Source organism: Undibacterium sp. TJN25, from assembly GCF_049339885.1.
Classification (GTDB): Bacteria; Pseudomonadota; Gammaproteobacteria; order Burkholderiales; family Burkholderiaceae_D; genus Undibacterium.
The window spans coordinates 1-115,343 of the sequence record NZ_JBMPPM010000008.1; the positions used below are offsets into that span (position 1 = coordinate 1).

Annotated in this window: 103 protein-coding genes and 1 tRNA gene (1 of these 104 running past the window's edge); 62 read left to right on the forward strand and 42 right to left on the reverse strand. The window is 55.8% G+C overall.

Going from position 1 to position 115,343, the window contains the following annotated elements; translation table 11 throughout:
- Positions 1-92, forward strand: a 92-nt coding sequence (locus tag ACO0LO_RS19645; RefSeq protein ID WP_422967035.1) for an IS3 family transposase, incomplete at its 5' end; no start/stop codon positions are given.
- A 72-nt stretch (positions 93-164) separates the two neighbouring features.
- Here the strand turns inward: ACO0LO_RS19645 and tsaD are convergent.
- Entirely contained in the window at positions 165-1,202 is a 1,038-nt protein-coding gene (tsaD, locus tag ACO0LO_RS19650; RefSeq protein ID WP_422966560.1) for a tRNA (adenosine(37)-N6)-threonylcarbamoyltransferase complex transferase subunit TsaD, read from the reverse strand.
- A gap of 234 nt (positions 1,203-1,436) precedes the next feature.
- Between tsaD and ACO0LO_RS19655 the strand changes: the two genes are divergently transcribed.
- From ACO0LO_RS19655 to dnaG, 10 genes are all read left to right on the forward strand, one after another.
- A complete protein-coding gene (locus ACO0LO_RS19655; protein WP_422966562.1) occupies positions 1,437-2,078 on the forward strand; it encodes an ANTAR domain-containing response regulator in 642 nt (213 codons plus the stop codon).
- A 362-nt stretch (positions 2,079-2,440) separates the two neighbouring features.
- The gene (locus ACO0LO_RS19660) at positions 2,441-3,727 is read left to right on the forward strand and encodes a CmpA/NrtA family ABC transporter substrate-binding protein (protein WP_422966564.1); all 1,287 of its coding nucleotides are present in this window, start codon (positions 2,441-2,443) and stop codon (positions 3,725-3,727) included.
- An 18-nt stretch (positions 3,728-3,745) separates the two neighbouring features.
- A complete protein-coding gene (gene ntrB / locus ACO0LO_RS19665) occupies positions 3,746-4,690 on the forward strand; it encodes a nitrate ABC transporter permease (protein WP_422967037.1) in 945 nt (314 codons plus the stop codon).
- 37 nt (positions 4,691-4,727) lie between these two features.
- Positions 4,728-5,549, forward strand: a complete 822-nt coding sequence (locus ACO0LO_RS19670; RefSeq protein ID WP_422966566.1) for an ABC transporter ATP-binding protein — start codon at positions 4,728-4,730, stop codon at positions 5,547-5,549.
- A 60-nt stretch (positions 5,550-5,609) separates the two neighbouring features.
- Positions 5,610-6,638: a DNA-binding protein YbiB gene (gene ybiB / locus ACO0LO_RS19675; protein WP_422966568.1), complete on the forward strand. Its 1,029-nt coding sequence runs from the start codon at positions 5,610-5,612 to the stop codon at positions 6,636-6,638.
- A gap of 37 nt (positions 6,639-6,675) precedes the next feature.
- The gene (cobA, locus tag ACO0LO_RS19680) at positions 6,676-7,470 is read left to right on the forward strand and encodes a uroporphyrinogen-III C-methyltransferase (protein WP_422966570.1); all 795 of its coding nucleotides are present in this window, start codon (positions 6,676-6,678) and stop codon (positions 7,468-7,470) included.
- Between the two features lie 72 nt (positions 7,471-7,542).
- Positions 7,543-8,745, forward strand: coding sequence for an NAD(P)/FAD-dependent oxidoreductase (locus tag ACO0LO_RS19685; protein ID WP_422966572.1), 1,203 nt, complete (start codon positions 7,543-7,545; stop codon positions 8,743-8,745).
- A gap of 280 nt (positions 8,746-9,025) precedes the next feature.
- Positions 9,026-9,238: a 30S ribosomal protein S21 gene (rpsU, locus tag ACO0LO_RS19690; protein WP_005877634.1), complete on the forward strand. Its 213-nt coding sequence runs from the start codon at positions 9,026-9,028 to the stop codon at positions 9,236-9,238.
- A 225-nt stretch (positions 9,239-9,463) separates the two neighbouring features.
- Positions 9,464-9,910, forward strand: a complete 447-nt coding sequence (locus ACO0LO_RS19695; protein WP_422966574.1) for a GatB/YqeY domain-containing protein — start codon at positions 9,464-9,466, stop codon at positions 9,908-9,910.
- 70 nt (positions 9,911-9,980) lie between these two features.
- On the forward strand, positions 9,981-11,780 hold the full coding sequence (gene dnaG, locus ACO0LO_RS19700) for a DNA primase (protein WP_422966576.1): 1,800 nt from the start codon (positions 9,981-9,983) through the stop codon (positions 11,778-11,780).
- A gap of 569 nt (positions 11,781-12,349) precedes the next feature.
- On the opposite strand, the gene ACO0LO_RS19705 is transcribed toward dnaG, so the two are convergent.
- Positions 12,350-12,946, reverse strand: coding sequence for a hypothetical protein (locus tag ACO0LO_RS19705; protein ID WP_422966578.1), 597 nt, complete (start codon positions 12,944-12,946; stop codon positions 12,350-12,352).
- Here ACO0LO_RS19705 and rpoD point away from each other — a divergent pair.
- The 6 genes from rpoD (at position 12,909) to ACO0LO_RS19735 (ending at position 21,503) form a co-directional block, all read left to right on the forward strand.
- On the forward strand, positions 12,909-15,125 hold the full coding sequence (gene rpoD / locus ACO0LO_RS19710) for an RNA polymerase sigma factor RpoD (protein WP_422966580.1): 2,217 nt from the start codon (positions 12,909-12,911) through the stop codon (positions 15,123-15,125). The genes ACO0LO_RS19705 and rpoD overlap by 38 nt on opposite strands.
- Before the next feature lie 105 nt (positions 15,126-15,230).
- Positions 15,231-15,308: transfer RNA gene (locus ACO0LO_RS19715), tRNA-Ile, on the forward strand.
- Between the two features lie 1,170 nt (positions 15,309-16,478).
- Positions 16,479-17,390 (forward strand): hypothetical protein, encoded by a 912-nt coding sequence (locus ACO0LO_RS19720; RefSeq protein WP_422966582.1) that lies wholly within the window; start codon positions 16,479-16,481, stop codon positions 17,388-17,390.
- Positions 17,387-18,124, forward strand: a complete 738-nt coding sequence (locus ACO0LO_RS19725) for a hypothetical protein (RefSeq protein ID WP_422966584.1) — start codon at positions 17,387-17,389, stop codon at positions 18,122-18,124. The genes ACO0LO_RS19720 and ACO0LO_RS19725 overlap by 4 nt, the downstream gene beginning before the upstream one ends.
- A 152-nt stretch (positions 18,125-18,276) precedes the next feature.
- Positions 18,277-19,812, forward strand: a complete 1,536-nt coding sequence (locus ACO0LO_RS19730; RefSeq protein ID WP_422966586.1) for a hypothetical protein — start codon at positions 18,277-18,279, stop codon at positions 19,810-19,812.
- Positions 19,813-20,828: 1,016 nt separating this feature from the next.
- Complete coding sequence (locus ACO0LO_RS19735) at positions 20,829-21,503, forward strand: GntR family transcriptional regulator (protein ID WP_422966588.1); 675 nt, start codon at positions 20,829-20,831, stop codon at positions 21,501-21,503.
- 243 nt (positions 21,504-21,746) lie between these two features.
- Here the strand turns inward: ACO0LO_RS19735 and ACO0LO_RS19740 are convergent, their stop codons facing one another.
- The 4 genes from ACO0LO_RS19740 to ACO0LO_RS19755 all read right to left on the reverse strand — a co-directional run bounded on the left by ACO0LO_RS19740 (position 21,747) and on the right by ACO0LO_RS19755 (position 25,676).
- Entirely contained in the window at positions 21,747-23,033 is a 1,287-nt protein-coding gene (locus tag ACO0LO_RS19740) for an amidase (RefSeq protein WP_422966590.1), read from the reverse strand.
- A gap of 118 nt (positions 23,034-23,151) precedes the next feature.
- The gene (locus ACO0LO_RS19745) at positions 23,152-24,114 is read right to left on the reverse strand and encodes an ABC transporter substrate-binding protein (protein ID WP_422966592.1); all 963 of its coding nucleotides are present in this window, start codon (positions 24,112-24,114) and stop codon (positions 23,152-23,154) included.
- A complete protein-coding gene (locus ACO0LO_RS19750; RefSeq protein WP_422966594.1) occupies positions 24,114-24,872 on the reverse strand; it encodes an ABC transporter permease in 759 nt (252 codons plus the stop codon). The genes ACO0LO_RS19745 and ACO0LO_RS19750 overlap by 1 nt, the downstream gene beginning before the upstream one ends.
- Positions 24,873-24,887: 15 nt before the next feature.
- A complete protein-coding gene (locus ACO0LO_RS19755; RefSeq protein WP_422966596.1) occupies positions 24,888-25,676 on the reverse strand; it encodes an ABC transporter ATP-binding protein in 789 nt (262 codons plus the stop codon).
- Positions 25,677-26,270: 594 nt separating this feature from the next.
- Here ACO0LO_RS19755 and ACO0LO_RS19760 point away from each other — a divergent pair.
- Positions 26,271-26,471, forward strand: a complete 201-nt coding sequence (locus tag ACO0LO_RS19760) for a hypothetical protein (RefSeq protein WP_422966598.1) — start codon at positions 26,271-26,273, stop codon at positions 26,469-26,471.
- A gap of 183 nt (positions 26,472-26,654) precedes the next feature.
- On the forward strand, positions 26,655-27,206 hold the full coding sequence (locus tag ACO0LO_RS19765; RefSeq protein WP_422966599.1) for a DUF4863 family protein: 552 nt from the start codon (positions 26,655-26,657) through the stop codon (positions 27,204-27,206).
- Positions 27,207-27,333: 127 nt separating this feature from the next.
- Here the strand turns inward: ACO0LO_RS19765 and ACO0LO_RS19770 are convergent, their stop codons facing one another.
- Both ACO0LO_RS19770 and ACO0LO_RS19775 read right to left on the reverse strand, forming a co-directional pair.
- Positions 27,334-28,911 carry an aldehyde dehydrogenase (NADP(+)) gene (locus tag ACO0LO_RS19770; RefSeq protein WP_422967039.1) on the reverse strand — a complete coding sequence of 526 codons (1,578 nt, stop codon included), beginning with the start codon at positions 28,909-28,911 and terminating at the stop codon, positions 27,334-27,336.
- Positions 28,912-28,913: 2 nt separating this feature from the next.
- On the reverse strand, positions 28,914-29,555 hold the full coding sequence (locus ACO0LO_RS19775) for an isochorismatase family cysteine hydrolase (RefSeq protein WP_422966601.1): 642 nt from the start codon (positions 29,553-29,555) through the stop codon (positions 28,914-28,916).
- 200 nt (positions 29,556-29,755) lie between these two features.
- Between ACO0LO_RS19775 and ACO0LO_RS19780 the strand changes: the two genes are divergently transcribed.
- Entirely contained in the window at positions 29,756-30,301 is a 546-nt protein-coding gene (locus ACO0LO_RS19780) for a winged helix-turn-helix transcriptional regulator (protein WP_422966603.1), read from the forward strand.
- Between the two features lie 63 nt (positions 30,302-30,364).
- Here the strand turns inward: ACO0LO_RS19780 and ACO0LO_RS19785 are convergent, their stop codons facing one another.
- The gene (locus ACO0LO_RS19785; protein ID WP_422966604.1) at positions 30,365-31,342 is read right to left on the reverse strand and encodes an AraC family transcriptional regulator; all 978 of its coding nucleotides are present in this window, start codon (positions 31,340-31,342) and stop codon (positions 30,365-30,367) included.
- 80 nt (positions 31,343-31,422) lie between these two features.
- On the opposite strand from ACO0LO_RS19785, the gene ACO0LO_RS19790 reads away from it, so the two are divergent.
- The gene (locus tag ACO0LO_RS19790; protein ID WP_422966606.1) at positions 31,423-32,436 is read left to right on the forward strand and encodes an oxidoreductase; all 1,014 of its coding nucleotides are present in this window, start codon (positions 31,423-31,425) and stop codon (positions 32,434-32,436) included.
- Positions 32,437-32,481: 45 nt separating this feature from the next.
- Here the strand turns inward: ACO0LO_RS19790 and ACO0LO_RS19795 are convergent, their stop codons facing one another.
- From ACO0LO_RS19795 to ACO0LO_RS19825, 7 genes are all read right to left on the reverse strand, one after another.
- Entirely contained in the window at positions 32,482-34,128 is a 1,647-nt protein-coding gene (locus tag ACO0LO_RS19795) for a chemotaxis protein CheW (RefSeq protein ID WP_422966608.1), read from the reverse strand.
- A gap of 1 nt (position 34,129) precedes the next feature.
- Entirely contained in the window at positions 34,130-34,627 is a 498-nt protein-coding gene (locus ACO0LO_RS19800; protein WP_422966610.1) for a chemotaxis protein CheD, read from the reverse strand.
- Positions 34,624-35,469, reverse strand: coding sequence for a CheR family methyltransferase (locus ACO0LO_RS19805; RefSeq protein ID WP_422966612.1), 846 nt, complete (start codon positions 35,467-35,469; stop codon positions 34,624-34,626). Before ACO0LO_RS19805 ends, ACO0LO_RS19800 begins: the two co-directional genes overlap by 4 nt.
- 28 nt (positions 35,470-35,497) lie before the next feature.
- On the reverse strand, positions 35,498-37,195 hold the full coding sequence (locus ACO0LO_RS19810) for a methyl-accepting chemotaxis protein (protein WP_422966614.1): 1,698 nt from the start codon (positions 37,193-37,195) through the stop codon (positions 35,498-35,500).
- 436 nt (positions 37,196-37,631) lie between these two features.
- Complete coding sequence (locus ACO0LO_RS19815) at positions 37,632-39,092, reverse strand: efflux transporter outer membrane subunit (protein ID WP_422966616.1); 1,461 nt, start codon at positions 39,090-39,092, stop codon at positions 37,632-37,634.
- Entirely contained in the window at positions 39,089-40,336 is a 1,248-nt protein-coding gene (locus ACO0LO_RS19820) for an efflux RND transporter periplasmic adaptor subunit (protein WP_422966618.1), read from the reverse strand. Before ACO0LO_RS19820 ends, ACO0LO_RS19815 begins: the two co-directional genes overlap by 4 nt.
- Before the next feature lies 1 nt (position 40,337).
- Positions 40,338-43,559 (reverse strand): efflux RND transporter permease subunit, encoded by a 3,222-nt coding sequence (locus tag ACO0LO_RS19825; RefSeq protein ID WP_422966620.1) that lies wholly within the window; start codon positions 43,557-43,559, stop codon positions 40,338-40,340.
- A gap of 604 nt (positions 43,560-44,163) precedes the next feature.
- On the opposite strand from ACO0LO_RS19825, the gene ACO0LO_RS19830 reads away from it, so the two are divergent.
- Positions 44,164-45,726, forward strand: a complete 1,563-nt coding sequence (locus ACO0LO_RS19830) for a DEAD/DEAH box helicase (protein ID WP_422966622.1) — start codon at positions 44,164-44,166, stop codon at positions 45,724-45,726.
- A 74-nt stretch (positions 45,727-45,800) separates the two neighbouring features.
- On the opposite strand, the gene gluQRS is transcribed toward ACO0LO_RS19830, so the two are convergent.
- Positions 45,801-46,751, reverse strand: coding sequence for a tRNA glutamyl-Q(34) synthetase GluQRS (gene gluQRS / locus ACO0LO_RS19835; RefSeq protein ID WP_422966623.1), 951 nt, complete (start codon positions 46,749-46,751; stop codon positions 45,801-45,803).
- A gap of 117 nt (positions 46,752-46,868) precedes the next feature.
- Here gluQRS and ACO0LO_RS19840 point away from each other — a divergent pair, with 117 nt between their 5' ends.
- Positions 46,869-47,570 carry a pirin family protein gene (locus ACO0LO_RS19840; RefSeq protein ID WP_422966624.1) on the forward strand — a complete coding sequence of 234 codons (702 nt, stop codon included), beginning with the start codon at positions 46,869-46,871 and terminating at the stop codon, positions 47,568-47,570.
- Between the two features lie 11 nt (positions 47,571-47,581).
- Here the strand turns inward: ACO0LO_RS19840 and ACO0LO_RS19845 are convergent, their stop codons facing one another.
- The gene (locus ACO0LO_RS19845; protein ID WP_422966626.1) at positions 47,582-48,718 is read right to left on the reverse strand and encodes a succinylglutamate desuccinylase/aspartoacylase family protein; all 1,137 of its coding nucleotides are present in this window, start codon (positions 48,716-48,718) and stop codon (positions 47,582-47,584) included.
- A 177-nt stretch (positions 48,719-48,895) separates the two neighbouring features.
- On the opposite strand from ACO0LO_RS19845, the gene ACO0LO_RS19850 reads away from it, so the two are divergent.
- Entirely contained in the window at positions 48,896-50,056 is a 1,161-nt protein-coding gene (locus ACO0LO_RS19850; RefSeq protein ID WP_422966628.1) for a cyanophycinase, read from the forward strand.
- Positions 50,057-50,147: 91 nt separating this feature from the next.
- Here ACO0LO_RS19850 and ACO0LO_RS19855 read toward each other — a convergent pair whose 3' ends face one another.
- Positions 50,148-51,062 carry a sulfurtransferase gene (locus ACO0LO_RS19855; RefSeq protein ID WP_422966630.1) on the reverse strand — a complete coding sequence of 305 codons (915 nt, stop codon included), beginning with the start codon at positions 51,060-51,062 and terminating at the stop codon, positions 50,148-50,150.
- A gap of 260 nt (positions 51,063-51,322) precedes the next feature.
- Here ACO0LO_RS19855 and dnaE point away from each other — a divergent pair, with 260 nt between their 5' ends.
- From dnaE to ACO0LO_RS19885, 6 genes are all read left to right on the forward strand, one after another.
- Complete coding sequence (gene dnaE / locus ACO0LO_RS19860) at positions 51,323-54,856, forward strand: DNA polymerase III subunit alpha (protein ID WP_422966632.1); 3,534 nt, start codon at positions 51,323-51,325, stop codon at positions 54,854-54,856.
- A 4-nt stretch (positions 54,857-54,860) separates the two neighbouring features.
- Complete coding sequence (locus tag ACO0LO_RS19865; RefSeq protein WP_422966633.1) at positions 54,861-56,231, forward strand: O-antigen ligase family protein; 1,371 nt, start codon at positions 54,861-54,863, stop codon at positions 56,229-56,231.
- Positions 56,228-57,961, forward strand: coding sequence for a lipid A export permease/ATP-binding protein MsbA (msbA, locus tag ACO0LO_RS19870; RefSeq protein ID WP_422966635.1), 1,734 nt, complete (start codon positions 56,228-56,230; stop codon positions 57,959-57,961). Before ACO0LO_RS19865 ends, msbA begins: the two co-directional genes overlap by 4 nt.
- A gap of 38 nt (positions 57,962-57,999) precedes the next feature.
- Positions 58,000-58,605, forward strand: coding sequence for a peroxidase-related enzyme (locus ACO0LO_RS19875; protein ID WP_422966636.1), 606 nt, complete (start codon positions 58,000-58,002; stop codon positions 58,603-58,605).
- Positions 58,602-59,651, forward strand: coding sequence for a lipopolysaccharide heptosyltransferase II (gene waaF, locus ACO0LO_RS19880; protein ID WP_422966638.1), 1,050 nt, complete (start codon positions 58,602-58,604; stop codon positions 59,649-59,651). The genes ACO0LO_RS19875 and waaF overlap by 4 nt, the downstream gene beginning before the upstream one ends.
- A 559-nt stretch (positions 59,652-60,210) precedes the next feature.
- Positions 60,211-60,996, forward strand: a complete 786-nt coding sequence (locus tag ACO0LO_RS19885) for a THxN family PEP-CTERM protein (protein WP_422966640.1) — start codon at positions 60,211-60,213, stop codon at positions 60,994-60,996.
- A 183-nt stretch (positions 60,997-61,179) separates the two neighbouring features.
- Here ACO0LO_RS19885 and ACO0LO_RS19890 read toward each other — a convergent pair whose 3' ends face one another.
- Positions 61,180-62,139 (reverse strand): LysR family transcriptional regulator, encoded by a 960-nt coding sequence (locus tag ACO0LO_RS19890; RefSeq protein ID WP_422966642.1) that lies wholly within the window; start codon positions 62,137-62,139, stop codon positions 61,180-61,182.
- A 93-nt stretch (positions 62,140-62,232) separates the two neighbouring features.
- Between ACO0LO_RS19890 and ACO0LO_RS19895 the strand changes: the two genes are divergently transcribed.
- The 9 genes from ACO0LO_RS19895 to ACO0LO_RS19935 all read left to right on the forward strand — a co-directional run bounded on the left by ACO0LO_RS19895 (position 62,233) and on the right by ACO0LO_RS19935 (position 71,251).
- The gene (locus ACO0LO_RS19895; protein WP_422966643.1) at positions 62,233-62,550 is read left to right on the forward strand and encodes an NIPSNAP family protein; all 318 of its coding nucleotides are present in this window, start codon (positions 62,233-62,235) and stop codon (positions 62,548-62,550) included.
- Complete coding sequence (locus ACO0LO_RS19900; protein ID WP_422966645.1) at positions 62,535-63,539, forward strand: D-2-hydroxyacid dehydrogenase family protein; 1,005 nt, start codon at positions 62,535-62,537, stop codon at positions 63,537-63,539. Before ACO0LO_RS19895 ends, ACO0LO_RS19900 begins: the two co-directional genes overlap by 16 nt.
- Positions 63,540-63,636: 97 nt before the next feature.
- Positions 63,637-64,971: an MFS transporter gene (locus ACO0LO_RS19905; RefSeq protein ID WP_422966647.1), complete on the forward strand. Its 1,335-nt coding sequence runs from the start codon at positions 63,637-63,639 to the stop codon at positions 64,969-64,971.
- A gap of 247 nt (positions 64,972-65,218) precedes the next feature.
- On the forward strand, positions 65,219-67,774 hold the full coding sequence (locus ACO0LO_RS19910) for an excinuclease ABC subunit A (RefSeq protein ID WP_422966649.1): 2,556 nt from the start codon (positions 65,219-65,221) through the stop codon (positions 67,772-67,774).
- 360 nt (positions 67,775-68,134) lie between these two features.
- Positions 68,135-68,752: a hemerythrin domain-containing protein gene (locus ACO0LO_RS19915; RefSeq protein ID WP_422966651.1), complete on the forward strand. Its 618-nt coding sequence runs from the start codon at positions 68,135-68,137 to the stop codon at positions 68,750-68,752.
- Positions 68,753-68,822: 70 nt separating this feature from the next.
- Positions 68,823-69,116 carry a hypothetical protein gene (locus tag ACO0LO_RS19920; RefSeq protein WP_422966653.1) on the forward strand — a complete coding sequence of 98 codons (294 nt, stop codon included), beginning with the start codon at positions 68,823-68,825 and terminating at the stop codon, positions 69,114-69,116.
- Positions 69,117-69,232: 116 nt separating this feature from the next.
- Positions 69,233-70,015, forward strand: a complete 783-nt coding sequence (gene xth, locus ACO0LO_RS19925; protein ID WP_422966654.1) for an exodeoxyribonuclease III — start codon at positions 69,233-69,235, stop codon at positions 70,013-70,015.
- Between the two features lie 280 nt (positions 70,016-70,295).
- Positions 70,296-70,715 (forward strand): BON domain-containing protein, encoded by a 420-nt coding sequence (locus ACO0LO_RS19930; protein ID WP_422966656.1) that lies wholly within the window; start codon positions 70,296-70,298, stop codon positions 70,713-70,715.
- 14 nt (positions 70,716-70,729) lie between these two features.
- The gene (locus ACO0LO_RS19935; RefSeq protein WP_422966657.1) at positions 70,730-71,251 is read left to right on the forward strand and encodes a hypothetical protein; all 522 of its coding nucleotides are present in this window, start codon (positions 70,730-70,732) and stop codon (positions 71,249-71,251) included.
- A gap of 96 nt (positions 71,252-71,347) precedes the next feature.
- On the opposite strand, the gene ACO0LO_RS19940 is transcribed toward ACO0LO_RS19935, so the two are convergent.
- The 4 genes from ACO0LO_RS19940 to ACO0LO_RS19955 form a co-directional block, all read right to left on the reverse strand.
- Positions 71,348-72,508, reverse strand: coding sequence for a zinc-dependent alcohol dehydrogenase (locus tag ACO0LO_RS19940; protein WP_422966659.1), 1,161 nt, complete (start codon positions 72,506-72,508; stop codon positions 71,348-71,350).
- 76 nt (positions 72,509-72,584) lie between these two features.
- Positions 72,585-72,776 carry a hypothetical protein gene (locus ACO0LO_RS19945; RefSeq protein WP_422966661.1) on the reverse strand — a complete coding sequence of 64 codons (192 nt, stop codon included), beginning with the start codon at positions 72,774-72,776 and terminating at the stop codon, positions 72,585-72,587.
- A 59-nt stretch (positions 72,777-72,835) separates the two neighbouring features.
- Entirely contained in the window at positions 72,836-73,303 is a 468-nt protein-coding gene (locus ACO0LO_RS19950) for a hypothetical protein (RefSeq protein WP_422966663.1), read from the reverse strand.
- Between the two features lie 172 nt (positions 73,304-73,475).
- Entirely contained in the window at positions 73,476-74,186 is a 711-nt protein-coding gene (locus ACO0LO_RS19955; RefSeq protein WP_422966665.1) for a glycosyltransferase, read from the reverse strand.
- Between the two features lie 376 nt (positions 74,187-74,562).
- On the opposite strand from ACO0LO_RS19955, the gene ACO0LO_RS19960 reads away from it, so the two are divergent.
- The 5 genes from ACO0LO_RS19960 (at position 74,563) to ACO0LO_RS19980 (ending at position 80,106) form a co-directional block, all read left to right on the forward strand.
- Positions 74,563-77,037, forward strand: a complete 2,475-nt coding sequence (locus tag ACO0LO_RS19960) for a catalase (protein WP_422966667.1) — start codon at positions 74,563-74,565, stop codon at positions 77,035-77,037.
- Between the two features lie 325 nt (positions 77,038-77,362).
- Complete coding sequence (locus tag ACO0LO_RS19965) at positions 77,363-78,379, forward strand: acyl-CoA dehydrogenase (RefSeq protein ID WP_422966669.1); 1,017 nt, start codon at positions 77,363-77,365, stop codon at positions 78,377-78,379.
- Positions 78,367-79,167, forward strand: coding sequence for a PIG-L deacetylase family protein (locus tag ACO0LO_RS19970; RefSeq protein ID WP_422966671.1), 801 nt, complete (start codon positions 78,367-78,369; stop codon positions 79,165-79,167). Before ACO0LO_RS19965 ends, ACO0LO_RS19970 begins: the two co-directional genes overlap by 13 nt.
- The gene (locus ACO0LO_RS19975; protein ID WP_422966673.1) at positions 79,164-79,760 is read left to right on the forward strand and encodes a methyltransferase domain-containing protein; all 597 of its coding nucleotides are present in this window, start codon (positions 79,164-79,166) and stop codon (positions 79,758-79,760) included. The genes ACO0LO_RS19970 and ACO0LO_RS19975 overlap by 4 nt, the downstream gene beginning before the upstream one ends.
- Positions 79,761-79,866: 106 nt before the next feature.
- Positions 79,867-80,106, forward strand: a complete 240-nt coding sequence (locus ACO0LO_RS19980) for a hypothetical protein (RefSeq protein ID WP_422966675.1) — start codon at positions 79,867-79,869, stop codon at positions 80,104-80,106.
- 224 nt (positions 80,107-80,330) lie between these two features.
- Here ACO0LO_RS19980 and ACO0LO_RS19985 read toward each other — a convergent pair whose 3' ends face one another.
- The 4 genes from ACO0LO_RS19985 to ACO0LO_RS20000 form a co-directional block, all read right to left on the reverse strand.
- On the reverse strand, positions 80,331-80,804 hold the full coding sequence (locus ACO0LO_RS19985) for a hypothetical protein (RefSeq protein ID WP_422966677.1): 474 nt from the start codon (positions 80,802-80,804) through the stop codon (positions 80,331-80,333).
- Positions 80,805-80,904: 100 nt separating this feature from the next.
- Complete coding sequence (locus ACO0LO_RS19990; protein ID WP_422966678.1) at positions 80,905-81,195, reverse strand: hypothetical protein; 291 nt, start codon at positions 81,193-81,195, stop codon at positions 80,905-80,907.
- A gap of 8 nt (positions 81,196-81,203) precedes the next feature.
- Complete coding sequence (locus ACO0LO_RS19995) at positions 81,204-81,455, reverse strand: hypothetical protein (RefSeq protein WP_422966680.1); 252 nt, start codon at positions 81,453-81,455, stop codon at positions 81,204-81,206.
- Positions 81,452-81,784: a hypothetical protein gene (locus ACO0LO_RS20000; protein WP_422966682.1), complete on the reverse strand. Its 333-nt coding sequence runs from the start codon at positions 81,782-81,784 to the stop codon at positions 81,452-81,454. The genes ACO0LO_RS19995 and ACO0LO_RS20000 overlap by 4 nt, the downstream gene beginning before the upstream one ends.
- 554 nt (positions 81,785-82,338) lie before the next feature.
- On the opposite strand from ACO0LO_RS20000, the gene ACO0LO_RS20005 reads away from it, so the two are divergent.
- Genes ACO0LO_RS20005 through ACO0LO_RS20015 form a run of 3 tightly spaced genes read left to right on the forward strand, consistent with a single transcriptional unit; the run spans position 82,339 to position 85,386 of the window.
- Complete coding sequence (locus ACO0LO_RS20005) at positions 82,339-83,460, forward strand: alkene reductase (RefSeq protein WP_422966684.1); 1,122 nt, start codon at positions 82,339-82,341, stop codon at positions 83,458-83,460.
- 11 nt (positions 83,461-83,471) lie between these two features.
- A complete protein-coding gene (locus ACO0LO_RS20010; RefSeq protein ID WP_422966686.1) occupies positions 83,472-84,380 on the forward strand; it encodes an alpha/beta fold hydrolase in 909 nt (302 codons plus the stop codon).
- Positions 84,381-84,396: 16 nt separating this feature from the next.
- Positions 84,397-85,386, forward strand: coding sequence for a zinc-dependent alcohol dehydrogenase family protein (locus tag ACO0LO_RS20015; RefSeq protein WP_422966688.1), 990 nt, complete (start codon positions 84,397-84,399; stop codon positions 85,384-85,386).
- A 25-nt stretch (positions 85,387-85,411) separates the two neighbouring features.
- Here the strand turns inward: ACO0LO_RS20015 and ACO0LO_RS20020 are convergent, their stop codons facing one another.
- The gene (locus ACO0LO_RS20020; protein WP_422966690.1) at positions 85,412-86,335 is read right to left on the reverse strand and encodes a LysR family transcriptional regulator; all 924 of its coding nucleotides are present in this window, start codon (positions 86,333-86,335) and stop codon (positions 85,412-85,414) included.
- A 144-nt stretch (positions 86,336-86,479) separates the two neighbouring features.
- Between ACO0LO_RS20020 and ACO0LO_RS20025 the strand changes: the two genes are divergently transcribed.
- The 3 genes from ACO0LO_RS20025 (at position 86,480) to ACO0LO_RS20035 (ending at position 89,988) form a co-directional block, all read left to right on the forward strand.
- Positions 86,480-87,145 carry a peroxiredoxin-like family protein gene (locus ACO0LO_RS20025; RefSeq protein WP_422966692.1) on the forward strand — a complete coding sequence of 222 codons (666 nt, stop codon included), beginning with the start codon at positions 86,480-86,482 and terminating at the stop codon, positions 87,143-87,145.
- A 723-nt stretch (positions 87,146-87,868) separates the two neighbouring features.
- Positions 87,869-89,086: a DUF2252 family protein gene (locus ACO0LO_RS20030; protein ID WP_422966694.1), complete on the forward strand. Its 1,218-nt coding sequence runs from the start codon at positions 87,869-87,871 to the stop codon at positions 89,084-89,086.
- Positions 89,087-89,208: 122 nt separating this feature from the next.
- Positions 89,209-89,988: an EAL domain-containing protein gene (locus tag ACO0LO_RS20035; protein WP_422966695.1), complete on the forward strand. Its 780-nt coding sequence runs from the start codon at positions 89,209-89,211 to the stop codon at positions 89,986-89,988.
- 252 nt (positions 89,989-90,240) lie between these two features.
- On the opposite strand, the gene ACO0LO_RS20040 is transcribed toward ACO0LO_RS20035, so the two are convergent.
- The 3 genes from ACO0LO_RS20040 to ACO0LO_RS20050 all read right to left on the reverse strand — a co-directional run bounded on the left by ACO0LO_RS20040 (position 90,241) and on the right by ACO0LO_RS20050 (position 93,577).
- Positions 90,241-91,869: an ATP-binding protein gene (locus tag ACO0LO_RS20040; protein ID WP_422966697.1), complete on the reverse strand. Its 1,629-nt coding sequence runs from the start codon at positions 91,867-91,869 to the stop codon at positions 90,241-90,243.
- A gap of 2 nt (positions 91,870-91,871) precedes the next feature.
- Positions 91,872-92,675 (reverse strand): alpha/beta fold hydrolase, encoded by an 804-nt coding sequence (locus ACO0LO_RS20045; RefSeq protein WP_422967040.1) that lies wholly within the window; start codon positions 92,673-92,675, stop codon positions 91,872-91,874.
- Positions 92,676-93,313: 638 nt separating this feature from the next.
- The gene (locus tag ACO0LO_RS20050; RefSeq protein WP_422966699.1) at positions 93,314-93,577 is read right to left on the reverse strand and encodes a hypothetical protein; all 264 of its coding nucleotides are present in this window, start codon (positions 93,575-93,577) and stop codon (positions 93,314-93,316) included.
- A gap of 793 nt (positions 93,578-94,370) precedes the next feature.
- Between ACO0LO_RS20050 and ACO0LO_RS20055 the strand changes: the two genes are divergently transcribed.
- Positions 94,371-94,838 carry a response regulator gene (locus ACO0LO_RS20055; protein ID WP_422966701.1) on the forward strand — a complete coding sequence of 156 codons (468 nt, stop codon included), beginning with the start codon at positions 94,371-94,373 and terminating at the stop codon, positions 94,836-94,838.
- A gap of 130 nt (positions 94,839-94,968) precedes the next feature.
- Positions 94,969-96,120 carry an ATP-binding protein gene (locus ACO0LO_RS20060; protein WP_422966703.1) on the forward strand — a complete coding sequence of 384 codons (1,152 nt, stop codon included), beginning with the start codon at positions 94,969-94,971 and terminating at the stop codon, positions 96,118-96,120.
- 322 nt (positions 96,121-96,442) lie between these two features.
- Here the strand turns inward: ACO0LO_RS20060 and ACO0LO_RS20065 are convergent, their stop codons facing one another.
- Positions 96,443-97,096 (reverse strand): BON domain-containing protein, encoded by a 654-nt coding sequence (locus tag ACO0LO_RS20065; RefSeq protein WP_422966705.1) that lies wholly within the window; start codon positions 97,094-97,096, stop codon positions 96,443-96,445.
- Between the two features lie 323 nt (positions 97,097-97,419).
- Here ACO0LO_RS20065 and ACO0LO_RS20070 point away from each other — a divergent pair, with 323 nt between their 5' ends.
- From ACO0LO_RS20070 to ACO0LO_RS20080, 3 genes are all read left to right on the forward strand, one after another.
- A complete protein-coding gene (locus ACO0LO_RS20070; RefSeq protein ID WP_422966707.1) occupies positions 97,420-98,457 on the forward strand; it encodes a zinc-dependent alcohol dehydrogenase family protein in 1,038 nt (345 codons plus the stop codon).
- Between the two features lie 112 nt (positions 98,458-98,569).
- Complete coding sequence (locus ACO0LO_RS20075; protein WP_422966709.1) at positions 98,570-99,400, forward strand: universal stress protein; 831 nt, start codon at positions 98,570-98,572, stop codon at positions 99,398-99,400.
- A 389-nt stretch (positions 99,401-99,789) separates the two neighbouring features.
- Positions 99,790-100,122: a hypothetical protein gene (locus ACO0LO_RS20080; protein WP_422966711.1), complete on the forward strand. Its 333-nt coding sequence runs from the start codon at positions 99,790-99,792 to the stop codon at positions 100,120-100,122.
- On the opposite strand, the gene ACO0LO_RS20085 is transcribed toward ACO0LO_RS20080, so the two are convergent.
- The 8 genes from ACO0LO_RS20085 to ACO0LO_RS20120 all read right to left on the reverse strand — a co-directional run bounded on the left by ACO0LO_RS20085 (position 100,119) and on the right by ACO0LO_RS20120 (position 107,488).
- Entirely contained in the window at positions 100,119-100,361 is a 243-nt protein-coding gene (locus ACO0LO_RS20085; RefSeq protein WP_422966713.1) for a hypothetical protein, read from the reverse strand. The two genes, ACO0LO_RS20080 and ACO0LO_RS20085, sit on opposite strands and share 4 nt — an antisense overlap.
- A 136-nt stretch (positions 100,362-100,497) precedes the next feature.
- Positions 100,498-101,964: a ribonuclease G gene (gene rng, locus ACO0LO_RS20090; protein ID WP_422966714.1), complete on the reverse strand. Its 1,467-nt coding sequence runs from the start codon at positions 101,962-101,964 to the stop codon at positions 100,498-100,500.
- A 20-nt stretch (positions 101,965-101,984) separates the two neighbouring features.
- Positions 101,985-102,605, reverse strand: coding sequence for a Maf family protein (locus ACO0LO_RS20095; protein WP_422966716.1), 621 nt, complete (start codon positions 102,603-102,605; stop codon positions 101,985-101,987).
- Between the two features lie 123 nt (positions 102,606-102,728).
- Positions 102,729-103,199, reverse strand: coding sequence for a 23S rRNA (pseudouridine(1915)-N(3))-methyltransferase RlmH (gene rlmH, locus ACO0LO_RS20100; protein ID WP_422966718.1), 471 nt, complete (start codon positions 103,197-103,199; stop codon positions 102,729-102,731).
- 71 nt (positions 103,200-103,270) lie between these two features.
- Entirely contained in the window at positions 103,271-103,990 is a 720-nt protein-coding gene (gene rsfS, locus ACO0LO_RS20105) for a ribosome silencing factor (protein ID WP_422966720.1), read from the reverse strand.
- Between the two features lie 445 nt (positions 103,991-104,435).
- A complete protein-coding gene (gene hemF / locus ACO0LO_RS20110; protein WP_422966722.1) occupies positions 104,436-105,335 on the reverse strand; it encodes an oxygen-dependent coproporphyrinogen oxidase in 900 nt (299 codons plus the stop codon).
- A gap of 66 nt (positions 105,336-105,401) precedes the next feature.
- Positions 105,402-106,673 carry a phosphoribosylamine--glycine ligase gene (gene purD, locus ACO0LO_RS20115; RefSeq protein ID WP_422966723.1) on the reverse strand — a complete coding sequence of 424 codons (1,272 nt, stop codon included), beginning with the start codon at positions 106,671-106,673 and terminating at the stop codon, positions 105,402-105,404.
- An 86-nt stretch (positions 106,674-106,759) separates the two neighbouring features.
- Positions 106,760-107,488: a YebC/PmpR family DNA-binding transcriptional regulator gene (locus ACO0LO_RS20120; RefSeq protein WP_422966725.1), complete on the reverse strand. Its 729-nt coding sequence runs from the start codon at positions 107,486-107,488 to the stop codon at positions 106,760-106,762.
- Between the two features lie 259 nt (positions 107,489-107,747).
- On the opposite strand from ACO0LO_RS20120, the gene ACO0LO_RS20125 reads away from it, so the two are divergent.
- The 5 genes from ACO0LO_RS20125 (at position 107,748) to ACO0LO_RS20145 (ending at position 113,038) form a co-directional block, all read left to right on the forward strand.
- Positions 107,748-108,680, forward strand: a complete 933-nt coding sequence (locus ACO0LO_RS20125; protein ID WP_422966726.1) for a DMT family transporter — start codon at positions 107,748-107,750, stop codon at positions 108,678-108,680.
- A 60-nt stretch (positions 108,681-108,740) separates the two neighbouring features.
- Positions 108,741-109,520, forward strand: coding sequence for an SDR family oxidoreductase (locus tag ACO0LO_RS20130; protein WP_422966728.1), 780 nt, complete (start codon positions 108,741-108,743; stop codon positions 109,518-109,520).
- Positions 109,521-109,594: 74 nt separating this feature from the next.
- Complete coding sequence (locus ACO0LO_RS20135) at positions 109,595-110,569, forward strand: quinone oxidoreductase family protein (RefSeq protein WP_422966730.1); 975 nt, start codon at positions 109,595-109,597, stop codon at positions 110,567-110,569.
- A 31-nt stretch (positions 110,570-110,600) separates the two neighbouring features.
- A complete protein-coding gene (locus ACO0LO_RS20140) occupies positions 110,601-110,732 on the forward strand; it encodes a hypothetical protein (RefSeq protein ID WP_422966732.1) in 132 nt (43 codons plus the stop codon).
- 116 nt (positions 110,733-110,848) lie between these two features.
- The gene (locus ACO0LO_RS20145) at positions 110,849-113,038 is read left to right on the forward strand and encodes a DUF1631 family protein (protein ID WP_422966734.1); all 2,190 of its coding nucleotides are present in this window, start codon (positions 110,849-110,851) and stop codon (positions 113,036-113,038) included.
- 86 nt (positions 113,039-113,124) lie between these two features.
- Here the strand turns inward: ACO0LO_RS20145 and ACO0LO_RS20150 are convergent, their stop codons facing one another.
- Positions 113,125-113,769, reverse strand: coding sequence for a DUF4136 domain-containing protein (locus ACO0LO_RS20150; protein ID WP_422966736.1), 645 nt, complete (start codon positions 113,767-113,769; stop codon positions 113,125-113,127).
- Here ACO0LO_RS20150 and ACO0LO_RS20155 point away from each other — a divergent pair.
- Together ACO0LO_RS20155 and pepN are read left to right on the forward strand one after the other, a co-directional pair.
- Positions 113,768-114,064, forward strand: a complete 297-nt coding sequence (locus ACO0LO_RS20155; RefSeq protein WP_422966738.1) for a hypothetical protein — start codon at positions 113,768-113,770, stop codon at positions 114,062-114,064. The genes ACO0LO_RS20150 and ACO0LO_RS20155 overlap by 2 nt on opposite strands.
- 194 nt (positions 114,065-114,258) lie before the next feature.
- Positions 114,259-115,343, forward strand: partial view of an aminopeptidase N gene (pepN, locus tag ACO0LO_RS20160; RefSeq protein WP_422966740.1) — the 5' end (the start) only. Its footprint extends 1,603 nt past the window's final position; the window shows 1,085 of its 2,688 coding nt (coding positions 1-1,085); its start codon is at positions 114,259-114,261; its stop codon lies beyond the right edge, outside the window.

A 115,343-nucleotide genomic window follows, 5' to 3' on the forward strand; every position in this document is an offset into this window, starting at 1 on the left:
AGTACATTCACTACTACAATCACGACCGCATCAAGGCAAAACTAAAAGGGCTAAGTCCTGTGCAATACAGAACTCAGCCCTTAGCCACCTAGCTATTTAAACCGTCCAACTAATTGGGGTCAGTTCAAAATACATGCAGGCTTTTTTGTGTGCATTTTGCCGGTTCAGGCCGCCAGCAGTTCGTGCAACGGCCAGCGCGGCCGTACATTGAATGCATAGTCGCGCGTGGCGGCGGCAGGATTTTTCTTCAGCCGCATCGCACCGGCGAAAGCGATCATTGCGCCATTGTCGGTGCAAAACTCCAGTTCCGGGTAAAACACCTGGAAGCGTTTTTTCGCCGCCGCTGCATTCAGCGCCGCGCGCAATTGCTGATTGGCGCCGACGCCGCCCGCGATGACCAGCCGCTTCAGGCCGCTTTCCTTGATCGCCGTCACGCATTTGGCCACCAGCACATCCACAATCGCATCCACAAAACCGCGTGCGATATTGGCTTTGTCCTGCTCGCAGATATTGGCGGAATTGGCGGCTGTCTGCTTGACCACGGTCAGCACCGAAGTCTTCAGGCCCGAGAAACTGAAGTTCAGGTCCTTGGAGTGCAGCATGGGCCGCGGGAATTTATAGGCCAGCGGGTCGCCAAACTCGGCCAGCCGCGAAATTGCCGGACCGCCGGGGTAAGACAGGCCAAGCAGCTTGGCTGACTTGTCGAACGCCTCGCCGGCGGCATCATCCAGGGTTTCTCCCAAAAGCTGGTACTGGCCCACGCCGTCCACCCGCATCAATTGCGTGTGCCCGCCGGAGACCAGCAGCGCAATGAATGGAAATTCAGGCGGCTTGCTGGCGAGCAGCGGCGACAGCAGATGTCCTTCCAGATGGTGGATGCCCAGTACCGGTTTATCCAGCGCCAGGCCCAGCCCGCAGGCAACCGAGGCACCTACCAGCAGCGCGCCGGCCAGCCCGGGCCCCTGGGTATATGCAATGGCATCTATGGCCGTGCGCGGCAGGGCTGCCTGCTCCAGCACTTGTTCCAGCAGTGGAATGGCGCGCCGTATATGGTCACGCGACGCAAGCTCCGGCACCACGCCGCCATATTCCTGGTGCATTGCTATCTGCGAGTGCAGCGCATGCGCCAGCAGGCCGCCTTCCGTGTCGTACAAGGCCAGGCCGGTTTCATCGCAGGAAGACTCCACACCTAAAACTATCATTGCTATACCGTTATTCATCAGATTGAAGCAAAAAGACAATACGTCCCCATCTCGTTCGTGCATCTGATGGGTGCGATTCTTGCTTAGTGGCTTATGACCGAGATTATATTCGCAATCCAATAGTTAGATAGTTAGACAGCTGGATAGTTAATTGCTGAAGCCCATTCACTGAGTCATCCAATGAGCCAAAAGCCCCCTGGCAATACTGAAAAACCAAACAGCAGCGCAGACACAATGCATGGATTGCATGCCTTGCCTGCTTTACGCATTGTGGTCGTCAATACCGTCGTCCTGCAGGAAACCGAGCAGGACGAGCATCTGCACGCGCAGCTGGAACGCTCGCGCACGCTGCGCATAGGGTTGCTGCAGGCAGGCTACAACATCATTGCCTCCCTGCCGGGGGATTTCTACCTGCCGGAGCGGCTGGCGCAGTTGCAGCCCGATCTGATCATCATCGATGCCGAATCAGATGCCCGCGATGTGCTGGAGCACGTGGTGATGGCCACGCGTGATGCGCCGCGGCCTATTGCCTTGTTTACCGAGGATGGCGATACCTCCTGCATGGCCGCTGCCATGGAGGCCGGGGTGTCGGCTTACGTAGTAGCGGGCCTGCATCCGGAGCGTGTCAAACCGGTGCTGGATGTGGCGCTGGCAAGGTTTAAGGCGGACCAGAAACTGCGCGCTGAGCTATCCGATACCAAGGCCAGGCTGGCCGAGCGCAAGACCATAGAGCGGGCCAAAGGCTTGCTGATGGAGCGTCACCACATGTCGGAGAACGACGCTTATCAGAAGCTGCGCAAGCTGGCGATGGAAAAGAATTTGAAGCTGGCCGATATCGCGCAAAGGATACTGGACGTGGCCGACCTGCTGGGCTGATAAAAATGCGATAGAGGCAAGCCGCTGCGAAATGAAATGGTGCGCCGCGCAAAAATATGCAGCATTTCGGGGCATGAACTTGTCAAATTGAATACGCCGGATCCCCTTCGGCATGAAAATCTAGGGAAATACCTGCAATTGCCGCTGGCATAGCAATTGCTGAACAAGTAGCAGGAGCCCGATATGCTCCCGGCGCCGATGGCGGCGCCAATGTGAATTCGGCTAACGGCGGCCGGTTCGCTTCAGACAAAGGCGTCTTTCCATATTGATTAATCAGTATGGCGAGGTGCCTTTTTTATTTGCTGATGTCTTTCCGTCAAGCCGCCGCAGAGCCTTGATGCGAATTTTCCCGGAGTGCAGACATGCTGAACAAGGTATCTAATTCTGACAATGAAAGTGTGGCCGGCAATGAAGATCAGATTAACCTCAAACGCCGCACCGTCATACAAAGTGCAGGCTTGCTGGCAGGAGCGGGCATGATGGGATTGGCGACAGGCGGCGCATGGGCCGCGGGCTCCGATAAACCGGAAAAAGAAGAAGTCAAGGTAGGCTTCATCCCATTGACCGATTGTGCATCGGTGGTGATGGCCTCAGTGCTGGGCTTCGATAAAAAATACGGCATCAAGATCATTCCGTCCAAGGAGTCTTCCTGGGCCAGCGTGCGCGACAAGCTTGTCAACGGCGAGCTCGATGCGGCGCATGTCTTGTACGGCCTGCTGTACGGCGTGCAGCTGGGCGTCAGCGGCACCAAGAAAGACATGGCGCTGCTGATGACGCTGAACAATAACGGCCAGGCGATCACTCTGTCCAAAAAGCTGGCCGACAAGGGTGCGGTGGACGGCCCGGGCCTGGCAAAGCTGATGCAGACCGACAAGCGCGAATATACGTTTGCACAAACTTTCCCGACCGGCACGCATGCGATGTGGCTGTATTACTGGCTGGCGGCCAACGGCATCAACCCGATGAAGGACGCCAAGGTCATTACCGTGCCGCCACCGCAGATGGTGGCCAATATGCGGGTCGGCAACATGGATGGGTTTTGTGTCGGCGAGCCGTGGAACCATCGCGCGATTGCAGACGGCATAGGCATCACCGCGGTAACCACGCAGGATATCTGGAAAGACCATCCGGAAAAAGTGCTGGGCACCACGGCGGAGTTCGTGCAGAAGTATCCCAACACCGCACGCGCCCTGACGGCGGCAGTGCTGGAAGCCGGCCGCTGGATCGATGCGTCGCTGTCCAACAAGACCAAGATGGCGGAAACCATTGCCGATAAATCCTATGTGAATACCTCGGTGGACGTCATTAACCAGCGTATTCTCGGCCGCTACCAGAATGGCCTGGGCAAGACCTGGGACGACCCGAACTACATGAAATTTTTCAATGACGGCGCGGTGAATTTTCCGTACCTGTCGGACGGCATGTGGTTCCTGACCCAGCACAAGCGCTGGGGCCTGCTGAAGGCGGACCCCGACTACCTGGCCGTGGCCAAGGCAGTCAATCGCATCGACATCTATAAGGATGCGGCGGCAATGGTCAAGGTCAATGTGCCCAAGGACCCCATGCGCACCAGCAAGCTTATGGACGGTACGGTATGGGACGGTAAGAATCCCGCAGCATACGCGGCGTCATTCAAGATCAGGGCATAAGGAGGCGGCATGAATACGATGGTCCATGGAGCAATCAGCGATCCCGGCGCGGTGCATGCCGCAGACAGCGCCAAGTCGGAAGTGAGCGAATCGGTAGTGGAACCGGCCACAATGAGCGTCAGCGTCCCTGCGGCGAAAGAAGAGCGGCCCGTGCCGGGATCGGACGCTGCCAGGGCGCGCTCCAAAATACGGCCCTTCCTGCTGGCAGTGTTGCCGCCTGTGCTGGGCATCGCCTTCCTGATACTGGTATGGGAGATCATTGCGTATAAAAATACCGCGTTCCCTTCGCCGATGGTGACGCTGGAGGAGGCGATCAAGGTGTTTTCCGATCCCTTTTACCAGAAAGGGCCGAACGACCAGGGCATAGGCTGGAATATCTATGCGTCACTGAAACGGGTTGCTGTCGGCTTCGGGCTGGCAGCGCTGGTCGGCATTCCGCTGGGTTTCCTGATCGGGCGTTTCAAATTCCTGTCCGGCATGTTCAATCCCATCATCAGCCTGCTGAAGCCTGTGTCGCCGCTGGCCTGGCTGCCTATCGGCTTGCTGGTCTTCAAGTCGGCCAATCCTGCTGCGATCTGGTCTATCTTCATCTGCTCGATCTGGCCGATGATCATCAACACCGCAATAGGCGTGCAAAGGGTGCCGCAGGATTATATGAACGTGGCGCGCGTGCTGAACCTGTCTGAGTGGAAGATCGTCACCCGCATCCTGTTTCCTTCCGTGCTGCCGTATATGCTGACAGGCGTGCGCTTGGCCATAGGCACGGCCTGGCTTGTTATCGTCGCGGCGGAAATGCTGACGGGCGGCGTGGGCATAGGCTTTTGGGTCTGGGACGAATGGAACAACCTGAACGTGCCGCACATCATCATTGCGATCGTCGTCATCGGCATGGTGGGGCTGATCCTGGAGCAGATCCTGGTGTCGCTGGCGCGCGCCTTCACCTACGAAGACGCAGGCAATTAACAGATAACCGGGCAACCACCCATCCAGGAAAGCAATCATGGAAAATATCGACCACGCATCACCGAATGCAAAGTACATCGACATCCGTCAGGCGGAAATGGTGTTCCATACACGCAAAGGCAGTTTTCATGCGCTGCGCGACATCAACCTTACGGTGCGCAAGGGTGAGTTTGTCACGCTGATCGGCCACTCCGGCTGTGGCAAGTCGACGCTGCTGAACCTGATCGCCGGGCTCACCAAGGCCACGTCCGGCGCGCTGCTGTGCGCCCACCGCGAGATTGCCGGGCCTTCGCCGGAGCGCGGCGTGGTGTTCCAGAACCATTCGCTGCTTCCCTGGCTGACCTGCTATGAAAACGTCTACCTGGCTGTGGAGCGCGTTTTCGGCGCGACAGAAAACAGCACCAAGCTGAAGATGCGCACGATGCAGGCACTGGCCCTGGTCGGGCTCGCGCATGCCGAGCAGAAGCGCCCCAATGAAATTTCCGGCGGCATGAAGCAGAGGGTGGGCATCGCGCGCGCGCTGTCGATGGAACCCAAGGTGTTGCTGATGGATGAGCCTTTCGGCGCGCTGGATGCGCTGACCCGTGCCCACTTGCAGGATGAGTTGCTGAAGATCGTCGCCAAGACCAACTCCACTGTGGTCATGGTTACGCATGACGTGGACGAGGCTGTGCTGCTGTCAGACCGGATTGTGATGATGACCAACGGCCCCGCCGCGACAATAGGCGAAATCCTGCAGGTAAGGCTTGAGCGGCCGCGCGACCGCGTGGAGCTGGCGCAAAATCCGCTGTATTCCGAATACCGGACGTCGGTGCTGGAGTTCCTGTATCACCGGGAGTCGCATCCGGCGGCAGCCTGAACGCGATTTAGGGGTTTGCTGTAAATGGCCGCGAGACGCGCTTCGGTGTAAGCTATTGCCATGGAAAATACAGACACTCAGGTAAATAAAGAATCTTTTGCTGCAGCCCGTTTCATCAAGGAAATCGGGCGCGGCAAGGATGGTGCGCGCAGCATGTCGCGCGAGGATGCACAACTGCTGTACGGCGCCATGCTGGAAGGGCGGGTGTCCGACCTGGAGATGGGCGGCATCCTGCTGGCGATGCGCATCAAGGGCGAATCCACTGATGAGATCGCTGGGTTCATGGCGGCGGCAGAGGCGCAGATGCAGCAGCTTGCCGCGCCGGCTGGCAACGCAGACGGCACACGCGGTAACCATGGTAACCAGTATGCGCCGGTTGTCATCCCCACCTATAACGGTGCGCGCAAGAAAGCCAACCTGACGCCTTTGCTGGCCTTGCTGCTGGCGCGGCGCGGTGTGCCGGTGCTGGTGCATGGCGTACTGCGCGATGCCGGCCGTGTGACCACGGCCGAGATACTGGAAGCCTTGCAGCATCCTGCGGCGCAATCGGTGCAGCAGGCGGAGGCGCAGATGGCCGCCGGCCAGCCGGCCTTTATAGCGATAGATCTGTTGTCGCCAGCCATGGCGCGCTTGCTGGCGATGCGCCGCGTGCTCGGCGTGCGCAATTCCACGCATACGCTGGTGAAGATATTGCAACCGTTCAAAGGGCCGGCGCTGCGCCTGACGTCGTACACGCATCCTGAATATTTCACGATGCTGCAGCATTATTTCAGCCAGGTGGCACCGCATGGCAGGGGCGATGCCTTCCTGATGCGCGGCACGGAAGGCGAAACCGTTGCCAATACCGGTCGCGCGCAGCAGATAGACTGGTTTCATCAGGGGCAATGCACAACGCTGGTCCATACCCACCAGACCATCGTCGGCGAGCTACCCAATACCCCGGATGAAAAAGACGCTGCTGTCACGGCGCAATGGATACAGGCGGTGCTGGACGACAAGATACCGGTGCCGGCCAGCATTGCCGAACAGGTCGAGCACTGTGTGCTGGTAGCGCACATGCTGGCTGAACGCGCGCCGCCAGCGTCCTAGATTGTACCTAGTGTATTGAATGAATATCGGAGCAGAGATGGAACAGCATGCAAAGCAGGCGGGCAAAGTTGTGCTGGTCGGCGCCGGACCCGGCGATCCGGAACTGCTGACGTTGAAAGCAGTCAGGGCGATTGCGCAGGCGGACGTTATCCTGGTGGACGACCTGGTCAACCCCGAGGTGCTGCAGCATGCGCGTGAGGATGCGAGGGTGGTGCAGGTCGGCAAGCGTGGCGGCTGCCGTTCCACTCCGCAGGCTTTTATCGAGAAACTGATGCTGGCCGAGGCCAGGGCCGGGCATTGTGTGGTGCGGCTGAAGGGTGGCGATCCTTTCATCTTCGGGCGCGGCGGGGAAGAGCGCCGCCATCTGATGGAGCAGGGCATACAGGTGGATGTCGTTAACGGCATCAGCAGCGGCCTGGCGGCGCCTGCATCTTTGGGTATACCGCTGACCCACAGGGATTTTTCGCAAGGCGCCATCTTCGTCACCGGCCACGGCAAGAACGAGGACAGCAATCCGGATTGGGCTTTGCTGGCAAAAACCGGCATGACGCTGGTGATCTATATGGGCGTCGCGCATTGCCGCGACATCCAGCAGGCATTGCTGGCGGGCGGACTAGCCGCGCGCACGCCGGTCGCGGTCATCCAGTCGGCAAGCATGCCGGGCCAGGCGCAGCTGATTACGGAACTTGGAGCGATGGCCTACGATATTGCCGTCTCTGCGCTGGGTAGCCCGAGCGTGATCGTCATCGGGGATGTGGTCCGATGCGCAGACAATCTGGCGGTGGATGCGCACGCCGCACGTCAGGAACATCTTCTTTTCAGCCGGGCCTGAGCATCTGATCGGCTACAATCACGCCTGCTCAATGAGCAAATCAGAATAATCAGATGCGGATAGTGGCAGGCCATGAGTAAAAAAATTGATGTTGCAGTGATCGGCGCCGGAGCCGCAGGCATGATGTGTGCAGCGGTGGCCGGGCAGCGTGGCAAGAGCGTGGTGCTGATCGACCATGCGGGCAAGCTGGCGGAAAAAATCCGCATCTCCGGCGGTGGTCGTTGCAACTTCACCAACCTGCACGCCGGGCCGGCCAATTTCCTGTCCGAGAATCCGCATTTCTGCAAAAGCGCGTTGTCGCGCTATACGCCGCAAGATTTCCTGGCGCTGGTCAAGCGCTACAAGATTGCTTTTCATGAAAAGCATAAAGGCCAACTGTTCTGCGACAACAGCGCGGAAGACATCATTAGCATGCTGAAGGCCGAATGCGATGCCGGCAAGGTAAGCTGGCGCATGCCCTGCAAGGTGGATGACGTACAGCGCGCCGCCGACGGCGAGGGCTTCATCATTCAGACTGGAGAAGGAGAAATACGCGCCGCCAGTGTGGTCGTCGCCACCGGTGGCCTGTCCATTCCCAAAATCGGCGCCACCGACTTCTCTTACAAGATCGCAAAGCAGTTTGACATCAAGCTGATAGAGCCGCGCCCGGCGCTGGTGCCGCTGACATTTGATGCGGCGGCCTGGGAACCCTTCGTGCCGTTGTCTGGCATCTCGCTGGAAGTGGATATAGAAACCGGCGAAAAAAAGAATAAGGCGCAATTCAGGGAGGACTTGCTATTTACCCACCGCGGCCTGTCCGGTCCGGCGGTATTGCAGATTTCCAGTTTCTGGCAGCCGGGGCAGGCGATACGGGTTAATCTACTGCCGGAAATTGATGTGGCGCAAGAGTTGATAGAGGGCAAAAGCACGATCAAAAAAAACCTGTCCAACCACCTGTCGCAGCACTTGCCGGCGCGCCTGGTGGATGGCCTGCTGGTCGCCAACGGTTTTGCGCCGGACGCCCGCGTGGCGGACATGCAGGACAAGCGGCTGCGCCAGCTGGGCGAAAACCTGAATCGCTGGGTACTGGTGCCGAACGGTTCTGAAGGCTACCGCAAGGCTGAAGTCACACGTGGTGGCGTCGATACCCGCGCGCTGTCGCAGCAAACGATGATGGCCAACAGTGTTCCCGGCCTGTATTTTATCGGCGAAGCCGTCGACGTGACCGGCTGGCTGGGCGGCTACAATTTCCAGTGGGCATGGGCTTCCGGAGTGGCGGCAGGGCAGGCCGTATAGGCCTGTTTAAGCGGATTGTATAAGCGTGTTGTATTTTTGCAGCGTTGATACTGACCGAAGTAGGGAGATTTGCCGCCGGCTACTGCGGAAGGGCTGTTTTATGATTTGTGCCATACCCCCCTTGCCAGACAGTAAACTGGCTGAAATGTGCTTTTTCGAGGCCTGGCAGAACTGCAACAATGTGCTTTCTGCATAAAAAGTAATCACGGGCCTTACAAAGCTTCAAAATTTCTGCTATTATCTCGGTCTTCCCTTAAATTTTTCATTGGTTCGAACTTACATGACCACAATTCGCCTTAAAGAAAACGAGCCGTTCGAAGTCGCTATGCGTCGCTTCAAGCGCACCATCGAAAAGACCGGTCTGTTGACCGAATTGCGCGCTCGCGAGTTCTACGAAAAGCCAACTGCAGAGCGCAAGCGCAAGCTGGCTGCCGCAGTAAAGCGTCACTACAAACGCATTCGTAGTCAGCAATTGCCTAAAAAGATGTACTAATCCTGGACTGGCGCTGCTTTGCGGTGCCGTTCAAGCTGGTAGTGTCACAGGCATGCATGCCCGCTCCGTATAGCGCAGCGGGCTTTGTCGTTTCTAAGGCTTGCTGTAAGACTTGCGAAAGGCATGCCCGATGATTGCGGTTGTTGTTCCCGCGATTGTTGTGCCTGATAGTTCAAGCATTTCTTAAACCTTCTCTTCCGTTCAATTTACCAGTCAGAGTATCCCATGAGCCTAAAAGACCAGATCACCGAAGACATGAAGTCTGCAATGCGCGCGAAAGAAGCGGAAAAGCTGGGCACCATTCGCCTGCTGACCGCGGCCATGAAGCAAAAAGAAGTCGATGAGCGCGTAGAGCTGACGGACACCATGGTATTGGCGATTATTGAAAAAATGATCAAGCAACGCAAAGATTCCATTACCCAGTTTGAAGCGGGTGCGCGCCAGGACCTGGCTGACAAGGAAAAAGCAGAGCTGGTGATATTGTCCGCCTACATGCCGGCCGGTTTGTCCGACGCGGAGCTGCAGGCGGAAGTGACGGCTGCCGTTGCTGCTTCCGGCGCTGCAGGACCGCAGGATATGGGCAAGGTCATGGCCATTTTGAAGCCCAAGCTGGCAGGCCGCGCTGACATGACCGCCGTATCGGGTCTGGTCAAAGCTGCGCTGACACGCTGATCAAAATAGCTGCTAAGCTGGGGTAGATGGCAGGCTTTTGCCTGCGCTGCCCGGCTTGGCTTATTTTCCCGTGATACCTCAAAGTTTTATACAGGATCTGCTGGCCCGCGTTGACATTGTCGACGTGGTGGGCAAGTATGTCCAGTTGAAGAAGGGCGGCGCAAACTACATGGGTTTGTGCCCCTTCCATAACGAAAAATCTCCCAGCTTTACTGTCAGCCCCACCAAGCAGTTTTATCACTGCTTCGGCTGCGGCGCGCACGGCACGTCCATCGGTTTTTTGATGGAGTATTCCGGCATGAGCTTTGTCGATGCCGTTAAAGACCTAGCGCTCAACAACGGCATGATCGTGCCGGAAGAGGACAAGCTGCTGCCGGCGCAACGTGCTGAAGTGCAGGCCAAGAGCCTGGCGCTGAGCGATGTGATGACCAAGGCCGGCGAGCACTACAAGCAGCATTTGCGCGGTGCGACCACGGCCATTGCCTACCTCAAAAAACGCGGCCTCACCGGCGAAATCGCTGCCAGGTTCGGACTGGGCTATGCGCCGGACGGCTGGGATGGCCTGCGCGCCGTATTTCCTGACTACGCCGCTCCCGAGTTGGTGGAAGCCGGCCTGGTTATCGACCGCAGCGATGAAGAGGCGTCCAACCGCAAGCGCTACGACCGCTTTCGCGACCGCATCATGTTCCCGATCCGGAACACCAAGGGCCAGGTCATCGGTTTCGGCGGCCGCATCCTGGACCAGGGCGAACCTAAATATCTGAACTCGCCCGAGACACCCCTGTTCCAGAAAGGCTATGAGCTGTACGGCCTGTTCGAGGCGCGCCAGGCGATACGCGAAGCCGGCTATGTGCTGGTGACGGAGGGCTATATGGACGTCGTGGCGCTGGCGCAGATGGGTTTTCCGCAGGCGGTGGCAACGCTGGGCACGGCCTGTACGCCAACGCACGTGCAAAAGCTGTTGCGCCAGACCGACCATGTGGTGTTCAGCTTTGACGGCGACAGCGCCGGCCGCCGCGCCGCGCGGCGCGCGCTGGATGCCTGCCTGCCGCATGCCAACGACAACAAGATCATCAAGTTCCTGTTCCTGCCCACCGAGCATGATCCGGACAGTTACATCCGCGAACTGGGCACCGAGGCCTTTGAGCAGCAGGTGCAGGATGCCATGCCGCTGTCGCAGTTCTTCCTGAAGGAAGTCTCTGCCGACAATGACCTAGGCACCGCTGAAGGCCGCGCCAAGGCGCAGTTTGACGCCAAGCCGCTGTTGCAGCAGATGCCGCCTTCCGGCTTGCGTCTGCAAATGGTGCGCAGCCTGGCGCAGATGACGCAAACCATGCCATCCGAGATTGAAGCGCTGTTTGACCTGGCGCAGCCGGTTGCCCGCGCCCGCGTGGCACCGCCCAAGTCCAAGCGTAGCGCGCCGGTGGGGTTGGAGCGGCAGATCATGCGCATCCTGATGGCGCACCCGGTGCTTGCGTCGATGATGGATGCAGCGGTGCTGGCCGATGCGGCGCTGTTGGCGCCGGATGGGGCCGAAATGCTGACGCAGCTGGCGACGATCGCCTACAGCATGGGGGAACATGCCAATTTTGCCGCGCTGGCGGAGAACTTGCGTGCCACCGGTTCCGATTACGATGCGTTGATCGCCGAGATTGCCGAGCAGACCGAAACGGAACTCGACGTCGTCCGGCTGGAGCTAACCGGCGCGATACGCCAGATCCGCAAGCAGGTGTTCAACGTTGAAATGCAAAGGCTGGCGGCAACCGGACTGCGAGAAGAAGCGGACATCATGCGTTACCGTGAAGTAATGCAATTGCAGGATCAGTTGCGCAAGCAGGCAGAGGCGGAAGCTGCCGTCAGGCAAGTATAGGCGGCGTTCCGGTGCCCACGCGATGTTGGCGTACTTCTGCGCGATAGCCCGCTTGCAACATATGCAGGCAAGTTCCCTTGCATTTCATTAATAAATTATATAAATTTAAGAAGCAGGGTGTCTGCGGATTGCTTAAATAGCAGGCACTTGAGATTTATGGTTTTGTGACCAGATAGGTTCTATTCCCGCTGTCAGGCAAGTATTTTCCACCGTTCTGCTCTTGGCGGACGGCAATGCAGCAATGGATTTTGCAAGCCGGGATGTGGTGTTGGCAATGCGCCGGCCACGCAGCCGCCAGGGGTAGGGCTAGAGGAAAGTCCGGTCTCGTGTTATAATTAAAGGCTTTCGATTCAAGGTCTTAGGTTGTTTCATTCTGTGCGAGCTGTTGGTCGGTTGCTATGATGTTGCTGATCGGTTGACGTTTGTGCGGGACATGTTGTTTAGGCGAGCATCCATGCTCCTCCGAGTAACCCGATAACTCTGGTACTGAGGCTCAGGAAGTTAGAAACATAATTGCTATGCACTGCAGAGCGGTTTGGTCTGGCGGCAGTGCATTGTCGTTTTTGCTTTCAGCTTCTGCAATGTGGCCGCAGTGCCGGTTGGTTTGATTCAATGGCTAGCGCAATGAAGAAACCCGCAAAAACTCTGACAACCCCAGCAACAAAAAAAACCACTGGCAAAGTATCGGCCATTGCCGCTGCGTCCAAGCCCGCCGTAAAACCGGCGGCCAAGGCAATTGCAGCAAGCAGGCAAACAGCAAAGCCCGCAGTGCAGGCAGCAGCTAAAACCAGGCCTGCGCCTCTGAAAAAAGAGGTTGCGAAAGATGTCAAAGCGCCTAAAGTGGTGAAGAAGGGTGCAGAGAAAGCAGGCGCTGCCGTAGCAAAAGAAGCGGCAAAAGAGGCGCCTAAAGCCAGGACGAATAGTGTTTTAAAAGATGAACCGAAATTAGCCGCGAAGGCGGCCAGCAAGGCAGTGACAGGCAAGGATGCAAAGCCGGCAGCGAAGAAAACCAGCAGGCCGGATGAAGCCGGCGTGACAGACACTTCAGCCACAAGCAAAGCAGCGGACAAGCCAAAAACTGCACCATTGAAAGCTTCTGTGACAATTAACAAAACCGATTCAAAGACAGTGATTAAGCCAACCAAGATTTCAGCAAAGACTGACAAAGCTCCTGAAGTACAGGAAATTAAAACAGGCTCCGCGCCTGCCGTCAGCCAAACTACCGATGCCGCCGTACTGGCAGCCATCGACACGTCCGGCTATGTGCTGCCCGGTGTGAAGGTGCCTGGCCGCCGCGGCCGCAAGCCGAAAGAATACCAGCCTGAAAACGAGGAAATCGCTGCACTGAACGCGGTAGAGCGCGCAGAGATGAAGGCCATCGACAAAGCCAAAGCCAAGGACCGCAAGGCCAAGGAAAAAGCACTGTTGAAAGACGCCTTCTCTTCCGATCCGGAAGCGACCGAGGAAGAGCTGGAACGCCGCCGCCAGAAACTGAAAACCCTGATCAAGCTGGGTAAGGACCGAGGCTACCTGACGTTTGCAGAGATCAACGATCACTTGCCTGAAAACGTCGTCGATCCGGAAGCGATTGAAGGCATCATCGGTACCTTCAACGACATGGGCGTCGCCGTCTATGAGCAGGCGCCGGATGCAGAAACACTGCTGCTGTCCGATAACGTCGTCACCGTCACCAGTGACGATGATGAAGTGGAAGCCGCTGCTGAAGCCGCACTGTCTACCGTGGATTCCGATTTCGGCCGCACCACCGACCCAGTCCGCATGTACATGCGTGAAATGGGCTCGGTAGAGTTGCTGACGCGCGAAGGCGAGATCGTCATCGCGAAGAAAATCGAAGAAGGCCTGAAAGACATGATCCAGGCGATCTCCGCCTGCCCGACCACGATCGCCGAGATCCTGGCCGCTGCAGACAAGATTGCCAGTGACGAAATCAAGATCGACGAAATCGTCGACGGCCTGGTAGACCCGAACGCCGACGACGTCGTCGCGCCTTTGCCGGTTGCCGCCGCGTCCGATGAAGAAGACGAAGAAGACGAAGAAGAGGAAGAGGAAGAAGAGGAAGAAGACGAAGGCAATGCAGCAGGCGCCGCCGGCTTCTCCAATGAACAGCTGGAACAGCTGAAGCGTGATTCGCTGGCCAAGTTCGAAATCATCTCCTCCAATTTCGACAAGATGCGCAAAGCCTTTGAAAAAGAAGGCTACAACTCCAAGGCCTACGTCAAGGCGCAGGAAACCATTTCCGCAGAATTGCTGGGCATACGCTTTACCGCAAAAGTCGTCGAGAAGTTGTGCGACACCTTGCGCGGCCAAGTCGATGAAGTGCGCCATGTAGAAAAGCAGATCCTCGAAGTCGTGGTCAACCGTTGCGGTATGCCGCGCGCCCACTTCATCAAGGTCTTTCCCGGCAATGAAACCAACCTGAAATGGGTGGACGGCGAAGTCAATGCCGGCCATTCTTACAGTGCCATCCTGGGCCGTAATATCCCGGCAGTGCAGCAGCTGCAGCAAAAGCTGATCGACCTGCAAGCGCGCGTGGTATTGCCATTGCCCGACCTGCGCGGCATCAACAAAAAAATGTCTGCCGGCGAGATGAAGGCCCGCAAGGCCAAGCGCGAAATGACCGAGGCCAACTTGCGTCTGGTTATTTCCATCGCCAAAAAATACACGAACCGCGGTCTGCAATTCCTGGATCTGATCCAGGAAGGCAATATCGGTTTGATGAAGGCCGTGGACAAGTTTGAATATCGTCGCGGCTACAAGTTCTCTACCTATGCAACATGGTGGATACGCCAGGCTATTACCCGCTCTATCGCTGATCAGGCGCGTACTATCCGTATCCCTGTACACATGATAGAGACCATCAACAAGATGAACCGCATCTCGCGTCAGATCCTGCAGGAAACCGGTGTAGAGCCGGATCCCGCAACTCTGGCCATCAAGATGGAAATGCCGGAAGACAAGATCCGCAAGATCATGAAGATCGCCAAGGAACCGATCTCCATGGAAACGCCTATCGGTGACGATGACGATTCCCATCTGGGCGACTTCATCGAAGATAACCACACACTGGCCCCGGCCGATGCAGCGCTGCACGCGTCGATGCGCAACGTGGTCAAGGACGTGCTGGATTCATTGACGCCGCGCGAAGCAAAGGTATTGCGCATGCGCTTCGGTGTGGAAATGTCCACCGACCATACGCTGGAAGAAGTGGGTAAACAATTTGACGTAACGCGCGAACGCATCCGCCAGATAGAAGCCAAGGCACTGCGTAAATTGCGTCATCCTTCCCGTTCCGATAAGCTGAAAAGCTTCCTAGAAGGTAATTAATGTTATACAATAAGGGTCGGATTTTTCCGGCGCTTATTGGTAATATCAAGCGGTTTTGAATACGGTTGCAGTACGTGGTCAGGCCCGATAAGCTTTGCAGTAAAAGGGCCTCTAGCTCATGTTGGTTAGAGCAGCGGACTCATAATCCGTTGGTACCGTGTTCGACTCACGGGAGGCCCACCAGAATTCATAATAAAAAAAGGGGTTACGCTAAGGCGTAGCCCCTTTTTTTTATCTGTTTTTAATCCGAAAATTCAACACAAGCTCAACAGCAATTTGCGAGCAAGTGATTGAGCTGCCGCGTTTCTTGGAGGTGTTCTGATGAGAGGTGGGCGTATTGCGTTGTCATTGTTAGGCTGTGATGCCCAAGGGCTTTTGCAGTACCGAGATGATCTTGATATTCATCATGAAATGGCTCGAAAAGTGTGCCTCAAAATGTGGATCAATTGACCTTCTGATAGTTTTTAACTTGGCCTGTTCTAGGTCTTCCCAAAATGTTGAGTAAATGATTATGAAAAATCGCTCGCCATCGCCATTATTTTCGTGATGGGCCTTCAAAGCTTTTTCAGTTCGTCGGTGATCGGCGTAGCACGGGTTTTACTTCGCTAGGTTGCATATCAGCAGTCAGACATTTGCTTTATGTGACGCCCCGTGTTCTCGGTTACGGCGAGATTAAATTGACGGGTGATGGTCATTCAGCGCTACTACAACGGTTGTGGTCAGAGCTCGCCCAAGTTGAGCAAATGCCAGGTGTAGACATCCTTACGATGGAGGACGGCGAAATTCTATTGATCGGCGGCTTGAACAGCAATAAATCTGCAGACGGGCAAATAGGTTTTCCCTTCTTCCCTAAATCGTGGGCTGCCAGTAGGAAAGTACTGCGAGCACGGATTTTGTGCTGATCTTGCCCTCCTCCGTCGTCAAATAGCCTGGACCTTTGCCGCAACGGATAACGGAGTGTGATTGTTTGATTCCGGGTAATTCATGATTAGCGACGTACCGTCGCCCTGTAGATTCGCATCGATATCTACATACCGAAAAAGCGTGATTTGAGGCGAGCTGGAGCGTAGCGGAACGGTAGCATATAGGAGCGCTTTGGACGGCCGTCCCGCCAGCGACGACGCCAGTCGCGCAGTGATAGGCGCCTCAAGCAAGTGCCTTCGACTATAACTATTGTCTCGATAGCTATGATGGACAAGGGGGGTAACTGAGCGTGATTTGGACAATCGTGCCTGCATAGTTATGTAAAGTTATCGGAATTGCAGCTTTTTTAGCAGAAATATGATATGTTTGATGCAACAATGCAGCGCTTCTTGTTGTTGAGGCGTATCACTAACAGTCTGCGAAGGCAATATGAAGAACCTTATTTCAATCCATTTTGATGGTCCAATTGCAGCTAAGCACGCGGTACAACTTCGAACGTTCAGCAAGACCCTTGGCCATGTTCAAACTGCAATTGATCGAGCGTATCTGGATATTAAGTACGGCAATGTCTGGAAGAACGCGAGGTTGAAAGACGAAGACTACACGCACACAGATTTTTTGCTTCAACAAACACGTGAAGGCGGTTTTATTGCGGATTTGCTGGGAGATAAAGATAGCGGCGACGTGGTGACACGAATTTATAATGCTGTTCTGCCGGCCTATGAGCAGGCTCAAGCTGTTGTCGTACCTGATCAACCGAAATTGGTTGACCTGGCAGAGCAGCGTAGCCGTCACTATAAAAGCGGTGCGCAGGAGCCGATTCCATACGCTGAACTAATCGATAATCCAGATCCGGGGCAGACACGCGCTTACGGCGACCGCTCAATCGTCAAAGAGTTCGACCAAATTGCCTCAGCAATTCGCGCTAGAGACGGTGACGGAAGTGTAGTCGAGGTTGATCTCTATGCGGGTAAAGCTTTCCCCAAGTTCGTTTTTAACTCGGACATTTCGGCGAAGTTCCACAACGTTGTTTCCATCAGAGCCTTGGGAGACCCAGTGCAACTGTCGATCACGCTGCGTGGCCTCGATTCGGGTAATGGCGGCACATCCAAGGCAAAGGCCATGAACTTGCTCTCGAAGAAGGAGTTCAATCTTCACATTCATACCGACCGAGGATTCGGCAGTTTGCGGAAGTATTTAAAAAAACGCAATCCACCGCCTTTCACTATTGTTGCATGTCCTGTTCTCGAATACGGTGCGTTTGATCCTCTCGCAGGGGATATGTATTTTATTGCTATCGTCGCTGATGAGAAGAACAGTGTTCCTGAGGTCGAGGAGTGATTCTTCCAGATGCTGCAGTAGGGTCAATTATTGCTGCTGCAATTGCTGGGCTTGTTGTGTTCATCTCAACCGTTCTGACGAAGGAGCAGAAAACTTCTGAATTCCGGCAAGTCTGGATCGATGAAATTCGAAAGGATGTTGCTCAATACATCTCAGGGATTAGTGAAGTTGTTGCGTTGCATAAGTTCAAGATGGGTGATCAAGAAGCATATAAGAAATTCTTGGACGATAACTTTAAGACCATTCATGAACTTCAGACTATCGAACACCGAATCATCTTGCGACTGAATCCGAAGGAACACGAAAAATTAGTCCTTCAAGTAAGGTTATTTCGAAAAAAGATGCTTAAGGCGCACCAGCAATCTGATTCAGCTGAGCAAGAGGAACAATTGACGAAGCAGCTTCTAGATTCAACAAAGGAAGTTCTCTCTTTCGAATGGAAGCGAGTTAAGGGCGGTGAGCCAACCTTTAAAAGGGTGAAATGGGGCGCATTTGGTGCGTTGGTCTGTCTGTTGGTGACTTTGGCTGTTGCGTTGTTCGTTGTACAGCCAAAAAGCACAGTGGAAGATTCTAAGACCCAGCAAAGTACTCAACAATTGCTACAGTATTTTGCTGCCCCAGATGCTCCTCAAACGAGCAAGCGAGTCGTTCGCCAGATACAAAACAACTCGATAAAAATCGAAATGCCGGTTGTCAAAGATTGCGCCGATAAGTCTCAATGCGCCCAGGACTGAGAATATCAAGACCCCCTGGATGGGCGTCGTTTAATGTGTAAGAGCCCGGACTTGAACTGACAACAACTGTCAGATGAGTTAGAGTCTTCATAGACCGCCACCGGTCAAGTGCGGATGCGGTTCAATAACGCAACACATGGAAACTCACGATCGTGATCAACATATCGGAACGAAAAGCGAGCCTTGACAATAACTATTGTCTGATCCTGACATCTAATAGCGTTGAAAAGGCGGCTGTCAAAAGCGTCACGACCAACGCCCAAGAAGCGTTCATTGGTCAAGGTAATTCGGGCGCCTATTTGGGCCTTATCGGAGACTCATTAGTCTTACACCTATCGGGGGAGTCGGGAACGTCCCGGGATCAGTCGATCGGTAGAATCGCGACGACGTTTCTTCGCTCTCAATCGATGCCTCGACCACGGCTTGTCTTGCTCGTAGGGTTTTGTTGGCGCAACCCTGAGACGACGCCGGACAACGTCTTGATTGTTAGTTCACAGGTGCACTGCGTCAACGTTTTGCACGCGACCAAGGGCGCATTTCAGCCACAAGAAATTGTGCGAGGCAGTCCGCTGTCCATTGATGAGTTGAAAGCCGCACGCTTGCTCGAATGCCTGCACTCGGTTTCGGGTAGTGTGCGTGTTGGCCCTATTGCCAGCGCGGAAACACTTTATAAGGAAGACCAATTGCGCTCTCAGCTCGTCGCCACGCATCCGGCTATTCTCGGTGGAGAAATGGAGGCCTTCGCATTTCTTGACTCAAGCTTCCTATGGCTTGTCCTGAAAGCCGGCTCGGATGCAGGAGGGGTAGATTTTGACAGGAATCGGCAAGCAGAGGCTGCCGCGAGAGCTGCGGGTGCGATACGACCGCTCATCGCCGAGTTAGAGGCCGGCGGCACGATTGGCAAAGAGGAGTCACTAAAAAATGCGTCCGTCAGGGATTTGATTGAGGGCGATGTGATTGAGTTCGATGCCCGGCGCTACCGTACCGAGCAGCTCAATGAGGTGCTCGAGATGAGAATTGGTCCTAACATTGAATACAAGCTACGGCGATACCTAGCACCAAGTGGGTATGATCCGCAGTTCTTGCGCCATAGCGTCAACGCCCTTCTCGAATTGGCTCAAAACGCCGTCAAACACGGGGGCGCCAATTCTGTTCAGTTCGAATTTGCGAATGCTTGCATTCATATGCAGGACGACGGCGATGCATTTGATCCACGATTGCTCACCGCTGGCGGACGCGGCGGTGCAAGGGCATTCCGCACTCTCATGGAGTATCACTCCTCCGAACAGATCATTTTCAAATTCGTGCCGGGCGAACAAGGCCGGGGAAACACTTATTCGTTCGAATTGCCGCAAGTGGATGCTTCTCTCGACCACGCGCGTCGCGTGTGTCAGATCCGGATACTTGACGACGTCATCGGAATGGCGCACGGACGTCCGGTACTGTTCAATTTCGATAGCAGCTGCACCATGCTCTACCTAGATACAACTCCGATTCGTATGAGCTCGAGAAAATATACGCTTGCAGGGGAAGTGAAAAGGCTGGTCGATGAAGGAAAGCAAATCTATGTGGGTTGTGCGAGTGAGGAAGATGTAAATTTATTTAAGGAAGAGTTGAGGGATTGCGTAGGATCAGGAGTGACAGTATTTATCGACACTCAGCTTTTCGGTCCCAATTCCCGGCAGTGAATAAATAGATTCCGGCCAGATCTCCGTTGCGGCATCAGCATGGCTGCGCATTTACTACGGGGCCGCTTTGGGGGGGGGCGGATTCAATCAGTGGTCGTTTGACACTTCGTGTTAGTCAAGTTCGAGTTAGTATAGGTTCGGCTATTTGAGCTTATAGCTGGCGATCCGCGTTCAATTTCCGGCGGGCCAAAACCAGGCCTAGCACACCTAGGGCAAACAAGACGGCAGTTCCCGGCCCCGGCACGTCAACGGCAATAGCCGTATGCGCCAAGACCGCATCTCTCGCGTCGAGTACAGTTAGTTGGAATTGAGTGTTGCTGGAGTCAAATACATCAAACGCAATGAGGTTCCCTCTGTTTTTCGTCTTCCACAGGCAATTCTTATGCAGCCAGTTTTTCCTGATTCTGCTCACTGATCCAACGATTTAAAAACTGGATCGGTGATTTGTAACTGAAGGTCAAATGTTGCCGCTTGCGATTGTAAACCACTTCAATGAATTCAACGCTGGCTGCACATTTCAGCCAGCGTAAATCGATTGGTCTGCGCGTCGATCCAGGCGTGCTTCACAGAGCATCCTTTGCGAAGTACACCGCTGCTTATAATTCATTCTCCCGCTTTAGCTGGGCATTCGCGGATGTAGCCTCGACAATTCCATGGCTTCCGGCGTCACGACTTTGTTGCCGGCGCCAGTCAACTTGCTGGCGTCAGCGGCCTTAATCCAGTTGTGCACAGTCTGGTCGTCCACACAAGCTCCTTTGCGGTGGCGGGGGTGGATTCACTTGCCTTGACCTGTTTTATATCCAGTTCCTTGAACTCTGTTGAGTATGCACTTCTTGAAATCTTCATTTCTTGCCCTTCCAAAGTAACGTCAGTTTTACGTTACCTGTGGAAGACTAAATTTAAGGGAAAGCTCATTATCTGTATGTATGTTGTTTGAGGTTCCTTATAGGCCAGCTCATGGCACGCAGAAAGCCCGTATTCACTTGGCCGATCTATCATCATATATAATTTGGCTTATGCCAAAAGACTATAAAACCGTTGAGCAGTATGTGCTAAATCTCCTGAGAAAGGATATCCTGAGCGGTCGGTATCAACCTGGCGACAGGTTGAGGCAGGATGAAGTCGCGAAGCGATTTGAAGTGAGCACAACGCCGGTAAGGGAGGCGTTTCGGGATCTTCGTTCTGAAGGACTGGTGCTCATCGATACCAATAAAGGCGTTATCGTCAAAGGCTTGACGATAAAAGACCTTGCCGAAATATACGAGATTCGAATCTCACTAGAACCTCTGCTCGCAAAAAAATCAGTTGCGACGATTTCTGCAGATGCCTTGATGGAAGCCCAGGCCGTTCATCGTGAGATGTGCGCTTCTACAGACCCGCATCGATGGGCGGCACTGAATAAAGATTTCCATATCAATTTGATGAAGAGTGAAAAAGACTCTCGTTTATACGATATGGTTAAAAATTTATTGGTCATCGCCGAGCCCTATGTCTCCTTGTCCATTTTTGTGCATCCCCAAATTCTTGAAACCGATAATCTCGAGCACAGTGAAATTCTGGAAGGCTACGAGCAAAGAAACGGCAAAAAAGTAGAGAAGGTAGTCAAGCTGCATCTCGAACATACTTTGTCGGCGATTCAAAATGCCGTAGATGAAGATAGCCTGCGTATGATGAGCAAGAATTTTTCGTGATATGCGCGCTGTGCTGATAGGGCACCGTGCAAATATAGCCTGCGACAATACCTTAACGAGAGAAACGTCAAAGAAAACGGGCTGTACAAAAGTCATTTGATGGGGGCTGAAATATCGGGGGAGTTCTCCCTCTGCCCCGCGAGTGAGAGCTTCTTATACCATGATGAAAATACCGGGTTTTAGTGATGTTCCATAGAACCCGGAAATCTTCTTCAACTTACTTGCACCCCATACTTGGCGAATTCAATCATTGAATTGCGCGTCAGGGCAGGCGAGCCTGGGCAAGGTGCCTGATAACCACTGCCCGAGCATAATCAGTTCGCCGTCTTCGTTGCCACGGCCAATCAGCTGAACTCCGAGGGGAAGCAGTGTGGATGATAGCCCCGACGGAATCGTCAATGCGGGCAAGCCGAGAAATGTCCAGGGTGCGCAAAAGGCGGCATCGCCGGTTTTGGATAGTCCCATTGGAGCGCTGGTGGGAGAAGTAATTGAAATGATGGCATCCAATCCGTCCAGAGGCCGGTCTCTTTCCATCCGCAAATTGGCGATTAAGGCCCGAAGGTCATCGTAGTCCGCTTTGGGAACTTTCTCTCCTTCTTTAATCAGTTCGCGCGTCCATGGCCCGGCCTTCTCCAGTTCGCCCTTGATATCCTCATAAAGATTTTGCTTTACTTCATAAGCCATGATTTTATTCGTGGCCGTAATGATTTCGCGGATGTCGAGGCTTAGGCTGACATCAACGCACTGAATGCCGTTGGCCTCAATCAGACGCACCACTGCGTCAAAGTTATCTTTAACATCGGCATCGACATGGCTCCATAACGATGAGCGGTATATTCCCAGCTTCTTCGGCTTCCTTGTCTGATGGAAATCCAATTTTTGGGAATTATCTGCAACCGTGCCACTCTTTACAATTAATTGGTGAGCCGCCGCCGCCCAATAGCAACTTGACGTAATAAAACCAAGGTGGTCTAGCGTGGGTGAGACAAAGCGTGTGCCCTCTCTGAGGATTGCGCCATACGTCGGTTTATATCCGACTGCCCCGCAATATGAAGAGGGTCGGATAATGGAGCCGACTGTTTGTGTACCGATCGCGATGTCTACAATGCCGGCGCCCACTGCCGCTGCGGAGCCGCTAGACGATCCTCCCGGGCTGTAGGCGGCGTTCCAGGGATTGACAGTTAGTCCGGGGTCTCGCCAGGCGAACTCGGTAGTCACTGTTTTTCCAAAGATGATTGCTCCGGCTTCACGCAGCCTTTGAACAATCCAGGCATCTTTTTTCGGTCGATGACCTTCGAAGATCTTTGAGCCATATGCAGTCGGCATGTCTGCGGTATCAATCAGATCTTTAACCGCCACAGGTACGCCAGAAAGTGCAGTTTCGCCGGCCGTCGCATCGTTTGAATAGCTGGACGGGCGATAGCTGAACGCCTTTAGGCGGCCCTCCAGGCGGTCTGCCGCTGCGATTGCCGATTCAAGGCGCGTTGTCGCGGATAAGAGGCTAGCTTCGTTGAGATGTTGTGTGGGCATAATTTGGTTGCTGCTTAATTCGGGGGAATGGCGAGCTCCGCATACAGGATGCGGAGCCTTCGGTGGGCGACCTGGATAAATCTGTATTCAGGCAAGAGTGAGTGCGAAAAAGCGAAGCTTAGCGATTCAGCTTTTCTGCAAAACTGTTGTCGACGGCGCTTTCGTACGTCACTTCACCTGGTTTGACGTTTCCGATATACAAATGAAGATCCAGGTTATTCTGGAATGATAGTCGGGAAATGGCGGGGTTCGGCGGATAAACATTTTGACTGATCATCCGCTTTACAGCATTGCTGACAACGGTTTCATTTAACGTCGGGAATTCTTTTTGCCCTATCCGAATTGCAGTTTCTGGCGATGCTCGCATGAGCGCTTCCGCTTCTCCTATAGCGGCAACGAAACTTTGAACCATCTTCGGTTTGTTTTTAATCGTGGATTTCAGGGTATCGATGGTGGAGAACGCATATTGGCCACTATATTGTTTACCGAATTCATGAACAATTTTATATCCACTTGCAAGTGCCTGATCCACCTGCGGCTGATACAAAACGGCTGCCGCCGCACGCCCCGCGCTAACTGGCGACAGCTCAGTGCCGATCTGGACAGTATTCAATTTTACGTTTGACAAGCCCTTGTCTTTAAGTAGCCTCTGCAGCATGTAGGTACTGGTTGAAGGCGGAAGTGCCACCGCTATCGTTTGATCTTTAAGATCGTCAATTGACTTGATGGGTGAGTTTTCAGGCGCCACCATCCAAACGGGTGCGCCGGCCACAATCGTCGCTACATTGAGCAGGCTGGCTCCTTTCAAGTTAGCCATTACCGCAGTCATGGGGTCTTGCAAGGAGAAATCGGCATGTCCGCCGATAACAGCTGCAACTCCCTGCGCACCACTACCGGCAGTCACCTTTTGCACATCCAGGCCATGCTTGGCAAAAATCCCTTGATCCAGTGCCACATACAGCGGCAGATATTGTATCGATTGAAATGCTTGGTAGACGACCACTTTTTCGGCGGCATGCGCTGGTGCGATAGCACTTGCTGCCATGACTGACGAGGCAATAAGTCTACGAATATGTTTCATTACTCGGCTTTCCATGAGACTACCCTTTCTTCCGTTAATTTAACTACCCAGGTGAGGACTGCTGCCATTAAGGTCAAAACAATGACCCCTAGCCAAACGCTATTGAGATCGAACAAGGATCCTGAGACAAATACGAAATGTCCCAGCCCATTCTCCGAGGCGATGAATTCACCGACCACCGCGCCAATCAATGCAAAGCCGATGTTGATTCGGAGAATTGAGAATATCCAAGGGACGGAGGCGGGGACAATCAGTTTTTTGAAAATCATGATTCGCCTTGCTTTGAACGATTTGAATAGATTGAGTAGATCCGGGTCGACCTCCTTCGCCGCGGCGCAAGAGGAAATCATGGCGACTGCAAATGTTGAAATAATGGCCAGCCATATTTTTGAGACCATACCCGACCCGAACCAGATAATGATGAGAGGCCCGAGCGCGATTTTCGGAACGCTGTTCAGCAAAATGGAGAACTGCTCTGCGACGTCAGACGCTTTTGGATAAAACCATAGCGCCAATCCCAGCGCAATGCCGAGACCACTACCTATTAATAAGCCCAATATGGTCTCTGCCAATGTTACCCACGTGTCGGAAAGTAACTGCCCCTTCGTCAGTGCGATAACGCCCACTTCAAAAATGCCAAGCGGTGAACCTAATAACTGGCCGTTAATCCAATGTGCCTGTGCCGCCACCTGCCAAAAGATGATCAATGCAACCAGGATGGAAGCAACGATGGCGGCTGAATTATTTGTAGTTTTCATTTGTATTCCTATTACTTAAGACACGGCATGCGTGACGTCGCTGCCTCGCAGAGCATCCCATACGCGTGAGTGATATCTATGGAACTCGGGTGCCCCACGTGCGGTGATTGCGTCTCTTTCGCCCGGGACGGTAAGCACAATTTTTTCCTGCAGGCTTATTCGCGCTGGGCGGCCTCCCAACACCACGATTCGATCGCTCATTGCGATTGCTTCGTCAATATCATGAGTGACCAGAATGACGCTCGTGCCTTCTGTTTTCGTGAGTGTGATTACATCGTTTTCCAGCATGAGACGCGTTTCGTAATCCAGAGCGGAGAACGGTTCATCAAGAAGAACGATCGTAGGATTGGTTAACAGGGTACGGGTGAGGGCAACGCGTTGTTTCATACCGCCGGATAAGGAACGTGGATATGCGTTAGCGACTGACTCAAGACCGTATCGCGCCAGCATCGCTTTCGCTTTTGTCCTGTCCGCTTCTGTAACCTGACGATGTAGTTCGATGCCTAAAAGGGCATTTTCCAAAATGGTTCGCCATGGGAGTAGAAGATCCTTTTGAAGCATATAGGCGAGACTTCCAGCCGAACCGTCAGCACGGGGCCCAAGAGAAATGTGGCCGGACGTGGGGTTGAGCAATCCGGAAATCAGATTGAATAGCGTGCTTTTGCCAGAGCCGCTCCGCCCCACAACGGCGACAATTTCCGAAGGGCCGACGCTAAAGCACAGATCTCGAAAAATTCGAATCTCCTCATTGGTCGCTGTAACAAAAGCATGGCTGAGATTAGTAACTTCAAGTCGGTTCTCCAACGTTCACTCCCGGTTATTTCGCTTGTGGCGGATGTATCTAACAAGGTCAGCAGGTAACTGGTGTGACCAGCTTAACTACAGATTATGCATAATGCATAATCCGTTAAAGCAGAATCCATGCCTAGATAATTACGTTGAGGAATGAAGATCAAGGCACTACTTTCGTTAAAAATAATTTCTTTTTAATAATAATGTCCCTGCAAATGTGCGTAGGCGCACCATTAAATTGATGGCATATAGGGCATTGGATATGTCACCTTTAAACTTCGATAAGGTCGAGACTAAGGAAATGTGGTTCGGCCGCGTAAATACGGTTCCGCCTCAGATCGGACCGGCGCGCCAGGTATCGATTTCGACGCAAGCGATGTGCCAAGCTGAGTTGGCTTCGGGTGCACGCCAACATATCTCAAAGCTAATGGCTTAAAACGCGCAGTGAATGTCCCAAAAACATCGTTACCAGCGCGCTACTGAAAACCCATCAAAGGTAAGCTAATACGCACTGGCTAGACGATACGTGCGTTGTTAAGCATGCGTCTCTGACGAGCTCGTCGGTACGACGACATCAAAGCCAAACAACTAACTTTGGAATAATTCATGAACACCTCAAAAAAGACCGGCGGCGTTACCGGTTTGTCGCAAGGCATCGGTGCTGGAATAGTGAAGGCATTGCGGAGCTTTAGCATCGCGTTGTTGCGGCTGCGCGTCCGGTCAAGCCGTCGGGTTCGGCGCCCTTCATCACCGAAGGCATTTTGCACGGTGATGACGGTCGGAGTGCCAGGGGCCAAGGCGCACTGACAAAACTCGCCGGCAAAGGCGGTGGGCAATTTTTATATGCCTCGCAGTGGGTTGCGAGGCAGTCGACGCGAACGCTTTACGTATTTCGCATGCCGCATCCGGCATTCTCAACCATCTCTTAATACCCTGGCGCCACGCACGTATGTTCAGTGTGCAAGGTGCTAAATCCAAAGAAAAACAGGCATGTCTCAAACCGAATCCTCAAACACAAAAAAAGAACTTTTCGCCCGTCTTATCCCTTTGCTGAAAGAGATCAAGGATATGACTGCGGGCCCTGAGACAGAGCAGTGGCTGAATACTAAGTATGGTGTTGCAAGTGGCTTGTACAAGGATCTGGCGCGGCTGATTACCCTTGCCGTGCAGGAGGGCTGGGGCGCGGACACTGAAATCGCGGGCCCGCGCTACCTTCGCGCACAGCTTGCAGTGCCCAGCGCGGAGACTTTCTTTTTCAGCGTCACGGCAGTGGTGATGGACAGCACGGACAATGCGCAGAACAATCCCGAGGGCAGCTTTCGCGGCAACTATCACCTGCATCCGTATGGCGAGTTCAACCTGGCGGTGCCGCTCAATGAAGGTGCTGCGCTCGCCGGTCCGGGAGGCTGGTGTCATGGCGGCTGGACGGCGCCGGGCCCCGGGAGCCATCACTTTCCGGAGGCCAAGGGCGGCACTGTCATCTCGCTTACGTTTTTGCCTGCAGGACGGATATCATTCGACGCCAAACCGCCTCAGCATTGAAATGATGGGCGTAGCCTTATAATGGATAAACCGGCGACGGAGCGCTTTCTGCACTCCGTCTGCCGATAGGAAAAGCGCATTTACCGCGCACAGTGGCTGTCAGCACGGGTAAAAGCACAGCTTTTCCTCATTCCCTTGCCATCTCTCCCTCCGTCACGCGCCAGATACCCAGCGGATTATCATGCCGCAGCGCCTCAGGCAGCATTTCATCCGGAAAGCCCTGGTAGCACACCGGCCGCAGGAAGCGTTCGATGGCGCTCATGCCTACCGACGTGAACCTGCTGTCCGACGTAGCCGGGAAGGGGCCGCCGTGGATGGATGCATAGGAAACCTCTTGCGGATGGGCGAAGGCATTGATGACGATGCGGCCGGTGCGTCTTTCCAGCAGCGGCAGCAGGCGCATGGCCAGAGAATAGTCCGCCTGCTCGATCTGCATCGTTGCCGACAGCTGGCCGCGGAACTGGCGTGCGATTGCCAGCAGTTGCTCCACATCTGCGACCTTGACCAGCAGCGCGTTGGGGCCGAATACTTCTTCCGACAGCGACGGCTGTTCCAGCATGCTGGCGCCGTCCACTTCAAACAGCACTGCCTGGCCTTCCCACGCGCCTTCCGAGCCCGGGCCGGTGGCAATCTGCGTTGCGCCGGCCTGCTGCTGTCGGTGAAGGTTGTTGCGGTAGGCCTCGCAAATGCCGGGCGTAAGCATGGTGCGGGCGCGCATGGCCTTGACGCGCGCGGACATGGCTTCTTTCAAGTCATCGTAACCAGGGCCGTCCAGTGCGAGCAGGATGGCGGGCTTCAGGCAAGCCTGGCCTACCGTCACCAGCATCCTCTCAGCGAAGCCGTCGCCGATAGCATGTCCGCGTGCGGCAAGGGCGGCGGGTAGCACGAAAGTAGGGTTAACGCTGGTCATTTCAGTGAAGACGGGGATAGGGTCGGGTCGTCTCTGTGCGCGATGGAATAGGGCCATGCCGCCGGCTTCCGAGCCGGTAAAGGTCACGCCTTTGACCAAAGGGTGTTCGACCAGTGCTTCTCCTATGCCGTTGCCGGCGCCGCGCACCAGGGAAAACACACCTTCGTGCAAGCCGCTGGCGGCTACCGCCTGCTGTATGACCCTGCCCATCAGCTCGGATGCGCCCGGATGGCCGTTATGCGCCTTTAGTATCACGGGGCAGCCCGCGGCCAGCGCCGAGGCGGTATCGCCGCCTGCGACGGAGTACGAGATGGGGAAGTTGCTGGCGCCGAAGATGGCGACCGGGCCTATCGCTATCTTTTGCAGTCGGTGGTCCATCCGCGCGCGGGGTTGCCGCTCCGGCTGGGCCGGGTCTATCGTCGCCTGGCGGAAACGGCCCTGGCGCACCACAGTAGCAAACTGGCGAAACTGTATTGCCGCCTTGGCGGTTTCACCTTCCAGCTGCGCGACCGGCAGGCCGGTTTCCAGCGACGCGCGTTGCGCCAGCTGCGGCGCGATGGCGTCCAGGCCGTCTGCAATGCGCTCCAGAAAGGCAGCGCGCACGGCCAGGCTGGTGTTGTTGTAGCTGTCGAAGGCGTCGTCTGCCAGTTGGGCGGCGCGCTCCACTTCGGCCGCGCCGCCCAGCGCGAATGCCGGTTCTATTTCTGCGTTGCTGGCTGGGTTCAGCGCTTTCATCGTGCCTGCGCTGGCGGGTAGCTCCGCCGCGCCTATCAGCAGGTTTCCTGTGATCTCCATCATCATTTCTCCTCTTCCTGCAGGGTGGGGAAGCCTGCCAGCAATTCTGCCGTGGTCAGGATTTCATGTGCGAAAGTGGGGCCGTTCAATTCATGTGCGGCATGCATCATTTCCTTGCTGAACGCGGCGGTGGCATCGCGTACCAGCGTCACGTGGTAACCCAGTTCCATGGCAAAACGGCTGGTCGATTCTATGCAGGTATTGGCCAGCAGGCCGACCACAACGACATGCGTGATGCCGCGCTGCTTCAGGTGAAAATCCAGATCGGTGTTGGCAAAACCGCTTTGCGCCCAATGCTCCTTGATGACGACATCGCCGTCCTGCGGGGTAAAATCGGGGTGCCATTCACCGCCCCAGCTTCCTGCGGCAAAGGTATGGCGCTCCATGATCAGGCGCTGCGTGGGGTTGGGATGGTGCCAGTCCTTGTAATCGCCCGGTTGCCAGCGGCGGTGCGGCACGATGAATACCTGGATGCCGGCCTTGCGGGCTGCACCGACGGCGGCGCGCAGGTTGTCCAGCAGCTTGACTTCGGTGGCGACTTTTTCCAGCAGCGGAAACAGCTTGCCGCCGTGGGAAAGGAAATCGTTGTAAGGGTCAACCAGCAGCAGGCCGGTGCGCTCCGCGAGATAGTGTGGGGTGGTCATTTCGATACTCCAATCTGATTCTGAGAAAACGGGATTCATGAACGCAGCTCGGAGCCTTGCTGTTGCCTGGACGAACTGTGGCGGTACCGGATGTGCCGATACTGTTTTTTTAGATTAAACTATGAAAATCATAGTGTAAATGAAAATATGCGTTACTTCCTCATTTCCACGATTTGCAGGCATCTGCAAAAGGTGTTACTATGAAAATGATAGTAATTGGCTTGATAGGAGGGAATATCGTGGCACCTCGCCAGGAAACTGCAGATACCGTATGTCCTGTGGCGCGCTCGCTGGATATCGTGGGAGACCGCTGGACCGTATTGGTGCTGAGGGAACTCTTCATGGGAGCAACCCGCTTCGACGAAATCCAGATACAGACCGAGGCTACGCCGCAGATGCTGGCAACCCGGCTCAAGGCACTGGAAGCAGGCGGCCTGGTGGAGCGTCTTCCGTATCAGGAGAAGCCCTTGCGGCATGAATACAGGCTGACGCAGAAGGGACGGGAATTCTATCCGGTGATCCATGCAATGCGGGCCTGGGGAGAAACCTGGTGCAAGGAAGAGGATGAGGAAATTGCCGTGCGCTTTGTGCATCGCGCATGCGGACATGACGTCGGCCTCAGCAATGTCTGCCCCGGATGCGGCGCACCTGTCGAACGCAAGGATATGGATTCCACCGTCGGCCCCCGCTTTGCGCAGGAGCGGGCAGAGCGGCGCGCCGCTTTCAAGGACAGGCAGCAGCGCTAAGCACCAGCTCTGTTCGCTGTGGTAGTTACGCTGGCGCCTCGCTGCATACCATTTTAAACTGCGTCATAATCCTTCGTCTGCGAGTTCCGGTTGCAGCCGACCGCCCTCCGCGCGGGCGGCATCGCGATAGCGTTTAGGTGCCATGCCGGTCGTCCGCTTGAAGGCGTTGCTGAATGCGCTTTCGGACGTATAGCCCAGGGATGCCGCCAGCGCTGCCATTGTGGCGTTGCCGTCGCGCAGCGCGCGCTCGGCAAGGCGCATGCGCCAGTGGAACAGATAAGTCAGCGGAGGCACCCCGGCCGCGGTGCGGAAACGCAATGCAAATGTAGTGCGCGACATGGCAGCGGCGTTTGCCAGTTCTTCCAACTGCCACTGGTGGGCCGGGTCGCCATGCATCAGCCTGAGCGCGGGGGCCAGGCGCGCGTCTCCAAGCGTCCTCAGCCATCCTGCCGGAAGGGCATCTGCATCCGTCAGATAGGCGCGCAGCAACTGCACGAACATGAGCTGGGCCAGTTGCGCAGAGGCCGCATCCGCACCGGGAAATTCCGATGCTCCCTCGTGCACGAGCTGGTCCACTATCCATTGCAACACCTTGGCGCGGGCGGAGCTTGCCCGCACATGGATCAGCGGCGGCAACACGTCCGCCAGCAGTTCGCCGCTGAGGGCATCCAGCCGCACATGGCCGCCTATCAGGAAACTGCCGCTTCCATCGCCCAGCTGCGTGATCGTGCAGGCGCCTGGTGTGAATATCGCTGCCGATTCCACAGGCGCGGTTTCCAGGTCGCCGGCCAATATGAAGGGACCTTGCGCCGACAGCAGGAACACGTCCCCCGCTTCGACCAGCACAGGTGCACTTTCGCCGCCGGTGCTGAGCCAGCAATGCCCTTTTACCACTGCGAAGAACTTGATCTTGCCCTTGGGCCAGAAGCGGATTGCCCACGGGCCTCCCGTGGTGAAACCGCCCGAAACGACCGATTGGGCGTTCGCAAATTTAAGGATGTCTGAAAAAGGATCGGTCTGCATTTCCGTACTATCGCGCATATAAACCGGATTCACAAGCATTCATCGTGCGGCTGTTGCGGCATACACTGGCGCATCGCTTTTCAATTAGGAGATATGTCATGTCTGTGCTGCAACAATCCATCCATTCCGGCTTCGGCGCCGCGTCCACTGCTGCTGAAGTCAGCAAGGACCTTGATCTGTCCGGCAAGTTTGCCGTCGTCACCGGCGGCTATGCCGGCATAGGCCTGGAGACCACGCGCGCGCTGCATGCTGCCGGCGCGAAGATCATCGTTCCCGCCCGGGATATAGGAAAGGCCGGCCAGGCGCTGGCCGGTCTGCAAGGTGTAGAAATCCGTCCGATGGATCTGATGGAGCCGGCCTCGGTTGATGCCTTCGCGGCAAACCTGCTCGCCTCCGGCCAGCCTGTGCACATGCTGGTCAATAGCGCGGGCATCATGGCATGCCCGCTGGAGCGTGATGCGCGCGGCTACGAGTCGCAGTTTGCGACGAACCACCTGGGGCATTTCCAGCTTGCGGTGCGGCTGTGGCCGGCACTGCGCCGCGCGAACGGCGCGCGGGTAGTCTCGGTATCGTCATGGGGACACCGCCATTCGCCGGTTGTAATGGACGACCCGAATTTCGAGCGGCGCGACTATGACCGCTGGTCGGCTTACGGCCAGTCAAAAACGGCCAACATCCTGTTCGCGCTGGCGCTGGACCAGCGCGGCATGGCGGACGGTATAAGGGCCTTTGCCTTGCATCCGGGCGGCATCGTCGGCACCGACCTCAAGCGCTACCTGACGGATGAGGAGTTGCGCAAGGCAGGCGTCATTGACGAGGACGGCAACGCCATCCTGGATCCAGCCAGGAACCTGAAGACTGTCCAGCAAGGGGCTGCCACCAGCGTCTGGTGTGCAACCAGCCCTCAGCTTGCCGGCATGGGCGGCCTGTATTGCGAGAACTGCGATGTCGCGCCCTTGCTGTCTCCGGAGATGGAGGCAAGGCGGAATGATGAGGCTACCCGCCGGGTAGGATCTTTCTCCCTGGGAGTGATGCCGTACGCGGTGGATGCGGAGATGGCAGAAAGGCTATGGAGCCTGAGCGAACAGCTCACCGGCGCCAGGATCGCATAAGCGTATTCACGCAGTGCAGGCGCCGATTTGCTTCTGCGCTGTGGTCTACTGGGGCAATCCCGTCGCCGGCATCTCCCGCGCAAGTCTCTGCAGGAAAGCATCGCATTCGAAAACGCTCAGCGTGCGCCGTGTGCCATCCTCGGCGACGATATCGATGACCTCTTCCATTTCGCCGCGTAGGTCGGTGCTGGCGCTGTTGCGCGCCAGCTTGGGGGTAGGGAAGCGGTTGCTGTCGGCAATCGTCATGATGTCTTCTACCGCGTCCACCAACAGGCCGTAGCGCTCCTGCTCGCGTTCCACGATCAGGATCTTGGCCAGGGTGGCGTCCGGCAGCGGCGGCATGTTGTACAGCGCGCGCAGGTCGATGATGCTGATCATTTGCTGCCGCAGGTTCAGGATGCCGCGCATGAAGGCGGGCATGCCGGGAGGCATGACGACGGTGTGGGGAAAATCGATGATTTCGCGTATCTGCGTGATCTCCACCGCAAAGGTGCTTTCCAGCTGGAAGGTGATATACACCTTGCGCTGGGCTTTGCGCTTTACGCTCTCGGCCGATTGCGCTTTCTGGTTTTGCGCACCTTCCTGATCCGGGTACAGGTTGCTGTGGCCCTTGCGCATCTCGACAATTTCGGTCTGGGAAAAAATTTCATGGTGATTCAGGAAAATGATTTCGCCACCGCCAGGTTGGGAAATGCAGCCGCCGAACATGCCGGCGCGTGCCTTGCTCAGCAAGGGGATGGGCAGCAGCTCACTGGGGAAAAAGCTGACAATGCTGTCGACGGAATCAACCAAAAAGCCTATCGACGCATCGTCTATGCGTGCGAGGATGACGCGCTGGTCTGCGGTCGCCTGCTGCTCCGTGTGCGGCGCATTCAGCAAGGTGGCGAAATCGACCACGGCCACCGGGCTGCCGCGGAAATTCATCCTGCCCAGGCATAGCTTGCTGTTCAACACTGAGCTTTGCAGTTCGGGCACCCTGATGATTTCCTGGATGGCGCTCATCTCGAATGCAAACGATGCCGGCCCCACATGGAAGCTGACGCACTGGCGGCGCTGTGCCTGTGTCTTGTATTGCTGGCTGTGCTCTTTCTGGTTGGCGGCGCGCAGCGCGAGTACCTGCGGCACGTTTTCTATGCTGATCAGCGCTCCTGCATCGAGGATCTGCAGTAGCCGCGCCCCGTCTTCCAGCAGGATGGTGCCGGCAATGACGCCGCGCGCATTTTCTCCGGCATATTGCAGCATGCTACGCTGCTCGGGCCGCACGCGCAGTATCTCGCCGGTGGCATCGAACAGCATGCCGACCAGCACCTGCTCATAGTCGATGATCGCTATTACCTGGGTGTTATTGGCGCTGGGTGCTTCCGGTGAAAACAGGTGGGCCAGGTTCACGACCGGGATGACCGTGCCACGCAGGTTGAACATGCCTTCCAGGAAGGGCGGCGACAACGGCAGGACAGTCATCTTTTCAGGGAAATTCACCACTTCGCGTATGCAGCTGGCGGGAAGCGAAAATTCTTCCGTGCCGAGGAAGAAGGAGCCGAACAGCTCGGTGGCTGCCTTGGCGGAACCTGCCTGGGCTTTCGGGTCGTGCGTGGAAGCAGCCTTTGCGGCGTCCAGCATCCTGCCGGCCATGCGGTCCAATTCTGACGAGGGCGGGGCAGCAGCCGTTTCCGGCGTTTCAAGCACTTCCATGTCAATTCCTTCGCTGGGCAATTTCGCTGACGGAAAAACTCTGCTGTGCGCAATCGATCAGAATGCGCCGGCCGCAGCGGCCGCCGAGTTCGCAATAGCTGAGTCGCAGGCCGCATTCGCCCAGGTATTTTTTTGCCGCCACCGCATTCAGCATGCCCACCTGGAAGCGGGGCGAGCCGTTGTGCAGCATCTGCGCGCCGCCGGCCAGGATGACTTCTATATCCGGGTAATCTTCTTCCGTGGCCCGCATCAGCTTCAGCAGCGACGGCACTGCCTGGTTCACATAGCGCGCCCCAAGGCTGCAGATCTGTCCCGGCGCCTCCGGCAGCAGGCAATGTGCCAGGCCGCAGCGGCCGGCTTTTTTCCAGATGAAGCCGATGCCGACACAGGAGCCCAGTACCGCCTGCAGCAGATCGTAATGGGCGCCGATTTTGACTTCGCCCATGCCCACGTCCAGATGGTGGTATTCGATGATGTCGCTGCCTGTGCTGGTGATCATGCTGTTGCTCCATTCATCCGGTAAATCAGCGGCATTTCAAACTGGTAGCCCGTGCCCAGGTGACCGATGGAATCGGACTCGCCGACGACGAGCCGCGCATGCTGCTTCATGCTATGCCGCACGTTGCCCAATACCTTGGCCTGGTGTTCGGCGTCAAAATAGATCAGCACATTGCGCAGGAAGACAATGTCGAACTTTTTCATTGATTTCAACGGCGCCAGCAGGTTGTGCGGTGCGAAACCGACATACTGTTTCAATTCATCGTTAACCTTTGCCTTGATAGAGGCGGAGGAAGATGCAGCAGCGGTGAAATATTTGACGAACAGCTCCGGGTGCGACGCCTTGATGCGCTCCACCGAGCGCCCGCCATATTCGCCGAGCGCCGCCGTTGCCAGCATGTTCTGCGAAATATCGGTACCCAGTATCTGGTAACGGAAACCGCCGGACTTCAGCTGGAACTCATGGCACAGCATTGCGATCGAATATACTTCTTCGCCGCTGGCGGAAGCGGCAGACCAGATACGCAGGCATTCGCCAGGGTGCAGCGTCAGCCACTCTGGCAAGAATTGTTCGGAGAAAAATTTCCATACCTGCGCAGTGCGGAAAAATAGCGTGTCGTTGGTAGTGACCATGTCGATGAAGTAGGGCACCTCGGTATGGTCGCGTTCCAGCATCGCCAGGTAATCCTGGTAGCTGGCCAGTGACAGTGCCTGCAGCCGCGGGCGTAGTCTTCCTTCCAGCAGTACGCTTTTCTTTTCATTCATGGCGATGCCGGTGTGCTTGCGCACGAGCCCGATCAACGCCGCCAGCGTTGCTGCATTGAGTCCGCGTTCCTGTGTCATCGCCACCCCTGCACCCTGCCAGCCACCGCTACACGACGAAACCTGAAACCACTTTGTTCATGTTCCCGGCACGCTGGTTCAGGTCGTCGGTGGAGCGCGCGATGCTGTCGCAGCTGGCGGCGGATTTTTCCGCTTCCTCGGCGATATACTGGATCGCCGTGCTCACTTCTCGCGCAGTCAGCAATTGTTCGTTGGCCGCTCTGGAAATGTCGGAGATGGCCAGCGTGGTCTGTGCCACGCCTGATACGATCTTGTCGAAGGCATCGCTGGCCTGCCGGGAGATTTCGCTGCCGGTCGACACCCGCTTCACGGATTCGTTGATGAGTTTGGAGATTTCCTTGGTGGCCTGCGAAGAGCGTTCTGCCAGCTTGCGCACTTCATCCGCCACGACCGAGAAGCCCAGCCCATGTTCGCCCGCGCGTGCCGCTTCAATCGCGGCGTTGAAGGCCAGCATATTGGTCTGGCCGGCGATCTCGCTGATGACCTTGACGATTTCTCCTATGTCTTCCGAAGAGCGGTTGATCAGGTCCATCGCCTCTATCGATTTGGCGACGGCCTTTGCGCCTGCTTCGGCCTCCTGCTGCGTGGATTTCGCCAGGAAATCGGCGTTTGATGTGCTGTCTGCAATCGAGTTGATGGACGAGGTGAGGCCGTCTATCGACGCATTCATCTGTTCCACCGTAGCGCCTAGCGCCTGCGTGCCCAGCGCCACTTCACCCGAACGCTCGGCGATCTTGTTGGACGATTCCGCCAGGCCGCCGGCGGAACTGACCACGTCTCCGATAACAGCTCGCAGGTCATTGATCATCTTGCGTATGCCGTCTGCCAGCATGTCTATCGGCTCGGTGCCTTCCACCTTGATGTCGCAGGTCAGGTCGCCCTGGGCCGCCTTGCCGACTGATTCCAGCAACTGCTGCACCTTGCGGCTATCGGCATCGGTTTTGCTCCGGACGCTGTTTTCCATGGCCACCTGTTCTGAAATGTCGATCGCAAATTTGACAACCTTGTAGGGTTTGCCATTGAGGTCCAGGATGGGGTTGTAGGTCGCCTGTATCCATACTTCCCTGCCGTCGCTGCCAATGCGCTTGTAGCGGCCGCTGTCGAATTCGCCGCGGTTCAGCTTCTGCCAGAAGCGCTTGTATTCGGCGCTGGCGGCAAATTCGCGGTCCACAAACATCTTGTGGTGCTCGCCTTTGATGTCTTCCAGCGGGTAGCCCATGATATCCAGGAAATTGCTGTTCGCATCCAGCACCAGGCCGTTCATGTCGAATTCGATGACCGCTTGCGCCTTGTCGATGGCGTTGATCTTGCCCAGGTTTTCGGCGCTCTTCAGTTTCTCCGCCGTGACGTCGGTGGCGAATTTGATGACCTTGTAGGGTTTGCCCTTGGCGTCGATGATGGGGTTGTATGAAGCGCTGATCCAGACTTCCTGGCCTTGCTTGCCTATGCGCTTGTAGTCGCCCTGGTCGAACTCGCCGCGCGCCAGCGTAGCCCAGAACTGTTTATATTCCGACGATTTCACATATTCGGGCTCGCAAAAAATGGAGTGGTGCTTGCCGCGCACCTCATCCAGCGTATAGCCCAGCGTGTTGAGGAAATTTTCATTCGCATGCAAGATGGTGCCGTCCAGTTCAAATTCAATCAGCGCCTGCACGCGGTTCAGGGCGGTATTAATGGCTTGTAAATCCAGATCCTGGGCGTTGCCCACTTGGTTGGTCGCTTCCATGTCTTTTCCCTTGGCGTTTGGTGATGATGCTGATTATTGTCAGAAGGAATATTGTTCCTTTTGTACCTGCATGCTCTGGAGTGCTACACCTGGGGACGGATCTGTTTGCCTACCTGTTTTTCGTCGAAGGTGCGGGACCGGATGTAAAACCGAAAAGGCCGCGGACGCAAGCCGTTTAAATGCGGTGTTTAAATTGAAACAATGTTTGGATTTGGTTAAGAAAACTATACATCATGTCTTCTTGCGCGCATGCCTGTAAGAATTCACAGGTTGGCTGGCAGAAGCAGATATTTGTGGTTGCAGGCTGGAAATTTGTTGCTTGAGAAAGACAAAAGGGATTGCCTCTGCAATCCCTTTTGCTGTGCCACACATTACCCGAGCGATACGAGCGTAGGCCCGCTGTGGATTACTGCAGTTTATTGCAGTTTATTGCGGTTTATTTGGCCGCCTGCATGGTGCCGGCTTCCCAGCCGCCGCCCAATGCCTTGATCAGGTAGACCGAGGTCAGCATCTGCTGACCGTGTATCTGTACCGCCTGGCGCTGGTTGTTCAACAGCGTTTGCTGGGCGGTAATGACGTCCAGGTAGGTATCCAGGCCACCGGTGTAGCGATCGTTGGCCAGGTCAAGCACACGTTGCGAACTGCGTACGCTGGCTTCCGCCTGCTTGCCGGCACTGTCGAGGCTGGTCAGCCCGAAAATGCCGTCTTCCACCTCCTGCATCGCCACCAGCACGCTCTGGCGATAGCCCGCCACCGAAGCCATGTAGCCGGCTTCGCTGATCTTGACCGTAGCACTGGTCTTGCCGGCATCGAACAGGGTCTGCGTGACGGAGGAGCCGAGCGACCATAACAGGCTAGGCGCATTGAACAGGTTGCCTATCTGCGCAGCATCCCAGCCGCCATTGGTCTGCAACAGGATGGTTGGGAAATAGGCCGCACGGGCGATGCCGATATTGGCATTGGCGGCGGCCACTGCGCGTTCGGCAGAGGCAACGTCGGGCCGGCGCTGCAGCACGTCGGACGGCAAGCCGACCGGCAAGGCAGGCGGCGCCAGTTTGACGATTTCCGGCGCCAGCGTGAAATTGGGTGCCGGTGTGCCGGTCATTGTCGCCAATGCATGCTCATACTTCGCGCGCTGGTTTTGCAGCAGGTTCAGTTGGGTCCTGCTGGTGTCGAGCAGTGCTTGCTGCTGCGCCAGATCCAGGCCGGAGGCAACACCCAGCTCATGGCGCGCGCTGATGAATGCCAGCGCTTTTTCCTGCAGCGCAATACCCTGGCGGATAACGTCGATTTCGGCATCAAGTGCGCGCAGGTTGAAATAGTCGGCGGCCAGTTCCGAGGTCAGCAGCAATCTGGCGTTTTCAAAGTCTGCTGCTGCTTGTTCGGAAGAGGCCTGTGCGCTGGCCACTGCACTGCGCACGCGGCCGAACAGGTCGGCTTCGTAATTCACGGCAAAGCCTAGCTGATAATTGTTTTGTACCGTGGACTGGTTGGCGACGCTGTAAGAGGACAATGGCCGGTCGGCAGAAGTTTTCTGGCGCGCCGCGCCGGCTTGCAGTCCGACCTGCGGGAACAGGCCCGCTGCGCTGACGCTGACTTGCGCGCGTGCCTGCTCCAGCCTTGCCGCTGATACCTGCAGGCTCTGGTTTTGCGCCATCACCTGCTGTGCCAGCTGGTTCAGTTGCGCATCCCCGAATACTTCCCACCAATTGCCTTTGAGGGCGCCGTCATTCGGTGCGCCCACGGAGAACGGCGAAGCAGACTGCCAGGCGGCCGGCATGGCGACATCGGGTTTTTTATAATCGGGAGCAATGGCGCAGGCTGCCAGCGCCAGCGCGGCGGCCAGTATGGTCAGGCGCCCGCCCAAGCGTTCAGTCAGGCATGGCAGCGCTCTCATGAACCTGCCTTCTTGCCGGCCTGTGCCTGCTTTGGTTTAACCAGTGTGACCAAGTCGTTGTCCGCCAGCGAATCCGCCGGATTCAGCACCAGCTTGTCGGCTGTGCTGATGCCGTCCAGGATTTCCAGCGCATTGCCGAGATCGTGGCCTATGGTGACCGTGTGCAGCTTGACTTGTCCTTTGTCATCAACCACGGCGACGCGGGTTCCCTCTGGACGGAACAGCAGCACATTGGACGGTACCAGCAGAGCATTGGACGTGCCGCTGATCGGCAACGCGACTTGTACGTAAGTACCGGCCAGCAGTTTGTTGTCCTTGTTGGGCAGGTTGATTTCCAGTTGCAGCGTACGGGTGGCGGCATCGATGGCGCCGGCCGTACGGGCGACCGTGCCCTGGAACACCTGGCCGGCCAGTTCGCCCTGCGTGACCTTGACGGTATCTCCGACCTTGATGCGCTGCGCATAGGCTTGCGGCACGTAGACATAGACCCTGAGAGGATCGACCTGGGCCAGCGTGAAGAGGGCGCGTCCTGCGCCGCCGTTGCCGGCATCGATCAGGTCGCCGATCTCCACATTACGCCTGGTGATGACGCCGGCAAACGGCGCGACCACTTTCTTGAAGCCTTCCAGTTGCTGCAGGCGACGCACATTAGCGTCGGCGGCGGCCAGGTTGGCCTGGGCTTGCGTATAAGCGCTGCTGCGTTCGTTCAGTTCCTGTTGTGTGACCGCGTCTTTCTTGCGCAGCGCTTCCCAGCGTTCGGCGGAAGACTTGGCCAGCTCCAGGCTGGAAGCTGCCTGCTGCCGGCTGGCGATGGCCTGCGACAACTGCTGATCTACTTCCGGCGTGTCGATTTCGGCCAGTATGTCACCCTTGGCAACCTTGCTGCCGATGTCTTTGTTCCAGCGCAGCACGTAGCCGCTGCTGCGCGCATAGATCGGCGATTCGATAATGCCTTGCAGTGTACCGGGCAGGCTCAGCGCATCGTCGTTGCCCGACGGCTTGGCATTGACCGTCGTTACATACTGCCGGGCCTGTTCGGTGGTGGATTCGGCCAGCGCGCTGGCGTGAAAGCCGCGCAGCACCATTGTGGCGACGGCGCCCAGCACCAGCAGGGTCAGTACGGAGACGCTTATGAATTTGGCGCGTTTCAATATCGGGCCGCGTGGATGAGGGGCATGCGGGTCGCTGTGTGCATCCCCTTCCGCGCTATGGATACCGAGTACGGCATGGCGTTTATCAGACATATCAGGACTTCCCTTCTTCTACAGCAGGAGATGATGAATGGGGCTGGCTCGCCGGCCGTGCGGCCTTGCGATGTTCCAGGTAGCGGTGGACGCTGGCAAAAACAATAGGGACAAAAAACAGTGTGGAAACCGTGGCGAACAGCAGGCCGCCGATAACTGCGCGGCCGAGAGGCGCATTCTGTTCCGCACCTTCGCCCATGCCTATCGCCATCGGGACCATGCCGATGATCATGGCCAGTGCCGTCATCAGCACAGGACGGATACGGGTGGCGCCGGCTTCCAGCGCAGCCGACAGCGGCGGCAAGCCGTCATTCAGGCGTTGCCGCGCGAACGACACCATCAGGATACTGTTGGCGGTGGCAACCCCCATTGTCATGATGGCCCCCGTCAGTGCCGGCACGCTGAGCGTGGTCCCTGTCAGGAACAGCATCCAGGCGATACCGGCCAGCGCCGCCGGCAGCGCAGTGACAATAATGAAGGCGTCCACCCAGGACTGGAAGTTGACGACGATCAGCAGGTACACCAGCACGATCGCCATCAGCAAGCCTATGCCCAGGCCGACGAAGGAGGATTTCATCGTTTCCACCTGGCCGCGTATCGTGATGCGGGTGCCGCGCGGCAGATCAGGCTCCATCTGTTTGACCAGCTTTTCCACTTCGCCGGACACGCTGCCGAGGTCGCGGCCTTGTACGTTGACGTACAGGTCGATGACAGGGGTGATGTTGTAATGCGAAACGACGGCCATCTGCTGCGCCGGTTTCACCTGGACCAGGTTGCTCAGCAATTGCGAAGGAACGATGCCGTTACCGGTGCCGCCGGCCGCCGAAGCGGACCTGACAGGTGTGCTCAGCAGCGCATTCAGGTCGCTGATCTGGTGCTGCGGCGTCTGCACGGCAATGCTGTACACCACGCCGTTGACAGGGTTCAGCCAGAACGCCGGGGCTGTCTGGAAACTGCCGGACAGCGATACCAGCAGGTTTTGCGCAACATCCACCGGATTCAGGCCCAGCTGCTTGATCTGGCTGCGGTCCATATCCAGCGCCAGCGTGGGCTGGTCCAGCTTCTGCTGGATATGCACGTCCACTGCGCCGGAAACCTGTTTCACCTGCTTCATCAGTTTGCTGGCCAGCGCATAATTATTTTGCAGGTTGGCCCCGGATACCTGGATATCCAGCGCTGCCGGCAGGCCGAAGTTCAGGATCTGCGTTACGATGTCGGCCGGCTGGAAGAAAAACTCCAGGCCAGGGAAACGCTTGGGCAGTTCGCGCCGCAGCGTGTCTATATAACCGCCGGTGGCGCTATGGCCTTCTTTCAGCGATACCAGGATCTCGCCATCCATCGTGCCTATCGTGCCGGCATTGCTATAGGACAGGTTGATGCCGCTGTATGGCAGGCCCAGGTTGTCCAGCACGGTGCCGATTTCCTTGGCGGGAATGACCTCGCGTATCATTTTTTCCACTTCGTCAGCTAGGCGCGCGGTTTCTTCTATGCGGGTGCCGGTGGGGGCGCGCATGTGCAGCCGTATCTGGCCTGAGTCGACGCTGGGGAAGAAGTCGCGGCCGAGCCCGAAGCCGAGGCCGCATGACAGCACGCAGAAGGCCAGGAACAGGCTGCCGAAGGTTTTGCGGTGCGTCAGCAGCGATGACAGGATGATGATGTAGCCGCCGCGGAATTTTTCAAATGCGGCGTCGAAGCGACGGTACATCCTTTGCAGCAGGCTGGGCTTGGCATTGGGATCATTGTGCACATTGCCCATCATCATCATGACCATGGTCGGCACCAGCGTACGCGACAATACATAAGAGGCCAGCATCGCAAACACCACGGCTTCGGCTAGCGGCACGAACAGGTAGCGTGCCACGCCCGTCAGGAAGAACATCGGCAGGAACACGATACAGATACACAGCGTGGAAACCAGCGCAGGGATGGCAATCTCGCCGGCGCCGTCCAGGATGGCTTTATGCAAATCCGAGCCCTGGTGCAGATGCCGTTCTATGTTTTCGATGGTAACCGTCGCATCGTCCACCAGGATACCCACCGCCAGTGCCAGTCCTCCCAATGTCATGATGTTGATGGTCTCGCCCAGCGCATACAACGCCAGGATGGAGGCCAGGATGGACAGCGGGATGGATACGGCGATGATGCAGGTGCTGCGCCAGTTGCCGAGGAACACCAGGATCATCGCTGCCGTCAGCAAGGCAGCGATCAGCGCCTCGTGGATGACGCCCGTGATTGCAGCTTTCACGAAGACGGACTGGTCGAACAGCGGTTCTATCTTCAACTCTTTCGGCAACGTCTGCATCGCTGCAGGCAGCAGGCCGCGCAAGGTATTGACGATGTCCAGCGTTGATGAACCACCGTTTTTCAGCACGGACAGCAATACGCCGCGTTCGCCGTTCTGCCGGACGATGTTGGTTTGCGGCGAGAAACCGTCGCGTACCCGCGCCACTTCGGACAGGTAGGTCATGGTGCCGTTTTTGTTCAGCACCGGGATATTGTTCAGGCCGGCAATGGTATCCGGCGAGCCGTTCATGTTGACGTTGAACTCAGTCGCACCGATCTTGGCGGTGCCGGACGGCAGCGCCAAATTTTGCGCATTGACAGCGGTCACTACGTCAGTGGGGGTCAGTCCTTTGGATAACAGTGCCTGGGTGTCCATATCCACCGATACCAGCCGCGATTTGCCGCCGAACGGGAAGGGCACCGCAGCGCCGGGGATCGTGATCAGTTGCGGCCGCAGGAAGTTGACTGCGGTATCGAACAAAGACTGCTCATTCATCGTAGCGCTGGACAGGCCCAGCTGGATGACCGGGATGCTGGAGGCGGAATACTTGATCACCAGCGGTGGCGTAATGCCGGCCGGCAACTGACGCAATTGCGCCTGTTCGATGGAAACGACCTGCGCAATCGCGGTTTGAATGTTTGCCGTAGGCTGGAAGAAAATCTTGATGATGGCAATGCCGGCCAGCGACTGCGATTCTATATGTTCAATGTCGTTGACGGTGGTAGTCAGGCTGCGCTCGTTGACCGCAGTGATGCGTTGCCCCATTTCCTGGGCCGACAGTCCATTGTAGTTCCAGATGATGCTGACGACAGGGATGTTGATTTCAGGAAAAATGTCTGTCGCCATCTTGGTCAGGACCAAAGGCGTAGACAGTAAAATCAACAGCGCCATCACGATAAACGTGTAAGGTCGCCGCAGTGCAATATTAACGATCCACATCTTAAATAGTTTTCCGCAATGAAGAGTTAGCTAGTGGCAGCCTGGGGGCTAAGGGCATGATATACATACAGTTTATTTAGCAAAGACCGCGCCAGCAAAGCGGGGACATTGTAAGGTAAATCAGACAACCGGGCAGCCGGGCAATGACAGAAGCATAAGCAACCGATATATTAACGCCCCGGCCCCAGAGGCTAGGATGATATGCGCTTTCCCGTATCGTCGCGTATTGGCATGGTAACGGCTTGTATCGCTATTTTGCTGCACTGCGAAAACCTGAAACAATGAGAAAAACCAATATCAAAAAAACAAAGAAAATCTCTATATGTTGCCAAATATATATGCTGCACATGCCTGCCGGCTGCCATTGATGGGTCAACAGACCCGTGCTGCCTCAAGCAGCAGGCGTTTGGACGGCTAAAGGCGGAAAACGTTCGGCTGGCGATTCCTAATTTTTGTAAATTACTCTAACTCATTGATTTGTAATATACTCTCATCTTTCTAGCCTTCGCTTACCTCTGTTGATTGTCTTAGATATACGATCTTGCCAACAAACTCATCATCCGTTGGTACCGTGCTCAACTCACGGGAAGCCCACTACCATACAATGACTGATATCAAGTCCGATACCGATACCACGCAGGACAGCATCGCTGCCGAAGCTGCGCCAGTAAAGCCTGTTCCCACTGTCCGTTTTGAAGATTTCGGGCTGTCCGCCGAGATTTTGCGCGCCTTGTCAGACCAGGGATATGTACATCCTACGCCTATCCAGGCCGAGGCTATCCCTGTCGTCCTGAAAGGGCGAGACGTGATGGGCGCAGCGCAAACCGGCACGGGCAAAACCGCCGGCTTCGCATTGCCGATCATCCAGCTGCTGCTGGCGCATGCGAGCAACAGTGCATCGCCTGCCCGCCACCCCGTCCGCGCATTGATACTGACGCCGACGCGCGAACTGGCCGACCAGGTTGCCGATAATGTCAAAGCCTATTGCCAGTACACGCCTTTGCGCGCAACCGTCGTTTTCGGCGGCATGGACATGGCGCCACAGGTAGCCGCACTGCGCTCCGGCATAGAGATCGTCATTGCAACGCCGGGACGCCTGCTGGATCACGTGCAGCAAAAAACCATCAACCTGTCGCAGACGCAGATCCTTGTCATGGATGAGGCGGACCGCATGCTGGACATGGGCTTCTTGCCGGATTTGCAGCGCATCATCAACCTGCTGCCTGCGAAACGCCAGAACCTGATGTTTTCGGCGACATTCTCCCAGGAAATCAAGAAGCTGGCAGCCAGCTTCCTGACCGATCCGGTGACGATAGAAGTTGCACGCGGCAATTCAACCGCAGAAAACGTTACGCAGATCCTGTACAAGGTTGCAGAAGAAGAGAAGCGCGACGCAGTTTCTTTCATCATCCGCGAACGCGGCCTGAAGCAGGTCATCGTGTTTTCCAATACCAAGATAGGCGCGTCACGCCTGGCGGTGCATCTGGTGAAGCAAGGCGTCAAGGCGTCGGCGATCCACGGCGACAAATCGCAATCTGAACGCATGGCGGCGCTGGAAGCATTCAAGCGCGGCGAAGTCGAAGTGCTGGTGGCGACTGACGTTGCCGCCCGCGGCCTGGATATCTCCGAAATGCCGTGCGTGATCAATTTCGACTTGCCGTACAACGCGGAAGACTATGTGCACCGTATCGGCCGTACCGGCCGTGCAGGCGCCAAGGGCGATGCGATTTCGCTGCATACCGACAAGGATGAGCGCCTGCTGATCGATATCGAAAAGCTCATCAAGCAAAAAATCGTGCGCCTGCAACTGGCCGGATTTGTCGCTACTTCCTTGCATGGCGCGGAACGTCGTCCGCGCGATACGGCAGCGTATGCCGGATCGGCCGGCTCCGCCGGGCGTGGCGAGCGTGCAGAGCGCACCGAGCGCACAGAAAGACCAGAGCGTAGCGACCGTGCAGACCGCGGCGAGCGTGGTACGGAGCGGCCGCATCGCGGTTACACTCCACCGCGCGAGAGGGTTGATCCATGGTTCCTGAAGCCTTACGAGCCCAGCACTAGCCAGGTGGCAAGCTCAATGAGCAACCCGGTATCCACACCGCAAAATCTGCCGAGCAACAAACCGCAGAAAAAAGCCGCACTGCTGGGTGGCCTCGTCAAGCAATCCTGATCTCCTTTGTTACCCTGGTGCAGATAGCGCCTTCAGCCGGACATGTCCGGCTGCATGAAGGCCGGGGAACAATGTCAGCATCCTGTCCCGCGTCGTTCCAGTAAGTGCATCCACGCGGGCACCGCTTTTTCCCAGAATACCCCGATATTGCCTGCTTCCTGAATCTGCAGACCGAGAAGTTGCGCGGCAGGCAGCAAGGCGTCGCGTATCAAATCTTCTTCTGAAGCGCCTTTATCAAAAGCCTGCGCCCCAGTCTGCTTGGACAGTTTTTCACCGGCAGCATTGGCCACTACTGACACGTGCAGGTAAGCAGGCTGCGGCAGACCGAGCAGGCGCTGTAGATAGATTTGCCTGGCAGTAGAGTCCAGCAGGTCGGCCCCTCGCACAATATGTGTGATCCCCTGCGCGGCATCGTCCACCACGACCGCCAGCTGGTAAGCCCAGAAACCATCTGCGCGCTTCAGCACAAAATCTCCCACTTCGCTGCCCAGGTCCTGTCCGATATCGCCGCACCAGCGGTCATGGAATCGGATGATGCCGTCGGCAGCATCCGGCACGCGCAGGCGGTAGGCGCGGGCCTGCCTGCCGGCTGCCAGGCCGTTGCGGCAGGTGCCGGGGTAAATTAGTGCGGCAGCGCCGCTGCCGGATGTACCAGTGCGCGAATCGGCGATCTCCTTGCGGGAGCAGGCACAAGGATAGACTTGTGTTCCCAGTTGCTCAAACACGGCTTCATACAGATGCTGGCGCTTGCTCTGCCATAACACGTCGCCATCGATGTGCATGCCGCAGCGCTGCAGGGTATCGAGAATCGCCTGATCCGCACCGGCAACATTGCGGTCAAAATCCAGGTCTTCCATGCGCACCAGCCACAGCCCTTCATGCGCCCTGGCGTCCAGGTAGCTTGCCATGGCAGCCACGAGTGAGCCCAGGTGCAACGGGCCAGTGGGCGATGGCGCAAAACGGCCTATATAAGGGCGCCGGCTGGCTTTGATGTTGTCAGAGGTGTCTTTGTTTTCTTGTGTCATGCGCTGCTGCTAGAAACCGAAATGTTACAGGGTCTAAGGATTATAAGAAAAATATGGGTTGATGGGGCCCTGCCCATATATAGTGATGAAATTCCACTACCGGAAGAAAGGCCTTATATGATTACCATACGCAAATCCCAGGAGCGCGGTCATGCGGAGCACGGCTGGCTGAAGTCTTATCATAGCTTCTCTTTTGCCGATTATCATGATCCCACGCACATGGGTTTCGGTCCGTTGCGCGTCATCAATGAAGACTGGATTGATCCCGGCATGGGCTTTGGCACGCACGGCCACCGCGACATGGAAATCATCACCTACGTGCTGGAAGGCGAAATTGCGCACAAGGACAGCATGGGCAATGGCAGCGTGATCCGCCCGGGTGATGTGCAGCGTATGAGCGCCGGCACCGGCGTCATGCATTCTGAATTCAATGCATCTGAAAAGAACCCTGCGCATTTGCTGCAGATCTGGATCATGCCAGACCAGGGCGGGATCCCTCCCGGCTATGAGGAAAAGAACTTCAGCCGCGAGGATAAGATCGGGCGGCTCAGGCTGGTGGCATCACCGGATGCGGAGGATGGCGCGGTCAAGATCCATCAGGACGCGCGCCTGTACGTCGGCCTGTTCGACGGTGACCAGCAGGCCAGCCTTGCGCTGCAGAAAAACCGGCTGGCCTATGTGCATCTGGCGCGCGGTGAGCTGACGGTCAACGGCATTGCCTTGCAGACCGGCGATGCGCTGAAGCTGAAATCGGAAGAACTGCTGAGCATGGAGCAGGGCAGGCAGGCCGAGGTACTGGTATTCGACCTGCCGGTATAGTCCAGGCCGCGCTACATCGACAGTAATTTTCCGCTGCGGTAGGCGACTGCGCCGGCGATTTTTGCCAGCGTGGTGCCGCGCTGTGCATAGCGGTGCGCCATGCGCGCGAACAGCTTGCCGCTGACGGTGGCGACAACCGGTGTGGCCTCGCCGCTGGCCGGGTCCACCAGTTCTCCTATGGGCTCTCCGGCTTGCACAATATCCCCCGGCTTCTTGCTGAACACCATGATGCCAGGCTGCGTTGCCAGTAGCGGCTCCACTCCCTCCAGCGGCGTGGGCTGGCACAGCGCCGCTGGCAATGGCGGGAGCACAGCATTTTCTGTTTCTATATGTCCGGTATGCATGAGGAAGGCGATCAGCTGTTCAGCATCCTGCCCTGCCAGCGCATGCGTGACATCCGCCTGCCCGCGCAACTCGACTGTCACCGGCATGCAGGCCAGCGGCACCGGGTACTGCTGCCCGAAATGCTCCGCCAGTTCCCACCAGATGCGGCCGCAGGTTTCATCGAAGGGATCGTCGCCGGATTCGGTGGCCAATAATATCGCTTCGGCGCCGAGCAGGCGGCCCAGCGGCATGATCCTGTCGGCTAGCGGCGTGCCGGTGTACAGATGCAGCACCGATTCGCTGTCGCAATGCAGGTCCAGCACCAGGTCGGCGTCGATGGACAGGGTTTGCAAGGTTTTTTTCAGTGCGTCGGTCTCCGATGCAGGCTGCCAGTCGGCCAGCAGCATGCGGGCTTCGTTGCGTATCGTGCTGACGTTTTCCTGTGCGTCGTTACACAACTTGTCCACCAGTACCCGCTTCAGTTGCGGCACCAGGTTGCGGTAGCCGCGGTTGAAATTGATGCCTGTCGCCATGTCGAAGCGGCCAAAAGGCGAGCCTTGCAGTACCTGCGCGAGGCCGATGGGGTTGGTGACTGGCACCAGAATGATTTCGGCGGCCAGCCTGCCTTCGCCTTCCAGTGTTTCCAGCCTGCTGCGCAGGTGCTGGGCTACCAGCATGCCGGGAATTTCGTCCGCATGCAGCGATGCCTGTATGTAGACCTTGCGGATATGCGGCCCCACACCGGCATGGCCGAAATGCAGACTCTGGAATTGCCGTTCGGTACCCGAACTGGAAGACGGCAGCGGATGATATTCAATACGCATCTGATTTTTGGCCCTGGCGGTTGAAATGAGTGTTAACAGAAACAGTCAGCATACCTGCAAATGCACGATCGTTCAAAAAGCGTGCGTCCTGGGCGGCACGGTCCTTGCTGTATCATCAGACACCAGGGGCCATGCCATCAATAGCACCTCATTGCCGGCATAAAGCGGGAGCAGCTAGTGGAAAACACGGTACAGCAACAGTCGGGAACACTGGTCATCATCGGTGGTGCATTGCGGGTGGATAATTCGGCAGTCTGGGAGCGCATCGTGATGCTGGCCGGCGGCAAGGGAGCAAAGATTGCAGTGTTCCCGTGCGCCGCAAGCCGGCCCGCGCATTCGGCTGCCTTGACGATACAGGCACTGCAAAAATACGGCGCCTGCGCTTTTATGGTGCCGGTTGCAGTCAAATTGGAAGGCTGTGATTGCCGTACGGCTGCCGACGATCCGGCTATCGCGGAACAGGTAAGAACTGCGGACGGTGTCTATTTTGTGGGCGGCGACCAGGGACGCATCACACAGGCGCTGCTCAGGCCCGATGGCAGCCGGTCGCTGGTGCTGGACGCGGTATGGGAACTGTACCGCAAGGGGGGAGTGATCGCCGGCAACAGCGCAGGCGCGGCCATCATGAGCACTTGGATGTTTGACGATGCCCCGGCCGTGCTGCCCGCGCTGAAGCGGGGTATTTCAGATGACGGGGAAATGGCGCCCGGCCTGGGCTTTATCGGCCCCGACGTATTCATCGATCAGCACCTGGTCATACGCGGACGCTTTGCGCGCATGCTGCCTGCGATGCTGAAGATGGGCTATCGCACAGGTTTGGGTATCGACGAAAACACGGCAATGGTTGTTAGCGGCGGGAGCGACGTGGAAATTGTCGGTTACAGAGGTGCGGTGCTCATCGATCTGTCGCAGGCAACCGTTAACGAAGGGACATTCAATATCAGCAACGCCCGCCTCAGTTACCTGGATAATGGCGATCGTTATAACTTCCACAGCGGACTGCTGACGCTGCCCGCAGACAAGCGGGAGGGCAGGCTGGAACTGGGGCCGCCTTATCGCAACGGCGCGCGTTTTTATCCGGCCATCCTGGCCAACGCCACTTTGCTTGATCTGCTGCAGGCACTGGCATGCAGCCGGCAGCAGCGGGCGGTGGGCCTGGCCTTTGGCGGGCCAGACGATGACATGCCTGCGCTTGGCTTTGAATTCACTTTTAGCAAGGCGGAGGATAGCGAAGCTTATTTTTCCAGCCTGCGCGGTGCCGAGACCTATACAGTGATGAATATGCGGCTGGACGTGCGGCCGGTGGAAATGCAGCTGCCGCTATACCGGCACATATAGCGCAAAAAATAGACGAGCAATAAAAAAGGAGCCGAGGCTCCTTTTGTTGTCTTTACATGCTTCTTTGCTTGTCTTTTTTACTTATTTTTTTTCAGGCCGCTTCCGGCGCATTCGCCGGCGCAGCCTTGGCTTTTGCTTCCTGCGATGCACAGGCAGGGCAGGAAACACCGGGAATGTATAAAGGCGACAGCTGTTCGCGCGGTGTCACGATGCCGCGACAGGCGAAGCATTGCTCGGTATCGGTAGCTTCCAGCTGTGGATTCAGGGCCGTACGGTAATCGAAGACGAAACAGTCGCCATGATAGTGTGCGCCGCCGACTTCCTCGAAATATTTGAGGATGCCGCCTTCCAGCTGGTACACGCTGTCAAAGCCGACATTCTGCATGTGGATGGCGGCTTTTTCACAGCGTATGCCACCGGTGCAGAAAGTAACAACGGTCTTGTCGTTCAGCTTGTCGCGGTTGGCTTCGATCACTGCCGGAAATTCGGTGAACTTGGCGATGCGGTAGTCGATCGTATTGTCGAAGCTGCCGACATCCACTTCAAAGTCGTTGCGGGTATCGACCATGACGACTGGCTTGCCATTGTCGTCATGACACTGATCCAGCCAGCGCTTCAAGGTCTGCGCATCCACCGCAGGCGCGCGGCCATCTTCCGGCTTGATCAGCGGCATGCGCATTGTGATGATTTCAGGCTTGACCTTGACCAGCAGCTTGGTGAACGGCTGTTTGTCGGACACACTCTCCTTGGCGACGACATCCGCAAAGCGCGCGTCCTGGTGCAGCCAGTCCATATAGGCGTCTATTTCCTCGCGCAGGCCGGCCAGGAACATGTTGATGCCTTCCGGGCTCAGGATGACCGTGCCCTTCAGGTTCAATTCCTTGCACTTGTCCAGGAACTGCGGTTTTTTTTCAACCGTATCGTCGAAAGTGATGAATTTATAGGCAGAGATGTTGACGTAGGGCGTTGCCGCTGAAGGGGCGACGGATATTGCGGTGGATGGCATGGCAAATAATTCAGTAAGTCATTGATTTATCAGTATTATAAACTTTTGCGGCAGATTTTTTAAAGTTTGATCTGCAAAAAACTTGATCTGGCTCATATAAACGATATTTAAACTTTATTTTTTCCTTGCTTCCACGGATGCGAGCCTTTGGCTGTTTTGCTTATCCCCGTGCTTATAGTTGTTTACATGCCCTTACATTTTCGTTTTTTCAAGCCCTTAATCCCTTCGTTGAATGCGTCCGGGCACGGTAAAATAGCGGGATGACTACAGAATTAACACTTGCTAATGATGCAACCGCCGCAGCGGCTCCCGTAACTCTTGCGGTGCCCCCCCAGGCCGCCGGACCGCGCTTCGTCCATCTGCGCCTGCACTCCGAATATTCGATCGTCGATGGCCTGGTGCGCATCGACGATGCCATCAAGTCCGCCGAAAAAGACAAGCAGCCTGCAATGGCGATCACCGACCTTGCCAACCTGTTTGCCATGGTTAAGTTTTACAAGTCTGCGCGTGGCAAAGGCATCAAACCTATTGCCGGCTGCGACGCCTGGATCACCAACGATGCCGACCGTGACAAGCCCTCGCGCCTGCTGCTGCTGGTAAAGAACCGCAAAGGTTATCTGCAGCTGTGCGAATTGCTGGCGCAGGCATGGCTGACCAACCAGCACAAGGGCAGGGCGGAGATCCATCCTGATTGGTTGCAGGACTTGCAGCAGCAAGGCGAGCCAGGCCTGATCGCTCTGTCCGGCGCGCACTTCGGCGACATCGGCATCGCCATCGACAACGGCAACCTGGAAGCCGCGGAGCGCAATGCGCAACGCTGGGCCAGTATCTTCCCCGGCCATTTCTATATTGAAATCCAGCGTGCCGGCCAGCCGAATATGGAGAACCAGGTGCGCCAGGCTGTGCGGCTGGCGCAAAAGCTGGGGTTGCCTGTCGTGGCAACGCATCCCATCCAGTTCATCAGCAAGGAAGACTACATCGCGCATGAGGCGCGCACCTGTATCGCTGAAGGCGAAATGCTGGCCAACGCCAGGCGCGTAAAGCGCTTCAACGACCAGCAATGCTTCAAGACGCAGGATGAAATGGCAGTGCTGTTTGCCGATTTGCCTGGTGCCTTGCAGAATGCAGTGGAGATCGCCAAGCGCTGCAACCTCACGCTGGAACTGGGCAAGCCCAAGCTGCCGGATTTTCCGACGCCGGACGGCATGACGATTGGCGACTACCTGGTACATGAATCCAAGGTCGGCCTGGAAAAACGCCTGGCGCACCTGTATCCCAACGACGAAAAGCGCGAACAGCAGCGCGAGCGCTATGAGGCACGGCTGAAATTTGAAACCGATACCATCATCAAGATGGGTTTCCCCGGCTACTTCCTGATCGTGGCGGACTTTATCCAGTGGGCCAAGAACAATGGCGTGCCGGTCGGGCCGGGCCGCGGTTCAGGCGCGGGTTCGCTGGTGGCGTATTCGCTCAGTATTACCGACCTGGACCCGCTGGCCTATAACCTGCTGTTCGAACGTTTCCTGAACCCGGAACGGGTATCGATGCCCGATTTCGATATTGATTTTTGCCAGGAAGGTCGCGACAGGGTTATCCAGTACGTCAAGGACCGCTACGGCAAGGAGGCCGTCTCGCAGATCGCCACCTTCGGTACGATGGCGGCCAAGGGCGCCATCCGCGACGTAGGCCGCGTGATGGATTTCGGCTATAACTTTTGCGACGGCGTTTCCAAGCTGATTCCTTTCAAGCCCGGCAAGCCGGTGACAATCGCCGAGGCGATCATCGAAGAACCGCTGCTGGCGGAGCGGCAGGAAAATGAAGAAGAGGTCAAGCAGTTGCTGGACCTGGCGCAGCAGGTGGAGGGCATTACCCGCAATATCGGCATGCATGCCGGCGGCGTGCTGATTGCGCCGGGCAAGCTGACCGATTTTTGCCCGCTGTATACGCAGGGCGGCGATTCGGGCGTGGTGTCGCAATACGACAAGGACGACGTGGAGGCCGTGGGCCTGGTGAAGTTCGACTTTTTGGGCCTGACCACGCTGACCATCCTGGACCGCGCGGTGAACTACATCAAACGGCTCGATCCGGCGATGGTCAACTTCAACCTGGAGAGCCTGCCGCTGAACGACAGGCCGTCGTATGAGTTGCTGACCAAGGCCAAGACAGTCGCCGTATTCCAGCTGGAAAGCCGCGGCATGCAGGGCATGCTGAAAGATGCGCGGCCCGACCGCTTTGAAGACATTATCGCGCTGGTGGCGTTGTACCGGCCGGGCCCGATGGACCTGATTCCCGATTTCTGCAAACGCAAGCACGGCGAAAGATTCGATTACCCCGATCCCCGCACCGAAGGCATTCTGTCTGAAACCTACGGCATCATGGTGTACCAGGAACAGGTGATGCAGATGGCGCAGGTCGTGGGCGGATACTCGCTGGGCGGCGCCGATCTGCTGCGCCGCGCGATGGGTAAGAAAAAGGCCGAAGAAATGGCCGAGCACCGCCAGATCTTCCGCGACGGCGCTGCCAAGGATGGCCTGAGCCAGGAAAAGGCCGACGAGATTTTCGATTTGATGGAAAAGTTCGCGGGCTACGGCTTCAATAAATCGCATGCCGCTGCGTACGCGCTGCTGTCCTATCACACGGCCTACCTCAAAGCGCATCATCCAGCCGCATTCATGGCCGCCAACTTGTCACTGGCGATGGATGACACCGACAAGATCAAGATCCTGGTGGAAGACTCCATCGACATCTGCAAGCTGACCTTGCTGCCGCCGGACATCAACCAGTCCGAATACCGCTTTATCCCAGTCGGCGAGCCGGGCAAGAAAGCTACGCAGATACGCTATGGCCTGGGCGCGGTAAAGGGCTCCGGCCAGAATGCAATAGAAAGCATCGTCGCGGCGCGTACGGCCGACGGCCCGTTTGTCAGCCTGTTCGATTTTGCCAAGCGCATCGACAAGCGCCAGGTGAATCGCCGCACGATAGAGTCGCTGATACGCTCGGGCGCCTTTGACGGTTTTGGCGAAGACCGCGCGGTGTTGCTGGCGACGGTAGGCCTGGCCATGGATGCTGCGGAACAGGCCGATAAAGCAGCAAACCAGGTCAGCCTATTCGGCGATGATGAAGACCTGATCCCGCCGCCGGAATATGTGAAGGCGGTGCCATGGACCGACAAGAAGCGGTTGACTGAAGAAAAGCTGGCGCTGGGCTTCTACCTGTCCGGCCACCTGTTCGATTCTTACGCGCCGGAAGTGCGCCAGTTCATCAAGACCACGCTGGCCAAGCTGGAGCCCTCGCGCGACCTGCGGATGATCGCCGGCATCATCTCCGGTATCCGTACGCAGATGACCCAGCGCGGCAAGATCCTGATCGTGACGCTGGATGACGGCACTGCGGTCGTGGACGTGACTGTGTACAGCGAAGTCCTGGACCAGTTCAAGAACCTGTTCAAGGAAGATGAGTTCCTGGCGGTGCTGGGCAAGGTGTCGGAAGACCGCTTCTCCGGCGGCCTGCGCATTTCGGCGGAAAAAGTGATGGACATCGGCCGTGCGCGGGTGCAATTCTCGCAAGGCTTGCGGGTAACGCTGACATCGGACACCGACGTCAAAATACTGCAGGAAACCTTGAAGCCTTACCTGGACCAGGAAGGCTGCCCGGTGGTAGTGCGCTACCAGAATGGCATGGCTTCCGCCGAGCTGTATTTCGCCGACGGCTGGCGTGTCAATCCCGACGACGGCCTGCGGCAGACGCTGTCGGACTGGCTGTCCCCTAAAAACGTACAGATCGAATATTCCTGAGCCCATGAGCCTACGCTATCCGGATTCAGGCAATGCGACCGCAGGCGGCAGCGCCGCGGTGGACGCCCGCACGGCGCCACTGCTTGAGCTGCGGGCAGGCCTGCCGCAGCACATACTCGCAGTCTTGCCGTTCACGCTGTTTTTTCCGGTGGCCTGGATGTATGTAGGGGTCATCCTGTTCCTGTTCAGCCTGCTGCTGTCCGGCAGCTATGGCGAAAAGAAGCAGGCGATACTGGCCAGCCCCATGCTGATGCCTATCCTGTCCTTAAGCCTGGTGTCTTGCCTAGCCGGGATATTCCTGCCCCGGCCTGCCGGCGAGTTCTGGCCTGCGCTGGGCCATTACCAGACGTATCTATTTCTGCTGCTGTTCCTGTGCATTGGCGCAGGAGACTGGCAAAAAAGGGCGGTGACATGGTTCCTGGCCGGCGCATTGGTTTCGGCGAGCTTCTTCTACCTGAATTTTCTGGGCCTGCTGCCGGCCACGACGATGACCAGGAGCTACGTGGTGTACAAGGGGAACAAATCCATCTTGCTGGGCATCTTGCTGGCTGTTGCATGCGGGTGGATGCTGAACCGCTTGATTGCAGAAAAGGAACACCGCTGGATGCGCGTGCTGGCATTTGTCTATATCGTCATCGCATTGCTGTTCCTGACAAGAAGCCGCACCGCCAGCCTGATCATGGTCTTTCTGTGCGTGATGATACCGTTGAGCCGCATGCGTTTTTCCTGGCGCAGCGTGGGCATGCTGGCCGCCGCCGCCTTGCTGCTGTGGGCGGGTGCCCTGTATGCGCTGAGCCTGCCCGTGCCTGAAAAATGTGCGGTCAGGGACATGCAAAATTACTCCCCGGCCGAAGTGATGCGCGACCGTGGCTTGTGCACGCTGCATCAGGTGCATGCGTTTACCCATGGCGAAGATGCAGGGGAGGACGGCATGCGTGCCGAAATCTACCAGGTCACGGGAAAAATAGCCGCCGAGAAACCATGGACCGGCCACGGCATTGCCAGCTGGCTGGTGGAGTACCCGCAGCGCGCCAAGGGCCTGATCAGCAGCGGCATGACGACGCCGCATAATGACTATCTGCTGTATGCCACCGAGGTCGGCGTTTTCGGCCTGGGGGCGCTACTATGGATATGGCTGGCCCAGTTGCAGATTGCCCGCAGGATAGGCGGCGGGCAGGGCATGATGCTGGCAATGCTGGGCGTGACAATGATTATCGGCGGCCTGTTCAATGCCATCCTGCGCGACGGCGTTTTCGGCATGGCTTTCATGATACTGCTGGCAATACCCCTGGCCGGCATACGCAAGGACAGGCTTGCAGCCCGGACCGGCAAAATGCTGCCTACAATAAAAACGAACGAAATTCCTAACCAATGAATAATGCAACAATCCTTGTTTTCCGGCGCCTGTGGGAAAGCATCAGGCAGTACCGCGCCCATCTGCTGGTGACCTTGTTGACCATGCTGGGCACGGCACTGACAGAAATCATGCTGCCCAATGTGTTCGGCTACCTGCTGGACCACGGCTTTAAAAAGGGCGCCCATCTGGCGCTGTGGAAAATACCGGTGGCCGTTATCGGCATCTTTGTGCTGCGCGGCATTTGCACCTTCATTACCAGCTACCTGATGACCTGGGTTTCCACCCGCATGCTCAATTCCATGCGGGCAAGCGTGTTTGCGAAAATACTCAGCGTGCCTATCCGTTTTTACCAGGCTGAATCCAGCGGCCGCGTGATCAATACCATCATGTTCGAGGCGCAGCAGATCGTTGAAATGTTCAAGGTATCGATGACCACGCTGATCCGCGATTCGTTGACGGTTGCCGCATTGCTGGGTTACCTGTTTTGGGTCAACTGGCAACTGACGCTGGTGACGCTGGTGCTGATCCCGGTGCTGGCGTTGCTGGTGCGCAATGTCAGCAAACGCCTGCGCAAGCTGAACCAGAGCCAGCTGGAGGTCAACAATGAGCTGACCCAGGTGATTGAAGAGACGACACGGGCACATCAGGTCATACGGGTATTCGGCGGCCAGCAGTATGAACAGAAGCGCTTTGACGGCAAGAACGAAAAATTGCGCGGTTATTCTATGCGCACGACTGTGGCGGTTGCTTCCACGACGCCGCTGACGCAGATACTGGCCGCGTGCGCCGTCTCCGTCGTCATCGTGCTGGCGGTATTGCAGGCGATGGATAACCAGACCACGGCCGGCGACTTCGTCAAGTTCATCCTGGCAATGCTGATGATACTGACACCGCTGAAGCATCTGGCAGACCTGAACGGCCCTATGCAGCGCGGCATGGCGGCGGCGGAATCGGTGTTTGCGATGATGGATACGGAAGCCGAGGTTGACAGCGGCAAAGACTTGCCGGCGCGCTCGCGCGGCCAACTGGAGTTTGTCCACACAGGCTTCACCTATCCGGGGCAGGAGAGTTCCGCCTTGCGCGATATCAATCTCAGCATACAGCCCGGAGAAACGATCGCCCTGGTGGGCATGTCCGGCGGCGGCAAGACCTCGCTGGTGAATCTGGTGCCGCGTTTTTATGCGCCCGACCAGGGCGATATTCTGCTGGACGGTGTATCGCTGCACGACATCTCGCTGCGCAGCCTGCGTGAACAGATCGCCATGGTCAGTCAGAACGTGATTCTGTTCGATGATACGGTGGAATCCAATATTGCCTACGGTGACCCGGAGCCTGACCCGGCCAGGGTCGCTGCTGCCGTACAGGCGGCACATCTGGGCGACGTCGTCAGGGACCTGCCGAATGGTTTGCAGACGATGATAGGCGACAACGGCATGCGCTTGTCGGGTGGTCAGCGTCAGCGTATGGCGATTGCACGTGCTATCTACAAAGACGCACCTATCCTGATCCTGGATGAAGCCACGTCGGCGCTGGACTCGGAATCCGAGCGTGCGGTGCAGCAGGCGCTGGACGAGTTGATGCAGGGCCGCACGACGCTGGTCATTGCGCACCGCCTGTCTACGATAGAAAGAGCGAGCCGCATTGTGGTGCTGGTGGACGGGCAGATTGTGGAGATGGGCTCGCATGCGGCGTTGCTGGGTGCTGAGGGCGTGTATGCAAACCTGTACCGGCTGCAGTTTGCTGCGTAATCCTGGAAAAACCGGAACCGATATTTAGGAGACAGAAAATGACGAAGCTTGAAGCGAACGTTGTAGCGAAAGCGATTTCCCGCTTCCCCGTGCCTGAACTGCGTGAATTGCCTGACGACATACGCGAAAAAATACTCCTAGTGCAGGAAAAGGCAGGTTTCGTACCGAATGTCTTTCTGACGCTTGCCCACCGGCCGGATGAATTCCGCGCTTTTTTTGCCTACCACGATGCACTGATGCTGAAGCAGACCGGCAATCTAAGCAAGGCCGACAGAGAGATGATCGTTACCGCCACCAGCGCTAAAAATAATTGCCTGTATTGCGTCGTTGCGCATGGAGCTATCCTGCGCATTTATTCCAAAAATCCCTTGGTGGCCGACCAGGTTGCTGTCAACCACCTGAAAGCCGACATCACGCCGCGTGAAAGTGCCATGCTGGATTTCGCGATCAAGGTTTGCCTTGATTCCCAAAGCGTCGGCGACGCCGACTACGCAGCGCTGCGCAAGCATGGCTTCGATGATGAGGATGTGTGGGATATTGCCGCGATTACCGCGTTCTTCGGCCTGTCCAACCGCATGGCCAACGTCATTTCCATGCGTCCCAACGACGAATTTTTCCTGATGGGGCGGGTTCCTCGCGCATGACGGCTTTAAGCACTTCAGGTTCAGCTGCGCCCCGCACGCTGGTCATCTCTCCCAACTGGATAGGCGATGCAGTGATGGCGCAGCCGCTGCTGCGGCTGCTGAAGCAACAGCATCCCGAGCGCCCTATCGATGTGCTGGCGCCCGGCTGGGTGGCGCCGGTGCTGCGTGCAATGCCGGAGGTGGATACCGTGCTGAGCACGCCTTTCCGCCACGGTGCATTGCAACTGCGCGAGCGGTGGCGCTTTGCCAGGGACTTGAAGCAGCGCGGCTATGCCAATGCTTATGTATTGCCCAATACGCTGAAGTTTGCGCTGATCCCCTGGTTTGCCGGCATCCGCAACAGGATCGGCTACAAGGGCGAAAGCCGCTACGGACTGATCAACGTCATGCATCATGATGACCCACAGCATCCGCGTGCGATGGTGCCGTTTTATGCGGCATTGGCGGGTGCTCCGTCCGCTGTGGCGCCGGCGGATTTGCCACGGCCCGCGTTACGGGTGAGCACACCGCAGATTCTGCCGGTGCTTGATAAACTCAATCTGCAACCCGGCCAGCCTTTGCTGGCGTTTTCCCCCGGTGCCGAATTCGGCAATGCCAAGCGCTGGCCTACTTCCCATTTTGCGCAACTAGCCAATACTATACTGGCCGACAATCCTGAAATGCAGATCGTCTTGCTGGGTTCTGGCAAAGACCATGCTGTATGCGAGGAAGTCCGCGCGCTGGCGCCTGCCGCGCGCAATCTTGCCGGCCAGACATCCCTGGATGAAGCGGTGGCGCTGATAGCGCAGGCAAGTGCGATGGTCAGCAATGATTCTGGCCTGCTGCATATTGCGTCGGCGCTGAATCGTCCCGTCATTGCAATTTACGGCCCCACCGATCCTGATCACGCGCCGCCGTTTTCAGATATTGCGCGCTCGCTAAGCCTGCGTATCGCTTGCTCTCCATGCAAGCAGCGCGAGTGTCCTTTGGGACACCATGATTGTATGCAAAAACTGGACAGCGGCAAGGTCTGGGCAGAACTGCAGCCGATGCTGCATTTCCGATAAGCCCTTTGCCATTCTTCATGGAAATAAGCGTTTCACACAAGGCAATTGTAATGATGCTTTCGTGTAAATAACATTTCTCTATTTCACATAAAGCCCGTACTTGCTGGTGTTCTGCTGTTATTTGTCGAATTTTTTGGCAGCGATTCAGATACTGAAAAGAATTTTTTTAATAACGCAGCACCGGCGTGTGTCGAGTGAATATTCAGCATACGCCCCTTGCTCTCCTATGTAGGCGCCTCTTTTTTTTCTTTATATCTTTCCTGTCGTTATTGACAGGATAACGAATCTGTTTCTCCGTGGATTTTTAGTTTTTTTTAGTAACGTCGACGGATTTTACACACGTCCACGAGCTTGCCTCCTTTGAATAAGCCCCTCTACTGCGGGATCTCTGGGAATGCGCGAGCTGGTACGGTATATGCTAAATGGAGATTGTCCAGGTGCTTTGATGGCGGTAAGTAAATGGATACAGGGGAAATTCGTTTGGCGGTTGCGAGTCATGCAAGACAACTTGAATTGACGACAAGCTCATCTTAATCCGCTCACTATCAGGAGAGAAAAAATGAAAAAAATCATAAGTGCCATGTGTATGCTGGCCGGTGTATTTTATGCTGCAACCGCCAGTGCGGATGTGATCCAATGGTCGTATTCGGAAAGTCTTGTTTGGTCAGGACAAACGTATGGCGCAGGCGGGGGAACACAGCTTAACACTCCTTCTTCTCTTAGCTGGGGAACTACCGGAGGCAGTAGTGCTTTGGGCGGAAATCGCAGTTCCCTGGTTATTTCGCCGACAAGTTCGACAGGCACTGTCAATACCAACGGAGCAATTGTTCCAACCAATACGATTACACATACTAATAATCCACTGGATGGAACCCTGGCTACCTTGCTGTCGGCAACATTGACCAATACATTGACGCTGACTCCAACCAATCCCGCAGGCGCAGCTTTGCCGACCCAGACCATTAATTTCGCAATCGACTTCAAGGAAACACCGAACTCCACTCCTTGCGGATTTACTTCAGTATCGGTATGCGACGATATTTTTGTCATCACCTTGGGTGCGCTGAATCAGAGTTTTGTTTATGCCGGCAATACCTATTTTGTCAGCATCGTCAATTTGACCAATAACCTGTTGCCACTGCCGGCTGCTACCTGTGCTCAAGCTGGCGCCGCAGCAGGTTGCATAGGTTTCACCACCCAGGAAAATACCGCCACCGCGACTCGGTTTGGCTTTGAAATTACCGAGCAAGCTGTGACCATTCCAGAACCTGGTGAACTGGCATTGCTGGCGATAGGCCTGTTGGGCTTGTATTTCGTCCGCAACCGCAAATCGATCAAGCTTTAAGCGCTGCCTGCAAAGCGCTGCCCCCGGGCGCCGGCACTGCGGGGATATAGAGCCTCGGCCTTGATTCAGCAAGGGGCTGCAGTGAAAAGCATATCGCTACGGCGATATGCTTTTTTATTTTTGGGCCCACGGTTTTGGGATGGCAGCCATGGCGGAGGGCTGCGCACGAAAAAGCGAATGCAGCTAATCCGTTTCAGCATCCACGATTCTTACTCCGGGATAACGGTCCAGCTGCGGTACTTTTCGCCGTATATGTTCGAGCATGTGCGCGGCGGCGGGTGACAGCGATTTCCCCTCCCTCCATGCAACCCCGACGATGCGTTTCAATACCGGTTCCGACAGGAGCCGCATATTCAGCTTATTGAGAGGTTCGCGGTGCGCCGCCAGCGCGGACATGACCGAGACGCCGAGGCCGCGGGTCAGCAGGGTTTCTATGGTTGCAGTATTGGATACGCGGTAGCGTGGCTCCCTTACTTCCTTGCGCAGCGCTGCAGTCCTGCTCAGCTGGTGCTGCATGCCGAGGTCGGAACTGAAACCGATGATGCGGTATTCGGCGATTTCATCCCAGGAAATATCGTCAGTGCTGGAAGCGAGCGGATGGTGCGAAGCGAACACGACACCAAAGCAATCTTCAAACAAGGGTTCAAAGACCAGCTCAGGATCTGCCTCCCACAGACTGCAGATGCCAAAGTCCACATCGCCGCTGATGATGCGCTGCTGCACGCTCTCGGAATTATCTTCGCGCAGGTAAATGTCGATGCCGGGAAATTCATCGATATATGTCGCAACGGCCTCCGGCAGCAGTAACGCCATGACCGAAGGCACGGCGGCCACTCCCACCTTGCCCCGTTCCCGTTTGCCGAGGGCTCGCATATCGCGCACGGCGGAATCGAAATCCTGTAGCAAACGTTCTGCAGACGGCAGGAATTCCTCTCCCGCCTGGGTCAGGTTGAGGCGCCGGGTGGAGCGGTCAAACAGCGACAGGCCGAGATCTTCTTCCAGGTGCTGGATCGTCAGGCTCAACGCCGATTGTGTGACAAACAGCGATTCTGCTGCGCGTGTCAGGCTTCTGTACAGCGCCACCGCGACAAATGCGCGCATGTGCCGTATGGAAACTCTTTTGGATGCTCGATCTTCATTCATTGGTTTTACTTGTGAATCATGCGATTTTTATCGATTGTATTACTAATTTGCAGAGACTTATACTCGGTCAACTATTTTTTTGAGGAAATCCAGATGTTAGTTGACCTGCGCAAATACACGATTGTGCCCGGGCTGCTGAAGCAGTATCTAGCGGTATATGAAGAGTTCGGCCTGCCGGTGCAGCGGCGGCACGTCGGCGACCCCCTCGGATATTTCATCTCCGAAGTGGGAACGTTGAACCAGGTTACGCATCTATGGGGATACGAAAATGCGGCGGACCGCCAGAACCGGCGCGCAGCGCTGGAAAACGATCCCGACTGGCGCGCTTACAAGCAGAAAACTGCAGACGGGCGCTACATCCAGCAGCAGGAAAACCAGTTGCTGGTGTCGGCTCCATGGTCAAAAATCTAATCGGCAAGGGAAACATGAAAGTCATCATTTCGGACGATTACCAGGATTGCGTGAAGACACTGGATTGTTATCCATCGCTCGCGCAAAATTTTGAAGTAGAAATTTACCAGGACACGCTGACTTCGCTGGATGCACTGGCCGAACGCTTCGTTTCTGCCGACGCCATGCTGCTGGTGCGCGAGCGCACGCCTGTCAGCGCGGAACTGCTGGCGCGCCTGCCCAAGCTCAAGTTTATCAGCCAGACCGGGCGCGCAGCGAACCATGTGGACCTCAAGGCATGCACTGCGCGCGGCATTGCCGTGTCGGCTGAGGGTTCCGCTACTGTGGCTGCCGCGGAACTGACGTGGGCGCTGGTAATGGCCTCCATGCGCAAGGTGCATCTGGAAGCAGCGCGGCTGAAAGCCGGGCTGTGGCAAGGTCATCTGGGTACAGGCCTGCGCGGGCGCGTGCTGGGCATCGCCGGCTACGGCAAGATCGGTAGTGTAGTGGCCGGCTACGGCCGTGCTTTCGGCATGCGGGTGGTTGCGTTGGGCGACCACGCCACTTCGATAGAAGCGGCCGCCAGCGACGGCGTGGAAACCGAATCCGACCGCCATGTCTTTTTCAGCCAGGCCGATGTCGTGTGCTGTCACCTGCGCCTGCTGCCGGCTACGCGAGGATCCATTACCCAGGCCGACCTGGCGGCGATGAAACCGACTGCGCTGTTCGTCAATTCCAGCCGTAGTGAAGTTGTGCAAGACGGCGCGCTGGAGTCGGCGCTGGCGCAAGGCCGTCCCGGCTTTGCGGCAGTCGATGTGTATGAGCGGGAGCCGATCTTCGGCGCCGACCACCCGCTGCTGCGCTTCGACAATGTGCTCGCCACGCCGCATATCGGCTATGTCGAAAAAGACACCTACGAGCATTATTTCGGCATCGCCATCGAGCAACTGCTGGCGTGGCAGGCGGGCCAGCCCATCAATGTGCTGAATCCGGAGGCACTCAAGAGATAGCCACCGGTTCTTGCACAACACAGGCACAACAGACGGATTTCGCATAAAAATGCGCCGGTCACGGGATGGCCGGCAGTATTCACATCAGGAGACAAGCGTGGAAAATACTTTAGAGGCGGCGACGATCAGGCGCGTGTACTGGCGGCTGGTGCCGTTGCTGTTCATATTGCTGATCATTAATTACCTGGACCGCGTCAATATCGGCTTTGCCGCCTTGCGCATGAACAAGGAGCTGGGATTCAGCGCGTCGGTGTTCGGCCTGGGCGCCGGTATATTTTTCATAGGCTATGCGGTGTTTGAAGTGCCCAGCAATATCATGCTGCACCGCTTCGGCGCCCGGCTATGGATCAGCCGCATCATGGTCAGCTGGGGCATCGTGTCAGGCATGCTGGCCTTTGTCCATAGCCAGACGGCATTTTATGTGCTGCGTTTTTTGCTGGGTGTGGCCGAGGCGGGATTCATCCCGGGCGTGGTGGCCTACCTAGCCTACTGGTTCCCGGTGCGCTATCGTTCACGCGCCAATGCAGGCGTGATCATGGCGACCGCCATTGCGTCTGCCATCGGCTCGCCGGTGTCCGGCCTGCTGATGCACGCGCTGGACGGCAACATGGGCTACTCCGGCTGGCGTTGGATGCTGCTGCTGGAGGCGCTGCCTGCGGTAGTGCTGGGCTTGTTTACGCTGTTCTGGCTGACCGACCGGCCGGAGCGCGCCAAATGGTTGCCTGCCGCGCAAAAAAAGTGGCTCGTTGATGAACTGGCGGCCGAGGCGGAAAAATTGGGTAAAACAGCCAACCTGCCGTTTTCCAAGATTGCCGTCATGCCACGTGTATGGAGCCTTTCTCTGCTGTTCGTTTGTTTCCTGACGGCGTTTTACGGCGTACTGATGTGGCTGCCGCAAATCGTCAAGAGCTTCGGTTCCATGAGCGATCTGGAAGTTGCCTTCATTACCGCGTTGCCTTTCTGCTGTGCTGCGGTGTCCATGAGCCTGGTGTCCCGCCACTCCGACAAGGTAGGAGAGCGCAAGCGGCATATCGGCTACTGCATGGCGGTGGGCGGGTTTGCGCTGCTGGCTTGCGCCTTTGTGTCGCAGCCTGTCTTCGGACTGGTATTACTGTGCGTTGCGGCCAGCGGCATCTGGGGATGCCTGGCCGTATTCTGGACACTGACCGGCGAATTCCTGACCGGCGCCGCGGTAGCGATCGGTATCGCGCTGATCAATACACTGGGCCAATTTGGCGGCTTGCTCGGTCCGTGGATGGTGGGTCTCATCAAGGACTTCACCGGCAGCTTTTCTATCGCACTGATAGCGCTGTCTGTGGCGGCATTCCTGGCTTCGCTGATCGCCTTCCTATTGTCGGACGAATCTGCCAAAACAGAAGCAGTCCCGACGCTTGTGCCTGGCAAGGGCATGGGCCCCAGTTCCGCCGGCTAGATACGGTTTTCAAGATGGATGCCGGGCAGATAATTTGCCCGGCTGTAGCTGAAGCTGCTACGCCCATTTCGTTCGCTTACGCACAGACTACCGGTCGGATCACTGCAACACTGTCAGCTTCCAGTTGCAGGCCGACCTTTCGAATTCTTTCCACGCAAACGTCATCCGGCACGGGCTGCAGGCGGAACTGGGTGTTGACGCTATCCTGTAGCCGCGCCTTATACTTTCCCACCTGTGGAGTGCGCTCATGCCCGTCAAAAAACCTGCTTCTCAGATTGACGACACTGCCAAGCGCGGTTTTGTACGCGTGCGTGGCGCCGGTACGCATAATCTGAAAAATGTCGACGTGGATATCCCGCGTGACGCGCTGGTGGTATTTACCGGCGTATCGGGCTCGGGCAAGTCCTCTCTTGCTTTCGGTACATTGTACGCAGAGGCGCAGCGGCGCTACCTGGAATCAGTATCTCCGTATGCGAGGCGTCTGTTTCATCAGATGGCGGTCCCCAAGGTGGACGAAATAAACGGTTTGCCGCCTGCGGTCGCTTTGCAGCAACAGCGCGGCGCCCCCAGTGTCCGATCCTCTGTCGGAAGTGTGACTACCTTGTCCAATCTGGTTCGCATGTTGTACTCACGCGCAGGCGTTTATCCGCGCAAACAAGCACACCTGGATGCGGAAGCTTTTTCTGCGAATACGCCTGCAGGAGCTTGCACCCAATGCCATGGCCTGGGACGCGTCTATACCGTTACTGAACGGTCGATGGTGCCGGACGACAGTAAAACCATCAGGGAACGCGCCATTGCAGCCTGGCCGCCCGCATGGCACGGCACCAACCTGCGGGATATGCTGGTGACGCTGGGCCACGACGTGGACGTACCCTGGCGTGATCTGCCGAAAAAAGTCAGGGACTGGATACTGTTCACGGAGGAGCAGCCTGTCGTTCCGGTCTACATAGGCTGGGACGCAGAACAGGTACGGAAAGCAGTTAAACGCAAGGAGCCGCCCAGCTACCTCGGCAATTTCTCCAGCGTCCGGCGCTATGTACTGACGACCTTTGCCAGCACCGACAGTGCAGCGATCAAGAAACGCGTATCCAGATATATGGTAGGTGCGGAGTGTCCGGTATGTAAAGGCAAACGCCTTCGGCTGGAATCGCTTTCGGTGAAATTCAGCGGCTACGACATCGCCGAATTTTCTAGCCTGCCGCTGAAGCAGCTGAAAGCGATATTGCTCGGCCTGATGAAGCCCGGGAGCGCAAGCCGCAGCGAAACGCGCCACCATCCCGAAAAAGCGGAGGTCATCCACCGCATAGGTGTGGACCTGCTGGAGCGCCTGTCCGTCTTGCTTGAACTCGGCCTCGGTTACTTGTCGCTGGACCGCAGCACGCCCACGCTTTCGCCTGGGGAGCATCAGCGCTTACGGCTGGCAACACAGGTCCATTCCAACCTTTTCGGCGTTGTCTATGTGCTGGATGAGCCATCTGCTGGGCTGCATCCCGCGGATACCGAGGCATTGCTAAAAACGCTGGATCGGCTCAAGGACGCGGGCAACTCGCTATTTGTCGTGGAGCATGAAATCGATGTGATCCGGCATTCGGACTGGATTGTTGATGTAGGCCCCGCTGCTGGCGAGCAGGGCGGAGAGATTTTGTATAGCGGCCCTCTGGAGGGGCTGAAGAAAATGGCGTCATCGCAAACCGCCAAGCATGTATTTGGCAAGCAGAAAAACCTGTTGAGGGCGCCGCGTGATCCAGCCGGGTGGCTGCGCCTGCGCGGCATTTTCCGCAATAACCTTCGCGGTATTAGCGCCGACATTCCCATCGGTTTGTTTTCCAGTGTGTCAGGCGTATCTGGTTCGCGTAAATCCAGCCTGGTGAGCCAGGTGATGGTGGAACTCGTATCCAGACATCTCGGATTGGCGCAGGTTCCGATAGCGAGCCCCGTTGAGGAGTTGGAACAAATGCCGCAGGAACCACTCGACGGGAAAATTGCCGGAGGCATGGCGCATGTCAAACGTATGGTACAGGTGGACCAGAAACCGATAGGCCGTACGCCCAGGTCCAATCTGGCAACCTATACAGGGCTGTTTGATGCCGTGCGCAAATTGTTTGCCGCTACCAAGGCAGCCAGAGCCAGGCACTATGATGCGGGGCGCTTCTCTTTCAATGTAGCCAAAGGGCGCTGCCAGACATGCGATGGTGAGGGATTTGTCTGCGTGGAACTGCTATTCCTGCCTAGCGTGTACACGCCGTGCCCGCAATGCCATGGCGCGCGTTACAACGATGAAACTCTTAGCATCAAGCTCAGGGACAAGAGTATTGCCGAAGTGCTGGAAATGACAGTGGATGCGGCGTTGAAGTTTTTTGAAGAAGAACCGCAGATCGCCAGATCGCTGAACGTACTGAGCGAGGTCGGCCTGGGGTATTTAAGGCTGGGACAGCCCGCGACTGAATTGTCTGGCGGCGAGGCGCAAAGGATCAAACTGGCGACGGAACTGCAGAGAACCCAGCGAGGCGATACGCTCTACATTCTGGATGAGCCGACTACCGGCCTGCACCCTGCAGACGTGGACAGGCTGATGCTGCAGTTATATGGGTTGGTCGAAACAGGCAATACCGTGGTCGTCGTGGAGCATGACATGCGTGTCCTGGCGGGCAGCGACTGGGTCATCGACATTGGCCCCGGCGCAGGGGACGAAGGTGGGGAGATCGTTGCGCAAGGCAGACCGGAGCAGATCTGTACTTCGGCCATGAGCAAAACGGCGCCATATTTGAAAAATTTCCTGAAGGAACATTCTTCAGCTTGAATGGGAGCGAAAGGAAGACTGATATGGAAATAGATGATGCAATACGTCACCGTCAGCTGCTTTCCTTTACCTATAAGGGAACAAAGCGGGTAATAGAACCGCAACCTATGGAGTAGATCACAAGGATCACGAAACCGTTTGCGGTTTCCAGGTAGCAGGCGACAGCAAGTCCGGCGAAGCGATAGGCTGGAAGCAATTCCGGGTAGCCGACATGAAAAAAATGGCCGTTCTGCCTGAAAAATTCGTTGGAACCCGGCCCGAATACAGAAACGGCGACCGGGCATTTTCAATCATCCTGGCAGAATTGTAGCGCCGGAGAAACGGGTTCTTTCTCGCTCGGAAAGACGATGTGGCTTCGCAATGCTGCTGCGCCTGAACGTCTTAGTCATCGTCCTACGTGCTTTGGTAACCGGAACCTATGCGGTCGGTATGGGCGTGCAATTACCATTTCTCTGCATCAAACGCATTTGCAGCATGCATCTACAGCCACCGCCAAAGGAGAACACCATGTCAACCACCATAACCGTAAATGCCATCGATCTGTTAAAAGCCGATCACAGAGAGGCGGAAGCGCTGTTCAAGCAATATGAAAAAGCGAAAAAGGCCGGTAAGACCAGCGAAAAGCGCGACATCGCGCGCAAGGTGTGTGCGGCCCTGCTGATCCACATGGAAATAGAGGAAAACATTTTTTACCCCTCTGCCCGCAAGGCAACCGGGGATGACGACAAGCTCAACGAAGCCGAGGTGGAGCATGCCGGCGCCAAAAGCCTGATAACGCAGCTGGATAAAATGGAGGCCGACGATCCCATGTTCGACGCCAAGATCAAGGTGCTCAGTGAACAGATCGAACACCATGTGGAAGAAGAGGAGAAGGAACTCTTTCCGGAAGTGAAAAAATCAAAAGCTGATCTCGACGATATCGGGGAGCAGCTGGAAAAGGCCAAGGCCAGACTGAAAGCTGCGCGCGGGATCGACTAGACCTGCTTACATTGAATCTAGCCGGCACTCCTTCACCAGCGGGGTGCCGCAAGAATGAAAGTCTTGTCTTATGTCTGCAACTTATACACTGAAGTTTACCCGCCGCACGCTCGAAGGCTTACGCAAACTGGATGACGACGGGGCCGAGGCAGTTACCGTGGATGTTGAATCGGTGGAGGATCCTCGTGCTAGCTTTGAGGGCACTGCCAGGTATGCAGAAAAATTGCCGCAGGATTATCGCGAACTGGATATCCGGCTAAAAACCTCGCCGACGTCGATTGCGATATTCCGCACACTGGTGCCAGGCGCCACTACTGTCATTTGCGATAGCCACTCGCACTGTGCAGTACGCAAGATTATATAAATGCCGAGTAGTCCTCATCATTTCTGACGTTCACTCGTTTTCTGCTCCAAACACCAACGGTTTATGCGGACTGCCATATGTACTACGGTGAGTGATGACTCGTTCTAAGGGAAAATATGCTGATCGCCACTTTTAACGTGAACGGCATCAATAGCCGGCTGCGGGCCCTGCTGCAATGGCTTCGAGAGATGCAGCCGGACGTTGTTTGTTTGCAGGAGTTGAAAGCGCCCCAGGAAAAATTTCCGGAAGCAGCGATCAACGGTGCTGGCTATCAAGCTATATGGCATGGACAAAAAAGCTGGAATGGCGTTGCCATCCTTGCACGCAGCATCCTGCCTGTCGAAGTGGAACGAGGTCTTAAAGGCGATCCGGATGACGAGCAAAGCCGTTATATTGAAGCCGCCGTCAATGGTGTGCTGATCGCCTGCCTGTATCTGCCAAATGGCAACCCCGCTCCCGGCCCAAAGTTTGATTACAAATTGAAATGGTTCCAACGCCTGATCGCCCGCGCCGGCGAGCTAATCGCTAACGGCGTCCCCGTCATCTTGGCGGGTGATTTCAACGTGATACCTACCGATCTCGACGTCTACAAGCCGGAGCGCTGGCTCGACGATGCTTTATTTCGTCCCGAGAGCAGGGAGGCATTTCATCTGTTGCTGGAGCAAGGGTGGTGCGATGCGCTACGGGAGATGCACCCCGGAGAGAAGATCTATACCTTTTGGGATTATTTTCGCAATGCGTTCGGACGTAACGCCGGCTTGCGGATAGATCACCTATTATTGAGTCCTTCATTGGCTGGAAGCCTGAAGGACGCCGGGGTGCATCGCGAAGTACGGGGGCGCGAAAAACCAAGCGATCACGCTCCTGTATGGATTGAGTTGGACTTGAAAACTGGTTAGCCGCCAAAATTAAAATAAACGGCTACAGCCGAATTAAAGGTGGCGGCAACCAAGCTACTTGCATTGCCAGTCCCACGCCTAGGGAACTGGCTCCCGATACAGAGAGTGTGAGCGTGCCCAGGTGGCAGGTATCCGGGTATTCTCTCGCCAGAACATGTGCGCAGACAAGCGCTATGATCTCGGCACATATTTTTGTTCGGGTGGGCTACCGCACTGATGGCGGCTGCAGAGCGTAATACTCTTGTTTCACCTCATTCTTAACGGGGTTAAAGGAGAGAAGATGAAACGAAAATTAAATGCTATCGGGATAGCTTCTGTGTTGTGCCTGGCGACTATACCATTGCTCAGTCAGGCAGCCGATCAAGTTCAGAAGCCTATGGCAAGCGAAGGTAAGAGCGCCCCCAATGTCGATAATTCGCGTATGAACGAGCGAGACAAAAATAGTACCGCCGCGACACCGCAGGATCAGCCAAATAACCCGGATGATACAAAACTGTTGGCTAACGTCAGAAAGTCGATCGTCAATAACAAATCCCTTTCGATGGCGGCCCATAACGTGAAGATTCTGGTGAATGCCGGAGCAGTGACGTTAAGGGGACCCGTTCAAAGCGATGCTGAAAAAATGAAAATCGAGAAATTGGCACATCGTGTCAAGGGAGTTTCGTCGGTTGATAATCAGTTAGATGTAAAAACCAATTAAATCAGGAGATTATTATGAAAAACGCAGTCTATTGCATCGCCGAAAATCGCACACAGGCAGAAACCATCGTAGACAATTTGAAAGCTGCGGGCTTTGGTAACGGGGACATTTCCGTTTTGTTGCCCGACCAGGGCGGCACGCGCGATTTCGCACACGAACAAAATACTAAACTGCCTGAAGGTGCTGCCTCCGGAGGTGTAGCCGGCATGGGCGCGGGCGCCATCCTGGGTTGGCTGGCTGGCATCGGCACGCTTGCCATCCCAGGTGTCGGCCCATTCATCGCCGCCGGCCCTATCATGGCAGCTCTCGGCGGTGCTGCCGTAGGTGGTGCAGCGGGCGGTATTATCGGTGGACTGGTAGGAATGGGCATCCCGGAATATGAGGCCAAGCTATACGACGGAAAAATTCGCGGGGGCAATGTATTAATTTCCGTGCATACCGACAATTCTGACCAGGTCAAAGCGGCAAAGGAAATTTATAAAAACGCAGGCGCCGAAGACATCAAATCTACCGGTGAACCCGGCGCGCCGTCATAGTAGAAGCGCGGTATATCATCAGATGGGGTTATCATCCCTTAATAAATATAAGAGCGGCGCCTTAGCGCCGCTCTTATATTTTTGAGTTCCAAACCGTCAAGGGGTTAACACCACTTTGCGACAATCTTGTTCTTTCTTGTCGAATATCTTATAACCCTCTGCGGCTTCGCCCAGGCTGAGACGGTGTGTAATAATCGCATCGGGTTGCAATTTTCCTTCTTCAATGAAACTGAGTAGTTCGGGCAGAAATTTTTGCACATTGGTTTGGCCCATGCGAATCGTGATGCCTTTGTCAAAAGCATCCCCAAACAGGAATCCATGGATAAAGCCGGAGTAGACGCCGGGTACACTGACCACGCCGCCTCGCCGTACAGAGGCAATACATTGGCGCAGCGCAGTTCCGTTACTGGACTCGATCTTCAGGCTGGCGATGACTGATTCGACGGCACTACCCTTCGCTTCGAAGCCAACTGCGTCTATAACCGCATCTACCCCGCGGCCATCCGTATCTTTGACAATCACTTCTGCTGGATCAACGTCATCAAAGTTGATGGGAATGATACCGTAGGTTTCTGCTGCAAAATTCAGCCGGTAGGCATGATGGTCGATCATGTAAATTTTTTCTGCGCCTTTCATGCGTGCGCATGCAGCTGCCATCAGCCCGACCGGCCCAGCGCCAAAGATCGCCAGGCTTGAGCCTTGCTTGACTTCCGCGTTCAGTACGGACTGGTAACCTGTAGGTAATATGTCGCTTAGAAACAAGACTTGCTCATCCCTTAGCGCGGATGGGATAACAATGGGGCCGACATTTGCCTTCGGCACTCTGACATATTCGGCTTGCCCGCCCGGGATACCGCCGTACATGTGAGAAAAACCGAACAGCGCGGATGGTGGCCGCATATTCTTGCCATTCAATAACCCGCCTTTTCCCGGATTCGTGGTTTCGCATGCGGCGAATGCCTGCAAGCGGCAAAAAAAGCAGGAACCGCAAGCAATAACGAAAGGCACTACAACGCGGTCGCCTTTCTGCAACTTGGAGACACCCTTGCCGGCGTCTTCAACGACACCCATGAATTCGTGGCCAAGGATATCGCCGTGTTCCAATGTAGGAACCTTGCCTCGATAAAGATGTAAATCCGAACCGCAAATCGCTGTCGCTGTGATGCGCAAAATGACGTCGTCGTCCTGCTGTAAGACAGGGTCCGGCACGTTGTCGACGCGCACATCGTGAGCGCCGTGGTAGGTCAGGGCTTTCATGGAATGCTCCTTTATTTTCTCTTCTAGACACAAATACCGGCGCTGCAATAGCGCCGGTATTTATAGCTGCAAGCTCTTACTTCTTGGATTTCTTGGAAGCGGATTTCTTGCTACCTCCGCTTTTGGCGGATTTTTTCTTGTCGCTTGATGAGGAAGCGCTGCTCTTCTTGCTGTCTTTGGAATCATCGTCTTTTTTAACGGCTTTGGAATCATCGTCCTTTTTGCTGGATTTAGAATCATCGGCCTTTTTGCTGGATTTGGTCGCCATGGTAATACTCCTTAGGTAAATGCTCAGCTTGAGCGGATAACACAAAGTTCCAAACGAACTTATTTGCCCTGACCCCGGTCGCCTTTCGACGAGCCCTGGCTGCCAGAGCCCTGTTGGCCGGACTGGTTGCCGTTACCGCGCTGTGATCCGGAACGACCATCCGACGCATCTTTGTCACTGGCGCTGGCGCCGTCGTTTTTATGGCTTTGGCGACCGGCCTCTACATGCTGTTCGTGAGAGCCGCCCTGTGTGCCACCGCCGGAGCTGTCCTGTTTACCCTGGTTAGAAGAGCCTTGGTTGGACTGGTTGGCGCCGCTGTTTGCCTGGGCCCCGTCGTTTTTGTGACTTTGGCGTCCTGCTTCAACGTGTTGCTCATGAGTGCCGCCGCGAGTACCCGTCTGGCTGTCTTCTTGCTTGGACGTGGTTCCGTTTTTGCCTGACTGATTATTTGAATTCATTTGTCGTATCCTCATCTGATGATAAAAAATAGCCACCCGTTTATCAGAACTCATGTCATTGCTATTCATGAGATAGATTCTGAGAGAGTGCGGCTGAACTGAATCATCGGCTCATCCTCAATGCGGACGTATAGGACCAGTCCTAGAAGGCGGTGGGATTTTAGGTGGAGAAAATTGCGGAGAAAGCCGTATCTGACCAGCGCCGCTCCGGAATGTAACGGTAGGCATGCAATTTTCTGCGCTACGGCAGCCTGCCGCTGCCGTAAGTGGCAGCGACGGCGAGTATCGTGTCGCCGAAGCCGCCGCGTGCGCGGGCATCGGTTCGAGCACTGGTCGCAACACGTGGGGCTGCGCTCCACGCAAAACGGGCGCCGGTGCTTTCCAATGCGGCGACCAGTGCTACATCTTCGTGACAAGCGAGGGCAGAAAAACCGCCTGCAAGCCGATAAGCCGCCGCCGATACGCCGAGGTTTGCGCCATGAATATGCCTGTGGCCATCTGCATCGTTATAAGTGCGATGGAAGTGATCTTCCAGCAGCATTGCATGACGACCGTGCGGAGACCAGTCGCTGACTGCGACGGAGCCGCATACGACGTCAACGCCCAGGCTTAATTGCATTGCCAGCCATTCTGGAGATACCACCGTATCAGCATCGGTAAATGCAAGCCAGCGCACGCCCAGTTGCAGCAGGCGGCTTGCGCCCTCGCTTCTCGCCATGCCGACATTGCGTTCGCTTACGAGCGAATAGGAGATCGCGCATGTGAGGTGCTGCGGCGCAGCGCAATACGCCTGTACGATGGCTTCCGAGCCGTCGTTGCAGGCATCCAGTACGATATGAATGTGGACCGTCTCCGCGTCCAGCAGCGGATGGGCGGCAGCCGCCAGCAATGCCGCAATGCATTCATCCAGCATCGCTTCTTCATTATGGGCGGGGACGACTATCCCTATCATGGTGTTCTCCTTATGCTTGTTTTTATGGGCTGGTACGGCAACTTCGGGCCGACTGAATTGCAGGCGCTGAATTGATACTCGCTGGCTTGAGCATCGCGCTCCGTGCGATAACGCACGAATGGTAAAGCTGGAATACCTTGTAGTCACATTGGTTCGTTTCGCTTAGCGCACATGCATCGCAGGTCGATACCGGGTGCCGCAGTCGAAGAGGTGAGACATTGCAAAATGGTATGTACGGCAGCGCATAGAGTTTGGCTGCGTGCACACTTAGCATGGTTCGCGCCTATAGCTATTGGGCATATCGGTAACTAAGTGCCGGTAATTAAGCGTCAGGCTTTAGCCAACAATTATCAACCAGCGAGCGACAGAGGACATTATGGCCACCAGAAAATTGAAGACAGACACTACAGATGGAACCCCAGCAAAATCTACCGGCGCATCTGCAAAAATCGATCTTGCATTCAGTGCAGGATCAGTCGCCAGTACCGTGTCCGGCCCCTCTGCAGATGCACCAAAGCTATCCAAGGCTGGCAAGGCCGCGAGCACTTTTCCTGAGCTGACTGACAAAGTCGTTTCCGCAAAAGAGCTGTCTGCAAAAATGCCTGCCAACTCCGACAAGGCTGCGGAATATGGCGACGCCGCCCGCGTCGCCCATGTAGGTAGCACGCAGGAACCCGCCAATGCGGCGGTGACGGGCAGCACTGTCTCCGAAAGCAACCTATCTGAGAAGCTGGGAGACGGTGAAGTGGCTGTCGGCAACAACGCCACGATAGGTCCTCTGGATCGCGTGCGCGCAGACGGCGGTGGCCGGCCGCTCACTACCAACCAGGGCGTGCTGATCGCCGATAACCAGAACTCCCTGAAGATAGGCCTGCGCGGTCCGACCGCACTGGAGGATTTCATCCTCCGTGAAAAAATCACGCATTTCGACCATGAACGCATACCGGAACGGGTGGTCCATGCGCGCGGTTCCGCGGCGCACGGTTTTTTTGAAAGCTATGCCAACCATTCCAAGCTGACGAAGGCGGCGCCCTTTCAGCAAAAAGGCAAGCAGACGCCGGTATTCGTGCGCTTTTCTACCGTGGCCGGCGAGCGTGGCTCCGCGGACGCCGTGCGCGATGTGCGCGGCTTTGCTGTTAAATTTTATACCGATCAGGGAAACTGGGATCTGGTAGGCAACAACATGCCAGTATTCTTTATACAGGACGCGATGAAGTTCCCGGACCTGGTCCACGCCGTCAAGCCGGAACCGCATTTTGCAATGCCGCAAGCATCCAGCGCGCATGACACCTTCTGGGATTTTGTGTCGCTGACACCGGAATCGACGCACATGCTGCTATGGCAAATGTCGGACCGTGCGATTCCCCGAAGCTACAGGATGATGCAGGGTTTCGGCGTGCACACCTTTCGCCTTGTCAATGAGGCAGGCGAGTCGGTATTCTGCAAATTTCACTGGACGCCGAAAGCCGGCGTGCATTCGCTGGTGTGGGATGAAGCTGTCAAGATCAACGGTGCCGATTCCGATTTCCACCGGCGTGACCTGTGGGAAGCGATAGAGGCGGGTGCTTATCCGGAATGGGAGCTCGGTGTGCAGGTATTCAGCGAGGAACAGGCCGATAACTTTCCGTTTGACGTGCTGGATCCGACCAAGGTTGTACCTGAAGAGCTCATTCCCATCACTCCCATCGGGCGCATGGTGCTGAACCGTAATCCAGACAACTTCTTTGCAGAGACCGAGCAGGTGGCGTTTTGCACTGCGCACATCATTCCCGGCATTGATTTCAGCAATGATCCTTTGCTGCAGGGGCGTATCCATTCCTACCTCGATACGCAGCTGACCAGGCTGGGCGGCCCCAATTTCCATGAAATCCCTATCAACGCCCCTATTGTGCAGGTGCATAACAATCAGCGCGACGGTATGCATCGCCAGGCTGTGCATCGTGGCCGGGTAGCCTATGAGCCTAACTCTATGGCTGGCGGCTGCCCGTTCCAAGCGGGCAAATCAGGATTTGTGTCTTTCCCGGAGCGTATCGCGGAAGACAAGGTACGCGGCAAGCCTGAGCTGTTTGCCGACCATTTCTCGCAGGCGCGTCTGTTCTACAAGAGCCAGTCAATGATAGAGCAGCAGCATATCGCCAATGCCTTCACGTTTGAGCTGAGCCGGGTACAGACGCCGGCCATCCGCGAAAGGGTGGTGTCGCTACTGGTCAATGTCGATTCCGCGCTCGGCCAGAAGGTCGCGGATGGACTGGCATTAACATTGCCCTCAGCCGCGCCGGTGCTGATGGAAGATACGCCGGAATACTCGGCGTCGCCGGCACTATCCATGAAGCACTATCCTGGCGATGGAACGCTCGCAGGCCGCAAGGTGGCTATCCTGGTTGCCGACAATGTTGACCATGCGTATGTCAGCACCGTCTATAAATCAGTGCTGGATGCAGGCGGCGTTCCCCGCCTGCTGGGAAAACGACTGGGCAGCGTGACCGCCGGCAATGGCGAGGTTTTGAATATTGAGGCGCCACTGGAGGCGACTCCTGCGGTGCTGTACGATGCCGTGGTGGTCCCTAACGGCGAAGGCCTGGGCGCTACGCTTTCCGCCAGCCAAAAGGCCCGCATGTTCCTCAAGGAGCAATACGAGCATGGCAAGCCTATCCTGGTCGGCGCCGATACGGCGGAGTTCCTGGAAGCGGCCGGCGTGCCGATGAACCTGCCGGATGGCAATCCCGATCCGGGGATTTTCCTGGATACACCTGACCCGGATGGTAGCGCCAATGACGCCATTGAGCTGTTTATCGGTGGTGTTGCAGGCCCGCGCATCTGCGAACGTGAAACGGAGCCGCTGGCGCCTTGATGAATGGACGCTGAGAGTCGTGCGGCGCCTGCACAATGCTGCACTGTGCAGGCATTGTGCGAACGCCAGCTTTGGCCAGGGTTGTCCTGGCCTTTTTTAGGTGTACTCCTTTCTGCGCCTTATAGCCCATGCCCAAACGTCTATAACTTGTTCCCATGATCCAGCGAAATGTCTTGAAGCGCCTACTGTGTGAGGTGGCACACTGTGCCGGCAGGCGAAGACGACGACTATCATCAATCAACACTCTTTAACCTAAAAAATGCCCGCATCCCCTGCAATCCGCCAGCCCGGCGATTCCGACTCTCCGTTCGACACGGAGACTGCTATGCGGGCGATTGCAGACATTGACATCGGCAACCGTGATGCCGCCTTGCAATTGCTTATGGCGAAAGGGGTAGACCTGATCCCCTTGCCGGGGCACGGCGAGACCTTCACCAGATGGAAAATTCTTGCAGCCGTCGCCGGGCGGGATCTGAGTCTCGTCAAACTATTTGAAGGGCATACTGATGCGTTGGCAATACTGGCGGAGCTGGGCACGGTTATTGACGACGAAAGAAGAACCTGGGGAGTATGGTGCGCGGAGCCGCCTGACGCCAGAGTGACGCTGAGCGAAGTCAACGGCGAAACGGGCGCCGTAACATTAAGCGGCCGTAAAGCATGGTGTTCCGGGGCGCGAGATTTGTCTCATGCCCTGGTCAGCTGTTGGAACCCCTCTGGTGTACCCTGTCTTGCCATGGTGGATCTGCGACAAGCTGCCGTACTTATCACCGACGAAGGCTGGCACGCGGTCGGGATGGCTGCCAGCGGAAGTGTCGACGTCCGATTTACGAACGCCATTGCAAAGCAAGTCGGAAAGCCGAACGCTTACGTGCATCGCCCTGGGTTCTGGCATGGCGGCGCGGGTATCGCCGCGTGCTGGTATGGTGCGAGCTGCGGCTTGGCTGAACGTTTGCGCAGCCTGCTGCACAAGCAAATGGTAACGGCTACGGAAGCTGCACCCGGCGCGGATCCGCATCGATTGGCGCAGCTAGGCGACATAGATATCGCGCTGAGGTCTGCCGCCGCAGTTTTGCGCGATGCGGCGGCGCAGATCGATCAATATCCACTGCAGGATGCAATGGCACTGGCGTTGAGAACCAGGCTTACCGTCGAGGCAACGGCAAGTAAGGTGCTTGCATTGGCAACCCGTGCACTGGGGGCCGGCCCCTTGTGCAGAGAGCCCGAGTTCGCCCGGGCGGCGGCAGATCTCCCGGTATTCCTGCGCCAGAGCCATGCGGAGCGGGATCTGGCAGCGCTCGGTAAAACAGTCGCAGCCGAGTTGGAGAATCCATGGATACTTTGATCGTAGATAACGACAGTACTGCAACCGTCGGGTCAGCCAGCAACCGCCGAATAGAGGGTGGAGGCACGTCTGCCGCAGAGTGGGACACCTGTTACAGGCTGGCGAGCCTGCCACGAATCAGTGTGGAAGATTTGATCGGGGCCGGGCGGCGTGTCGTAATAGTCGCGCCGCATCCTGATGACGAGATCCTCGGATGTGGCGGGCTCGTTCAATTACTGGAATCGGCGCATAGTCCTGTGGCTTTGGTAGCGATCACTGACGGTGATGCCAGCCACCCAGACTCAAAAGTCTGGCCTGCACAGCGCCTGGTACGTGAACGTCCTGCAGAAACTTTGCAGGCTCTCGCCGCACTTGATGTCTCCCCACCCGATATACAGCGGCTGTCCGTGCCGGACGGCCAGGTGATGAAATTTCAACTGCCCGTACAAGCTGCTCTGGAAAGGCTGCTTCGTCCGAGTGACACCGTACTGACCACCTGGCGCTTCGACGGACATCCCGATCACGAAGCCACGGGAAAGGCCTGTGCCGCGGCAGTGGCAACAGTAGGAGCGAGGCTGGTTGAAATACCGATATGGAGCTGGCATTGGGCACGCCCAGGCGATATGCGCATCCCCTGGCACCGGGCGCGAAAATTGATGCTGAATGCCGCCGTGCTGGAAAAAAAACGTGCAGCAGTCGCCTGCTACCGAAGCCAGCTAGAGAACGACGGCAGCACGGGACGGCCGCCCATCTTACCGCCAAGCGCATTGGCCCGATTGCTGCGCCCTTATGAAATCTACTTCATATGAATTCGCCGGACACTAATCCGCTGGACCATTTCCAACAGCTATATCTCACCAATAGCGACCCCTGGAATGTCAAAGAAAGCTGGTACGAGCAACGCAAGCGCGCGCTCGTGCTGGCGAGCCTGCCCCGGAAACAGTATGAAAACGGTTATGAGCCGGCATGTGGCAATGGAGAAATGACGCTCGCACTCGCGCGCCGGTGTGAACGGCTGCTTGCCGCGGACGGCGCAGAGGCCGCGGTATCCATTACACGCGAGCGGTTGGCGCAGTCTGGATTGGCGTCGAACGTATCAGTACAGCAGCACAGACTGCCGCAGGACTGGCCATCTTGCCAGGAACCCGGATTCGATTTAATTTTAATCAGCGAGCTGGGGTACTACCTGGAATTGGATGCAATGAACTCGTTGGCCGAAGGGGTAAAAACTTGTCTGGCCCCAGGGGGAACTTTGCTGCTTTGCCACGCGCTCAAGCCATTCGGAGATCGCCGGCTCTCAACCGCCCAAGTGCATGGTGTATTTCATTCCCAGGCCGGTTTGCAGCGCATTGTCCACCACAAGGAGGTCGATTTTTTACTAGAGGTGTGGACCAGAGTTTGAATGCGGCCGGAAAGTTCACTTGGCCGAAGTTTGAGTCTGAATGTTAAATGATGTTTCGGGGGTTAATTTCATGCGATTGGGAAATATTTGCATGATACGATAGTTCATGACCTATTCCTTAAAACTCACGCCAAAGACTGTAGAGTCGCTACGACAGTTACCGCAATTTTACGGCCGCCCGGTCGATGTGGTGATTGCGGAGGAGCCTGAGCACTGCTACCCGGGAATTGCGAAGCTGCTGAGAAGTGGTTTTTCTACTCGTCCGCAACTGGAAGTCAAAGTACGGACAAGCGCTACATCGGTGTCTTTATTCTGGACCGAATTACCTGACCTGGACCAGCCGTAATCAAGAGCCGCTGTTCTCTCTGGCCGGTTGATCTGCGCTGACAATCGATAATGATCCAGCTGCCTTTCCTTGGCGACATCAAGAAATAAATGCTTGGCACTAATTTTCAGTACAAATCCTCGGTACCGACCTCCACTTCGTTTCCTGACGCTTTTTTTCATTCATCTTCATATGGAATGATTGCTTTATCGCCTATCCGGCGACGCTATGAAGGGCTCGCGCGATTAGACTGACTGTTGCAGGCCTTCTCGAACGGGCGCGGATGGCCAATTTAGATGAAGGTTTTGCATAGGGCCTGAGCGCTTTTCCAATTTGACGACGCGCAAGGCGATATAAAACGGATACAGAGCCAACTCAACGGCATATACAATGACATCGCCTTGCCCCAGATCCAACGAAAGTTTCCATTGGGTGTGAGGAAATTGTTTTTGTAGCGAGCGCAGTACATCGTCGTTTGCATCTCCTGCGAATTGCAAGGATTTCATAAGCGCTGGCGCGTCGGTGAGTTCCAGAATGTCTTTGAAACTAGGCGCTTGCCGCGAAACTTTTACCGTTTGCTGTGCTATTTTCATTGAAAGACATAAGGTGGTATTGGTTTGCGTGAGAGAGATAGCGCTTGCGATGAGAGATTTACTGATACGTCCCTCGGAATGAAGTATTTCAACCTTACAAATGGATGCCGGCAGTGAGTGAACCATGGCCCTAGCCCTTTCGTTGGACGGAGTTGACCCGGTATTGAGAGTTGAGATGGAGTCAGGTCATCGGCAACAATGATGCGCTTGTTAAATTTTGGGCGAACTAATCTACCGCGACAGGAAGCAGCAGCGGCATTTCTATATGAAAAAACTCCACGGTCGCACCGGTCATGACTGCTACTTCGATATTTTTCTCCAAGGGCGGATTCCTATGGTCGAAACGGACCAGGCCCTCCAATTTTACGGTGCTGTCTTCAGCCGTCGTTATATCCACAAACAGATTGGTGGAGTGGCGCAAATCAAGCAGGCTGTTAACGGTGCGACGCGTATATTTCAGAACATAAGTGGGCATGGTTGCGGGTAAAGATGACGGATGGTTAGATGATTTCTGCATAAGGCTCCCTATGCGGTGTTTTCCGATGCTTCATTCAGATCAGGAAGCGGCATGAAAAAAATGCTTACACTTAAACCGTCTTCGACCGTGATCGCCAGCCTTGGACGGCCATCACGCCTTGGTGCGAGCAGAGCCATCCCGGTAAAGGTAGAGGAGGGATTTGCTAATGCTGTCATATCGACGATTTTCGCCTGATCGGAACTGAGGGCGAGCAAAGCGTCGTTGGTACGTTTGGTAAATTTGAGAGAAAAAGTGCTCATCGCATCGCCTCCTGCAATTGCCGGGACTGCCTTTTGTCGATAAGGCCGACATGTCTATAAACCTGACGACGTGACGGCGCCTTCCGGCGAACCGTTGCCGCCAGAATATATTCGCTGCCTGAGTCTTCGCAATAGCAGACGGGGCCAGTGGAAATTACGTCGGTCGAGTCACTTCCAGGATCTTCGCTGTCGGGGGATGATGTTTGTCCAGAGCGGCTGTGCGCCTGTTGCGGCGCAAGATAGAGGTTGTCATTTGCTTTGTTCAAACGCGGATAGCCTATGATCAATATAGCATCCATCTTACTGGTCAGTTGTATAATTTTTGACACTATTATTAACTGCTTACTCCCAAGTATGCTGATGCATCTGAGGTAAATTGGGACCCGCCAAAATTAATATTTATTCAGTAAGTGATCCCGGCTCTAAGATGCAAGATGCAGGCAGATCGCATGGAAGACGCGATGTCACGAATCTGTTCCTTAGCACGGACAGAAAAGGGACTCGAATCTATGAATAGCTGAGGGGAGATTCTCCCGCTAGCTAAGGCTCATACCAGTTCCACATCATTTCTCCCACAACATCTCCGCTGCTCCAGCGCTCGGAAATGCCTGAGCGTCTTTCTGCTGTGCATGGTCCGCCCGCGCCGTCGATCCCGTCTTTTTCGGTCAGTCAACCCAAGACCGTAGTTGCCAAATCCCTCAAGTAGGCCGCAGCCTCAAGCACGTTGCGAGCGGCTTATCAATTGAGCGCGCGGCTGAGTATTTCATTTGTACAACAGGATGATTGATCCCGATCTGGAATCATTCTTATGCCATTTCCCACCTTCACCGGCATAAATGGAATGGATAGACTGGCTTCACTCCAACTCACCTGAAGGACAATCATGAACCGCTTATTCAACTCCCTGCAAGTCGGCGCCTATCAACTTAAACACCGCGTCGTGCTCGCCCCTATGACGCGCTTGCGCACTATCCAGCCTGGCGACATTCCCAGCCCGATGATGGCAGACTTTTACGGTCAGCGTGCTTCTGAAGGCGGTTTGCAGATTATCGAAGGCACCAGCATATCGATCCCCGCCCGTTCTTATCTGGGCGCCGCCAGTTTCTACCACGACGGCCAGATGGCAGGCTGGAAGGCCGTTGCCGATGCCATCCATGCCAAGGGCGGTCGTGCTTTTATGCAACTGATCCACGGCGGGCGTCAAAGCCATGTCGAAATGACGGGCGGTGTCGATCCGGTAGCACCCTCGGTAGTGCCGTTCGACGGCGTGGCCCTTACCAAGGACGGCTTCGTGCCTGCCTCACCGCATCGCGCGCTGGACATCACTGAGATACCCGCCATTATCGAAGATTTCCGTGTCGCCGCGCAGCGCGCCAAGGATGCCGGCTTCGATGGCGTGGAACTGCATGCAGCCAACGGCTACCTGGTGGACCAGTTCATTCAAGACGGAACCAACCACCGTACGGATGCCTACGGCGGCGCGATCGAAAACCGCGTGCGTTTTTTACGCGAGGCTACCGAAGCGCTGATCTCTGTTTGGGGCGCAGACGGCGTCGGCGTACGCATTTCGCCATCGGGTGAATGGGGCGGCATCTCGGATAGTGATCCTGTTGCTACCTTTACGCATGTGGCCAGTGTCCTCGACAGCTACAAGATCGCGTACCTGCATGTGATAGAACCGCGCATCAAGGGTGACGATACCTTGCACGAAGGCCAGCAACCGGTCGCCGTCAAGTATCTGCGTCCGCATTTTTCCGGTCCTATCATCGCCGCGGGCGGATTTGACGGCGATAGCGCGGAAGCGATCGTGGCTGCAGGCGATGCCGATCTGGTGGCATTCGGCCGTCATTTCAGCTCGAACCCGGACCTGCCGTTCCGCCTGCGGCACAAGCTTCCGCTGACCCCTTATGTACGCGCCGCGTTCTGGGGTGGCGATGAAACGAACTACAGCGATTTTCCCGCATACGAAACGACCAATGCGGCCAAAGCAGCCAAAGCCGCCTGAAAGGATTCATTATGAGCACACACAATCATCAAACTGCGCCCACGCAGTACGTAGAAGCGGCCGGCATCCGTTTTTCCTATCGCCGATTCGGCAAGGCCGGTGGCATACCGCTGGTATTCAACCAGCATTACACCGGCACCATGGATTACTGGGATCCGGCTGTCACGGATGGCCTTGCAGCGCATCGCGAGGTGATCCTGTTTAACAATGCCGGCATTGCAGGCAGTTCCGGTGAAGTGCCTGACTCAATAGAGAAGATGGGTGCCAACGCGATAGCCTTTATTCGCGCACTGGGCTTGCCTCAGGTAGACGTGCTGGGCTTTTCCATTGGCGGCATGGTGGCCCAGGAAATCACCGTGCAGGCGCCGCAGCTGGTGCGTCGCCTGATTTTGGTCGGGACTGGCATGCGGGGTGGCGTGGGCATTGCGCCGATGACCGAGGCTGCCGCAGGTATTTTTAGTGCGCATTACGATCCACCGGAAAACCTTTGGCTTTCTGTGCATTTCACGCCGTCTGCTTCCAGCCAGGCTGCGGGTCGGGCTTTCCTGAAGCGTAAGCACCAGCGCCAGGAAGGCCGTGATCCAGAGGCGGGCGAGAAGGTTGGTCCTGCCCAGATTGCGGCTCTGGGCAAGTATGGCGAGCATCATGACGGTGTAGCTGACTACCTGAAAACCATCTTGCAGCCAACACTGATTGTACAGGGCCACAACGACGTAATCGCGCCAACCGTGAGTTCATACACGATGCAGCAGACCATGCCGAATGCCCAGCTGATCCTGTATCCGGACGCCAACCACGGCTCCTTCTATCAGTACCCTCAGCTCTTCGTGGCACAGGCCGAGCAATTCCTGTCATGGGAACTGAAATCCGATTTATCCGTTGAAGAGCAACTGCCCTTCCCGGCACAACAACCCAACTAAAGCACTGGAGAGAACCATGTCACGTACTATACAATTTTCCGCCGCCGGCGGCCCTGAAGTCCTTGAATTTGTGGAAACGCCGGTGACGGCGCCCGCGGCCCACGAGGTCTGCCTTCGCGTCAAGGCGATCGGCATCAACCGCGCCGAAGCCATGTGGCGTGTTGACGACTATATCGAACCGGTGCAGTTCCCGGCCCGGCTAGGTTACGAGGCCGCTGGCATAGTTGATGCGGTCGGTTCTGAAGTGGCAGGCATCGCCGTCGGCGACAAGGTCAATGTCATTCCATCGTTCTCGATGAACCAGTATGGAACTTATGGCGAAACAGTCCTTGTTCCCGACCACGCAGTAGTGCCGCATCCTCCGTCGCTGTCGTTTGCCGAAGCCTCGTCAATCTGGATGATGTTCGTTACAGCATACGCCGCACTGGTTGTCGACGCCAAGGTAGGGAAGGGTGATTTCGTGCTGATCCCCGCCGCATCGAGCAGTGTCGGCCTGGCTGCTATCCAGATTGCGAAACTGGAAGGTGCAACGCCTATCGCGCTGACACGCACGTCGGAGAAGAAACAACAGTTGCTGGATGCCGGTGCGACTCATGTCATCGCCACAGAGGAAACTGAGCTTGTGGCAGAGGTGCAGCGTATTACCGGAGGTAATGGCGCGCGCATCGCGTTCGATCCTGTCGGAGGGAAAAATTTTGGCAAGCTGATTGCAGCGCTGTCGTTTCAGGGTACGGCCTATATTTACGGCGCGCTGGCTTCAGAGCCGACCGAATTGCCGGTGCTGGACATGATTGCCAGGATGATTTCGGTAAAGGCACATAATATCTGGGGCACCAGCGGCGATCCACAACGCCGGCAGGCAGCGGTGGATTATGTGCTGAAGGGATTGGCGAGTGGTGAGTTGAAGCCCGTCATTGATCGCAGCTTCAAGTTCGATGAAATCCGTGAAGTGCACCGTTACCTGGAAAGCAATGGCCAATTTGGTAAGGTAGTCGTGACCTTGTGACCTTGTGACGATGGCGCGATGAAGCTCAGCCGACAGCTTGCATGCTGTCGGCTGGTGTGAAGGTATAGCTTTCCATGCATCGCTCCACAAAGGCGGTAAATTGCCGCGCCTTTGTGCTGGCCAGGCGGCCCGTTGGATAAACCGCCGACAGGTCCAGGGTAGGCAGATGCCAGTCGTCCATGACCGAGATGACCTGGCCGGAACGTAGTTCAGGGGTGAACGCCCATTCCGAGACGATCGCCAGTCCCAGTTCTGCAAATACGGCAGCGCGCAAACCTTCGGTGGCGGTAATCTTGACGCGGCCCTGGATATGGACAGAAACCTCGGAGCTGTCTTTGGTGAAGCTCCAGTTCTCTCCGCCGCCGTCGCGGGTGTAGATGAGGGATTTATGGGCGAGCAGGTCGGCAGGCGCCTTGGGCGTGCCGTAGCGGCTGAAGTAGGCTGGCGTGGCAATGACGCGACGGCGCGCCTGGGCGATTTTGCGAGCAGTCATGTTGGAGTCAGACAGGTTTCCCATGCGCAATGCGATGTCTATGCCTTCTTCCACCAGATCGACGTTACGGTCGTCTAATACGAGTTCGAGTTCGAGGTCGGGATGCTGGTCGAGAAACTCGCTCAAGCGGGGGACTATATGCAAGCGGGCAAAGCATACCGCTGCCGACACCCGCAGCTTGCCCGATAAACCATGGGCAGTACCGCGTGCAGCAATCACTGCTTCCTCTGTCTGCTCAATGGCGCGTTTGGCGTGCTGGTAAAAATTGGTCCCGGCTTCGGTCGGCGTCTGGGCGCGGGTGGTGCGGAGCAGCAGTTTGACGCCAAGCCACTCTTCCAGCTGTGCCACGGCCTTGGAGACCGCGGGCTGGCCGATGTTGAAGTGGCGGGCGGTGGCGGAGAAAGACCCCGTATCCACGGCGCGAATGAATATTTCGATAGCGTTCAGTCGATCCATTTGGCTGCTCCGGTGGCTACATGATGCGGGAATTTTAGCTTGAAAATTCATTCCATTGCGGAATAGATCTTATGCAACTTTAGCAGCTACCCGCGAGCAGGGCACACCTATAAATTGAATACTACAGAAAAAATAGGAATATCCATGTCAACAGCGCACCATACCAGCAGCGTGACAGGCTTGCACTCCAACATAGAACTGGCGGTGGCGGCCGCTTCTCGCGTGTCGTCCACGGCACTGCAAGCGGGGATGCGGGCGCCACTGTTTGCACTGGCCGATGCCGAAGGCAAGGAAATAACGCTGGAAGCTTTGCTTGATGCCGGCCCGGTCGTGCTGAATTTCTTCCGGGGCGCATGGTGCTCCTATGGCGCGCGTAGCCTTGCCGATTTTTCGGCAGTTGCGGAAGAACTTGCGGCGCTGGGCGCCAGTGCAGTCACCATTGGTCCTTCCATACAGGCGCTTCAGCGGTCAACCAGTGCAGCGGCCATTACCGAGTTGTACGATGTCGATATGGAGGTGGCTCGTACTTATGGTCTTACTTTCAATCTACCCTCCAGCCTGCGACAACTGTACCGGCAGCTGGGCTATCAGCCTCCTAACAACAGCGATATGGCCGATAGCTGGCTCGTGCCGGTTCCTGCCATGTATTTGGTCAACCGCGACGGCGTCATCGTATTGGCATCTGTCGAACTGGATTACCGCAAGCGCTTCGGTGCCGCGTCGTTGCTGGGAGCATTAAAAGCCATATCGCCTGCCAAGAGGCAACGTCGTGTACAGATCTCGACATGCCACCGGGACTGTCGAACTTGACGGCGATGCCTGGCGGCGGCAAGAGGAGTGCATCGCAATTTGCTGCTCAAGTTAGTGATAATTCTTAATTTAATCTCTACATCTAAACGGCAAGATTAAAGGATGACGAATCCGCCGGCTAGTGTTGCCGTTCCAGCGAGTGCCGTACTGAGGATTCATGTGGAACGCCACGTTACACCGCGCCCAAATAATCAGCCAACCCTGGTCGTGGCATCTATACGAATGTTGCGATAGATACATTTCACTTGGTTAAATTTGATTTTACAAACGCAACGCTGGAATGCGGCAGCGCGCCAAGGTACTCATTCCATGGAGACGTTCGCTCCAATTCCTGTTTTGTGCTCTAACGAACGGAACAGAGATCCAACCGCACTCATACTCGACATTCTGCGCGATTGGCGAGAATACGTCAGTAGCTAAGCTGTACGATGAAAGCCGCCATGTGCCTGTGGATGGCGGTCGTCAAGGAGGACGATCCGTTGTCCGAGCGGCATGTGGTGCTCATGGCAGCACGGGCCTGCTAAACCAAAATAAGCCTAATTGTTATACCTGGGTCGCTGCGGCTACGCCAAATCGGCAATCCTCACCATTCAAGTTAGGGAAAAGCGGCCAAAGCGGCCTAAGAAATCACTAGCAAACGTACAGCGCCAACTTTGACATGTTTTATATAGCCTCCTTTGCCTGTGCTTTCTCACCTAAATTACGTACCCCGAACATAGAGCAATGAAAAAGAAACAGAAATTAATCCAGCAGTTACCTCAAGCCGCAACACGCAGCCCAACGCTAGTGGAAAGGCGCAATTTGAAAATGGCAACGTCGGCCCACGCCTACGTGCGCGGAAGCACATCCAAATTTTACGAATGGCTGGACACAGCCTCGGGGAAAATCCCTGAAGGACCGGCGATATGGATTTGCGGCGACTGTCACATTGGCAATTTGGGACCGGTGGCCGATATTGACGGCAAGGTCGATTTCCAGATACGAGATTTTGATCAGACCGTCATCGGCAATCCAGCACATGACCTGATCAGGCTTGCCCTGTCCCTCGCATTTGCCGCGCGCGGGTCAAATCTGCCGGGAATCATGACGGCGACAATGCTGCAGGTATTGATGGACGGTTATGCATCGCAGTTCGTTCCGGGCGACGAGACCGACGTAGAGGTGCCGAGCGTCGTCCGCGCTTCCATGAAAGTGGCGCGCCGCCGCACCTGGAAGCAGCTTGCTCGCGAGAGGATAGAAGACACCAATCCCAACATACCGATGGGGAAAAGGTTTTGGCCCATCCTCGTCAAGGAGCATAAAGCGATCCAGTCCATTTTTACCAAAGACAACGCAATCAATCTCGTCAATAAAATTCGCTGCCGCAAGAGCGACGACAAAGTAGCCTTGCTGGATGCTGCCTACTGGGTCAAAGGCTGCAGCTCTCTGGGGCTATTAAGGTATGCGGTGCTGCTGGACGTCGATGTGCCCGAAACCAGGAAGCAGGAAATCTGTCTGATGGATGTGAAGGAGGCGGTAGCCGCCAAGGCGCCCCGCTATACCGATAGTGGAATGCCGACCATCAATGCGGAGCGCGTTGTGGAGGGCGCCCGCCAGCTTTCCCCCCACTTAGGGAACCGTATGCTGGCCAGCAGGGTGTTGGGCAAGTCCGTCTTTGTCAGGGAATTGCGGCCTGAAGACATGAAGCTCGATATCGATGAACTGACACAGCCAGAAGCACTGAAAGTTGCGCGATACTTCGGCGCCGTTGTGGGCAAGGCTCATTCAAGGCAGATGGACCATGCGACTGCACTTTCCTGGTTCAGGGAGCTCAATCGAAATCTGTCCAGCAAGGGTGCGCCGAACTGGCTTTGGAAGTCCACAGTGGAGTTGGCCGCGCTACATGAGGCAGGCTACTTGGAGCACTGCCGCCGCTACGTCGAGATGAAAATTATTGCATAGCAGGCCGACGGAATAAAAAACAAGCAAGGAACTATCGGCGAAATCTCTGAGGCAGCGGCCTAGGCGACGTGGTATAACTAACTCGACCACTTGGTCAACTCTTATGAGAGGCTAGCCCAACCATGGCGTTATTGACCGATATATCAGTTCACCATGAGAAAGCGCCAGGCTGCGTCCAGTGCCAACTTTCCGAGTCATTGAGCTTTGAATTCACCTTTGCCTATCAACCCATCATCGAGCTTTCGACGCGATCTATTTTCGGTCACGAAGCACTAGTGCGCGGCCCCAACGGCGAATCCGCTTTTTCAGTCTTGTCGCAGGTGAATGACGAGAATCGATACCAATTTGACCAGGCCTGTCGCGTCGGAGCCATCAAAGGTGCCGCGCAGCTAGGCATCATGGAATACTTATCTATCAACTTCCTTCCAAACGCTGTGTATCGTCCCGAGGCGTGCATCCAGGCCACTTTTGCTGCCGCCCGCGAGTACCATTTTCCGATACCGCGCATTATTTTTGAGGTCACTGAGGGGGAAGAGGTTCGAGACCGGGCACATCTCGTCAACATCTTTCATGAATATCGGAAATTTGGCTTTCAAACTGCCATCGATGATTTCGGAGCGGGTTACGCAGGACTAACTTTGCTGTCGGAATATCAACCGGACATCATTAAAATCGATATGGAACTGGTTCGAGGCATTGAACGCAGTGCCGCGAAGCGCGCTATCGTAAAAGGCGTCGCGTCCATTTGCGGCGAACTTAAAATCAGGGTTTTGGCTGAGGGAATAGAGACAACCGCCGAGCGTGACTGTCTACGGGATATGGGCATCGATCTCATGCAGGGATATTTGTTTTGCAGGCCTGCTTTAATGGCTATCGGAGTGATTGATCCGGAATCGTGGTGATAACTCGGTAAGCCAAACTCGCCGTGCTCAGCCGTCTCGAAGTTGCGCTTTTATGGAAGCTATATCACAGCATGCGTTACGCCAGAGGCGGCATACAATTTTGAATTGTTCGTCGCCGCAAACAAATTGACGTCCAGGGCGTTCCAGGTGGTCATCACCCCTAAAAATTCTTACTAAAGGACCAGCGACGTTTGTATCCTTGGCCGACTGAGTCGCCGGCACCCCGTCCATCTGTAGCCGGCTGCCGTTGCCTCAATGCTGGGCGCGGCCTTTGTTAATGACTTTCTCTAGCTCGGTAAAATCGAGAGGCTTAACCATGTGCACATCGAAGCCAGCCGCGGTTGCTGCTTCTTTGTCGCGTTGCTGACCCCAGCCCGTCGCGGCGATCAGCAAGATTTTTTCACCCCAAGGCTGAGAACGGATTTCGCGTGCGACCGTATAGCCGTCCATGCCCGGTAATCCAATATCGAGAATCACCACGTCCGGCAAAAAGACAGGGCCCGCCAACAATGCTGACGGGCCGTCATAGTGCTGAGCAACGGAGAAGCCAAGCATAGTGAGGGCCATTTCCAGCATATCGGCGCCGTCGCGATTATCGTCGATCACGAGTACGCGCCGCATGACCTCCGTTGGGGCCAGTACGCCCGTCCCGGGTCCAGCGCCTTGACTTGGCTGGCCAAAGTTGCCGGCCGCTTGCGTCGCCAATGGCAGGCGCAGAACGAACTCGCTTCCTTGACCCACTCCTGCACTGGAAACATCGATCGTGCCCCCATGAAGTGCGACCAAACCCTTTACCAGTGCCAGCCCGATGCCCAACCCGCCTTGGGAACGCGACAGCGCGGGTTCCAGCTGCGAGAACATATTAAACACATGACCTAGATGATCAGCCGAGATACCAATGCCGGAGTCGCGTACATATACAACAACGTATCCATCTTCCCGGGTTGCCTCAAACCAGATAGATCCACCATCCGGCGTGTATTTAGCGGCATTGTTGAGCAAGTTGGTCAGTATTTGGGTAAGACGCGTGGGATCGGCGTCCACCGGCAGCAGCTGTTTCGGCCATGTGACGTTTAGCCGGTGGGCGCTAGCGTCGATCAACGCCTGAGACGCTTCCCTCGCCCTGAGCATCACCTCCGCGATATCGATTCTTTCGCGCCGCAGTTCGATTCGCCCCTGGGTAATGCGCGAGACATCCATTAGGTCGTCAACCAAGTGGGCTATCTGCTGCATCTGGCGTTCCAACACTTCGCGCGCCTTGATCAGTTGGGGATCATTGATCGCCGTAAGCTTAAGGATCTCTAGTACTGTACGCATCGGAGCAAGGGGATTGCGTAGTTCGTGCGCGAGGGTCGCGAGGAATTCGTCCTTTCTGCGATCGGCGCGCGCCAGTTCAGCGTTAGCCAGGCGGAGTTCATCACGGTTATCTTGGAGTTCCTTTTGTGCTTCCGCCAACGCCAACAGCGATGCCTCGGCATTGCGGCGCGCTAGCAGAAGTTCTCTCTCGTAGGCACGCCGATCGGTGGCGATAAAAATGGCCAGTTCGTCGAAGACGGTGTCGCCTTCCTTGCGACGGAAGATATTTATGAGGGTTGGAATTACAGAGCGGTCCGCATGCCGGATATCAATCTGTACTTCGGCCACCGACCCTTGCATCTGTAACAGCGGCATCAAATGAGTTTGATGAAAAACCTTGCCGCCCATCGTGAACAGGTCCTGGATCCTGCGCTTACCGACAAGTTCACTCGCAGGCAGGCCAACCCAGCCGCAAAACGTTTCATTGCAACGGTATATTTTCCCGTTCTCGTCAGTCACAATCAGACCGCACGCCGCTTTGTCGTACAGTCGGTCATAGTTCAGACGAGGGCCATTGAGATCCACTGCTAGCGCTCCAGCGATGCCAGAAAGCCTTCCATTGCAGCCGTGCTGGCACTTGGCGAACTTAGGTGCGGGCAATGGCCAACGTTGTCAATCACTGAGAGCGTGCTACGAGGAAGAAATCGGTGCATGTACTCTCCAACTGCAAGCGGAGCGATCAGGTTATCGCTACACTGTACGATTAAAGCTGGCACGTGCGACTTGGGCAGATCGTCCCTATGGTCTGAAAGAAATGTGACGCGCGCAAAGTGCTTAGCGATGTCCGGATCGGTCCGGCAAAAACTGTTGGTCAGTTCCACGGCCAGTTCCGGCTGCTCTGGGGAGCCCATAATCGCCGGCGCCATTGCGCTAGACCATCCGAGGAAGTTACTTTCGACGGTGGACAAAAGATCATCGACATCTTCGCGCTCAAAGCCGCCGATATAGTCGCCATCGTTCACATAGCAAGGCGATGGACCGATCATGAGCTGAGCCAGGAAGCGGTCGGGCGCTTCGATGGTTGCCAGCAGTCCAATCATCGCACTGACGGAATGGCCGACGAAAATCACTGGTCCACTGGCGTGCTGGTCTATTATTTCCAGCAAGTCGGTCGCGTACCCATGCAAGCTGCCGTATTTTGTTTTGTCATACGCGGAGAGATCGAACCCGCCGCTACCCACCAAATCAAATGTTACGACGCGAAAGCGTTTTTCGAAGTCCGGGACCAAAAGGCGCCACATATTCTGGTCACAGCCAAAACCATGAGCAAATACCATCGTCACATCGCCGTTGCCGCTCACGCGCACATTATTTCTCTTTTGAATGTCCATCATCTCTTCTCGAATTTATTAGAGACCAAATATAGGGGTTTCGATATCGTACAACTCAGTGATAAATATCATGATTCGTTTGTTGCACAGTTCAGGACTAATGTGCCAGCTCGCTCGTGGAGCGATTGGTCGACACTACGGGCAAGCCGGAGCCAATTGTCCCACTCCTCACCTCGAGAGCCGGCCACCGGCGGCGTAGTCCCTCAGCCGGCGTGTGCATTTTTAAAGCGTAGGCATGCCATTTGGCCAGGATAATGCGAAGGATGTGATTACCGATTGAATGCAAGGCAAACTTCGTTCGCGAACTCATCCGCAGTTCAATCCTCGGCTGGAGGGAAAGCGTATGGCATCGCTATGTAAAAATACCGCACCGAAGTCCCAGTTCGCACGGCAATCTCTATGGGGCTGTCGATGTCGGAGGCATTGGCGTCGAATCTCGCTAGTCCTTCAAGCCGGATTTCACGATCTTCTGCAGTCGTTACATCAACTAATTTATTGTTGGACCGGTCTAGACCGGTCAGGCTGCTAATGGTCCTGCTTGTAAATCTTAAAATGTAGTTCGGCATCTCGGCAAGCCGAATATTGGATGGGTAAACATAAGTTCTTATCTTTGCTATTGAAGTGGAACTGCTTGAAACCTAATCCCAGGGAGCGACCGTTTGCACGTCGTCGTCTGACCAAGTAGATGGCATAAGGAAAACGCTTACGCTTAGGCCGTCCAAGACGGTTATCGCCAGCCTCTTGTGCCCATCGTTGTATGGGCGGGTGAGCATGGCGCTCCCGGAAAAGGTAACGCGCGGGTGTTCAAGCGTAGTCAGGTCAATGATTTCGGCGGTATCAAAACTGAGAGCGCGCAAAGCCGCATTGGTACGCTCGGTAAACTGTAGGGCAAAAGTGCTCATGACAGTAGCTCCTAAATAACGTTGTTGAGCGGTGCTTCTGTCGATGAGGATGGGCCTCGAATAGAGCCCTAAATGACGTAACTACGCTTTTCAGCTGAACAAATACCGCTAGGATCTGTTCGCTAACACAAAGCTCCCACGCAATAGCGAGCAAGCCCATTTAATTAATATCGCTGCTTTTGGCATGAGGACGATTCTGAACTTCGATCAAAATAACCCTTCGCTGCCAAATTGATCATCTTTTAGATGACGCCGGAGAGTAGCAAAATCCGGGATGAAAGTTCGGAACACGTTGATACTAGTCGGCGAAATTCTGACCATAACGTCCAGGACTGAATCACCAAGCCACAATCTGTTCACGAACCGAATCGATCCTGGAAGAAGAATCGTTCTGTCCTCTTCGGTAGTAATATCCGCCTCGGCGTGCCCATGTATCGTTAGAGTAAGTATCGCCAATGTCGTACGCTGCGTATATTTTAAAGCGTAGGTCATGTCATTCGGCCGAGATATTGCTTAATAACTGATTATTGATTGCATGCTAGCTTCCCTCGGTACGCAAACGTACGGAGCTCCTCCGATTTTAGACACAAGGGCTTAATTTCTGGTTGGATCCTTTCCTCGTATTTTTGTTTGCGCGGCCCCAGCCCTGTTAGAGCCGCTGGGATTTCGAAAGCATAGCGAACAGCATCGATCAGTTTTCTGCTAAGAGGGATCTTCATCGACTATCAAGGTCATTATTTGCCTAGGTAGCACCGAATTTTTCTTTTTTTAAGATTTTCTTTTCGATAACTAATTGTGGGGCAATTTAGGGGCTGAACTGTGTGTAAGCGCACATATTAGAGGCAGCTGTTATGACAAACTATTTCAAAAATCCATATCCAGCTATCTCTTAAGCATGCCAACTGTCCTTATTGCCGATGATAATTCAGACTTTAGAGAGCTTCTCTGCGAACTGCTGTCGGCAAGCGGATTTGAGGTATTAGCTGCGTACGACGGGGAGCATGCTTGGGACATGTTGCAATCCAATAAGCCGGATGTGATCCTATCAGACGTAGATATGCCCCGTCTTGACGGGGTTGCGCTAAGTATTCGTGTACAAAACGCACCCCAAACTTCTCATATTCCTATGGTACTTCTTAGCGGTAAGCCTCCACCTGCCAAGCCCGCATTCGTTTTTGATCTAATCCGTAAGCCAGTTGAGTTAGAGAAATTGCTTGCAATTTTGAATCTTGCTTTACGTGCTACCGCCGGTAAAGATTGATACGTCTAAGCCCTTAGAGTTTCGCTGTTAAAAATTCGTTTATCAGGGATAAGCTTTAGTCATTTGGCTATTTTTTTTTGTAGCTCTCATTGTTTATTTAACGCAAAAGAGGGCGTAACTTCAGGACTTTATGTCTATTCAATCTGATATGCGCTTGTCCGAATTCATTCGCACACACATGGAGCTTATTCTTCAAGCTTGGGAAAAGTTTGCAAGAACGATAGAACCTCCCGCCTTGACCATGGACTCCAAGGCGTTAAGAAATCATGCATCTCATATGCTAAATGCTATTGCAGATGATTTGGACCGTCCGCAAACGTTGGACGAAGAAATCAGTAAATCTGAGGGCAATGGCCAGCGCCAAATAGCTGATACAGCCGCGGAAACGCACGCGATAGCGCGACTCATGTCGGGATACACGATTGAGCAACTTGCTTCAGAATATCGTGTATTGCGTTCCAGTGTACTGCGCATGTGGGCGGTGAAATCAAAAACAGGGCTGCAAACCGACTTCGACGATATTGCACGTTTTAATGAAGCCATCGACCAGGCGTTAGCTGAGTCAATTGCTCGCTATTCAAGTCTTTTTAACCAATCCCGAAATCTGTTTCTGGCAATCCTGGGCCACGACCTGCGTAATCCGCTTGGTGCAACTATCAGCGGTGCAAATTTGATGATGCTTTCCGATGATATGGATACCCGTTACCGGAAAATTGCTCTGCGTATTTATAACAGCGGTCGCCGAATGAGTAGACTAGTAGACGATTTGATCGACTACACGCGCAAGCACCTCGGCTCCAGCCTGCCTATTGCACCGAAGCCGACCGACTTCGCAGAAATAGCGCAAATCGCCATTGATGAGATACGCACTGCGCATCAAGAGCGAGAGATAAAATTCAATGTTGCTGGCAAACTCGATGGGGTGTGGGATATAGACCGAATTTCACAAGTTATATCTAACTTGCTTGGCAATGCGGTACAGCATGGTGCGGTTGACCAAGCGATTGCAGTGGAAGCACGTTCTGAAAATGATGAGATTGTTTTTACAGTCAATAATCAAGGGCCCGTCATACAAAAAGTACAGATTCAGACCATCTTCGAACCGTTAGTGAGGTTCGTTGAACCTGATGTCGCACACACGGAAAAAGAAAATAGCTTGGGGTTGGGGCTCTACATTGCGCGAGAAGTAGTGAAAGCTCATGGCGGCACGATTGATGTTCGCTCCCTTCCTATCGATGGGACCACATTTACAGTTCGCCTTCCTCGCATCGCACCGTCATAATGGCGTTTGCAAGTGATTCCCTCATCAATGTATTGGTAGATGCGGTGCTCAGTATGATGCGATAGGAATTCCCATATCTTGATATTATTTTCAGCGGTAAAGAAGCCTATGGAGTGTGTTTCGGCGCGAAATTCATTACCAACGAAAGAATTTTTTCATGTCGAAGCCGGCGTTGCTTAAGATTCAAATTCTTGCTTTCGCTTTGTCATGCTGGCGAATATAAAGGGAAGTAATCTCCCTTTTTCATGATATGTTTTTCAAATAGTTTGTACGGTCGAAGTCCTATAAGGGCAGATGAAACTGGCTAATGCCCCCATGGATATCAAAAAATGACGTTGATGTTGTCGACGACATTGCGGACACCGGGGGTGCTCCACGCAGATGTTCGCGCCAGATGGCGTTCTTGCCAGCTGCGAACTGTGCCGGTCAAGGTCACGTCGGACCCATGTACAGCAACAGATATTTTTTCTGCGTCTGCCTTAGCGCCACGCTTCAGTGCCGCTTCAATGTCGGCTTTGACTGCGCTGATGGAAATTGAAGGTCTGATCGTGATGTTATCGCTGACGCCTGTCACGCCCATCAGATAACGGACTGCCGCGACGGCGGCTTGTCGTTGATATCCCCATTCCACTTCGCCGGTCAACGTTATCCAACCATTTTCGACCATCACGCTGACACTGTCTTTCGGCAGATAGCTGGCCCATTCAAGAACATTTTCGACTGAGCGTGCTATGTCTCCATCATGGCGCTGGCTGGATCCTGGCAGGGTCACGTCTATTTCCACGGCTAGTGCCCGGACGCCAGAAACGCGCATAGCGGCTTGCTCGGACTCCCATTTTTCAGCGAAACTTCTGACATGGCCAGTCAGCGTTACTATGCCGTCCTTCACCGTGACTCCAATCTGTTCCGCACTGATGGAGGGCTCCCAGTTCAACTCCGCAATCACGTCTTTTTGTATGTCTGAATCGGTTTTCATGTCATCTTCCTGTATGTTTGAAGTGCCCAACGCTGCGCGGGATGTGCATGATGGTCTGTGCGGTAGCGCGCTTAGCGGCGCTTGCATATTGGTGACTTTTGATTCTAGAGTAACTATATATTTGATGAATTTGTTATCAAGCGCGAATCTTCTCTGCTGTGTGTTCTAGCGCACAGACCGACATAGCCTTCACGACCATTGTCGGTGACATCCCTTCCCATTCGGCGACTCCTTTAAATGCAGGAGTACCGACTGATCACGGCTAGTCCGACAATGCCGCTCCCGGCTACTCATCTCCGAATCTCAATCACCGGAATTCAATAATGAAAGCTCTTGTTTATCTTGGGCCAGCCAAGAAGGCGTTGGAAGACCGTCCGAAACCGGAATTATCTGTTCCGACCGACGCTATCGTCAAAATTACCAAAACTACTATTTGTGGAACCGACCTTCACATCTTGAAGGGTGATGTTCCAAGCTGCGAACCAGGCCGTATCCTGGGACATGAAGGCGTCGGTATCATCGACGCCGTAGGGACCGCGGTCACCGCATTCAAGCCGGGCGATAGGGTATTGATTTCCTGCATTAGCGCTTGCGGAAAATGCACGTATTGCAGGCAGCTCATGTACTCCCATTGCACAACGGGAGGTTGGATCCTCGGTAACAAAATAGATGGTACGCAAGCTGAATTTGTGCGAATTCCTTATGCAGACACGAGCCTCTACCCGATTCCGGATGGCGCCGATGAAGAAGCCCTCGTCATGCTGAGCGATATTTTGCCAACTGGATTTGAATGCGGCGTGCTGAATGGGCGTGTAAAGCCGGGCAGCACGGTCGCTATCGTCGGGTCCGGGCCGATCGGGCTCGCTGCCTTACTAACGGCCCAATTCTATTCCCCAGCCGAAATCATCATGATTGACCTGGACGACAATCGCCTGGAAGTGGCAAAGCGTTTCGGCGCTACTGCAACGGTCAATAGTAGTGATGGTAACGCCGTTGAGAAAGTCATGAAGCTGACCGGAGGCCGCGGCGTGGACACTGCAATAGAGGCGGTCGGTGTTCCTTCGACTTTCGAGTTGTGCGAAAAAATAATTGCACCAGGCGGCACGATCGCTAACGTAGGCGTGCATGGAACCAAGGTTGATTTGCATCTTGAAAACCTATGGGACCGAAACATCACGATAACAACGAGGCTGGTTGATACCGTCAGTACAACCATGCTGTTGAATACTGTGCAATCTCACCAACTTGATCCTAAGCTATTGATCACTCACCGCTTTAACTTGGACAAGATCGTGGATGCATATGAAACTTTTTCCCACGCTGCCAATACCAAGGCACTCAAGGTAATTATAGAAGCTTAGAGCTACCCGAATCAGGCCCGATCGCAACGGAATTGCCTACTCGGAGCGAAGTTGTGCAGGCGCCTTTTTTACAATGCCAGCATAAGGCTGGAGAATTCTCTTCCGGAGATAAATGATGACTTATGCAACATTAATGGTTGTGTTGGAACCTGGGCACGCAAATAGCGCGGTTCTGGCGATTGCCGGCGAACTTGCAGCACGCTTTCAGGCCAGGGTTATCGGCATTGCTGCATGCCAGCCCATGCAGTTGACTTATGGTGACGGCTTCGTTTGCGGTGAGTTGATTGAGCAAGACCGGGATGAAATCGTCAAGGAGTTGAAGGAAAGCGAATCCGAATTCAGGAGCGCCCTGAAGACGCGTGCTGTTGCGCTTGAATGGAGGTCCACGATCACGCTGACGCCTATATCGCACCATATAGCGAATGAGGCTCGATGTGCAGACCTTGTCATTACGCGTGCCGAATCCGGCTTATTATTGAACAAGTCGCGGGAGGTAAACACAGGTGACTTGGTTATGCAGGCAGGGCGGCCTGTTTTAATTGTGCCGGGCGGTGCCGGCAAATTGAAACTGGAAAAAGCCCTCGTCGGATGGAAGGACACGCGTGAAACGCGGCGTGCAATCGCCGATGCGCTGCCGATGCTAAAAGAAGCAGCACATGTTGTCGTGGTCGGAATTACCAAGGAAAGCGGCATGGCCGCGACCTGCGTGGAACTCGACGATGTGGTGGCCTGGCTCAGGCAACATAATGTCAAGGCAGAGCCTTTGGCATCGCTTTCGATAGATGACGATACTACCCAGTTGATGGCAATCGCCCAGGATCAAAAGGCCGATATCGTCGTCGCGGGTGCGTATGGGCATAGTCGCTTGCGCGAATGGATCCTAGGTGGAGTAACGCGTGATCTTTTGCTTTGTGCCGATTGCTGTTCTCTGATATCGCATTGAAGACTTCGGTTATTTCGGTAGGGCGGGTGTAGGTGAGGTATCTCCGGTAGCGTGACTGTTGAGGCAGGAAGCATAGACCGGTCTGGCGAATGCAAGCAGTCCTGTCAGGCTTGATGCAGATCAAATTGAATACCCGCAGGGTGATATAACATCCGGAATGCTTGGAGATGCTGCACACTTATTTTCCTCCGACGCGTCACCCCGTATAGAAAATGAGTTTTTTTGAGAGAGATTATGCTTCTAAAAAATCAAAAAAAACTGATCGTTGGCGTTGCCAACGATATCAGAGGTGACCAAGGTGTCGCAGCCTTCCCTGTCGGGACAATGCCGCAACCCTTCCCGGTAACATCGAATTCGTTATGCTGGGCCAATATATTTTCTTGAACGTCATGCCTAATTCTAGCCCCATCAATGTCGACACCGTACCCTCCGTCCGCGGTAGCGTGGTGGAGATACGCTTCGAAAACAGCCTGCCTCCGATTTATTCAATGTTGCACACGGGACCTGAGCAGCAGATCGTCATCGAAGTCCTGGAACAGCGGGACGCGCATTGCGTGCGCGGCATCGCACTGACCTCAACGCAGGAGCTTGCCCATGGCCTGGAGGTGATGGATATCGGCGGGCGGGTTGCAAACGCCGGTGGGCCCGGAATCTTGTCGCGGATGTTTGATGTATTCGGGAATGCAATCGACCGTGGCGCTGCGCTGTCTGATGTTCATTAGCGCTCTGTCCACCGGCCGCCGCCTTTGGCGAAGCGGTCCACCAAATCCGAAATATTTGAAACCGGCAGCAAGACGATCGACGTGCTCATGCCGCTCGAACGCGGCGGCAAGGCAGGCCTGTCTGGCGGAACTGGCGTGGGAAAGACGGTGTTCTCACCGAAATGATCCACAACATGATAGGGCTGCAGGAAGGTGTCAGTATCTTCTGCGGCATCGGCGGACGCCGCCGCGAGGGGCAAGAACTGTATCGCGCCATGCAGGAAGCAAGAAAGCAGATTCAATAGAATTTAACGGGTAATTTGGTGTGTAGCTAGCCGTGTAATTAATTATTTTTTTAAAAAAATTTCAACCTATTGATTTTAAAAGAAAATTTTTCTACATCAGAATAATATCGTACTGCTCCTGCGGAAACACGCTTTCCACCTGCAGGGAAATAGGCTTGCCGATAAAGTCTCCCAGCATGGCGAGATGCTGCGATTCTTCTTCCAGGAACATGTCGACGACCACTTGTGACGCCATGATGCGGAATTCTCTCGGGTTGAACTGTTTGGCTTCGCGCAAGAGTTCGCGCAGTATCTCGTAGCAGATTGTGCGGGCAGTTTTTACCTGGCCCTTGCCGCTGCAGGCAGGGCAGGGTTCGCACAGCACATGGGCCAGCGATTCACGCGTGCGCTTGCGCGTCACTTCCACCAGGCCCAGCGCGGAAAAACCTGACACCGACAGCTTGGTGCGGTCGCGCGACAGCGCCTTGTTCAGCTCTGCCAATACCGCAGCCTGGTGTTCCACATTCTCCATATCGATGATATCGAGGATGATGATGCCGCCCAGGTTGCGCAGCCGCAGTTGGCGCGCGATAGCGTGCGCCGCTTCCAGGTTGGTCTTGAAGATGGTGTCGTCGAAATTGCGGCCGGCGACGAAGCTGCCGGTATTGACGTCAATCGTGGTCATGGCCTCGGTCTGCTCGACGATCAGGTAGCCACCGGATTTCAAGTCCACCCTGCGGCCCAGAGCACGTTCGATTTCTTCTTCCACGGCGTACAGGTCAAACAGAGGACGTTCGCCGGTGTAATGCTGCAGTTTGGGCAAGACAGAAGGCGTATAGGTGCTGGCAAACTCATGCAGCATCAGGTGATTTTCGCGCGAATCGACCTGGATGCTGTCGGTCTCTTCGTTGACGAAGTCGCGCAGCACCCTTTGCGCCAGGTTCAGGTCCTGGTACAGCAGCGTGGTGACCGGCTTGGTCTTGGCCAGCTGCGTGATGTTGGCCCAGGTCCTGCGCAGGTATTCGACATCGGTTTTCAGATCCTCGTCGGAGGCGTCTTCTGCCATCGTGCGCACGATGAATCCGCCTTTTTCGTCAGGCTGCTGCAGGCTCTGCACTTTTGCGCGCAAGGCTTCGCGCTCTGCTTCGTTTTCTATGCGCTGCGAAATGCCGATGTGCGAATCCTGCGGCAGATACACCAGCATGCGGCCGGCGATGGAAATTTGCGTGGACAGCCGGGCGCCCTTGGTGCCGATGGGGTCCTTGACGACCTGGACGGTAATTGCCTGTCCGTCGTACAGCAATTTTTCGATTGGCGTGGGCGGCGCGGTAGGGCTGCCGTCATGCGAACGCGAATCCCAGATGTCGGCTACGTGCAGGAAGGCGGCGCGCTCCAGGCCGATGTCGATAAACGCCGACTGCATGCCGGGCAGCACGCGTACGACCTTGCCCAGGTAGACATTGCCTACCAGGCCGCGGGACAGGGTTCTTTCTATGTGGAGTTCTTGCACTGCTCCCTGGAAAATCAGGGCGACACGGGTTTCTTGCGGGGTGATATTAATGAGGAGGTTTTCGCTCATACGCTCGGATGGCTAGGTAATTAGGGGATGAAGATGCCGGCCTTTCGTAACAGCTGGCTAGTCTCAAATAATGGTAATCCCATAATGCCAGAATAACTACCGCTGATGTGAGAAATAAAGCGCGCCGCGCTGCCCTGTATGCCGTACCCGCCGGCCTTGTCATAGGGTTCTTGCGACAGGCAGTAGGCTTGCATCTGGGCATCGGTCAGGTTGGCAAACGTCACTTCGGAGCGTTGCATCGCATGCAGATTGCCGTCCATGTGGTGTACGGCGATGCTGGTCAGTACAGTGTGGGTGGCGCCGGACAATTGCCGCAGCATGCTCAGCGCTTCGGCCTGATCCTGTGGTTTACCGAGGATTTTATTGTTGATCACTACCGTCGTATCGGCTGCCAGCACGGGGCGCAGCGGCAATTTGCGCATCGTCATGATCTGCCATGCCACGCCGGCTTTTTCCTGAGTGACGCGGGCTACATAGGTATCCGGCGATTCGTCCGGTAGCACCTCTTCGGAAACGTCCGGGCCGCGGTTGGGCGAATCGCGCAGCAGCAGCAGTTCAAATTCGACGCCGATCTGGCGCAGCAGCTCCCGGCGGCGCGGACTCTTGGATGCGAGGTAGATTTTATTATCGTTGATGGCCATGGCAGGTTCCGTTGGTATGCGGGACTAGTGTAGTGCTTCGCTCTTGGCGCGGCAATAGATGCAATGGATTTTTGCATTGCGGCAGAGATCCGGGCGTGCACTGGAACATGCGCGCAACAGGCATCACACGCGGTGGTATGGATGGTTTTGCGTGATCGACCAGGCACGGTACAATTGTTCCGCCAGCAGCACGCGCACCATGCCATGCGGCAGCGTCAGGCTGGAAATGCGGATCAGCATGTCGGCGTTTGCCTTGAACTGTGCATCCAGTCCGTCGGCGCCGCCGATGATGAAGCTGACGTCGCGTCCATCCTGCTGCCACTGGAGCAGATGCTGCGACAGGGCAACCGAGGTCAGGTCCTTGCCGCGTTCGTCCAGCGCAACAATGCGTGAATTTTTGGGAATGGCTGCCTCTATCCTGGTGCGCTCCAGTGCCATGACGGTTTCTGCGGTCTTGCTGCCGGATCGTTCTACCGGCTTGATTTCCTTGAGCAGGACGCGGCATTCAGCGGGCATGCGCTTGCTGTATTCGGTAAAACCGGATTCTATCCATGCAGGCATCTTGTGGCCGACTGCTGCGATGATGAGCTGCATAATAATGTATGAAATCGATTTGTAGCCTTCTCCCGGCCCGATGCGGGAGGAGAAGGAATCTTGATGGCGGCTTACTCGGCCGTTTTGCGCTTGGTCGTGGTGGCGCGCTTGGTGGCGGCCTGTTTTGCAGAAGCAGTCGCTGTTTTGGTGGCAGCAACCTTGACGCGGGCACCGGCAGGCGCTTTGGCCGTGGTTTTCCTTGGTGCGGGTGCACCTTCGGTCGCAGCTGCCGTTTTCCTGACGGCAGGTTTCCGGGCCGGCTTGGCAACAGCGTCGGCCACAGCCTTGGCCGTGGTTGCGCGCGGTTTGCGGGTTTTCTTCGGCTCGTCGTCCAGCGTGGTCTGCGTGGCCTGCATCGTGTGCGTGACTTCTACCTCGCCAACCTTGCGCGCACGCTTCGGTTTTTCTTCTTCTTCCGGCTCGGAAGCTGTGCGCTTGGAAATCCGCTTGGCGGCGCCGAGCTTGATTTCCTTGTCGCCCCAGATTTCTTCCAGGCGGTAGTAGGCACGGATCGCCGGCTGCATGATGTGGACGATCATGTCGCCCAGATCGACCAGTACCCATTCACCGGTGGTTTCGCCTTCGACGCTGATGATGTGGCCGCCGTTTTCCTTGACCTTGTCGCGCACGGATGCGGCCAGGGCCTTGGTCTGGCGGTTGGAGGTGCCGGAGGCGATCGCAATGCGGTCGAACAGGCTGGTCAGGTGGGCAGTGTCGTAGACCTTGATTTCCTGTGCCTTGACGTCTTCCAGAGCGTCAATCACCAGTGTTTGCAGTTTTTTGATATCCATTAGTTTGTAATATATATGTTGTTGTTGAATGTAGTCTAGCACCTTGATGGAGCCGGCATGTGGTCGGGCCACCTTGTTTTAGCTCCGCGCGGATTTATGTGGCATAAATGCCTACGCTCATGTTGGACGCAGGCAATTGGGCCACATTCGGCGCGCGGATCTGCTCAGGTGTTCCAGCCCGGCGGACAAATTCTTTTTGTGCGACGGTGTGCGGCGATCGTGTCGTATCCAGCCTGAACCCCGGATGGGACGCCGCGCATAATGTGGCAGGCTGATTAAAAGCCGCCGTCGGCGCCCTATGCAATATGTGCAAGGGTTGCGCCGCTTAAAATAATGAATCGGGCTGGCAGGCAGCCAGCCGCATAAAAAGTTTCCTGTTTGCTATCTTAGCAATAATCGCAGTCCATCATCTGCCGTCGCCGGTGGATGGACGCTGCCGGCGGGTTTACACCCAATCCTTATGCGGCAGGAAATCCGTCGCCAGCCTGGCTTCGGCACTGCCGGCTTCAGGTTTCCAGTCATAACGCCATTTTACGACAGGCGGCATCGACATCAGTATCGATTCTGTCCTGCCGCCGGATTGCAGGCCGAACAGTGTGCCGCGGTCAAAGACGAGATTGAATTCGACATAGCGGCCACGGCGGTAAGCCTGGAAATCACGTTCACGTTCGCCGTAGGCCAGGTCCTTGCGCTTTTCAAGGATGTGCCGGTAAGCCGGTACGAAAGCATCGCCTACACTTTGCACCATCGCAAAGCTGGAGGCAAAATCGAGTTCGTTGAAGTCGTCAAAAAAGATGCCGCCTACGCCGCGCGCTTCCTTGCGGTGCTTCAGATAAAAGTAGTCGTCGCACCATTTCTTGAAGCGCGGATGCAGGCCGCTGCCGAATGGAACCAACGCATCTTTGCAGCTCTGGTGGAAATGCTTGGCATCTTCCTCAAAACCGTAATACGGCGTCAGGTCCATGCCGCCGCCAAACCACCACACCGGCGCCTGGCCCTCTGCGCTGGTAGTAAAGAAGCGCACATTCATGTGTACCGTAGGCGCGTAGGGGTTGCGCGGATGCAGCACCAGCGATACCCCCATTGCCTCCCACTTGCGGCCAGCCAGCTCGGGGCGGTTGGCGGCTGCGGACGGCGGCAGCCTGTCGCCCATCACATGCGAGAAATTCACGCCGCCACGCTCAAATACATTGCCTTCTTCCAGTACCCGCGAAATACCGCCGCCGCCATCGGGCCTGTCCCAGCTATCGGTGATGAAGGGCTTGCCATCCACTTCTTCCATCGCAGCAATGATGCGGGCTTGCAGGCCGGTGAAGTAATTTTTTACGGTAACGGAATCGGTCATTATCTGGTTCGTCTTGTTGCTGGCTTCAGTGCTCTTATTCAGTGTTTATCACTTAGTATTTATTATTCAGTGTTTTTTGTTCAGTGCGCGCCAGCCGATGTCGCGGCGGTACTGCGCGCCGTCGAAATGTATTTTTTCTATCGTTTCGTAAGCATGTTTCTGCGCAACCTTGACGGTGTCGCCCAGGCCTACGACGCACAGCACGCGGCCGCCGGTAACTTTCAGCTGGCCGTCCACTGCGGTGCTCGCATGGAAGGTCACGCAATCCACGGTTTCAGCAGGGATACCGCTGATGAGGTCGCCCTTGCGCGGCGCATCCGGATATCCGGCCGCAGCCATGACGATGCCCATCGCAGTGCGGCGATCCCACTCCAGCTCTATCGTGTCCAGCGTGCCGTTGACCGCGTGTTCCATTACCGTCACCAAGTCGGTTTTCAGCCTGGCCATGATGGGCTGGGTTTCAGGGTCGCCCATGCGGCAATTGAATTCCAGCGTCTTCGGATTGCCATGGTCATCTATCATCAAGCCCGCATACAGGAAGCCGGTAAACACGATGCCGTCCTTTGCCATGCCCTGCACGGTAGGGTCGATGATCTCGCGCATCACGCGCGCATGCAGCTGCGGCGTCACGATAGGGGCAGGGGAATAGGCGCCCATGCCGCCGGTGTTTGGTCCCTGGTCATTGTCCAGCAGGCGCTTGTGGTCCTGGCTGGTTGCCAGCGGCAGGATGTTCTTGCCGTCCACCATGACGATGAAGCTGGCTTCTTCGCCGGCCAGGAATTCTTCAATGACGACGCGGGCGCCCGCATCGCCCAGTTTGTTATCGGACAGCATCATGTCCACGGCGGCATGCGCCTCTTCCAGCGACATGGCAACGACCACGCCCTTGCCGGCAGCCAGGCCGTCCGCCTTGATGACGATGGGTGCGCCTTTTTGCGCGATATAGTCATGCGCCGCTTTGACGTCTGAAAAGGTCTGGTATTCCGCAGTCGGTATCGCATGGCGCTGCATGAAGGATTTTGCAAAATCCTTGGAGCTTTCCAATTGGGCGGCTTCTTTGGTCGGGCCGAAAATTTTCAGGCCCTGGTCGCGGAAGATATTGACGATACCGGCTGCCAGCGGAGTTTCGGGGCCGACCACGGTCAGGCCTATATGTTCCTGCTTGACGAATTCCGCCAGCGCCAGCGGGTCGCTGATGTTGACATTTTTCAGGCGTGCATCCGCCGCCGTGCCGCCATTGCCAGGCGCGACATAGACCATCTGCACGCGCTCGGATTGCGCCAGTTTCCAGGCCAGGGCATGTTCACGGCCGCCAGAGCCGACTACCAGAATTTTCATATATATTGTGACTTAGTAGATCGTTGAGTGTGCTTCAGCGGCGCCCTTGTCTCCACTTTTACGGTAGAGAGGGCTGCCCGGCCTGCTTATTCCGTTTCGATGATCGCGTTGGTAAATACTTCCTGTACGTCGTCCAGGTTTTCCAGCGCATCGAGCAATTTTTGCATTTTTACTGCATCTTCGCCGGTGAACAAAGTTTCGGTCGATGGTTTCATTGTCACTTCGGCCACTTCTGGTTTGAAACCGGCTTTCTCCAGCGTGTTCTTGATGGAAGACAGGTCGTGCGGTGGGCACAATACTTCAATGCCGCCTTCATCGTCGGTAATCACATCATCGGCGCCGGCTTCCAGCGCGGCTTCCATCAACGCATCTTCATTGGTGCCTGGTGCAAAAAACATTTGGCCGCAATGTGTGAATAAAAAGGCAACTGAACCTTCAGTACCCATATTGCCGCCGAACTTGCTGAACGCATGGCGTACTTCCGCTACCGTGCGCACACGGTTGTCCGTCATGCAATCCACCACAATCGCCGCACCGCCTATGCCATAGCCCTCGTAGCGGATTTCTTCATAGTTGGCGCCTTCCAGCGTGCCGCTACCGCGCTGTATGGCGCGGGTGACGTTGTCCTTCGGCATATTGGCGTCTGCGGCCTTATCGACTGCCAGCCGCAGGCGCGGATTGGAGTCGACATCGTCGCCGCCCATGCGGGCCGCCACGGTAATTTCCTTGATCAGCCGCGTCCAGATCTTGCCGCGTTTGGCATCGGTCGCTGCTTTTTTATGCTTGATGTTGGCCCATTTGCTATGTCCTGCCATGATCGTCTTTCCTTGCAGCGGCACGGTCAGCCAGGGAACAGGGACTGCCCTCGACGCGTTTTACCCGCTTTGAAATTGTAGTGAAGACCGCTATTTTAACATATTGACTTTATCCAAATTCCTTAAAGGCGCTTTAAAGCCCCGGTTTGTGCTTTTTACGAAAAAATTCGCGTCAAAAGGGCGGGAAATGGCATCCTGCAGGCTGTCGGGCAAGATGCGGGGGCCCACGCAAACCCGGATAAGCCTTTACAATGAGGAAATGACTTCTACCACCACACTGAGCCCTACGCTGCACCGCAAAGAGTATCTGGTCGGCCTGACCATTGCCATCTCCGGCGCCATCCTGTTTTCCACCAAGGCCATCATCGCCAAGCTGATCTACCGCTACAACGTTGATGCGGTGACGCTGATTGCCTTCCGCATGCTGTTTTCGCTGCCGATATTTGCCGCCGTCGCCTTCTGGCAGGCGCGCCAGGGTTTCCCCCTTTCCTGGGCCGACCGCGGACGGCTCGTGGTCCTCGGCCTGATGGGCTATTACCTGTCCAGCTTCCTCGATTTCCTGGGTTTGCAATATATTACCGCCGGACTGGAACGGCTGATCCTGTTCCTGACACCATCCTTCGTGCTGCTGATTTCCGCCACCTTCCTGAAGCGCAGGATCAGCGGCCTGGAATGGGCGGCGCTGACGGTGTCTTACATGGGGATCGTGCTGGTGTTCCTGCATGACCTGAAGTTTGGCGGCAGCAATGTGATGCTGGGTTCGGTCATGGTGCTGGGGGCGGCAAGTTCATACGCGTTATACCTGATACAGTCAGGGCAACTGGTCACGCGCCTGGGATCGATGCGGCTGGTATCGTATGCAATGTGCGTTTCCAGTGCTGCCTGCATAGGACAGTTTTTCATGCTGCGGCCGACATCGATGCTGGTGCAGCCCAGTGCGGTCTACTGGCTGTCGCTGGTGAACGCGATTTTTTGCACGGTGCTGCCGGTTTACATGACGATGGTGGCCGTGCAGCGCATAGGCGCCGCCACCGCGTCGCAGGCAGGCATGATAGGCCCGGTATCGACCTTGTTCCTGGGCGCGATCTTCCTGGGCGAGCCGATTACAGGCTGGCAACTGGCGGGAACGGTGCTGGTGGTGGGCGGCATGTACCTGCTGTCAATGAAAAAGAATTCGGTGGCGTCCGCCTGAGGTTTTTGGCGGCCCATGCCAAACTGGATGCTCAATAAATAGGTAAATACGGAGAAGACTATGGACCTGGGGATTAAAGGCCGCAAGGCGCTGGTATGCGGCGCCAGCAAAGGCCTGGGCCGCGGCTGCGCGGAAGCGCTGGCGGCGGAAGGCGTGGACGTGATCATTGTCGCGCGCAATGCAGAATTGCTGGAGCAGACGGCAGCGCAGTTGCGGCAGCGATATGCGGTGCAGGTGATTGCCGTAGTGGCAGACATCACTACGGAAGCCGGCCGCGCGCTGGCGCTGCAAGCCTGCCCGTCGCCGGACATCCTGGTCAACAATGCCGGCGGGCCGCCGCCCGGCGATTTTCGCAACTGGGAGAGGGACGACTGGATCAAGGCGCTGGACGCCAATATGCTGAGCCCCATCGCGCTGATCAAATCCACGGTGGACGGCATGATGGCGCGCGGTTTCGGCCGCATTGTCAATATCACGTCCAGCGCCGTCAAGTCGCCGATCGATATCCTGGGCCTGTCCAACGGCGCTCGCTCCGGGCTGACCGGCTTTGTCGCCGGCATTGCCCGCAAGACCGTAGCGCACAATGTGACGATCAATAACCTGCTGCCCGGCCCGTTTGATACCGACCGGCTGCAATCGGCGATACTGGCCGGCGCCACGGCCAGCGGCAAGAACGTCGAACAGATCAGGGCGGAGCGCATGGCGCAAAACCCTGCCGGCCGCTTCGGTACGGCGGAAGAATTCGGCGCCATGTGCGCTTTCCTGTGCAGTCGCCATGCCTCATTCATGTCGGGGCAGAATGTGCTGATGGATGGCGGCGCTTATCCTGGAACCTTTTAACTTTTTCCAGCAGTCCAATTTTCTTTTTGCGATGTATTTTGCAGTATGTTTGTCGACTCCTAAGGCGGATCAAAATGACTAAAGTAATCAGGATAAATGCAGCGGGTGGCCCAGAGGTCATGGAGTATGTGGATGTGGAATTGGGGCAGCCCGGTCCGGGAGAGGCGCTGGTGCGGCATGCCGCCTGCGGCGTGAACTATATCGACGTCTATTTCCGCAGCGGCATGTACGCTCAGCCCATGCCTGCGGGCCTCGGCATGGAGGGCGCGGGCGTGGTCGAGGCGGTAGGGCCGGACGTTACCCACGTCAAGCCCGGCGACCGTGTCGCCTATGCCGGCAGGCCCAATGGCGCCTATGCAGAGGCCCGCGTGATGCCGGCCAAAATCCTGGTGCGCTTGCCCGAGGCGATCTCGTTTGAGACAGGCGCCGCCATGATGCTGCAGGGGCTGACGGTCCAATACCTGTTTCATCGCAGTTTTCCGCTCAAGGGCGGCGAGACCATCCTCTTCCATGCTGCTGCAGGCGGTGTCGGCCTGATCGCGTGCCAATGGGCGCGCGCCATCGGCGTGACGATGATAGGCACGGTGGGTTCAGACGAAAAGGGCGAGTTGGCAAAAGCGCACGGCTGCGCCCACGTCATCAACTACAACAAGGAAAATTTTGTAGAGCGGGTGCGCGACATTACCGCAGGAAAAGGTGTGCCGGTTGTGTATGATTCCATCGGCAAGGACACTTTCACCGGATCGCTGGATTGCCTGTCGCCGCTGGGCATGATGGTCAGCTTTGGCAGCGCCTCGGGTCCGGTTCCGCCTTTCGGCATGGGCGAACTGGCCTCGCGTGGGTCCTTATTCCTGACCCGGCCTTCACTGATGGACTACACTGCGAAAAGGGAGGATCTGGAAACCATGGCGGCGCAACTGTTCAGCATGGTCGAAAGCGGCAAGGTCAAGATTGATATCCGCCAGCGTTATGCATTGAAAGATGTTGTACAGGCCCATCACGAACTTGAGGCCAGAAAAACAACAGGGTCGAGTATTTTGATTCCTTAAATCAACTCTTTTGCTTAATATGAATAATCCCATGCAGCATCCTGACGAGCAGCCGGTGAAGGGCGAGGGAAGCCCCAAGTTCGGCCGCCTGCTCATTGTGCTGGTGCTGGCGGTGCTGCTGATTGTATTGTTGACGTTTGCTACCGAAGCCTATTACTCCTGAGATTTTGTAATTTTGATCATGAATGCCGCTGGGCAAAGGTGGCATTCTCCTGCTGCCGATGCCATATGGGCCGGCGGCGATATTATTAGTGTGTTGTAGCTTGACTGTACTGGGCAATGGATACAAATCCGATTCAAAGCGCTTCTAAGAAAAGCGAGTTTTCCAATTCCAGCCGTTTGCTGATCCTGCAAAGCCTGGTGCCCATCGCTACCAATCTTGTGTCTTCGCAGCTGGAGGCGTTTTCTGCGCGCCTGACCGAGGCGCTGTTCAAGCTGGCGGATCAGACGCTGCGACCGGAGGAGGCTTCGCATAGCTTCCAGGCTTTCCAGCTGTTGAAACGGAATAACACAACCTTTTACCGTTTGGTGGCGGGGCAGGTCAATGCGGCGCTGGCAAAAGAAGTCAGCACTGTCAATATCAAGAAAAAACCGAAAAAAGGAAGCGAAAAACAGGATTTTTCGCTGGTGACCTTTGAGGAAATGGAAAATAAGGTATTGCTGGGCAACCTGAGTCAGGCACTGGAAGTTAGTAATGCCGAACAATTGGTCGCATTGAATATTCGTATCGGGCATGTGCTGCGGCGCACGCCCATCAGCGTGGCGCAAAATCCGTTTCGTCCCGAAGTGTTCATCCAGGCGGTCTACCAGGCCTGGATGGAATTCGATACGATGACCGAGTCGCATCTGCTGGTGCTGCGCCTGCTGCAGCCGGACATCTTTTTGCAGTTGACGCCCATTTTGCAAGAACTCAATAATGCGATGATAGAACGCGGAATTTTGCCCGACATTACCGAAGCCTACCGTGACAGCCAGCGCAAGAACGAACCTGCCCGCTCCGACGATATTGCGGACAAGGATCCCTTCCTGCATAGCAAGCTGAAGAATATGTTCTCGCCCTCTGCCGCGGCGAATTCTCCTTTGACGCCCAGGGCGCAGGGAGGCAACCAGCGGGCCGACCAGGAGTGGACGGCCGGCAGCCTGCCCGGCGCTGCCGCGGGTAATGCGCAGGGCAGGCAGGATACCGTTACCATTGACCGCCAGTTTTTTGATTACCTAACCAGCATACAAAGGGCCGCGCCAGTGATGGCCGCTGCCGCAAGAGGTTTCGACACAGCGCCGTTGCGCCAGTTGTCGGTGCAGGCGCCTACCGATGCCCTGACACACATAGACCAGAATACGATAGAACTGCTGGCCAGGATTTTTGATTTCGTGTTCAACGACCCAGCGATCCCCGGCGACATTAAAAGCCTGATTTCACAGCTGCAGATTCCCACGTTAAAAGTAGCCTTGCTGGACAAGGATTTCTTCTTCAAGGAGTCGCACCCTGCACGGGTGTTGATCGATACGCTGGCCAAATCCAGCATCTTGCTCAACGCCGACACCGCAACCGAAGATCCGTTATATCAGCTGATAGAAGGCATTGTCGAAAGGGTGCAGCAAGAGTTTGACCAGCAGATCGACCTGTTTTCCGATGTAGTGTCGGATCTGGAAAGCTTTCTTAAAGACGAAGAGCAAAAATCCGAAGAAGCGATCAGCAAGCCGGTGGAGGAGGCGCTGCAGCAGGAAAAAATGCGGCTGGCCAGGGAGTTTGCCGAAAACGACGTGGCCTTGCGTGTGGAAACCGGCGAGGTGGCCGGTTTCCTCGAAAGCTTCCTGCTGAACCAGTGGATACGCATACTGACGATTGCGCACAGCGTCAAGGACCAGAAGCCGCACGCGCTGGAGAATGCGCTGAAGACGATGGACGACCTGATCTGGAGCCTGAAGCCGAAAAACAGCGCGGAAGAACGCAAGGAATTGGTCAGCAAGCTGCCTGCCATGCTGACCTTGCTGAACGCATGGCTGAATGCGATCAAATGGGATGAGCCGGAACGGGTGATTTTCTTTTCCAAGCTGGCCGAAAGGCATGCAGCGATTGCACGCGCCCCGCTGGAATTTTCCCCCCGTCGCCAGTTGGAGATTGCCGTCAATATCGCGCAGCGGGCCAGCGAACGCCGCCTGAGCCGGCACGCGCAGGAGCAGCTGGACAAGCCAGTGGATGAATGGATGGAGCTGGTGGAAACACTGGAGCGTGGCGTCTGGGTTGATTTTGCGCGCAGCAACGGTTCAACCGCCCGTTTCAAGCTGGCCTGGGTCAGCCCCAAGCGTACCCGCTATATCTTCACCAACCGCCAGGGCCACGACGCCTTTTCAATTTCCGGCGACCAGCTGGTCAACAAATTCCGTGAAGCGAATGCAGTACAGGTCGTTGCCGACTCCGTGGTGGACAGGGCGCTGGTAGCGGCGCTGCAGGATCCAGTGGAATAACCGGCATGGCGTCATAGCGGCATTGCTGCCGCTATGAGGATAGGTCCGGCTTTGAGTTGAGCTTCATAGCAAACATGAGCTACTAGCTACTTGGCTGCTGTTCCCGCATTCGAGGCTGCTCCGCTGACGCCGGGAAATTCCTTGAAGGCACTTTCAACAAGCTTGGGCATTTGTGAATTCAACGTGCGATTCAGGCTTTCGGTTGTGCTCCTGATGTCGAATAGCTGCTTGCCGCTGCCTGCTTCGGAGATCAGCAAATCCAGCTCATGCAGGTACCAGCGGCGCACTTCCAGGTCGGACGCCAGCAGCGGCGGCCCAAAGGGGCCGTAGAAGCCGTAGTACGGAGAAAAATAGGGATTGTAAAACGGGCCGCGGGAATAGCCGAAACGCCAGAAGGGATCATTCCAGCGGGAGTAGTACGCAGGCAGGCTGATCTGCACATCGCCGGCTTCCGTGTGGTAATTGAGTGAAACCTTGAATGCAGGGCTGCCGTTGACAGATTCGGTAAACCCGGATTGGTTCAGCCTGGCGCGCACCAGGTTTTCATAGCTGTTGTATTCCAGATTATTCTGTTGCGCAGGCTGACGCTCGAACACATAGGTTTTTTCTTTGACTTCGGCCGGCCAGTTGTGGAACACCGTCACCTGGCTGTTCACCGTGCTGCAACCGGCGAGCACTACCGTCAATGCGGCCAGGGCTGAAATGATGCAATAACGCAGGCAATTTTTCATGGCGAACTCCTTGCTGAAATCTTTTTTTTCAACGAATGCGGCATCGCGTGAAAAACAGGATTTACCCTTAAAGTATGGGGTTTTTGTTGATAAAAAGCTGTTACGGTTTGTAACCCACGGCAACAGAGCCGGCCGGATTTGTATCAGACAAAGCGCCGCAGCTTGCCATCTGACGGCAAAACAGCTGCCGACCTGCGTGGCAAGCTGTGTCGGCGCTGTTTTTTCGACTGCTGCATCCGAGGATACTGCTGACAATAGCACCGGCTTTGTCAAGAATTGCCAAATATTCTCTTGATACCGCGTGTTTACCGTGATTTGAGCCGCACAGATTGGTAAAATAAGAAGCTTTGCAGAATTTTGGCGTCTGTACGTTCATGCGACATTACCCGCTGAAGGTTCAAACGCCTTGCTTTCAATCCTGATTCTACCGGCGATCCCGGTATTTTTCACTGCACATTTTTCGATTTACTTTAAGAGATCCAGACGCCCATGCGCACAGATATTCCAAGCACGCCCGAACAGCCGGTTACCGTTTATCGCAAGGATTACATCGCCCCAGGTTTTTGGGTAGATACCGTGGAAATGGGTTTTGACCTGGACCCTTTGGCGACCCATGTGGCTACCCGCATGACGATGCGCCGCAATCACGACAGCAGCGAAAAAGACATCGTGCTGTTTGGAGAATCGCTGAAACTGGTGCAATTGCGCATCAACGGCGTCAACGTCAAGAGATCTGCTTATACCGTGCAAAACGGCACGCTGCGCATCAGCAATGCGCCCGACGAGTTCACGCTGGACATCGAGACGCTGATCCAGCCGGCCAAGAATACTTCTTTGTCCGGCCTGTATGTGTCCAACAACAACTTCTTCACGCAATGCGAAGCCGAAGGTTTCCGCAAGATCACCTACTTCCCGGACCGTCCGGACGTGATGGCCAAGTACACAGTGATGCTGCGCGGCGACAAGAAAAAATACCCTGTGCTGCTGTCCAACGGCAACCTGGTTGCCCAGGGCGATCTGCCCGGCGGCCGCCACTTCGCCAAATGGGAAGACCCGTTCAAGAAGCCGTCTTACCTGTTCGCACTGGTTGCTGGCAAACTGGTCTGCCAGCAAGAGAAGTACAAGCTGCAGTCCGGCCGCAAGGTCTTGCTGCAGGTATGGGTCGAAGACGGCAATCTGGACAAAACGCAGCACGCGATGGATTCGCTGAAGAACAGCATACGCTGGGACGAAGAGCGCTTTGGCCTGGAGCTGGACCTGGACCGCTTCATGATCGTTGCCGTGAGCGACTTCAATATGGGCGCGATGGAAAACAAGGGTTTGAATATCTTCAATACCAAGTATGTATTGGCCAACCCCAGCATTGCCACCGACATCGACTATGCAGGCATAGAGTCCGTCGTCGGCCACGAATACTTCCACAACTGGACCGGTAACCGCGTAACCTGCCGCGACTGGTTCCAGCTGTCGCTGAAAGAAGGCCTGACGGTGTTCCGCGACCAGGAATTTTCTGCCGACCTGGTAGGCACACCTACCGGCCGCGCCGTCAAACGCATCGAAGATGTACGCCTGCT

What these genes read in the sequence shown, in the direction of transcription:
- ACO0LO_RS19975 (WP_422966673.1), top strand. Translation starts at nt 79,164, where the DNA reads ATGAATTCGCCGGACACTAATCCGCTGGACCATTTCCAACAGCTATAT.
- ACO0LO_RS20070 (WP_422966707.1), top strand. Translation starts at nt 97,420, where the DNA reads ATGAAAGCTCTTGTTTATCTTGGGCCAGCCAAGAAGGCGTTGGAAGAC.
- ACO0LO_RS19820 (WP_422966618.1), bottom strand. Translation starts at nt 40,336, where the DNA reads ATGTCTGATAAACGCCATGCCGTACTCGGTATCCATAGCGCGGAAGGG.
- ACO0LO_RS19660 (WP_422966564.1), top strand. Translation starts at nt 2,441, where the DNA reads ATGCTGAACAAGGTATCTAATTCTGACAATGAAAGTGTGGCCGGCAAT.
- ACO0LO_RS19900 (WP_422966645.1), top strand. Translation starts at nt 62,535, where the DNA reads ATGGTCAAAAATCTAATCGGCAAGGGAAACATGAAAGTCATCATTTCG.
- ACO0LO_RS19865 (WP_422966633.1), top strand. Translation starts at nt 54,861, where the DNA reads ATGAGCCTACGCTATCCGGATTCAGGCAATGCGACCGCAGGCGGCAGC.
- ACO0LO_RS19955 (WP_422966665.1), bottom strand. Translation starts at nt 74,186, where the DNA reads ATGATAGGGATAGTCGTCCCCGCCCATAATGAAGAAGCGATGCTGGAT.
- ACO0LO_RS19655 (WP_422966562.1), top strand. Translation starts at nt 1,437, where the DNA reads ATGCATGGATTGCATGCCTTGCCTGCTTTACGCATTGTGGTCGTCAAT.
- msbA (WP_422966635.1), top strand. Translation starts at nt 56,228, where the DNA reads ATGAATAATGCAACAATCCTTGTTTTCCGGCGCCTGTGGGAAAGCATC.
- ACO0LO_RS19685 (WP_422966572.1), top strand. Translation starts at nt 7,543, where the DNA reads ATGAGTAAAAAAATTGATGTTGCAGTGATCGGCGCCGGAGCCGCAGGC.
- ACO0LO_RS20010 (WP_422966686.1), top strand. Translation starts at nt 83,472, where the DNA reads ATGAGCACACACAATCATCAAACTGCGCCCACGCAGTACGTAGAAGCG.
- ACO0LO_RS19750 (WP_422966594.1), bottom strand. Translation starts at nt 24,872, where the DNA reads ATGAAAACTACAAATAATTCAGCCGCCATCGTTGCTTCCATCCTGGTT.
- ACO0LO_RS19815 (WP_422966616.1), bottom strand. Translation starts at nt 39,092, where the DNA reads ATGAGAGCGCTGCCATGCCTGACTGAACGCTTGGGCGGGCGCCTGACC.
- ACO0LO_RS19800 (WP_422966610.1), bottom strand. Translation starts at nt 34,627, where the DNA reads ATGATCACCAGCACAGGCAGCGACATCATCGAATACCACCATCTGGAC.
- ACO0LO_RS19695 (WP_422966574.1), top strand. Translation starts at nt 9,464, where the DNA reads ATGAGCCTAAAAGACCAGATCACCGAAGACATGAAGTCTGCAATGCGC.
- waaF (WP_422966638.1), top strand. Translation starts at nt 58,602, where the DNA reads ATGACGGCTTTAAGCACTTCAGGTTCAGCTGCGCCCCGCACGCTGGTC.
- ACO0LO_RS20075 (WP_422966709.1), top strand. Translation starts at nt 98,570, where the DNA reads ATGATGACTTATGCAACATTAATGGTTGTGTTGGAACCTGGGCACGCA.
- ACO0LO_RS19855 (WP_422966630.1), bottom strand. Translation starts at nt 51,062, where the DNA reads ATGCCATCCACCGCAATATCCGTCGCCCCTTCAGCGGCAACGCCCTAC.
- ACO0LO_RS19830 (WP_422966622.1), top strand. Translation starts at nt 44,164, where the DNA reads ATGACTGATATCAAGTCCGATACCGATACCACGCAGGACAGCATCGCT.
- ACO0LO_RS20135 (WP_422966730.1), top strand. Translation starts at nt 109,595, where the DNA reads ATGACTAAAGTAATCAGGATAAATGCAGCGGGTGGCCCAGAGGTCATG.
- ntrB (WP_422967037.1), top strand. Translation starts at nt 3,746, where the DNA reads ATGGTCCATGGAGCAATCAGCGATCCCGGCGCGGTGCATGCCGCAGAC.
- ACO0LO_RS19895 (WP_422966643.1), top strand. Translation starts at nt 62,233, where the DNA reads ATGTTAGTTGACCTGCGCAAATACACGATTGTGCCCGGGCTGCTGAAG.
- ACO0LO_RS20005 (WP_422966684.1), top strand. Translation starts at nt 82,339, where the DNA reads ATGAACCGCTTATTCAACTCCCTGCAAGTCGGCGCCTATCAACTTAAA.
- ACO0LO_RS19970 (WP_422966671.1), top strand. Translation starts at nt 78,367, where the DNA reads ATGGATACTTTGATCGTAGATAACGACAGTACTGCAACCGTCGGGTCA.
- ACO0LO_RS19760 (WP_422966598.1), top strand. Translation starts at nt 26,271, where the DNA reads ATGAACACCTCAAAAAAGACCGGCGGCGTTACCGGTTTGTCGCAAGGC.
- ACO0LO_RS19745 (WP_422966592.1), bottom strand. Translation starts at nt 24,114, where the DNA reads ATGAAACATATTCGTAGACTTATTGCCTCGTCAGTCATGGCAGCAAGT.
- ACO0LO_RS20050 (WP_422966699.1), bottom strand. Translation starts at nt 93,577, where the DNA reads ATGAGCACTTTTGCCCTACAGTTTACCGAGCGTACCAATGCGGCTTTG.
- ACO0LO_RS20155 (WP_422966738.1), top strand. Translation starts at nt 113,768, where the DNA reads ATGGCGAACTCCTTGCTGAAATCTTTTTTTTCAACGAATGCGGCATCG.
- ACO0LO_RS19910 (WP_422966649.1), top strand. Translation starts at nt 65,219, where the DNA reads ATGCCCGTCAAAAAACCTGCTTCTCAGATTGACGACACTGCCAAGCGC.
- ACO0LO_RS20030 (WP_422966694.1), top strand. Translation starts at nt 87,869, where the DNA reads ATGAAAAAGAAACAGAAATTAATCCAGCAGTTACCTCAAGCCGCAACA.
- ACO0LO_RS20060 (WP_422966703.1), top strand. Translation starts at nt 94,969, where the DNA reads ATGTCTATTCAATCTGATATGCGCTTGTCCGAATTCATTCGCACACAC.
- ACO0LO_RS20025 (WP_422966692.1), top strand. Translation starts at nt 86,480, where the DNA reads ATGTCAACAGCGCACCATACCAGCAGCGTGACAGGCTTGCACTCCAAC.
- dnaE (WP_422966632.1), top strand. Translation starts at nt 51,323, where the DNA reads ATGACTACAGAATTAACACTTGCTAATGATGCAACCGCCGCAGCGGCT.
- ACO0LO_RS19840 (WP_422966624.1), top strand. Translation starts at nt 46,869, where the DNA reads ATGATTACCATACGCAAATCCCAGGAGCGCGGTCATGCGGAGCACGGC.
- ACO0LO_RS19960 (WP_422966667.1), top strand. Translation starts at nt 74,563, where the DNA reads ATGGCCACCAGAAAATTGAAGACAGACACTACAGATGGAACCCCAGCA.
- ACO0LO_RS19935 (WP_422966657.1), top strand. Translation starts at nt 70,730, where the DNA reads ATGAAAAACGCAGTCTATTGCATCGCCGAAAATCGCACACAGGCAGAA.
- rpsU (WP_005877634.1), top strand. Translation starts at nt 9,026, where the DNA reads ATGACCACAATTCGCCTTAAAGAAAACGAGCCGTTCGAAGTCGCTATG.
- ACO0LO_RS19915 (WP_422966651.1), top strand. Translation starts at nt 68,135, where the DNA reads ATGCTGCTGCGCCTGAACGTCTTAGTCATCGTCCTACGTGCTTTGGTA.
- ACO0LO_RS20145 (WP_422966734.1), top strand. Translation starts at nt 110,849, where the DNA reads ATGGATACAAATCCGATTCAAAGCGCTTCTAAGAAAAGCGAGTTTTCC.
- gluQRS (WP_422966623.1), bottom strand. Translation starts at nt 46,751, where the DNA reads ATGACACAAGAAAACAAAGACACCTCTGACAACATCAAAGCCAGCCGG.
- ACO0LO_RS19825 (WP_422966620.1), bottom strand. Translation starts at nt 43,559, where the DNA reads ATGTGGATCGTTAATATTGCACTGCGGCGACCTTACACGTTTATCGTG.
- ACO0LO_RS20080 (WP_422966711.1), top strand. Translation starts at nt 99,790, where the DNA reads ATGCCTAATTCTAGCCCCATCAATGTCGACACCGTACCCTCCGTCCGC.
- ACO0LO_RS19845 (WP_422966626.1), bottom strand. Translation starts at nt 48,718, where the DNA reads ATGCGTATTGAATATCATCCGCTGCCGTCTTCCAGTTCGGGTACCGAA.
- purD (WP_422966723.1), bottom strand. Translation starts at nt 106,673, where the DNA reads ATGAAAATTCTGGTAGTCGGCTCTGGCGGCCGTGAACATGCCCTGGCC.
- ACO0LO_RS19945 (WP_422966661.1), bottom strand. Translation starts at nt 72,776, where the DNA reads ATGGCGACCAAATCCAGCAAAAAGGCCGATGATTCTAAATCCAGCAAA.
- ACO0LO_RS19990 (WP_422966678.1), bottom strand. Translation starts at nt 81,195, where the DNA reads ATGCAGAAATCATCTAACCATCCGTCATCTTTACCCGCAACCATGCCC.
- ACO0LO_RS19775 (WP_422966601.1), bottom strand. Translation starts at nt 29,555, where the DNA reads ATGACCACCCCACACTATCTCGCGGAGCGCACCGGCCTGCTGCTGGTT.
- ACO0LO_RS19940 (WP_422966659.1), bottom strand. Translation starts at nt 72,508, where the DNA reads ATGAAAGCCCTGACCTACCACGGCGCTCACGATGTGCGCGTCGACAAC.
- rlmH (WP_422966718.1), bottom strand. Translation starts at nt 103,199, where the DNA reads ATGCAGCTCATCATCGCAGCAGTCGGCCACAAGATGCCTGCATGGATA.
- ACO0LO_RS19890 (WP_422966642.1), bottom strand. Translation starts at nt 62,139, where the DNA reads ATGAATGAAGATCGAGCATCCAAAAGAGTTTCCATACGGCACATGCGC.
- ACO0LO_RS19805 (WP_422966612.1), bottom strand. Translation starts at nt 35,469, where the DNA reads ATGACACAGGAACGCGGACTCAATGCAGCAACGCTGGCGGCGTTGATC.
- rng (WP_422966714.1), bottom strand. Translation starts at nt 101,964, where the DNA reads ATGAGCGAAAACCTCCTCATTAATATCACCCCGCAAGAAACCCGTGTC.
- ACO0LO_RS20130 (WP_422966728.1), top strand. Translation starts at nt 108,741, where the DNA reads ATGGACCTGGGGATTAAAGGCCGCAAGGCGCTGGTATGCGGCGCCAGC.
- ACO0LO_RS19810 (WP_422966614.1), bottom strand. Translation starts at nt 37,195, where the DNA reads ATGGAAGCGACCAACCAAGTGGGCAACGCCCAGGATCTGGATTTACAA.
- ACO0LO_RS20095 (WP_422966716.1), bottom strand. Translation starts at nt 102,605, where the DNA reads ATGGCCATCAACGATAATAAAATCTACCTCGCATCCAAGAGTCCGCGC.
- ACO0LO_RS20045 (WP_422967040.1), bottom strand. Translation starts at nt 92,675, where the DNA reads ATGGACATTCAAAAGAGAAATAATGTGCGCGTGAGCGGCAACGGCGAT.
- tsaD (WP_422966560.1), bottom strand. Translation starts at nt 1,202, where the DNA reads ATGATAGTTTTAGGTGTGGAGTCTTCCTGCGATGAAACCGGCCTGGCC.
- ACO0LO_RS19735 (WP_422966588.1), top strand. Translation starts at nt 20,829, where the DNA reads ATGCCAAAAGACTATAAAACCGTTGAGCAGTATGTGCTAAATCTCCTG.
- ACO0LO_RS19785 (WP_422966604.1), bottom strand. Translation starts at nt 31,342, where the DNA reads ATGCGCGATAGTACGGAAATGCAGACCGATCCTTTTTCAGACATCCTT.
- ACO0LO_RS20020 (WP_422966690.1), bottom strand. Translation starts at nt 86,335, where the DNA reads ATGGATCGACTGAACGCTATCGAAATATTCATTCGCGCCGTGGATACG.
- ACO0LO_RS19670 (WP_422966566.1), top strand. Translation starts at nt 4,728, where the DNA reads ATGGAAAATATCGACCACGCATCACCGAATGCAAAGTACATCGACATC.
- ACO0LO_RS20035 (WP_422966695.1), top strand. Translation starts at nt 89,209, where the DNA reads ATGGCGTTATTGACCGATATATCAGTTCACCATGAGAAAGCGCCAGGC.
- ACO0LO_RS19790 (WP_422966606.1), top strand. Translation starts at nt 31,423, where the DNA reads ATGTCTGTGCTGCAACAATCCATCCATTCCGGCTTCGGCGCCGCGTCC.
- ACO0LO_RS19950 (WP_422966663.1), bottom strand. Translation starts at nt 73,303, where the DNA reads ATGAATAGCAATGACATGAGTTCTGATAAACGGGTGGCTATTTTTTAT.
- xth (WP_422966654.1), top strand. Translation starts at nt 69,233, where the DNA reads ATGCTGATCGCCACTTTTAACGTGAACGGCATCAATAGCCGGCTGCGG.
- ACO0LO_RS19780 (WP_422966603.1), top strand. Translation starts at nt 29,756, where the DNA reads ATGAAAATGATAGTAATTGGCTTGATAGGAGGGAATATCGTGGCACCT.
- ACO0LO_RS19765 (WP_422966599.1), top strand. Translation starts at nt 26,655, where the DNA reads ATGTCTCAAACCGAATCCTCAAACACAAAAAAAGAACTTTTCGCCCGT.
- ACO0LO_RS19720 (WP_422966582.1), top strand. Translation starts at nt 16,479, where the DNA reads ATGAAGAACCTTATTTCAATCCATTTTGATGGTCCAATTGCAGCTAAG.
- ACO0LO_RS20125 (WP_422966726.1), top strand. Translation starts at nt 107,748, where the DNA reads ATGACTTCTACCACCACACTGAGCCCTACGCTGCACCGCAAAGAGTAT.
- ACO0LO_RS19885 (WP_422966640.1), top strand. Translation starts at nt 60,211, where the DNA reads ATGAAAAAAATCATAAGTGCCATGTGTATGCTGGCCGGTGTATTTTAT.
- hemF (WP_422966722.1), bottom strand. Translation starts at nt 105,335, where the DNA reads ATGACCGATTCCGTTACCGTAAAAAATTACTTCACCGGCCTGCAAGCC.
- ACO0LO_RS19965 (WP_422966669.1), top strand. Translation starts at nt 77,363, where the DNA reads ATGCGGGCGATTGCAGACATTGACATCGGCAACCGTGATGCCGCCTTG.
- ACO0LO_RS19995 (WP_422966680.1), bottom strand. Translation starts at nt 81,455, where the DNA reads ATGAGCACTTTTTCTCTCAAATTTACCAAACGTACCAACGACGCTTTG.
- ACO0LO_RS19795 (WP_422966608.1), bottom strand. Translation starts at nt 34,128, where the DNA reads ATGGAAGTGCTTGAAACGCCGGAAACGGCTGCTGCCCCGCCCTCGTCA.
- ACO0LO_RS19920 (WP_422966653.1), top strand. Translation starts at nt 68,823, where the DNA reads ATGTCTGCAACTTATACACTGAAGTTTACCCGCCGCACGCTCGAAGGC.
- ACO0LO_RS19740 (WP_422966590.1), bottom strand. Translation starts at nt 23,033, where the DNA reads ATGCCCACACAACATCTCAACGAAGCTAGCCTCTTATCCGCGACAACG.
- ACO0LO_RS20065 (WP_422966705.1), bottom strand. Translation starts at nt 97,096, where the DNA reads ATGAAAACCGATTCAGACATACAAAAAGACGTGATTGCGGAGTTGAAC.
- ACO0LO_RS19770 (WP_422967039.1), bottom strand. Translation starts at nt 28,911, where the DNA reads ATGGAGATCACAGGAAACCTGCTGATAGGCGCGGCGGAGCTACCCGCC.
- ACO0LO_RS19930 (WP_422966656.1), top strand. Translation starts at nt 70,296, where the DNA reads ATGAAACGAAAATTAAATGCTATCGGGATAGCTTCTGTGTTGTGCCTG.
- ACO0LO_RS20120 (WP_422966725.1), bottom strand. Translation starts at nt 107,488, where the DNA reads ATGGCAGGACATAGCAAATGGGCCAACATCAAGCATAAAAAAGCAGCG.
- ybiB (WP_422966568.1), top strand. Translation starts at nt 5,610, where the DNA reads ATGGAAAATACAGACACTCAGGTAAATAAAGAATCTTTTGCTGCAGCC.
- ACO0LO_RS19980 (WP_422966675.1), top strand. Translation starts at nt 79,867, where the DNA reads ATGACCTATTCCTTAAAACTCACGCCAAAGACTGTAGAGTCGCTACGA.
- ACO0LO_RS19875 (WP_422966636.1), top strand. Translation starts at nt 58,000, where the DNA reads ATGACGAAGCTTGAAGCGAACGTTGTAGCGAAAGCGATTTCCCGCTTC.
- cobA (WP_422966570.1), top strand. Translation starts at nt 6,676, where the DNA reads ATGGAACAGCATGCAAAGCAGGCGGGCAAAGTTGTGCTGGTCGGCGCC.
- ACO0LO_RS19985 (WP_422966677.1), bottom strand. Translation starts at nt 80,804, where the DNA reads ATGGTTCACTCACTGCCGGCATCCATTTGTAAGGTTGAAATACTTCAT.
- ACO0LO_RS20140 (WP_422966732.1), top strand. Translation starts at nt 110,601, where the DNA reads ATGCAGCATCCTGACGAGCAGCCGGTGAAGGGCGAGGGAAGCCCCAAG.
- ACO0LO_RS20015 (WP_422966688.1), top strand. Translation starts at nt 84,397, where the DNA reads ATGTCACGTACTATACAATTTTCCGCCGCCGGCGGCCCTGAAGTCCTT.
- rsfS (WP_422966720.1), bottom strand. Translation starts at nt 103,990, where the DNA reads ATGGATATCAAAAAACTGCAAACACTGGTGATTGACGCTCTGGAAGAC.
- ACO0LO_RS20150 (WP_422966736.1), bottom strand. Translation starts at nt 113,769, where the DNA reads ATGAAAAATTGCCTGCGTTATTGCATCATTTCAGCCCTGGCCGCATTG.